The 114,753-nt window shown below is 70.4% G+C and carries 100 protein-coding genes (2 of these 100 running past the window's edge); 32 read left to right on the plus strand and 68 right to left on the minus strand.

Annotated elements, in window-relative coordinates; genetic code table 11:
• Positions 1-73, minus strand: the beginning of a protein-coding gene (locus tag ACX114_RS37675) for a TonB-dependent receptor domain-containing protein (protein ID WP_459292530.1). Its footprint begins 2,966 nt before the window's first position; the window shows 73 of its 3,039 coding nt (coding positions 1-73); it begins with the start codon at positions 71-73; the stop codon falls past the left edge of the window.
• Between the two features lie 362 nt (positions 74-435).
• Between ACX114_RS37675 and ACX114_RS37680 the strand changes: the two genes are divergently transcribed.
• Positions 436-855, plus strand: coding sequence for a hypothetical protein (locus ACX114_RS37680; protein ID WP_459292532.1), 420 nt, complete (start codon positions 436-438; stop codon positions 853-855).
• A 12-nt stretch (positions 856-867) separates the two neighbouring features.
• Here ACX114_RS37680 and ACX114_RS37685 read toward each other — a convergent pair whose 3' ends face one another.
• The 9 genes from ACX114_RS37685 to ACX114_RS37725 all read right to left on the minus strand — a co-directional run bounded on the left by ACX114_RS37685 (position 868) and on the right by ACX114_RS37725 (position 9,144).
• Entirely contained in the window at positions 868-1,338 is a 471-nt protein-coding gene (locus tag ACX114_RS37685; protein ID WP_337459953.1) for a helix-turn-helix transcriptional regulator, read from the minus strand.
• Between the two features lie 253 nt (positions 1,339-1,591).
• Positions 1,592-2,200 (minus strand): putative glycolipid-binding domain-containing protein, encoded by a 609-nt coding sequence (locus ACX114_RS37690; RefSeq protein WP_459292534.1) that lies wholly within the window; start codon positions 2,198-2,200, stop codon positions 1,592-1,594.
• Positions 2,201-2,213: 13 nt separating this feature from the next.
• Positions 2,214-3,038, minus strand: coding sequence for a hypothetical protein (locus ACX114_RS37695; protein WP_459292536.1), 825 nt, complete (start codon positions 3,036-3,038; stop codon positions 2,214-2,216).
• Positions 2,998-3,375, minus strand: a complete 378-nt coding sequence (locus ACX114_RS37700; RefSeq protein WP_459292538.1) for a hypothetical protein — start codon at positions 3,373-3,375, stop codon at positions 2,998-3,000. The genes ACX114_RS37695 and ACX114_RS37700 overlap by 41 nt, the downstream gene beginning before the upstream one ends.
• A 173-nt stretch (positions 3,376-3,548) precedes the next feature.
• On the minus strand, positions 3,549-4,709 hold the full coding sequence (locus ACX114_RS37705) for a metallophosphoesterase (protein WP_459292540.1): 1,161 nt from the start codon (positions 4,707-4,709) through the stop codon (positions 3,549-3,551).
• A 183-nt stretch (positions 4,710-4,892) separates the two neighbouring features.
• A complete protein-coding gene (gene agmC, locus ACX114_RS37710) occupies positions 4,893-7,283 on the minus strand; it encodes an adventurous gliding motility protein AgmC (protein ID WP_459292542.1) in 2,391 nt (796 codons plus the stop codon).
• Positions 7,284-7,333: 50 nt separating this feature from the next.
• Complete coding sequence (locus tag ACX114_RS37715; protein ID WP_459292544.1) at positions 7,334-7,834, minus strand: hypothetical protein; 501 nt, start codon at positions 7,832-7,834, stop codon at positions 7,334-7,336.
• Between the two features lie 15 nt (positions 7,835-7,849).
• On the minus strand, positions 7,850-8,350 hold the full coding sequence (locus ACX114_RS37720) for a cupin domain-containing protein (protein WP_459292546.1): 501 nt from the start codon (positions 8,348-8,350) through the stop codon (positions 7,850-7,852).
• Between the two features lie 14 nt (positions 8,351-8,364).
• Positions 8,365-9,144 carry a class I SAM-dependent methyltransferase gene (locus ACX114_RS37725; RefSeq protein WP_459292548.1) on the minus strand — a complete coding sequence of 260 codons (780 nt, stop codon included), beginning with the start codon at positions 9,142-9,144 and terminating at the stop codon, positions 8,365-8,367.
• A 99-nt stretch (positions 9,145-9,243) separates the two neighbouring features.
• Here ACX114_RS37725 and ACX114_RS37730 point away from each other — a divergent pair, with 99 nt between their 5' ends.
• Entirely contained in the window at positions 9,244-10,539 is a 1,296-nt protein-coding gene (locus tag ACX114_RS37730; RefSeq protein ID WP_459292550.1) for a citrate synthase, read from the plus strand.
• 95 nt (positions 10,540-10,634) lie between these two features.
• Entirely contained in the window at positions 10,635-10,922 is a 288-nt protein-coding gene (locus ACX114_RS37735) for a hypothetical protein (RefSeq protein WP_459292552.1), read from the plus strand.
• A gap of 75 nt (positions 10,923-10,997) precedes the next feature.
• On the opposite strand, the gene ychF is transcribed toward ACX114_RS37735, so the two are convergent.
• The 6 genes from ychF to ACX114_RS37765 form a co-directional block, all read right to left on the minus strand.
• Entirely contained in the window at positions 10,998-12,107 is a 1,110-nt protein-coding gene (ychF, locus tag ACX114_RS37740) for a redox-regulated ATPase YchF (protein WP_206787130.1), read from the minus strand.
• 45 nt (positions 12,108-12,152) lie between these two features.
• Positions 12,153-12,701: a F0F1 ATP synthase subunit B gene (gene atpF, locus ACX114_RS37745; protein ID WP_014400381.1), complete on the minus strand. Its 549-nt coding sequence runs from the start codon at positions 12,699-12,701 to the stop codon at positions 12,153-12,155.
• 141 nt (positions 12,702-12,842) lie between these two features.
• Positions 12,843-13,073, minus strand: coding sequence for an ATP synthase F0 subunit C (locus tag ACX114_RS37750; RefSeq protein ID WP_014400382.1), 231 nt, complete (start codon positions 13,071-13,073; stop codon positions 12,843-12,845).
• A gap of 152 nt (positions 13,074-13,225) precedes the next feature.
• Positions 13,226-14,281 (minus strand): F0F1 ATP synthase subunit A, encoded by a 1,056-nt coding sequence (gene atpB, locus ACX114_RS37755; protein ID WP_459292555.1) that lies wholly within the window; start codon positions 14,279-14,281, stop codon positions 13,226-13,228.
• Positions 14,281-14,694 carry a hypothetical protein gene (locus ACX114_RS37760; RefSeq protein WP_459292557.1) on the minus strand — a complete coding sequence of 138 codons (414 nt, stop codon included), beginning with the start codon at positions 14,692-14,694 and terminating at the stop codon, positions 14,281-14,283. The genes atpB and ACX114_RS37760 overlap by 1 nt, the downstream gene beginning before the upstream one ends.
• A complete protein-coding gene (locus ACX114_RS37765) occupies positions 14,691-14,957 on the minus strand; it encodes an AtpZ/AtpI family protein (protein WP_459292559.1) in 267 nt (88 codons plus the stop codon). The genes ACX114_RS37760 and ACX114_RS37765 overlap by 4 nt, the downstream gene beginning before the upstream one ends.
• A 384-nt stretch (positions 14,958-15,341) precedes the next feature.
• On the opposite strand from ACX114_RS37765, the gene ACX114_RS37770 reads away from it, so the two are divergent.
• The gene (locus tag ACX114_RS37770; RefSeq protein ID WP_459292561.1) at positions 15,342-15,836 is read left to right on the plus strand and encodes a YbhB/YbcL family Raf kinase inhibitor-like protein; all 495 of its coding nucleotides are present in this window, start codon (positions 15,342-15,344) and stop codon (positions 15,834-15,836) included.
• Between the two features lie 16 nt (positions 15,837-15,852).
• Here the strand turns inward: ACX114_RS37770 and ACX114_RS37775 are convergent, their stop codons facing one another.
• The 7 genes from ACX114_RS37775 to ACX114_RS37805 form a co-directional block, all read right to left on the minus strand.
• Complete coding sequence (locus ACX114_RS37775; RefSeq protein ID WP_459292563.1) at positions 15,853-16,446, minus strand: hypothetical protein; 594 nt, start codon at positions 16,444-16,446, stop codon at positions 15,853-15,855.
• The gene (locus ACX114_RS37780) at positions 16,443-17,273 is read right to left on the minus strand and encodes an MbnB/TglH/ChrH family RiPP precursor modification enzyme (protein ID WP_206787116.1); all 831 of its coding nucleotides are present in this window, start codon (positions 17,271-17,273) and stop codon (positions 16,443-16,445) included. The genes ACX114_RS37775 and ACX114_RS37780 overlap by 4 nt, the downstream gene beginning before the upstream one ends.
• Before the next feature lie 4 nt (positions 17,274-17,277).
• On the minus strand, positions 17,278-18,120 hold the full coding sequence (locus ACX114_RS37785; protein ID WP_459292565.1) for a class I SAM-dependent methyltransferase: 843 nt from the start codon (positions 18,118-18,120) through the stop codon (positions 17,278-17,280).
• Positions 18,121-18,141: 21 nt separating this feature from the next.
• The gene (locus tag ACX114_RS37790) at positions 18,142-20,271 is read right to left on the minus strand and encodes a carbohydrate binding family 9 domain-containing protein (protein ID WP_459292567.1); all 2,130 of its coding nucleotides are present in this window, start codon (positions 20,269-20,271) and stop codon (positions 18,142-18,144) included.
• Positions 20,268-21,578, minus strand: coding sequence for an MFS transporter (locus ACX114_RS37795; RefSeq protein WP_459292569.1), 1,311 nt, complete (start codon positions 21,576-21,578; stop codon positions 20,268-20,270). The genes ACX114_RS37790 and ACX114_RS37795 overlap by 4 nt, the downstream gene beginning before the upstream one ends.
• Entirely contained in the window at positions 21,575-22,198 is a 624-nt protein-coding gene (locus tag ACX114_RS37800) for a hypothetical protein (protein ID WP_459292571.1), read from the minus strand. The genes ACX114_RS37795 and ACX114_RS37800 overlap by 4 nt, the downstream gene beginning before the upstream one ends.
• Positions 22,199-22,767: 569 nt before the next feature.
• The gene (locus tag ACX114_RS37805; protein WP_459292573.1) at positions 22,768-23,046 is read right to left on the minus strand and encodes a PqqD family protein; all 279 of its coding nucleotides are present in this window, start codon (positions 23,044-23,046) and stop codon (positions 22,768-22,770) included.
• A gap of 262 nt (positions 23,047-23,308) precedes the next feature.
• Here ACX114_RS37805 and ACX114_RS37810 point away from each other — a divergent pair, with 262 nt between their 5' ends.
• Both ACX114_RS37810 and ACX114_RS37815 read left to right on the plus strand, forming a co-directional pair.
• The gene (locus tag ACX114_RS37810; RefSeq protein WP_459292575.1) at positions 23,309-25,978 is read left to right on the plus strand and encodes a sensor histidine kinase; all 2,670 of its coding nucleotides are present in this window, start codon (positions 23,309-23,311) and stop codon (positions 25,976-25,978) included.
• Positions 25,979-26,086: 108 nt separating this feature from the next.
• Positions 26,087-26,953, plus strand: a complete 867-nt coding sequence (locus ACX114_RS37815) for an outer membrane protein (protein ID WP_459292577.1) — start codon at positions 26,087-26,089, stop codon at positions 26,951-26,953.
• On the opposite strand, the gene ACX114_RS37820 is transcribed toward ACX114_RS37815, so the two are convergent.
• Both ACX114_RS37820 and hemL read right to left on the minus strand, forming a co-directional pair.
• A complete protein-coding gene (locus ACX114_RS37820; RefSeq protein WP_459292579.1) occupies positions 26,954-29,677 on the minus strand; it encodes a serine/threonine protein kinase in 2,724 nt (907 codons plus the stop codon).
• Positions 29,661-30,956, minus strand: coding sequence for a glutamate-1-semialdehyde 2,1-aminomutase (gene hemL, locus ACX114_RS37825; protein WP_459292581.1), 1,296 nt, complete (start codon positions 30,954-30,956; stop codon positions 29,661-29,663). Before hemL ends, ACX114_RS37820 begins: the two co-directional genes overlap by 17 nt.
• Positions 30,957-31,149: 193 nt before the next feature.
• Here hemL and ACX114_RS37830 point away from each other — a divergent pair, with 193 nt between their 5' ends.
• The 5 genes from ACX114_RS37830 (at position 31,150) to ACX114_RS37850 (ending at position 36,024) form a co-directional block, all read left to right on the plus strand.
• A complete protein-coding gene (locus ACX114_RS37830; RefSeq protein WP_459292583.1) occupies positions 31,150-32,457 on the plus strand; it encodes an AAA family ATPase in 1,308 nt (435 codons plus the stop codon).
• A complete protein-coding gene (locus ACX114_RS37835) occupies positions 32,454-33,149 on the plus strand; it encodes an HNH endonuclease (protein WP_459292585.1) in 696 nt (231 codons plus the stop codon). The genes ACX114_RS37830 and ACX114_RS37835 overlap by 4 nt, the downstream gene beginning before the upstream one ends.
• Before the next feature lie 38 nt (positions 33,150-33,187).
• Positions 33,188-33,574: a lactoylglutathione lyase gene (gloA, locus tag ACX114_RS37840; protein WP_120621752.1), complete on the plus strand. Its 387-nt coding sequence runs from the start codon at positions 33,188-33,190 to the stop codon at positions 33,572-33,574.
• Between the two features lie 176 nt (positions 33,575-33,750).
• A complete protein-coding gene (gene mgtE / locus ACX114_RS37845; RefSeq protein WP_459292587.1) occupies positions 33,751-35,079 on the plus strand; it encodes a magnesium transporter in 1,329 nt (442 codons plus the stop codon).
• A gap of 21 nt (positions 35,080-35,100) precedes the next feature.
• The gene (locus tag ACX114_RS37850; protein ID WP_459292589.1) at positions 35,101-36,024 is read left to right on the plus strand and encodes a DUF6929 family protein; all 924 of its coding nucleotides are present in this window, start codon (positions 35,101-35,103) and stop codon (positions 36,022-36,024) included.
• On the opposite strand, the gene ACX114_RS37855 is transcribed toward ACX114_RS37850, so the two are convergent.
• Genes ACX114_RS37855 through ACX114_RS37865 form a run of 3 tightly spaced genes read right to left on the minus strand, consistent with a single transcriptional unit; the run spans position 36,025 to position 37,939 of the window.
• Positions 36,025-36,774: an SDR family NAD(P)-dependent oxidoreductase gene (locus tag ACX114_RS37855; protein WP_459292591.1), complete on the minus strand. Its 750-nt coding sequence runs from the start codon at positions 36,772-36,774 to the stop codon at positions 36,025-36,027.
• Between the two features lie 17 nt (positions 36,775-36,791).
• Complete coding sequence (locus tag ACX114_RS37860; RefSeq protein ID WP_459292593.1) at positions 36,792-37,712, minus strand: tetratricopeptide repeat protein; 921 nt, start codon at positions 37,710-37,712, stop codon at positions 36,792-36,794.
• Entirely contained in the window at positions 37,709-37,939 is a 231-nt protein-coding gene (locus ACX114_RS37865) for a hypothetical protein (protein WP_171423096.1), read from the minus strand. The genes ACX114_RS37860 and ACX114_RS37865 overlap by 4 nt, the downstream gene beginning before the upstream one ends.
• A 199-nt stretch (positions 37,940-38,138) precedes the next feature.
• Between ACX114_RS37865 and ACX114_RS37870 the strand changes: the two genes are divergently transcribed.
• On the plus strand, positions 38,139-38,972 hold the full coding sequence (locus ACX114_RS37870) for an SDR family NAD(P)-dependent oxidoreductase (protein WP_459292595.1): 834 nt from the start codon (positions 38,139-38,141) through the stop codon (positions 38,970-38,972).
• A gap of 12 nt (positions 38,973-38,984) precedes the next feature.
• On the opposite strand, the gene ACX114_RS37875 is transcribed toward ACX114_RS37870, so the two are convergent.
• The 7 genes from ACX114_RS37875 to lspA (ACX114_RS37905) form a co-directional block, all read right to left on the minus strand.
• Positions 38,985-39,359, minus strand: a complete 375-nt coding sequence (locus ACX114_RS37875) for a hypothetical protein (RefSeq protein ID WP_459292597.1) — start codon at positions 39,357-39,359, stop codon at positions 38,985-38,987.
• Positions 39,360-39,552: 193 nt separating this feature from the next.
• On the minus strand, positions 39,553-39,858 hold the full coding sequence (locus tag ACX114_RS37880; RefSeq protein ID WP_459292599.1) for a hypothetical protein: 306 nt from the start codon (positions 39,856-39,858) through the stop codon (positions 39,553-39,555).
• A 22-nt stretch (positions 39,859-39,880) separates the two neighbouring features.
• Positions 39,881-40,396, minus strand: coding sequence for a KdsC family phosphatase (locus tag ACX114_RS37885; protein WP_459292601.1), 516 nt, complete (start codon positions 40,394-40,396; stop codon positions 39,881-39,883).
• Positions 40,397-40,409: 13 nt separating this feature from the next.
• Entirely contained in the window at positions 40,410-41,516 is a 1,107-nt protein-coding gene (locus ACX114_RS37890; RefSeq protein WP_459292603.1) for an MXAN_5187 C-terminal domain-containing protein, read from the minus strand.
• A gap of 40 nt (positions 41,517-41,556) precedes the next feature.
• The gene (locus ACX114_RS37895; protein ID WP_459292605.1) at positions 41,557-42,858 is read right to left on the minus strand and encodes a prolipoprotein diacylglyceryl transferase; all 1,302 of its coding nucleotides are present in this window, start codon (positions 42,856-42,858) and stop codon (positions 41,557-41,559) included.
• A 17-nt stretch (positions 42,859-42,875) separates the two neighbouring features.
• Positions 42,876-43,490 (minus strand): signal peptidase II, encoded by a 615-nt coding sequence (lspA, locus tag ACX114_RS37900; RefSeq protein WP_459292607.1) that lies wholly within the window; start codon positions 43,488-43,490, stop codon positions 42,876-42,878.
• Positions 43,491-43,522: 32 nt separating this feature from the next.
• A complete protein-coding gene (gene lspA / locus ACX114_RS37905) occupies positions 43,523-44,152 on the minus strand; it encodes a signal peptidase II (RefSeq protein WP_459292609.1) in 630 nt (209 codons plus the stop codon).
• A gap of 141 nt (positions 44,153-44,293) precedes the next feature.
• Between lspA (ACX114_RS37905) and ACX114_RS37910 the strand changes: the two genes are divergently transcribed.
• Positions 44,294-44,653 (plus strand): hypothetical protein, encoded by a 360-nt coding sequence (locus ACX114_RS37910; RefSeq protein WP_269012855.1) that lies wholly within the window; start codon positions 44,294-44,296, stop codon positions 44,651-44,653.
• Between the two features lie 64 nt (positions 44,654-44,717).
• Here the strand turns inward: ACX114_RS37910 and ACX114_RS37915 are convergent, their stop codons facing one another.
• A complete protein-coding gene (locus ACX114_RS37915; protein ID WP_459292611.1) occupies positions 44,718-45,935 on the minus strand; it encodes an endonuclease/exonuclease/phosphatase family protein in 1,218 nt (405 codons plus the stop codon).
• Positions 45,936-46,176: 241 nt separating this feature from the next.
• Between ACX114_RS37915 and ACX114_RS37920 the strand changes: the two genes are divergently transcribed.
• Both ACX114_RS37920 and ACX114_RS37925 read left to right on the plus strand, forming a co-directional pair.
• Entirely contained in the window at positions 46,177-46,932 is a 756-nt protein-coding gene (locus ACX114_RS37920) for a Mut7-C RNAse domain-containing protein (protein ID WP_459292613.1), read from the plus strand.
• Between the two features lie 107 nt (positions 46,933-47,039).
• The gene (locus ACX114_RS37925) at positions 47,040-49,382 is read left to right on the plus strand and encodes a hypothetical protein (protein WP_459292615.1); all 2,343 of its coding nucleotides are present in this window, start codon (positions 47,040-47,042) and stop codon (positions 49,380-49,382) included.
• Between the two features lie 83 nt (positions 49,383-49,465).
• On the opposite strand, the gene ileS is transcribed toward ACX114_RS37925, so the two are convergent.
• The 8 genes from ileS to ACX114_RS37965 all read right to left on the minus strand — a co-directional run bounded on the left by ileS (position 49,466) and on the right by ACX114_RS37965 (position 58,856).
• On the minus strand, positions 49,466-52,360 hold the full coding sequence (ileS, locus tag ACX114_RS37930; RefSeq protein WP_459292618.1) for an isoleucine--tRNA ligase: 2,895 nt from the start codon (positions 52,358-52,360) through the stop codon (positions 49,466-49,468).
• Positions 52,361-52,413: 53 nt separating this feature from the next.
• Complete coding sequence (locus ACX114_RS37935; protein WP_459292620.1) at positions 52,414-52,710, minus strand: hypothetical protein; 297 nt, start codon at positions 52,708-52,710, stop codon at positions 52,414-52,416.
• Positions 52,711-52,740: 30 nt separating this feature from the next.
• On the minus strand, positions 52,741-53,430 hold the full coding sequence (locus tag ACX114_RS37940) for a hypothetical protein (protein WP_459292622.1): 690 nt from the start codon (positions 53,428-53,430) through the stop codon (positions 52,741-52,743).
• Positions 53,431-53,443: 13 nt separating this feature from the next.
• Complete coding sequence (locus ACX114_RS37945; protein WP_459292624.1) at positions 53,444-53,773, minus strand: hypothetical protein; 330 nt, start codon at positions 53,771-53,773, stop codon at positions 53,444-53,446.
• 2 nt (positions 53,774-53,775) lie between these two features.
• Positions 53,776-54,387: a hypothetical protein gene (locus ACX114_RS37950; protein ID WP_459292626.1), complete on the minus strand. Its 612-nt coding sequence runs from the start codon at positions 54,385-54,387 to the stop codon at positions 53,776-53,778.
• 384 nt (positions 54,388-54,771) lie between these two features.
• Positions 54,772-56,442, minus strand: coding sequence for a pilus assembly protein TadG-related protein (locus tag ACX114_RS37955; protein ID WP_459292628.1), 1,671 nt, complete (start codon positions 56,440-56,442; stop codon positions 54,772-54,774).
• A gap of 5 nt (positions 56,443-56,447) precedes the next feature.
• Positions 56,448-57,254, minus strand: coding sequence for a TadE/TadG family type IV pilus assembly protein (locus tag ACX114_RS37960; protein ID WP_459292630.1), 807 nt, complete (start codon positions 57,252-57,254; stop codon positions 56,448-56,450).
• A gap of 168 nt (positions 57,255-57,422) precedes the next feature.
• Positions 57,423-58,856, minus strand: a complete 1,434-nt coding sequence (locus ACX114_RS37965) for a sigma 54-interacting transcriptional regulator (RefSeq protein WP_459292632.1) — start codon at positions 58,854-58,856, stop codon at positions 57,423-57,425.
• A 77-nt stretch (positions 58,857-58,933) separates the two neighbouring features.
• On the opposite strand from ACX114_RS37965, the gene ACX114_RS37970 reads away from it, so the two are divergent.
• Positions 58,934-59,953, plus strand: a complete 1,020-nt coding sequence (locus tag ACX114_RS37970) for an ATP-grasp domain-containing protein (RefSeq protein WP_459292634.1) — start codon at positions 58,934-58,936, stop codon at positions 59,951-59,953.
• 195 nt (positions 59,954-60,148) lie between these two features.
• Positions 60,149-60,820 (plus strand): DsbA family oxidoreductase, encoded by a 672-nt coding sequence (locus ACX114_RS37975; RefSeq protein WP_223744633.1) that lies wholly within the window; start codon positions 60,149-60,151, stop codon positions 60,818-60,820.
• Between the two features lie 60 nt (positions 60,821-60,880).
• On the opposite strand, the gene ACX114_RS37980 is transcribed toward ACX114_RS37975, so the two are convergent.
• Positions 60,881-61,876: a hypothetical protein gene (locus ACX114_RS37980; RefSeq protein ID WP_459292636.1), complete on the minus strand. Its 996-nt coding sequence runs from the start codon at positions 61,874-61,876 to the stop codon at positions 60,881-60,883.
• A 182-nt stretch (positions 61,877-62,058) separates the two neighbouring features.
• On the opposite strand from ACX114_RS37980, the gene ACX114_RS37985 reads away from it, so the two are divergent.
• The 3 genes from ACX114_RS37985 (at position 62,059) to ACX114_RS37995 (ending at position 66,160) form a co-directional block, all read left to right on the plus strand.
• Positions 62,059-62,967, plus strand: a complete 909-nt coding sequence (locus ACX114_RS37985) for a hypothetical protein (protein WP_459292638.1) — start codon at positions 62,059-62,061, stop codon at positions 62,965-62,967.
• A 220-nt stretch (positions 62,968-63,187) separates the two neighbouring features.
• Positions 63,188-64,036 (plus strand): carboxypeptidase-like regulatory domain-containing protein, encoded by an 849-nt coding sequence (locus ACX114_RS37990; protein WP_459292640.1) that lies wholly within the window; start codon positions 63,188-63,190, stop codon positions 64,034-64,036.
• A gap of 150 nt (positions 64,037-64,186) precedes the next feature.
• Positions 64,187-66,160 carry a sensor histidine kinase gene (locus tag ACX114_RS37995; protein WP_459292642.1) on the plus strand — a complete coding sequence of 658 codons (1,974 nt, stop codon included), beginning with the start codon at positions 64,187-64,189 and terminating at the stop codon, positions 66,158-66,160.
• On the opposite strand, the gene ACX114_RS38000 is transcribed toward ACX114_RS37995, so the two are convergent.
• Both ACX114_RS38000 and ACX114_RS38005 read right to left on the minus strand, forming a co-directional pair.
• On the minus strand, positions 66,157-67,203 hold the full coding sequence (locus ACX114_RS38000) for a TolB family protein (protein ID WP_459300389.1): 1,047 nt from the start codon (positions 67,201-67,203) through the stop codon (positions 66,157-66,159). The two genes, ACX114_RS37995 and ACX114_RS38000, sit on opposite strands and share 4 nt — an antisense overlap.
• Before the next feature lie 76 nt (positions 67,204-67,279).
• A complete protein-coding gene (locus ACX114_RS38005) occupies positions 67,280-68,890 on the minus strand; it encodes a golvesin C-terminal-like domain-containing protein (RefSeq protein ID WP_459292644.1) in 1,611 nt (536 codons plus the stop codon).
• 396 nt (positions 68,891-69,286) lie between these two features.
• Here ACX114_RS38005 and ACX114_RS38010 point away from each other — a divergent pair, with 396 nt between their 5' ends.
• Positions 69,287-70,024 (plus strand): metallophosphoesterase, encoded by a 738-nt coding sequence (locus ACX114_RS38010; protein ID WP_206787053.1) that lies wholly within the window; start codon positions 69,287-69,289, stop codon positions 70,022-70,024.
• Between the two features lie 171 nt (positions 70,025-70,195).
• Positions 70,196-70,777: a DUF2378 family protein gene (locus ACX114_RS38015; RefSeq protein ID WP_459292646.1), complete on the plus strand. Its 582-nt coding sequence runs from the start codon at positions 70,196-70,198 to the stop codon at positions 70,775-70,777.
• 4 nt (positions 70,778-70,781) lie between these two features.
• Here ACX114_RS38015 and ACX114_RS38020 read toward each other — a convergent pair whose 3' ends face one another.
• The gene (locus ACX114_RS38020) at positions 70,782-71,798 is read right to left on the minus strand and encodes a hypothetical protein (RefSeq protein ID WP_459292648.1); all 1,017 of its coding nucleotides are present in this window, start codon (positions 71,796-71,798) and stop codon (positions 70,782-70,784) included.
• Between the two features lie 400 nt (positions 71,799-72,198).
• Positions 72,199-74,196: a potassium transporter Kup gene (locus ACX114_RS38025; protein ID WP_459292650.1), complete on the minus strand. Its 1,998-nt coding sequence runs from the start codon at positions 74,194-74,196 to the stop codon at positions 72,199-72,201.
• A gap of 183 nt (positions 74,197-74,379) precedes the next feature.
• Here ACX114_RS38025 and ACX114_RS38030 point away from each other — a divergent pair, with 183 nt between their 5' ends.
• Positions 74,380-76,950: a sensor histidine kinase gene (locus tag ACX114_RS38030; RefSeq protein ID WP_459292652.1), complete on the plus strand. Its 2,571-nt coding sequence runs from the start codon at positions 74,380-74,382 to the stop codon at positions 76,948-76,950.
• Here ACX114_RS38030 and ACX114_RS38035 read toward each other — a convergent pair.
• The 3 genes from ACX114_RS38035 to ACX114_RS38045 all read right to left on the minus strand — a co-directional run bounded on the left by ACX114_RS38035 (position 76,947) and on the right by ACX114_RS38045 (position 80,598).
• Positions 76,947-77,873 carry a hypothetical protein gene (locus tag ACX114_RS38035; RefSeq protein WP_459292654.1) on the minus strand — a complete coding sequence of 309 codons (927 nt, stop codon included), beginning with the start codon at positions 77,871-77,873 and terminating at the stop codon, positions 76,947-76,949. The genes ACX114_RS38030 and ACX114_RS38035 overlap by 4 nt on opposite strands.
• A gap of 52 nt (positions 77,874-77,925) precedes the next feature.
• Positions 77,926-78,471: a hypothetical protein gene (locus ACX114_RS38040; protein WP_459292656.1), complete on the minus strand. Its 546-nt coding sequence runs from the start codon at positions 78,469-78,471 to the stop codon at positions 77,926-77,928.
• A gap of 90 nt (positions 78,472-78,561) precedes the next feature.
• Positions 78,562-80,598, minus strand: a complete 2,037-nt coding sequence (locus ACX114_RS38045; protein ID WP_459292658.1) for a S9 family peptidase — start codon at positions 80,596-80,598, stop codon at positions 78,562-78,564.
• A 212-nt stretch (positions 80,599-80,810) separates the two neighbouring features.
• On the opposite strand from ACX114_RS38045, the gene ACX114_RS38050 reads away from it, so the two are divergent.
• Positions 80,811-82,445 carry a DUF4397 domain-containing protein gene (locus ACX114_RS38050; RefSeq protein WP_459292660.1) on the plus strand — a complete coding sequence of 545 codons (1,635 nt, stop codon included), beginning with the start codon at positions 80,811-80,813 and terminating at the stop codon, positions 82,443-82,445.
• A 2-nt stretch (positions 82,446-82,447) separates the two neighbouring features.
• Here the strand turns inward: ACX114_RS38050 and ACX114_RS38055 are convergent, their stop codons facing one another.
• The 3 genes from ACX114_RS38055 to ACX114_RS38065 all read right to left on the minus strand — a co-directional run bounded on the left by ACX114_RS38055 (position 82,448) and on the right by ACX114_RS38065 (position 87,789).
• A complete protein-coding gene (locus ACX114_RS38055) occupies positions 82,448-83,110 on the minus strand; it encodes a hypothetical protein (RefSeq protein WP_459292662.1) in 663 nt (220 codons plus the stop codon).
• Between the two features lie 162 nt (positions 83,111-83,272).
• Complete coding sequence (locus ACX114_RS38060) at positions 83,273-86,854, minus strand: M1 family aminopeptidase (RefSeq protein ID WP_459292664.1); 3,582 nt, start codon at positions 86,852-86,854, stop codon at positions 83,273-83,275.
• A complete protein-coding gene (locus ACX114_RS38065; protein ID WP_459292666.1) occupies positions 86,851-87,789 on the minus strand; it encodes an ABC transporter ATP-binding protein in 939 nt (312 codons plus the stop codon). The genes ACX114_RS38060 and ACX114_RS38065 overlap by 4 nt, the downstream gene beginning before the upstream one ends.
• 108 nt (positions 87,790-87,897) lie before the next feature.
• Between ACX114_RS38065 and ACX114_RS38070 the strand changes: the two genes are divergently transcribed.
• Entirely contained in the window at positions 87,898-88,428 is a 531-nt protein-coding gene (locus tag ACX114_RS38070; RefSeq protein ID WP_459292668.1) for a hypothetical protein, read from the plus strand.
• Here the strand turns inward: ACX114_RS38070 and ACX114_RS38075 are convergent.
• A complete protein-coding gene (locus ACX114_RS38075; protein WP_459292670.1) occupies positions 88,337-89,608 on the minus strand; it encodes a FadR/GntR family transcriptional regulator in 1,272 nt (423 codons plus the stop codon). The genes ACX114_RS38070 and ACX114_RS38075 overlap by 92 nt on opposite strands.
• A gap of 1,431 nt (positions 89,609-91,039) precedes the next feature.
• Between ACX114_RS38075 and ACX114_RS38080 the strand changes: the two genes are divergently transcribed.
• A complete protein-coding gene (locus tag ACX114_RS38080; RefSeq protein ID WP_459292672.1) occupies positions 91,040-92,218 on the plus strand; it encodes an acyltransferase family protein in 1,179 nt (392 codons plus the stop codon).
• A 5-nt stretch (positions 92,219-92,223) separates the two neighbouring features.
• Here ACX114_RS38080 and ACX114_RS38085 read toward each other — a convergent pair whose 3' ends face one another.
• From ACX114_RS38085 to ureA, 9 genes are all read right to left on the minus strand, one after another.
• Complete coding sequence (locus ACX114_RS38085; protein ID WP_459292674.1) at positions 92,224-93,801, minus strand: response regulator; 1,578 nt, start codon at positions 93,799-93,801, stop codon at positions 92,224-92,226.
• A 181-nt stretch (positions 93,802-93,982) separates the two neighbouring features.
• Entirely contained in the window at positions 93,983-94,348 is a 366-nt protein-coding gene (locus tag ACX114_RS38090) for a VOC family protein (RefSeq protein ID WP_459292676.1), read from the minus strand.
• Between the two features lie 33 nt (positions 94,349-94,381).
• Positions 94,382-95,155: an AraC family transcriptional regulator gene (locus tag ACX114_RS38095; RefSeq protein WP_459292678.1), complete on the minus strand. Its 774-nt coding sequence runs from the start codon at positions 95,153-95,155 to the stop codon at positions 94,382-94,384.
• Positions 95,155-97,635 carry an ATP-binding protein gene (locus ACX114_RS38100; RefSeq protein ID WP_459292680.1) on the minus strand — a complete coding sequence of 827 codons (2,481 nt, stop codon included), beginning with the start codon at positions 97,633-97,635 and terminating at the stop codon, positions 95,155-95,157. The genes ACX114_RS38095 and ACX114_RS38100 overlap by 1 nt, the downstream gene beginning before the upstream one ends.
• 71 nt (positions 97,636-97,706) lie before the next feature.
• Positions 97,707-100,184: a sensor histidine kinase gene (locus ACX114_RS38105; RefSeq protein ID WP_459292682.1), complete on the minus strand. Its 2,478-nt coding sequence runs from the start codon at positions 100,182-100,184 to the stop codon at positions 97,707-97,709.
• Between the two features lie 73 nt (positions 100,185-100,257).
• The gene (ureG, locus tag ACX114_RS38110; RefSeq protein ID WP_459292684.1) at positions 100,258-100,974 is read right to left on the minus strand and encodes an urease accessory protein UreG; all 717 of its coding nucleotides are present in this window, start codon (positions 100,972-100,974) and stop codon (positions 100,258-100,260) included.
• A gap of 26 nt (positions 100,975-101,000) precedes the next feature.
• Positions 101,001-101,663: an urease accessory protein UreF gene (locus ACX114_RS38115; protein WP_459292686.1), complete on the minus strand. Its 663-nt coding sequence runs from the start codon at positions 101,661-101,663 to the stop codon at positions 101,001-101,003.
• Between the two features lie 12 nt (positions 101,664-101,675).
• Positions 101,676-103,391: an urease subunit alpha gene (gene ureC / locus ACX114_RS38120; protein WP_459292688.1), complete on the minus strand. Its 1,716-nt coding sequence runs from the start codon at positions 103,389-103,391 to the stop codon at positions 101,676-101,678.
• Positions 103,388-104,173 carry an urease subunit gamma gene (gene ureA / locus ACX114_RS38125; protein WP_459292690.1) on the minus strand — a complete coding sequence of 262 codons (786 nt, stop codon included), beginning with the start codon at positions 104,171-104,173 and terminating at the stop codon, positions 103,388-103,390. Before ureA ends, ureC begins: the two co-directional genes overlap by 4 nt.
• A 123-nt stretch (positions 104,174-104,296) precedes the next feature.
• On the opposite strand from ureA, the gene ACX114_RS38130 reads away from it, so the two are divergent.
• Complete coding sequence (locus ACX114_RS38130; protein WP_459292692.1) at positions 104,297-105,526, plus strand: cell division protein ZapB; 1,230 nt, start codon at positions 104,297-104,299, stop codon at positions 105,524-105,526.
• Here ACX114_RS38130 and ACX114_RS38135 read toward each other — a convergent pair whose 3' ends face one another.
• On the minus strand, positions 105,527-106,357 hold the full coding sequence (locus ACX114_RS38135) for an urease accessory protein UreD (RefSeq protein WP_459292693.1): 831 nt from the start codon (positions 106,355-106,357) through the stop codon (positions 105,527-105,529).
• 175 nt (positions 106,358-106,532) lie between these two features.
• Here ACX114_RS38135 and ACX114_RS38140 point away from each other — a divergent pair, with 175 nt between their 5' ends.
• Together ACX114_RS38140 and ACX114_RS38145 are read left to right on the plus strand one after the other, a co-directional pair.
• Entirely contained in the window at positions 106,533-107,879 is a 1,347-nt protein-coding gene (locus tag ACX114_RS38140) for a hypothetical protein (protein WP_459292695.1), read from the plus strand.
• 222 nt (positions 107,880-108,101) lie between these two features.
• Positions 108,102-109,490: a hypothetical protein gene (locus ACX114_RS38145; protein WP_459292697.1), complete on the plus strand. Its 1,389-nt coding sequence runs from the start codon at positions 108,102-108,104 to the stop codon at positions 109,488-109,490.
• 104 nt (positions 109,491-109,594) lie between these two features.
• On the opposite strand, the gene ACX114_RS38150 is transcribed toward ACX114_RS38145, so the two are convergent.
• Positions 109,595-109,798 carry a YtxH domain-containing protein gene (locus ACX114_RS38150; RefSeq protein ID WP_404367905.1) on the minus strand — a complete coding sequence of 68 codons (204 nt, stop codon included), beginning with the start codon at positions 109,796-109,798 and terminating at the stop codon, positions 109,595-109,597.
• Positions 109,799-110,015: 217 nt separating this feature from the next.
• Between ACX114_RS38150 and ACX114_RS38155 the strand changes: the two genes are divergently transcribed.
• Genes ACX114_RS38155 through ACX114_RS38165 form a run of 3 tightly spaced genes read left to right on the plus strand, consistent with a single transcriptional unit; the run spans position 110,016 to position 114,430 of the window.
• On the plus strand, positions 110,016-111,578 hold the full coding sequence (locus tag ACX114_RS38155) for an alpha/beta hydrolase-fold protein (protein WP_459292699.1): 1,563 nt from the start codon (positions 110,016-110,018) through the stop codon (positions 111,576-111,578).
• On the plus strand, positions 111,575-111,904 hold the full coding sequence (locus ACX114_RS38160) for a hypothetical protein (RefSeq protein ID WP_459292701.1): 330 nt from the start codon (positions 111,575-111,577) through the stop codon (positions 111,902-111,904). The genes ACX114_RS38155 and ACX114_RS38160 overlap by 4 nt, the downstream gene beginning before the upstream one ends.
• A gap of 54 nt (positions 111,905-111,958) precedes the next feature.
• Positions 111,959-114,430, plus strand: coding sequence for an Ig-like domain-containing protein (locus tag ACX114_RS38165; RefSeq protein WP_459292703.1), 2,472 nt, complete (start codon positions 111,959-111,961; stop codon positions 114,428-114,430).
• Here the strand turns inward: ACX114_RS38165 and ACX114_RS38170 are convergent.
• Positions 114,427-114,753 carry the 3' portion of a spore photoproduct lyase family protein gene (locus tag ACX114_RS38170; protein WP_459292705.1) on the minus strand. 873 nt of this gene lie beyond the right edge of the window, so only the last 327 of its 1,200 coding nucleotides appear in the window; its start codon lies beyond the right edge, outside the window; its stop codon occupies positions 114,427-114,429. The two genes, ACX114_RS38165 and ACX114_RS38170, sit on opposite strands and share 4 nt — an antisense overlap.

The following is a 114,753-nucleotide window of genomic DNA, read 5'->3' on the forward strand; positions in this document are numbered from 1 at the left end:
CCGGCCACGACAGGCACAGCAAAAGCGCCAGCGCGGCGACGTGCCAGGGCGTGCTCCTTTTCGCGAAGGTCATGGGCGATGGCGTTCGTGCAAGGCAGGTCCGGGCCAGCATCCATGAGGCCAGGGGATGTCCGCCCTGACAAGCGCTGCTCCGTGACGCGTGCCATCACCGCCCGCCTGGGGCCGCGCGGGCGGCGCCCCCTTTCCGCTGGAGGACACTTGCCCTCCGCGTCACGTCTCGCCGTGGATGACGAGGTGGGTCCCCGGGACGGGGCGCCCCATTTCGGATCCATCCCCACCTTCCAGGAAGTCGCCCTTTCCCACTTCCCCGGACGCCATGCCCATGGTGGAACGCCCCAACCCTCCCAGACTCCACACCCACGACATGCACCAAGGCAGGGTTCGCGCGGCGCCCGGCGTCACGCGAGCCTGCTCATGATTCCCCCGCCGTCCCTGCGCTACCTTCCCCACGGACTGCTCGCGTCACTGCTGTTGTGCCTGATGTTGATGCCGTTGCTCTTCCCGCCGTCGCTGGCGCGCGCGGGCAATGAGGGGCCGGACACGTTCATCGACGAAGGGCCCCCCGGGGCCACGCCCTCCAGGGAGGCCACCTTCGTCTTCACCGCCACCACGCTGAAGCCCGTGTTCTGGTGCTCGCTGGATGGCAGCCTCTACATCCCCTGCGAGTCCCCATGGCGCCTGAAGGACCTGCCCCTGGGCGAGCACACCCTGGACGTGTACGCGGTGGACGTGAACACCGCGCAGCGCGACCCCACCCCGTCCGGCTGGGTGTGGCGGGTGACGCAAGCCGCCCCGCGCGCGGGCACGGCCCGCCCTCCCGCGTCGGCTCCCTGAAGAGGCCCTCTTTCAGCGGCGCGTGGGCAGGATGGCGCTGGCCACCAGGCTCATCAGCTTGAGCTGGGGGCGCGGCAGCCGGCGCACCGCGCGCAACAGGCGGCGCATCTCCGGCAGGTCGTCCTTGTCCGTGGAGTCCTCCTCCCACAGCCCCGCGCCCGCCGCCGCCGCCAGGGCCAGCCCCAGGGACGCGTCCGCGGACAGCTGCAGCGCCAGGCACAGGCGGAACAGCGTGGGGACGCTGGGCATCATCTTGCCCCGCTCCAGCCGGCCGTAGACCTCCGACGCGATGCCGACGCGATCCGCCACGTCCGCCTGCGTGAGGCCAGCCCGCAGCCGCGCGGCCCGGGCCGCCGCCCCCACGCTGACCGCCAGCTTGCGCTCCAACTGCCGCCGCGACAGCGCCGCCGCCGACGCGGGCGCCGCACGGGGCTTCTTCCGGACGCGGCCGGATGCGAGAGGACCTCGGGGGTGGGTTTTCACCACATCAACCTTGCACGTGACGTCCGGTGGGGTGGCCGCAAGGCTCGCGACCCCGCCACCGCCGGAACGGTTCAGAGGTCGTTATAACCCGCCACGTCACCCGGGCCCATCCCTATATGGCAGGTAGTCCTGCATTCCCCCGTCCACGGGAAGCGCGGCGTTCACGGCGCCATTAGCCCACATGAAACGACACGCGCGTCCGGGAAGGACTGGGGGATTGTCCGGCTTCGGGGTCCCGGGGTTGCGCCGGGGCTCAACCGTCCGCCGTGGCCACGCGTTCCCATCCATCCGGGTAGTGCGTCACGAGCCCCAGCGCGTCGGTGTCCAGCTCCGCGACGAAGGTGCCCTGCGCGCTCTCGTAGCGGTAGCGGGTGGAGGACAGCCGGGTGTAGCGCTGCTCCAGCCGCTCCAGGGACAGGTCCGGCAGCCGCACCCACGCGGCCGTCGCGTCCCGGGCCTGGCCCGGCTCCAGCGCCAGCCGGCGGATGGGCAGGGTGTTGGTGGCGGGGGTGACGCTCAGGTCCACGTCCACGCACCCGCGCAGATGCGGCACCTCGCGCCCGTCGCGCCACCAGCGCTGGTGGTCATCCACCTGGAGCACCAGCGTGCGCCGCGTGCCGCCCTGGTGCACGGCCAGCCGCGCCTCGCGCGTGTGCCAGTCCGGGTCGCACGCCACGGTGTAGCGCACGAGCAGCGGCAGCCCCTCGCCCACGAGCACCACGGTGCCGGTGAGGAGGGGCCCTTCGGCGGACTCCCACAGCTCGAAGTGCTCGGTGCCGGGGGACTCCAGGCGCCGCCAGGTGAGGGACTGGAGACAGCGACCCTCGGGCGTACCGCCGGGCCGGGCGGTGCGCGAAGTCATGGGGGCGGCGGCCTCACGGCGCGCCCCGTCCCGCGTAGAGGCAGTCCAGGGCCTCGTCCAGCAGGCACAGGGCGGCGTCGCTCCAGCCGCGCAGCCGCTGCTGGGGCGTGGGGCGGCCCACGTGGGGGATGAGCTGCGCGTCGGCCGCGTCCTCGATGAACTGGGCCTGCTGCTCCGGGTTGAGCTCCGCCCAGCGCCGGTGGCCCACGGCCTTGCGCCAGTCGTAGCCGTCACCCAGGTACTGGGCCGCGAGCGCGCCGCTCAGGTAGCCCGTGCCGCCGTGCTGGTGCTGCCACACGTGCGTGAGCTCGTGCACCAGCAGCCGGAAGCCCACCGCGCCGTAGCCGGGCGGGATGAAGAGGACGTCGCCATGCGCGAACGCGCGGCCCGGCAGCCCCAGGAGGCCCAGGGCGCCCTCCTTCACGCGCACGCAGCGGTAGTCCAGGCTGTCGCCGAAGATGGGGCGCAGCCGCTCCACCTCCGCGTCCGTCAGCCGGCGGCCCACGGGCTCCAGGCCCGTCACCACCTGCACGGCGGACAGCACACGCCCGCCCAGCATCAGCACCAGGTCCACCGGCACCTGCGCCACGCGGAACAGGCAGCGCTTGAGCTGGGGCAGCCCGTCCTTGGAGCGCCCCGTCGCGCAGCGGGCCATGCCGCTGGCGAAGAGCATCAGCGCCAGGTACGCGCTGCGCGCGGCGCCCGCGGACGCCCCGGCGATGCCGGTGAACAGCCCGTGGCCCGCGTCCGCCACCCGCGCCGTCAACGGCGCCAGGCGGGGAGCGTCACGGCGGGAGTCACGGACGGCTTGCGGATTGAGCGAGGTGGGAGACCCCAAGGACCCTCTCCAGGAGCATGCGCAGCTCACCGGCGCGCCAGGGCCGGCCGAGTGCGAAGTGGGTGTCACAGGCCGTCAGGAAGGTGGCGCTCGCTTCAGGACGGAAACCGGAGGACAGGAGGATGCGCGGACCGTGGAAGCCCCGGTCCACCAGACGGCAGAGGAAGTCGCTCACGACGCGGCGATCCGCGTCCAGGTCCAGCACCAGCCCGTCCACCGCCACGCCCATGTCCAGCCGCCGGTCCGCCGACGTCGCCCCCAGCGACGTCACGATGCGGCACGCCAGCCCCACCTCACGCGCCACCGCCAGCCGGACCTCGGGGGCCTCGGAGACCACCAGCAGGACCGGGGCCGCCTTCCCCGTCCGGGGCGCAGCGGCAGGGACCCGGGTCCCGCGCCGCGCGCCCGGAGCCGCGGGCGCCGTGGGACGGCTGAAAGCGAATTCCGGGACAAGGAGGGAAGACGGTGCGGTGGACACGCCCCGTACAATAAGCAGCAAGAACGGAAATATCAAGCTTGGCTTGAATCACCGCCAGAACGGGGAGTTCCTACCAGGGTGAGGGATGCGATCTCCGGGGCGGGGCCCAGGCGCATGGGGGGCCCCCAGTAGCCGGTGCCGCGGTGCGTATAGACCCGGGTCCCGGCGACGGTGGCCAGGCCCTGGACGACGGGCTGCTGGAGCTTCACGAAGAACATGAAGGGGAAGATCTGCCCGCCGTGGGTGTGGCCGGACAGCTGGAGGTCCACGCGCAGGCCCTGCAGGGACAGGGCGGTGCGGGGCTGGTGGGCCAGCAGCAGGCGGGGCACGTCCGGCGGGGCGCCGGCGAGCGCGAGGTCGGGGCGGCTCTCCAGGGGCGGATCGATGTGGCCGGCGTCGTGGTCGGTGACGCCCGCGACGACGAGCCTCGCGCCGCCGCGCTCCACCACGCGGTGTTCGTTGGTGAGGACGGTGATGCCCAGCCGGGCGACCTCGGCCATCCAGGCGCGGGCGCCGTGGTAGAACTCGTGGTTTCCGGTGACGTAGTAGACGCCCAGCGGGGCCTTGAGGGACGCGAGCGGCGTCATCTGGTCGCGCAGGTCGTCCACGGAGCCATCCACCAGGTCACCGGTGATGGCGACGATGTCCGGCTTCAGGTCGTTGACCTGGTCCACCACGCGCTGGAGCCACACGCCATCCAGGGTGGGGCCCACGTGCACGTCGGACAGCTGCACGACGCGCAGGCCCTCCAGGCCCAGCCCCAGGTCCTTCAGGGCCACGGTGGTGCGCTCCACGCGGGCCCTGCCGCGCGCGGTGACGAAGGCGAAGGCCACGGCGGGCACGACGGTGCCCAGCACGGCGGCCGCGCGGCCCCGGGCGAGCGCGTGCATGTCCGTGACGGTGCCGGACAGGGACAGCGCGGCGCCCACGACGTCCGAGGCCAGCACCGCGGTGAGGAACACGCCGAACGCGCCCAGCCACAGGTACGCGCCCCACTGGATGACGCGGGAGAAGCCGGTGGCCTCACGGCGCGCGGCGCGGAAACCCGCCAGCAGGACGAGGAAGCAGAGGCCCAACAGCCCCCAGCCCACCGCCGCCCAGGGGGCGGGCCAGCCGGGCGCGGTGAAGAGGCGCAGGCCGATGTAGACGTGCAGCGCGACGGGCAGGCCCAACCCCAGCAGGAGGGACAGCACCCACCGCCAACCCGGAGCCCCGGCCGAGCGCCGGGGCCTCCGTGATGAAGCTTCTTCCGAGGACACGTCCGTCGTCACGCGCGCCACCCTGTCGTCCCGGGAGCCGGGACGCCTTCGAGCGCGGGAAGATAACGGCCCCCCCACCGCCGCGCCCGCCGACCCGGCCGGACGCCTGGCGGGCCCTCAGCTCCGCATGCGGCGGCGCCGGGCCAGGGCGCCCAGGCCCACCAGCGCCCAGAGGCTGATCATCCCCGCGGGCGCCGAGCCGCAGCCGCAGCCCACGTCCAGGTCGGTAGGGCCTCGCACCTGGAAGCCCACCTCCGGGGAGCGCGGCCCCGCCTCGCCCGAGTCGGTCAGCACCTGCGCGACGACCTTGTGCGCCCCCGTCGCGAGCGCGGTGTCCGCCGTCAGCACGTGGCGGAAGACCCCTTCGTCATCCGCGGTGGCGGTCGCGAGCGCCTTGCCGTCCACCTCCAGTCGCACGGACGTGCCGGGCAGCGCCACGCCCACGAACATGAAGGTCGGATCCACCGTCGAGCCCTCCTCGGGCACGAGCACCATGGGCGTCGCCGGATCCACCGTGCCCGCGTCGGTGCCGCCATCCGCGGCGGCCACGACGACCTCGAAGCCCACGACGTCGGAGTACGGCCCGTCATCGCCCGCCTCGTTGTGCGAGTGCACCGTGACCTTGTGCGTGCCCACGCTCAGCGGCTCCGAGTCCGGCACCTGGTAGCGGAAGCGCCCCAGCAGGTCCAACGGCACGATGTTGTCCGGCCCGTCGTCGATGACCACGCCCACGTTGACGCCATTGGGCGCGGTGCCGGCGAACAGCGGCGTGGGCCCCACGGTGTCTCCATTCGAGGGCACCACCAGCACGGCCATCTGCACGACGCCACCGTCCGCGAGCACCACCGCGGGCGTGGTGAAGCGCACCGGCGTGGAGGGCTTGCTCGCCACGCCCAGCGACTCCGCCCACGCGACGACTTCATGCACGCCCGCGCTCAGCGGCGCGGTGGGGTCGAAGGTGAAGCGGCCATCCGACCCCGGCACCGTCGCGCCGATCTCCCGCCCATCCACGACGATGTGGACGACCGGGCCGTTCGTGCCCGCGGTTCCCTCGAAGCGCGGGCGCGTGGAGGTGGACACCTCGCCCGACACGGGCGCCGTGATGGCGGGCGTGACGGGGACCTGGAAGGACTGGGACACCTGCTGCACCGTCCCCGTGGACGTGCCGCTCGTGGACGTGCCGCCGTCCGGAGTGCCGCCATCCGACGCCGTGGTGGCCGGCCCCGCGCCGTACGAACCCGCGCCCGCGTAGGCGGACACGCCCGGGCTGCCCGCGCTCACGCTGGGCGGGCACGCGAGGGTCTTGCCCTCGAGCAGGATGCGGCCACCGGCGCCACCACCGCCCGGTCCGAAGGGCTGCTTGTCCAACTGCGTATTGCCGCCCGCGCCGCCCCGCGCCTCGACCCCGCCGCAGTTCAGGAGGTCCACCGCGCGCAGCACCACCGCGCCGCCCGCGCCGCCACCGCCCGCGCCGTCGTTGCCCGTCGAGGCCCCCGCCGTCGAACCCGACGCGCTGTAGATGCCCTTGCCGTCGAACGCGGTGGAGCGGATGAACACCACGCCGCCGCCTGCGGCGCCGTTGGCACCGGCCGTGTCGGAGCCCTGCCCCGCGCCGCCGCCACCGCCGAACGTGAAGCGCTCGAACACGGAGTAGCTCAGCGCCGCGCCGCCCAGGCCGCCCTGGTCGCGCGCGCCGTCGCCCGTGGCCGTGCGCCCACCGGTGCCACCCACGCCGCCGTGTCCGCCACCGCCACCGCCGGCCGCCGCGCAGTTGCCGCCGCCACCGCCGTTGGCCAGGTTGCCGCGCCCGCTGACGATGCCGGTCCGGGACACCGTGCCCGCCACGCCCTCGCCGCGCGCGGATCCGCCCTTGCCCTGCTCCAGTTCCAGCGCCGTGCAGCCATTCAGGTCGGCGGCGTCGGTCCGGAAGATGCCGCCCTGATAGCCCAGGCCATCCGCGTCGATGCGGCCATCGTTGACGACCTTCCCACTCACCAGCATCGCGAGGATGCCGCCGGACTTGCCGTTCCACGGCGACACGGTGAGCCGCGCGCCATCCTGGATGATGACGTCGGAGTACTCGTACACGCGCAACACCTGGGCGCGTCCCGCGGCGTACGCGTAGCGCAGCGGCGCGGTCAGCGTGAGGAGGGCGGGCGTGGTGGACGACACCTTCGCCACCCGCGCCAGCTCCCAGCGTCCCAGCGTGACCGTCCCCACCAGCGACACGGGCTTCGTGTTGCCCACGTCAGGCGCGGAAGCCAGGCCGGTGCTCTCGTGGATCATCACCAGGTCGCCCGCGGCGATCTTCGTGCCGGACACGACCAGCTCCAGGCCCCCCTCCGCGACGCTCTTTCCCAGCGGGGCGTCCATGCCCAGGGCGAGCCCCTGTCCCGCGACGAGGGTGAGCACGCCGTCGCGTCCGGTGCCCAGGTCAAAGGAGTCCGGCTCCGCGCGAGCGACCTGCGCCAGGAGCAATCCAACGATGAGAGCCAGCGTGATGCGCATGCCCCCATGGTGCCCCACCGGGCGTCCGGGGTCGAGGGTGGCCCCCCGCTTCAGCGGGACGGAATCAGGTCCTGGAGGCCGCGCGCGTTGAGGGGCGCGAAGAAGGGCTGCCGCAAGAGCCGTCCCAGGGCGCGGCGCTCGACGCAGAGCAGTTGGAGCGAGTCCTCCCACTCCCCCAGCACCGCCACCGCGCGCACGTCGGCCGCGTCGCGGTACAGGTCGTTGAGGTTGTGCACGAGCGCGGCCACGTCCTCCACCTCCCAGCGCTCCGTGACGTCGCCCGTCGCGACGTGCAGCTCCAGCGCGGGGCGCTCGCGCACGTCCACGACCTTGAGCTTGCGCGCCGCGCCGCCCATGGCCGCGGTGAGGGGGCCCACCAGCTCATCCGGCCGGACGCCGTACCCCACGGTGAGCCCGCCCACGAGCAGGCCCGCTTCGCACAGCCGCAACAGCGACACGTGGGGAGGCTCGCCCCTGGGTACGAGCCCGGACGCGGCGGCGGAGTCCTTGAGCAGCCGCTCGCGGTCGAGCGCATCCAGCAGGGAGGCCATGGCCGGGCCACCCTATCAGGGCTCCTCGCCCTCCCAGTAATCCACCTGCGCGTCCAGGGGCAGATACGCGTGCAGCGTGCGAGCGGCCTTGTCGCCCCCGGGCGCCGCCCCCGCGAAGACGCCCACCTTCTTCGAGTCCGGATACACGAGCACGTCCGGCGCCTCCATGGTGGAGAAGCACAGGTAGCGCAGCGGCTCGTCACCGTCGTTGATGAGCTGGTGCGCGCACTCCGCGCCCGGAGGCAGCGCGACGTAGTCCCCTGCGCGCACGGGCAGCGTCTCCGTTCCCAAGCGCAGCGCCCCCGTGCCGGACAGGACGTACACGGCCTCTTCATTGCCCAGGTGGTAGTGCAGCGGCCACGAGCGGCGGCCCGGAGGAAGCTCCACCAGGCTGCACCCGAGCTTGCGCCCATGCGCGGCGGCGCCCAATTGCTTGCGCTTGAGCGCCACGCGGCTGCCGTGGGCGAGCTCGGTCCAGGGAACGTCCTCGGCGTGGATGAGGTGGGGCGAGGCCATGGTGGGCTCCTGTCTCACGGGCGCACCGCGACGAGCGCGAACACGCGGTGGGGAACGGACATCGGCTCTTGAGGGAAGCGCGCGGCGAGGAGCGCGGCCAGCGCGGCGTCGAAGCGGGCCACCTCTGCTGGAGGGAGCATGGCGCCGATGCGGGCATTGGCGCGCATCCGTCCGCGCCACGCTTCGTGGGTGTAGGGCGTGAGCGTGTCGAAGGTGAAGGACGTGAGGGACTGGAAGCCGGCCACGCCCACGTCGCGGAACCACTGCGGGTAGATGCCCACGCCCTGGCCGAAGTGATCCACGGCCAGTTTGACGCGGGGGCTGAACTCCTCCACCAGGGCCTCGGTGGCCTCCAGCAGGTTGCCGGGCAGGGCCGTCCAGTCGAAGTGGCAGAGGATCAGCTTCCCGCCGGGCTTGAGCAGGCGGAACACTTCGCGCGCGGCGGCGGCGCGGTCGAACCAGTGCCAGCACTGGCCCGCGAACACGCGGTCGAAGGACCCCGAAGGCAGGCCGGTGTTCTCCGCGGGCGCTTCACCGAATTCGATGGTGAGGCCCTCGTCGCGAGCGAGTCGTGCGGCGGCCTCCAGTTGTGGCGCGGACACGTCCTGAGCGGTGACGTCGCAGCCGCGCCGGGCCAGGTTGCGAGCGACGGTACCCGTACCGGTGCCCAGGTCGAGCACCCGCAGGCCGGGCTTGAGCACGCCGTCCTGTTCGAGCCGTGTGTAGAAGGCATCCGGGAAGCCTGCCCGGTGCTTCGCGTAATCCGACGACGTGCGTCCGAAATCCACGTTCATGGTCGCTCTCCCCGCCTGGAATGGCCTCACCATGAGCGGCTCAGCTCGACAGGATGGTCCAGTCGAGTCGAGACTCCGCACCAGGGAGGCACGCGAAACATGGTGCGTCGTGCAGGGGGACGTTCTCAATCTCGATTCGACCATCCAGTTGAGGAGGAGCTGCTGCGCGCGGAGGAAGCAGCGGCCCTGCTGGGGGTAAAGCGGGCGACGCTCTACACGTATGTCAGCCGGGGACTCGTGCGGTGCGTGCCGGAGAAGGGCACGAAGGAGAACCGCTACCTGCGCGCGGACGTGGAGCGGTTGAAGACACGCCATGACGCACGGGCAGGCCACGCGGCGGTGGCATCCGGAGCCCTGCGCTGGGGCGAGCCCGTCATCGACTCATCGGTGTCGCGCATCAGTGAAGAAGGGCTCTCATACCGGGGCCGCGACGCGGTGGAGCTGGCCACGCGAGGCCACCGCTTCGAGGACGTAGCGGAGCTGCTGTGGACCGGGCACCTGCCCCTGGAGTCCACGACGTGGCCCGCGGCTGAAACACAGTCATCCTCCCTCACCCCCACCGCGCTCGCGGCCATGCTCCCGCGAGACACTCCGCCCCTGTCCTCCCTGGCCGCGCTGGTGCCGCTCCTCGCCGCGAGCGACGCGGGGCGCTTCGCCGCGCCCGTGGAACAGGACATGCTCCGCGCACGTCGGCTCATCCGTCACCTGGGCGCGTGGGTCTGCGTGGCCCAGGCGCCTGGCCGCGTGTCACGCGCGTTGAAGGAACCCACGGTGGCCGCCTCACTCGCCACGGCGTGGGATGCGAAGCCGAAGCGGACCGCGGAGCTGATCAACCTGGCGCTGGTGCTCTGCGCGGACCATGAGCTGAACACCTCCACCTTCGCGGCCCGCGTGACGGCCTCCTCCGGCGCGGACCTGTACGCGTGCATCAGCGCGGCGCTCGCGGCCATCTCCGGCCACCGTCACGGCGGCGCTTGCGACCGCGTGGAAGCACTCATCGCGGAGGTCGGCCGTCCCGAGCGCGCCGCGCAGGTCGTCCACGGCCGCCTGCGCCGGGGTGAAGCCGTGACAGGCTTCGGCCACCGCCTCTACCTGAAGGGCGACCCGCGCACGCCACCGCTCGTCGAGGCCGCGTTGAGCGTGAAGCCTGAAGCCCCCAAGGTCCGGGTGGCTCGCGCCGTGATGGACACCATGCTCGACGCCGGCCATCCGCCGCCGTCACTGGACTGGGGCCTGGTGATGCTCGCGGACGCGCTGGGCCTGCCCTCTGGCGCCGCCACCGTGCTGTTCAGCCTGGGCCGCACCGCGGGCTGGGTCGCCCACGTCCTGGAGCAGCGTGAACAGGGCCACCTGCTGCGCCCCCGCGCCCGCTACGTGGAGGCCCCCGCCCGGTAGCGCCGTGAAACATTCCGTGCGGCTGTCACCTGGCGTGCACGCCGCGCGGCTTTCCGTTTGGCGCTCCGGGCTCCCGTGCACACACTGGCAGCCCCGTGAGCACCTCCCGTCCGACCCTGCCCTATCCCGCCCTGATGCTGCTCGGCAACGTGGCGTTCATCGCGTCGTGGATCGTCATCCTCAAGCGCCCCGAGGGCTGGCAGGTCGTGGGCCCCGTCCTCCTGCTCCTCTTCCTGGGCCTGCGTGTGGGCGGCGTGTGGAAGTACGCCCTGAACCATCCGGACCCCGCCGGCCGCACGAAGCGCTCCGCCATCCTCTCCACCGTGCTCGCCGTCCTGGCCGTGGGCCTCTGGGGCTACACGTGGCTGAGCGGCCCCCGGTAGAAACGAAACGGGCGCCCCTTCCGTGAGTGGAAGGCAGCGCCCGTCGTCACTTCCCACAGCGTGGGAGGCCCCGCGTCAGACGTTGAAGCGGAAGTGCATGCAGTCGCCGTCCTGCACGACGTACTCCTTGCCTTCCACGCGCAGCAGGCCCTTCTCCTTCACCGCCGACTCGCTGCCCAGCTTCACCAGGTCCGTCCACGAGAAGACTTCCGCCTTGATGAAGCCGCGCTCGAAGTCGGAGTGGATGACGCCCGCCGCCTGCGGCGCCTTGAAGCCCTTGTGGATGGTCCACGCGCGGCACTCCTGCTCGCCCACCGTGAAGTACGTCCACAGGCCCAGCAGCTTGTAGCCCTCGCGCACGACCTTGTGCAGGCCGGGCTCCGTCAGGCCGGAGTCCGCCAGGAAGCCAGGGCGGTCGGACTCGGGGAGCTGCTGGATCTCCGACTCCAGCGCCGCCGCCAGCACCACCACGCCCGCGCCCTCCTTCGCGGCCATCTCGCGCACCTGCTGCACGCGCGGGTCCGCGTCCTCCTTGCCAATCTGCTTCTCGCTGATGTTCGCCACGTACAGCACGGGCTTGTCCGTCAGCAGGAACAGGTCCTGGATGGCCGCCTTCTCTTCGTCGGTGAGCTTCTGCGCGCGCACCGTGATGCCTTCATCCAGCTTCGCCTTGATGCGCTCCAGGAGCGCGACCTCGGCCTTCGCCTCTTCGCCCGCCTTGCCACCGACCTTGGTGTTCTTCAGCGAGCGCTCGCGGCGCTTCTCCACGGTCTCCAGGTCCTTGAGGCACAGCTCCGTGTCGACCACGTCCCGGTCCCGCACCGGGTTCACGCCTCCCTCGACGTGGGTGACGTTGTCGTCCTCGAAGCAGCGCAGCACGTGGAGCACCGCGTTCACCTGCCGGATGTTCCCCAGGAACTGGTTGCCCAGGCCCTCGCCCTTGGACGCGCCGCGCACCAGGCCGGCGATGTCCACGAACTCCAGCGACGTGGGGATCTTCTTCAGCGGCTTCACGAGCGCCGACAGCTGGTCCAGGCGGTCGTCCGGCACCGGCACCACGCCCACGTTCGGCTCGATGGTGCAGAACGGATAGTTCGCCGCCTGAGCGCCCGCGGCGGACAGGGCGTTGAACAGGGTGGACTTGCCCACGTTGGGCAGACCGACGATGCCGATGGAGAGAGCCATGATGGATTCCTGGAACAGGCGGGCGCGGCGGAAGACTCCCGGCCTTTAGGCCGAGCGGCGGGTCGCCGTGGCGCTGGTGGCGCCGGGCAGGCCCTGCACGAACTGCTCGGCCAGCGCGCGGTGCTTGGCGTCGTCCATGCGCTCGTTGATGAGCTTGCCGGCCACTTCCATGGCCAGGTCCACGGCCATGGAGCGGACCTCCGCGATGGCCTTGGCCTTCTGGTCTTCAATCTCGCGGCGGGCGGACAGCTTCAGCTCCTCCGCCTCCTTGCGGCTCTTGGCCATCAGCTCGTCGCGGAACTTCTCCATGTCCGCCTGCACGCGGCGGGTGGTCTCCGCGGCCTCGCGGCGGGCCTCGGCGATGGCCGTCTTCTGGTCGGCGAGCAGCTTCTCCGCCTCGGCGCGCTCACGCTTGGCGCTCTCGATGGCGTTGGAGATCTGCTTCTCGCGCTCCTCGACGAGCGACAGGATGGGCCCCCACGCCTTCGCCCGCAGCACCAGCAGGACGATGACGAAGGTGACGATGGTCCAGAAGATGAGGCCCGGACGGACCTCCACGAAGCTGCTGGCGGCGAGGACAGAGGGCAGGAACATGGCGGGTCCCGGTGAAGCGAAAAGACAGAGGGAGGATGCGGGAGACTTCAGGTGAGACGGGTCCTTCGCACTGCGAGCCGGAACGCCGGCGCCCCTTCTTCCCGAAGAGGACGCCGGCTCCCGGTGACACCAACGCCCTGACTAGACCTTGATGGCCAGCAGGATGCAGACGACCAGCGCGAACAGCGTGGCGCCTTCGATGAGCGCCGCGGCGATGATCATCGTGGTGCGGATGTCGCCGCCGGCGGCCGGCTGACGGCCCGTGGCGTCCATGGCGGCGGCGGCCAGCTTGCCGATGCCGAGGGCGGCGCCGATGATGGAGAGACCCGCGCCGATACCGGCGGCGAGGAACGCGAGAGCGATGTTGGTCATGGGAGCACGTCTTCTTTCGTGAGGCGGGACCCACTTGTGGGGGGGTCGTGAAATCCCTTTAGGACTACCTCCGGCGGCCTTTCGAACCGCCGGGTCTTCAACCGGGGCGCGCCGTCACCCGACGTGCGCCCCGTCAACTTGGAACGGACGGCTCAGCCGACGTGGTGCGCCTTGCCGTGGTCGTGGCTGTGGCCCGTCTCGTGGTGCTCGTCGTGGTGGTGGCCCATGGCCACGCTCATGCCGATGAACAGCGCCGACAGCATGGTGAACACGTACGCCTGCACGAAGGCCACGAACAGCTCCAGCAGGTAGATGCCGAAGGCGAACGGCACGCTCACCAGGGCCACCGCGGGGTTGCGGAGCATGAAGATGAGGCCCAGCAGGAAGAAGATGACGATGTGGCCCGCCAGCATGTTGGCGAACAGACGGATGGTGAGCGCGAAGGGCTTGGTGAACAGGCCCAGGAACTCCACCGGAATCATGATGGGCCACAGCCAGGGAGCCACGCCGCCCGTCAGGTGCTTGAGGTAGCCACCGATGCCCGCCGCGCGGATGCCCGCCGCCTGCGTGACGAAGAAGGTGCACAGCGCCAGGCCGCAGGTGACCGCGATGTTGCCCGTGGCGGTCGCCATCCAGGGGAACAGGCCCAGCAGGTTCATGAAGAGGATGAAGAAGAACGCGGTGAGCAGGTAGGGCACGTAGCGGGGGCCCTCCTCCTTGCCGATGTTCTTGATGGCCAGCTCGTCACGGACGAAGAGGACCAGCATCTCGAAGAGGTTCGCCCCGGCGCCGCGCGGCACGAGCTTCGTCTTGTCGCGGTTGCTCCAGATGAGGATGGAGCCGATGAGCAGCAGCGCCGCCAGCCACATCATCACCGTGTGCTTGGTGATGGAGAGGTCCAGGCAGCCGGCGCCCAGGTCCGGGTAGACCTCGCCGTGGCCGCCGCCGTGCGGGTCGGCCACCGGCGTGCAGGCGCCATCCTTCAGCGGGATGAGGATCTGCGGCAGGTGGATGGGGATGTGGTTGTGGCTGAGCGGGATCTCGAACTCGTACTCGTTCGAGTCGGACACGTGGTGGAGGATGTAGCCGGCGACGTCCTCGCCCTCGGCGTCCTTGTCCTCGTTCGCGTAACCGTGCTCGCCGGCCGGGTCGGAGGCCCACACGGCGCCCGCGAACAGACAGGCGAACAGCACCATTGCCTTGCGCATCACTCGTCTCCGCCCGCCGTGTCTTTCGACGCGGCCATCACGTAGCTGACTTCAATCCACTGCAGCGCGAAGTAGACGCCGAAGAAGCCGCCCACGAACGCGATCGCGCTCAAATTCCGGGACACCACCCACGCCAGCCCGATCCCCACGCCCACGCCCCTGAGGGCGAAGACCACACCGACCACCTTCAACGCCGCCTTCAAATCCGCCTGCAACGACGCGCGCCGCTTCAGCACCAGCGCCAGCACACCCGTCACCGCCGCGATGCCCACGCCCAGGAGCGCGGAGACCCGGTCCTCCGTCACCTTCGGCAGCGCCGCCGCCACCACCCCGCCCACGCCCATCACCGCCGCCGCCAGCCCCGCGTGCGTCCAGAACGGGTCCCGCTTCAACTGTCCGCCCGTCCCCGTCACTTGCGCTTCCCCAGCCGCGCCATCGCGTGAAGGAAGCCGTAGAACCCCACGCCAATCCCCACCAGGCTCAAGCCCAGGAGCAGCCAGGGCGCGGTCCCCAGCCACTTGTCCAGGAAGTACCCTCCCAGGACCCCCACCACCGCCCCGCCCACCAGCTTCCAGACCGCGGAGATGTACGGCTCCGCCGCCCGCATCTGCCGGGCCGTCTCGCCCAGCTCACTGCCCGGTTCGTCCGCCTGCTTCCGAGGCTCCTGGTCTGCCATGCGGACGCCTCACCAAACCCCGGGAAAGTCTTGGGTTTCCTTCACCAACCCCGACCCCGCCCATACACGCGCGGGCGCCGCTTAGCACCGAATGAGCGGCGCGTGCAACCGGTACGGGGGCGCGGGACGCCCCACCGCCAGCAGCGGTTGCGGCACCCGCAAGCGCAGCTACCACGGCGCCGGGTCCATGGGGGTGGTTTCTCCTCTGTAGGAGGGGCTCAAAAGAGCAGGCGTCCCGGGGGGCGCCCGGTGGATCAGCGGCGGCCAGGCTCCAGGGGGGTGACGGGCGGCCGGGCGGAGCGCCCTCCGTCTCTCAGCACCGGGGCCGCGGCATCGCCAGCTTGGCAGGGGTCACGTTGGCCGTTCATGCCCAAGGAGTCACGCATGCCGAAGCCGCTCGAGCTCACCTCTCCGAAGTTCAAGGACGGGATGCCCATCCCCATCGCCTACACCGGCGAGGGCGACGACAAGGCCCCTCCCCTTCACTGGGAGAACCTCCCCGCCGGGGCCAAGAGCCTGGCGCTCATCGTGGAGGACCCGGACGCGCCGGACCCGGCGAACCCGCAGCGCACCTTCTGCCACTGGGTCCTTTATAACCTCCCGGTCAACGCCCAGAACATCCCGGACGGGGCCACCCTGGACGTGCTGCCCGACGGGGTGAAGCTGGGGCGCAACGACTTCGGCCGGCAGGACTACGGCGGCCCCATGCCTCCCATCGGGAGCCACCGGTACTTCTTCAAGCTGTATGCCCTGGACACGGTGCTGCCGGACCTGAACCAGCCCACCCGCACGGAGCTGCTCAAGGCGATGCAGGGCCACATCGTGGGCGAGACCCAGCTCATGGGCACCTACGAGAAGACGCACCACCGCAAGCACTGAAGGCGCACGGGGCACCTCAAGGTGACGGCAGCTCGCGCGTCATCACCGCGGGCAGGCCCGGCACCTTGAGGTACTCCACGCGCGTGGGCTTCGGCTCCACCCGGGGCCAGCCCGGCGCGTCCAGCGCGGCGAGCAGCGTGAGCACGGGATAATCGAAGGACTCCACGCGCGGCCCCGACGCCGGCATCGGGGCCAGACCCCACGCGAGCGACAAACGCAGCCGTTCGCACCGGGCGAGCTGTGGCACGTACGCGGGGAGCTTCGCGTGCTCGCCTGTCTCCAGGAAGTGGCAGTACGCGATGGCCTCCTCGCGGTTGAGCACTTCCGGCGGCACGTCCTGGAGGAAGCGCGCTCGCAGCGGGGCCAGCTCCGGCCGCTTCGCTTCGTCCACCCAGGGGAGCTGTTCGCGCACGCGCTCGGTGCGGTGGAAGTCCATCATCCGGCCGGCGCGCTCCACCACCACCGGCTCCACCCGTTGGAGTGCCTCCGCCTCCAACGGCGTCAGGTCCAGCGGAGCCAGGGCCGTGAGAGCGTCGCGGCGCCACGCTTCACGGAAGCGGGGGTCCACGTGCAGCCGCGCCAGGACTTCCAGCGTTCGTGGGTAGCTCATGCCGCGCTCGCACCGCAGCGCTGGAGGATGGCGCGTGCGCGGGCCAATTCCTCCACCAGCCGCGCGAAGGGAGGAAAGCCGCTGTCCATCTCGAAGTTCACCCCGCGCACCGGGCTGCGTGGCGCCACGTATTCCAACAAGCGCCACACCTCCTCCGGCGACGGCGCGGAGTGGCTGTCCAATCTCAATCCCTCCATCGTGACGCCGCCCGCCAGGTGCACCTGCACCACGCGCTCCAAAGGCAGACGGTCCAGGAAGGCATACGGGTCGAACCCGTGGTTGACCGCGTTGCAATGGAGGTTGTGCAAGTCCAGCAGCAGTCCGCAGTCCGCGCCCTCCACCACGCGGCGCAGGAACTCCGCCTCATCCAGCGTGTTGAGCGGCGTGTGGAAGAGATACGCGATGTTCTCCACCACGAAGGGCACGTCCAGGTCCGCCTGCGCTGCCTTCACGTTGCGCACGCACGTGGCCACCGCCTCCTCCGTCAGCGGCACCGGCGTCAGCGCGCGCAGGGGCAGGTTCCCCACGCGCGTGAAGCACAGGTGGTCTCCGTGCCAGACGCTCTTCGTGACGTGGCGGATGCGCTTCAGGCCGTCCCGGTAGCCGGGCGCGTCCACGCCATCCGAGCCCACCGACAGCTCCAGGCTGTGGCCCACCAGCGGGTAGCGCTTCGCGAGCAGCTCCAGGCGCCGCTCCGAGTCCGGCGTGAGCGGCAGGAAGTGCTCGGGCGTCACCTCCAGCCAGTCCACGCCGGGGTTGCCACGCGCCAGGTGCGGATTGAGGTCCCAGCGATAGCTGAGCCCCACGCCCAGGAAGGGAAGGCCCATGGCTTCAGCCCTTGCGCCGCGCCATCACCTGGAAGTGCTGTCCCAGGACGGCGAAGCCCTCGTGCGCCAGCTTCTCCTGCAACGCCAGGATCTCCTCGCGCGCGGCCCACGCATCCCACGGCTTCTCCGCGGTGCCGCCGTGCGAGGTCGACATCGCCTTGAGCATGTCGAAGAACATCACCGGCTTGCCGAAGATCTCCAGCAGCTCCGCGCCCGCGTCCGCCACCGCGCGCTCCAGCTCGCGCACCGTGAAGGCGTGCACCGGCAGGCCATACGGGCACGTCGTGCGGCCGTCGTGGAGCGTGCGGAAGGCCTCCTGCGGCTTGCCCATCTTCAGGTAGCCAGAGAACGCCTCGTAGCGGTTGTCCACGCCCAGCACCACCGGCGCGCCCGGCTTCGCCACGCGCACCAGCTCCTTCACCGCGCTCGGGTACGCCTCCAGGCAGTACGACACCGGGTCGCCTTCGCAGAAGACTAGGTCGAAGGCCGCGTCCGGCAGGTCCAGCGCCGCGACGTTCCCCTCCACGAAGGTCACCCGGTCCAGCAGCCCCTTCGCGGCGAACTGCGCCTTCGCGCCGTCGAGCATGCCTGGAGAGATGTCCAGCACGGTGACGTGGTGCCCGGCTTCCGCGAAGCGCGTGCCGAACTTGCCGCCCCCGCCGCCCGCGTCCAGCACGCGCCAGGCCGTGCCGTCCTTCGGCAACAGCGCCTCCACCGGCTTCCAGGTGAGGTGCTCGTACGTCAGCCAGAACAGCTTGATGGCCGTGGCGTCCGGCGCTCCCTGGTCGTACTTCGGGGACACCTCGTCGTAGCGGCGCTTGAGGCTCTGCGGATCGGCGGAGGTCATGCGAATGGCCCTCGGGACAGGTCAGTAGTTGAAGGAGATTTTCGAGAGGATCCGCCGCTCCTGGGAGCCGCCGAAGGGCTGATCCGTGTAGACGAGGAAGATGTCGCTCCACTGGCGGTAGTGCCACCCCACCATCGCGTCCAGGAACGTGCCCTTCACGGAGTTGTAGTCCGCCAGCTCGTACACGCCGCCCTTCTGCAAGGTCAGGCGCGCGTAGAGGTCCGGGCTGAAGTGGTAGCGAAGCTGCGCGTAGCCGGAGAAGCTGTAGCCGTCTCCGGACGTGCCGTAGAGGTCGCTGTTCGTCGGCACGTTGAAGTTGCGCGTGTAGAAGCCGCTGAAGCGCGCGACGATGTGCGGGCCAATCTTGATGTTCGCCGCGCCGTTGAAGCCGCGGATCTCCCCGCCCAGGAAGCGGCCGGCGACAGCGGTCAGCGTGTAGCTCTGCCAGTCGTGCGGGAACAGGGTGAAGCCGAACGTGCCCAGCCGGTCCCGGAAGCCCAGGTTGTCGTCGTAGATGCCCTCCAGGTAGAGCGCGAAGTCGTGGTGCAGGTAGGGCTGCACGTTGAGGCGGTTGCGCCAGCGCGTGCGCTCGCCCTCGTGGTTGCGGCGCCACAGCGAGTCCCACGTCACGTCCAGCCGCGGCAGGAAGCGCCACTTGGGGAACGGGTTCAGGAACAGGCGCGAGTTGTAACCCTGCTTGTCCACCACCGGCGTCCAGCCCAGCGGGTTCGCGTAGTTCTTCCCGATGTCCTCGAACTGCAACCAGAACTCCGACAGCGTGTCGAAGCGGTGCAGGACCACGTGGTACGCGTCCGAGTCCTCGTTGCCCAGCGGGCTCCAGCTCTTCAGCGCCTGCGCCTGGATGAAGAACTCCTCGAAGAGGTGGAAGTTGCCGTCCACGCCCACCGTCTGGAAGTCCGAGTCCCCGAAGAGCCCGCCCCGCCCGCTGCGGTTGAGCGCCACCAGGGCGATCATCGACCGCTTGCCGATGTCCTGCTGCAGGCGGAGCACGCCGGAGTTGACGTTCTCGAAGACCTCGCGGCCGTTGGCGTCCCGGCCGGTGAGGTCGCGGTGCTGCACGTCCATCATCGAGAAGCTCAAGCCCCCCAGCTTGCCGGTGAGCTGCAGGCCGCCCCACACCCGGTCATGCGGCCGCAGCGCGATGCGGCGCGAGGTGAAGACGTTGATGGGCGCGATGAAGAGGTGCTCGCTCTCCGTGAAGAACGAGCGGCGCTCCGGCAAGAGCGGCATGTCCGTGTCCAGGAGCAGGAAGCTCTGGTCCGCCTCCGCGTCGCTGAAGTCCGGGTTGGCGGTGAGCTTCACCGACAGCCAGGGCGTCGGGTCGATGCGCGCGTCCGCGCCCACGTTGGGACGGAAGACGCCCCGGTCGTCCGTGGTCTTGAGCGCCACCGTGGTGGCCACGTACGGGGTGATGCTGAAGATGGAGCGCGGCTTGATGCCCTTGAGCCCCTCCAGGTGCGGGTAGCGGCTCACCTTCGCGCTGTTGACGCCGTCCGGCGTCCAGTTGCTCCACTCCTGGTTGCGCGACTGTTCGCGGTCCAGGAGCATGCCGAAGGAGATTTCATCCTTCGTCTCGAACTGGAAGTTGGCGAACGGGATGCGCACCTCCGAAATCCACCCGTCCTTCACGATGGTGGACTTCGTCTCCCACTCCCCGCGCCAGTTGGTGGAGAACGCCTCGCCGTCATCCACGATGCGCCCGTCGGTGCGCACGCCCAGCGGGTTGGTCCAGAAGTAGTACGCGTTCCGGTGGTCCAGGAACGTGTCCAGGATGATGGTGATGTTGTCCTCCTGGTGGAGGAACCCCTCGTTCTGCACCGTGTAGCCGGTGATGCGCTCCGGCTTGGAGTCGATGCAGTGGAAGAGGAAGTAGAGGTTGTCCTCGTCGTAGAGGATGCGGACCTTGGTGTCGTCCGGCGCGGGCTTGCCGTAGTCAACGCGCGTGAGGTACCAGCCGGAAATCTCCGGGGCCGCCTGCCACGCGGGCTCATCCCCCTTGCCATCGATGGTGATGGCGTCCTGCGTCCGCGTGGCGGTGACCTTGTACGTCGAATCAGCGTGTCCCAGCGTGGGCACCAGCGCGGCCAACAGCGCGGTGCCCCAGCGACACACGTGGCGAAGGGGGCTCATCCGGGCTCCGAGGTGGGGGTGAGGGCGGCCACGGGGGCCGGTTCAGGCGTGACGTGTGAGGACGCCTCGCGCACGCGCGACACACAGCCGAGCGCCAGCACGAGGGACACCGATGAAAGAAGGAACGTGCAGCCGATGCCGGCTGCTTGAGCGACGAAGCCGTAGGTGACGGGCGCGAGCACGGAGGCCAGCGCGCCGCAGGCGCCCAGCGCGCCCATGAACCGGCCGCGCTCGGAAGGCGCCGGGGACTGCTCCACCACCAGCGCGGACGCGGAGGAGCGGTGCAGGCCGTCGGGAATCGCCAGCAGCACCCAGGCCCCCACCAGCGCCACCAGCGCGGCGCCGTCCGGCAGCCATCCCGCGGCCCCCAGCACCGCCGCCATCACCGCCATGCCCGCGAGGCCCGGCGCAATCAACCCCACGCGCCGCGACATCCGGTCCGACAGCCGCCCGCCGAAGGGCTGCACGAACGCGTACGTCAGCCATGACGCCGCCACCAGCGGCCCTACCGCCTCCCGGGGCGCGCCCAGCTCCACCGCGTACAGCGGCAGGTACGTGGGGAACAGCGCCAGCGCGAAGGTGAAGAAGAACTGCCAGAGGAACAGCGCCGCCGCGCCCGGCCGGTCCTTCACGTAGGTGAACGGCGACAAGAGGCCCCGGAACACCAGGCCCCACCCCGCGCCACCGCGCACTCCTTCCGCGCGCGGAGGACGCGCCGGTTCATCCAGCCCCAAGAGCAGCAGGCTGCCCGCGAGGAACAGGCCGCCCGCGAGGAAGAAGGTGCCCGCGACCGACAGCGTGCGGATGACGGCGGAAGAAGCGAACAGCGCGGCGACGAACACCAGGTTCGACGTGGCATCCAGCAGCGCGAAGAGCGTGGCGCGCTGCTTCGCGGGCGCGAAGTCCGCCACCATCGCGTTGGACACCGGCGCCGCGCTGCGCGACAGCAGCATCTTGAGGATCATCACGGCGGCGAGCGGCTGCGGGTCGTCCGCCAGCGCCACCGCAGGCACCATCAGCGACGTGACGAGCGACAGGCCCACCACGAAGGGCTTGCGCCCATGGCGGTCCGACAGCGCCCCCAGCACCGGCTGCACGAAGATGGGCAGCAACGCCCCCACCGTGTAGAGCGCGCCAATTTCCTGGAAGCCCAGCCCGCGCTCGCGCAGGTACAACGGCATCACTGGGTTGAGCAGGCCGGAGGCCGCCATGCCCAGCAGCCCCGAGCCCAGCATCACCCGCAGGTTTCCCAGCCCCCGCGTCAGCCCGACCATCTCCCGGATGGCCCCCACGCCCTGGCGGATCATCCCCCCACCCCTTCCGCGCCATCGGCTCCGGCGGCGCGGGGCTTCAGCCCCAGCACCGCCTCCACCGCCTTCGTGAGCGTGGGCACCGGCCGCACGTCCAGCGCCGTCAGGGGCGCCGCGTCGAACCCGCTGCCCTCCGGCACGAACACCGCCACCCGCTCCGCCCGCGGAAACACCTGCGTCACGTAGGACTGCGCCACGCCCAGCTTTCCCTGGAGGAACTCGCGCGGCGCGGGCGCGAGCTTTTCCCCATGCGCCTCCAGCGCCACGCCCGTGCCCAGGAAGGGCGACGGCAGCGGCAGCCCCGCGAGCAGCGCCACCCACGCGACGAACAGCGGCAGCGACGCGCTCCGGCCATCCAGCGTCACGTTCCGGCCGCGCGGCGAGACGTGCAGGTCCGTCTCATCCCACGGCAGCGCGTAGCGCGCGCGGCCCACCGAGGACAGGTGGCGCGCATGGTCCTGCCACGCGGCGGTGAAGGCATTGCCCCGCGACACGTCCGTCCACAGCCGTCCCTGGCCGGGACGCACGGACACCGCCACGGGCACGACTCGAAAGAGCGCGTGTCCGCCGACGTCCGCCTGGGTGAAGAGCAACAACTGCGTGGATGCGGGCAGCATGGGCGGGGGCGTGTCGGCGCTCTCGAGGAAAGACACAGCCGGGAGGAGGACCGAGGCCCTCCTCCCGGCCATGAAACGCGTTACTCCGCGACGACGATCACGCCCATGCCGTTGGAGCAGGTGCACTTGTCGGTGGCGGCGGAAACGCGGACGATCTCGGACTGGATGTACATGGTGGTTCTCCTGGGATGGATGTCTGGGTTTTGAAGAGAAACGACGGGAGCGACTACTCCGCGCTCACGGTCGTCGAGGCGATGACCATGCCGTTGGAGCAGGTGCACTTGTCGGACGACGCGGACACGCGGACGATCTCGGACTGGATGTACATGGTGATTCTCCTGGGTGGTTTGCTGCGTTCACTGCGGTGAAACATGGCGGAGTGTGGACAGGGGGTCTGACATTGCCTGCCAACACTCCGGTGCTTCATTCCAGCCGTGAAAACACGTCTCACGTCTGGCATCACGCGCACCCGGGGCGACCCGGGCACACGGGATTCCCAAAAGGCTCAGGGCATGGCCCGGCCTGTCCCTCTCACGAGGGGAAATGGCGCTTCAGCGGACGGCTAGAAGTCAGACGGGACGCGAGGGCTCGCACAGCCCCAGTTGCTGGAACTGCGTCACGGTGCGTTGCACGTCGGCGCGGATGGCCTCCTCCTGGCCCACGGCGCCCAGCCGGAGCGCCAGCGACGCCACCGCTCCCTCCAGGGACGTGCCGCCCTGGCACAGCTCGAAGATGCGCGCGGCGGTCTCGTTCACCCGGAAGACCTCTCCGCCCTCCGTATCCAGGAGGAAGAAGGCTCCGTCCTGCTGTTGGACGATGACGCCGGAAGCCGCGTGGGGCAGGTTCAAGACATCCCCCTCTGAAACCGCATTGTCACAATTCCATGTTTCTAAACGCCTCGATAAACCCTGTCAATACATGCAAGGATTCAGGTTGGGGGTTCATGAGAGGGTTTGAGAACGTGCCGGGTCCTGAAGCGCCGGGCCGGTCCGGAGCGGAGCCCGGCTGTTGTGCGCTGGTGGGCGATTGACGGGCGGGGGTGGCTTCACCGCGGGGGGCCAGGGGTGCGAAGGTAGGGGGGTGAGGAGCACAGAGCGCACGAACCGTCGGGTGGGGACGGTTTCCGAGGAACCGGAGGCGGTGTACCGCCTCTTCGACGACATGCCCCTGGGCGTGTTCGTGCTTCGGGACGGCCTGCTCATCCACGCCAACACCGCCCTGTCGCGCCTGCTGGGCGTGGCGCGCGAGCAACTGGTGGGCAAGCCGGTGACGGCGCTCCTGTGGGAGCCGGGGCCGATGGAGGACCCGGCGGATCGGCTCGCGCGGCGGCTGGGCTCGTCGCCCGTGGCGGGCACCTACGAGGCATGGCTGCACGTGGGCACCGGCGGGCTGCGCGTGGAATTGACCGTGCATCCGCATGCCAGGGATTGGGTGGTGCAGGTGCGCGATGTGACGTCCCGCGTCCGGCGCCGAATGGTGCTGCGGCGGCTGGCGGAGCTGGGGAGCGCGGTGCGCGCGCTGCACTCCGAGGACGCGGTGCGCGAGGAGGTGTTCCGGGGGCTGGAGGCGCTGGAGCTGGGCTTCGCGTGGCTGACGCCCCGGGGCGTGGGCGTGGAGCTGTCCGTGGCGGGCCTGTCCCCCCGGCTGGTGCCGCACGCGCCATCCCTGGGAGGCCGCGTGCGGGTGGAAGCCCCCGGCGGCTGGGCGCCCGCGCTGGTGCGCACCTGGCGCGAAGGCGATGCGTGGGTGGAGGACCTGGGCGTGGAGGCGTCGCGGTTCGTCTCCGAAGCGCGCATGGACGCGGTGCTGGCGGTGTTCCGGCGCGTGGAGACGCACCGGGCGGTGGGCGTGCGCATCGACGTGGAGAACGCGCCCATGGCCATGCTGGTGCTGGCCTCCGACTGGCTGAGCGAGGAGGACGTGGCGGCGGTGCGGCTGTTCGGCCAGCAGGTGTCCTCCGCGCTGGACGCGGCACGCACCATCCAGCGGCTGAGCGTGCGCGCGACGGCGCTCACCGCGCTGGGACGGCTGGCGTCACAGGCCGCTTCCGCGCCCCACCCGCGCGCCTTCTTCGGCTCCGGCACGGAGGAGATTTCGGGCCTGCTGGGCAGTGACGCCGTGTGCCTGCTCCTGCCCGCGGACACGCGGCATGAGTCGGGCGAGTCCCTGGAGCTCGTGTACGCGCGCGGCCTTTCCGAGGACGCGGTGGCGCGCGTGCGCCGCGCGCGGCTGGGGTCGCTTCCCCGTCCGGGCGGGATGCCGGACGCCGTGCAGGTGCTGGACGCGGAGACGTGTCCCGCGCCCACGCGCGACGCGCTCCGGGCGCTGGCGTTCCAGACGCTGGTGTCGGTGCCGCTGCGGGTGCGCTCGCGCGGCGTGGGCACGTTGAGCGTGCTGTTCCACGCGCGCCGCCGGCTCACCGCGCTGGAGGTGGAGACGCTCCAGGCCATGGGCACGCACTTCGCGGCGGCCATCGAGTCCCACCGGCTGCTGGACGAGGTGCGCGGCCGGGCGGAGGACCTGGCGCTGATGCACGAGGTGGGCAAGGCGCTGGCGGCCACGCTGGAGCTGGACCGGCTCCTGGCCACGGGCGTCACCAGCCTGGCGCGCATCGTGGACGTGCCGGACGCGTACGTGCTCCTGCCGGATGCCCAGGGAAACCGGCTCGCCATCCGCGCGGCGACGGGCGGCCACCCGGAGCTGGTGGGGCGCCATGTGTCGCTGGACCCGTCGACGAACTCGCTCGCGAGCCAGGTGTTCCGCACGCGCCAGCCGATGCGCGTGGAGGACGCGCGGCTGGAGGTGCGGGCGGACGACGAGCTGCGCCGCGCCGCGGAGGCCCAGTCGTACATGGTGCTGCCGCTCGCCGTGCATGACCAGATGGTGGGCGTGGCGGTGATGGTGGAGACGCGCCGGCCGCGCCGCTTCACGCCCTCGGAGCTGGAGCGCGCGGACGCCATCGCCAACCAGTTGTCGCTGGCGCTGGAGGGCGCGCGGCTGGTGGAGGACCTGAAGCAGAGCTACGCGGAGCTCGCGCGCGCACAGGAGCAACTGGTGAACCGCGAGCGGCTGGTCGCGCTGGGTGAGCTGTCCGCGGTGGTGGCCCACGAGGTGCGCAACCCCCTGGGCGCCATCTTCAACTCGGTGGCCACCATCCGCCGCATCATCGGGCCGGAGAGCCCGGCCATCCCGCTGGTGGACATCGTGGGCGAGGAGGCGGACCGGCTCAACCGCATCGTCGCGGACCTGCTCACGTTCGCGCGGCCTCCGTCGCCGCACCTGTATCCGGTGTCGGTGACGCAGCTGTTGGAGGAGGCGGTGAGCAGCGCGCTCGCCGACGTGGGCGGCACCTCGCCGTCCCAGGTGCGGGTGGAGTGGGTGGTGGAGGAGGACGTGCCGTCGGTGACGGTGGACGAGCGGCTCATCCGCCAGTGCTTCCTCAACGTGGCGCTCAACGCCGTGCAGGCCATGCTGCCCCAGGGTGGCACGCTGCGCGTGTCAGCGCGCAAGGCATGGCTGGACCGGGCCGGCGTGCAGGTGGAGATCAGCGACACGGGGCCGGGCATCCCGGCGGAGCTGCGCGCGCGCGTCTTCGAGCCCTTCTTCACCACCAAGGCCCAGGGCACCGGGCTGGGGCTCGCCGTGGTGAAGCGCATCATCGACTCCCACGTGGGTCAGGTGTCGCTGGACGCGCCGGAGACGGGCAAGGGCACCATCTTCCGCCTCTTCCTGCCGCTGGAGCCGCCGGTGGCGCCGAACCTGCCCCTGACGGGCGCGTGACGGGACGCTCGCGGGGGAGAGTGAACAGTCCCCCGCTCGAAAATCCCCTTCGCGCGCCCGGGTCGCGTCTGCTGCCGGCCTCGAGGATGCACTTCCCAGGGGAAGACCATGCGCGGGTCGCGAGTCGTGGCAGGACTGGTGGCGGGGCTGTTCGCAATGGCGGGCTCCGCTCGCGCGGCGGAGGACGCACCGCGGAAGGAGGAGCCCCGCGTGGAGCTGCGCGCGGTGGCGGAGCTGGGCTTCCTGGACGTCCTGTCGCACAGCCTGCGTCAGGGCAGTGATGGGACCATCTTCCGCTTCCCGGAGGACGGCGGGCAGGACAACCTCTACACGTTCGTGCGCCTGAGCGCGGAGCTGTCCCTGCGCGGGCGGCACACGCTGGTGTTCCTGGTGCAGCCGCTGGACCTCCAGACGCAGGTCGTGCTGCGGCGGGACGTCACGATTGACGAGCTCACGTTCCCGGAGAACACGAACCTGGACGTGCGCTACGCGTTCCCGTTCTACCGGGCCAGCTACCTCTACGACCTGCTCGGCGGCCCCGAGCGGGAGCTGTCCGTGGGCGCCTCCCTCCAGCTTCGCAACGCGACGTTCGTCTTCACGTCCGCGGACGGCACCCTGCGGCGGACCAGCCGGGACGTGGGGCCGGTGCCGCTGCTCAAGGTGCGCGTGCGGTGGCCGCTGGGCCCGAACTGGTGGGTGGGGCTGGAGGCGGATGGCAGCTACGCGCCAGCGGCCATCATCAACGGCGATAGCGACTCGGCCACGACAGGAGCGCTGCTGGACGCGAGCCTGCGCGGCGGCGTACGCGTCACCGACCAGGTCGACGTGTTCCTCAACCTGCGCTACCTGGGCGGCGGCGCGCGAGGCACGTCGGACGACAACGACGACGAGTTCGGCGACGGCTTCACGAGCAACTGGCTGAACACCGCCACCGTGTCGCTGGGCGTCCAGTACCGGCTGCCGGCGCTGGACTGATCAGGCGCCGCCTTCGCCGCCGTTCAGGAAGAGCCACATCACGCCGAAGCCCAGGCCGCACGCCAGCGCCACCACCGCGAGCATGGCCCAGAAGCGGTACTGGGGCGGGATGGGCCACAGGCCCTGGAGCGGGTTGCCGCCCGCGGACTTCGGCTTCGCGGGCTTCTTCTTGCCGCGCTTCTGGGCGGCGAGCTCCTCTTCGCGGCGCTTCAGCTCCGCTTGCCGGAGCGCCTCGGAGATGTCCATGTCGTAGCCGACGAGCGTTTCGCGCGTCTTGGTCCGCACCTGCATGGGGCGCGTCTCGTGGGGCCGCTCGTCCACCACGGGGGCCTTGCGGCGCGGGGCCTCCTTGGGGGCGACGTAGGGGGTGGCCTTCTCGTCCAGGTAGGCCGGCATGTTGCCCGTCGTCTGGGACAGGGCGCCGAAGATCTTCGCGGCCTCCAGGGCCTCGGTGGCTTCGCCCGCGCCCTGCGGTGTCCAGGGCACCGGCAGTTCGTCCTGGGACATGGGGCGGGTGGCGTCCGGGAAGGCTTCCGCGGGACGCGACTGGGGGGCGGCGCCCGCGGAGGCCGCCGGTCGCGACTGCGGCGCGGGGCCCACGGAGGTCTGGGGACGCGACTGCGGGGCGCGCGGCGCGGGGTTCGCCTTGGGGCGGCTGGGATTGTCGACGTCGGTGCCCTCATCGTCCGCGTCGTCGTCCGTGTCCGGGCGCGAGGTCATGGGTGAGGCACCGGCGCCCTCGGTGGCGTCGTCCTCGCCGGAGCCCGGGGTCCAGCCGCCCTTGCCGGCGGCGGGCAGGCCCGTGGCGCTCTTGCGCGCGGGCCGCTCGTTGGTGGTGGAGTCCTCACTGCCTGCGCCAGGAGTCCAGCCCGGGCGCGAGGGGCGGTTCTGCATCGGTGAGTCCTCCGGGGCCGGGGGGGGCCCCTCACTGTGAGACGCTCGAAGGTGTGTAACGGAGTCTTTCGCGTCCGCGCCCGGATTCCAATCCGGCCGAGACGGTTCTTCCGCCGGAGCCTGCCTGCCCGTGGGCGTGGGGGTCCGCTCACCCGGGTCGGTGGTGTCCTCGGAGCCCGGGCCCCCACGGGATTCCAGCGGGCTGGGAGCCGCCTCCTGAGGGGTGGCCTCGTCCTCGCCCGGTCCGGGCGTCCATGGCGCGGCCCCAGGGCCCTTGGGAGGAACCGGCCCCGTGCTCCGCGCGGGAGCCGCGCTGGGAGAGGTGACGTCTTCGCCGCCCGGGCCCGGTGTCCGCGCGGCTGAAGGGGCCGTGGCCGCCTCTGGCGTCAGGGGAGGAAGTCCCGGCGTGGTGGGCTCCGCGGCGCCAATGCCTGGCAGCCAGGCATCCACGGTGATTTCCAGGTTGTGCAGCCGCGGCGGTGGCGCCTTGCGCGGAAGCTCCGCCGAGTCGCCAGACTCCGCCCGGAGCCGTTGCGCCTCCGCCGCCGCGCGCAGCGCCTGCTCCACCTTCGCCGCGTCCAGGGCCTCGGTCTGCTGCCCCACGCTGGCGTACTCCGGCGGTTGCGGCCTCGCGGCGTCCCGAGCGCCGGCCTCCGGGCCCGCGCGGGTGCTCTCCGGTGGCCTCGCCATCGCGGCGTCCGCGCCTTCCGCCTGCCGCAACTTCGCCGCGTCCAGCGCCTCGGTCGCGATGTCCTCCTGCGCGCGGAGCGCCTCCGCCGCGTCCACGGCCCCGGGGGGCGCGAGCACGGACGGAAACTCCTGACGCGTGCTCGCGCGCTCGGGCTGCTCGCGCAGCAGGTCGTCCAGCATCTGCTGTTCGATGACCTTCTCGCGCGGGAAGGCCGCCGACATCAGCCGCACCAGGTCCTGATCCGTCACGTTGGGCGCCAGCTTCTCCTTCAGCGCGCCCAGCGCCTCCGCCATGGCCGTCGCCGTGGGGAAGCGGTCGTTCGGCTCGGACGCCAGCGCTCGCGCCAGGAACGCGTCCACCGCGCGCGGAAGGTCCTGCCGGTAGCGCCCCGCCGGCTCCCACTGCGGATAGGCCGCGCGCCGCCAGCGCTCCAACGGGTCGCCCCGCTGCGACAGCGGCTTCCACGAGAACAACTCCCACAACACCACGCCCACCGCGTACAGGTCCGCGCGCCGGTCCACCGTGCGCTTGCGGGCCTGCTCCGGCGCCATGTACGTGAGGTTGCCAATCACCACGCGCGGCGCCGTCTGCTGCTCCTTCAGCGTGGACTGCGCCGCGCCGAAGTCGATGATCTTCACCTCGCCCGCGTAGCTCACGCACACGTTCGCGGGGGACAGGTCGCGGTGCACCAGGTGCAGCGGATGCCCCGCCTCGTCCGTCGCGTCGTGCGCGTACGCCAGGCCCTCGCACAGCCGGATGCCCATCTGGAGCAGCGGCCCCAGGGGCATCATCCGTTGGCGCTGCCTGAGCCGGTACGCGAGCCGGCTGAGCGTCTTGCCCAGCACGTACTCCATGGCGAGGAACAGCTGCCCGTCCACCTCGCCCATCGCGTACACGCGCGCGATGTTCGGGTGCGCCAGCCGCACCACCACGCGGGCCTCGTCGCGGAAGCGGCCCACGAACTGCCGGCTGTCCACCAGCCCCGGCAGCACCTTCTTCACCACCACCGCGCGCCCCACGCCCTCCTCGCGCGCGAGGAAGACCTCCCCCATCCCCCCGGCGCCAATGCGGCGCACGAGGGTATAGGGGCCAAAGCGCACGGGCCCGGTCAGGGCCTCTGGTTCAACGGGCGTCGCCAAGCGCGCGGAACGCCTTGCGGGCCGCGGCGAGCACGTGCGCCACCTCCGGCTCGCCGATGGCCAGCGACACGAACGCCGCCTCGAACTGGCTGGGCGGCAGGTACACACCTTCTTGCAGCATCGCGTGGAAGAAGCGCCCGAACTTCGCCGTGTCCGCCTTCTTCGCGGACGCGTAGTCAAACACCGGCTCCGCCGTGAAGAACACCGTGAGCATGCTGCCCACGCGGTTCACCGTCACCGGCACGCCCGCCGCCTTCGCCTCCGCGCGGAAGCCCTCCTCCAACAGCAGGCCCAGGTGCTCCAGCCGCTGGTACGTCCCCGGCGCCGCCAGCGCCTTCACGCACGCCATGCCCGCCGCCACCGCCACCGGGTTCCCGGACAGCGTGCCGGACTGGTACACCGGCCCCTCCGGCGCCACCTTGGCCATGATGTCGCGCCGGCCGCCGTACGCGCCCAGCGGCATGCCGCCGCCCACCACCTTCGCGAACGTGGTCAGGTCCGGCTTGAGCCCGTACAGCTCCTGCGCGCCGCCGCGAGCCAGCCGGAAGCCCGTCATCACCTCGTCCAAGATGAAGAGCACGCCGTGCTTCTGGCAGAGCTTCTGCAGCCCCTCGAGGTAGCCGGGGCGAGGCACCAGCACGCCCATGTTGCCCACCACGGGCTCGATGATGGCGCAGGCGATGTCCTTGCCCTTCTCGTTGAAGATGCGCTCCACGGCCTCCAGGTCGTTGAAGGGCGCGGTGAGCGTGAGCGACGCCAGCGCGGACGGCACGCCCGGCGAATCCGGCAGGCCCAGCGTCTCCACGCCGCTGCCCGCCTTCACGAGGAACGGGTCCCCCGCGCCGTGGAAGCAGCCCTCGAACTTGAGGATGGAGTCGCGGCCGGTGAAGCCGCGCGCCACGCGGACGGCGGCCACCGTGGCCTCCGTGCCAGAGGAGACGAGACGCACCTTCTCCACCGAAGGCACCGTGGCGCAGAGCAGCTCCGCGAACTCCACCTCCGCGGCGACGGGCGCGCCGAAGGTGGTGCCGCGCCGAGCGGCCTCCAGGATGGCCTCCACGATGGGCGGGTACGCGTGGCCGAGGATGAGCGGGCCCCAGCTGCCCACCAGGTCCACGTAGCGGTTGCCGTCCACGTCGGTGAGCCACGCGCCGGAGCCCTCCTTGAAGAAGACGGGGTCGCCTCCCACGCCACGGAAGGCACGCACCGGAGAGTTCACGCCACCCGGGATGCGCGCCTGCGCACGGGCGAAGAGGGCCTGGCTTTGAGCGTGTTTCATGGCCGGTTCCATAACACGCGCCGGACGCCCGTCCCCGCCCCGAGTGGCCCTCCGATGTCGCCTTTTCACCCCCGAGCGGACGCCTGCCTGGCTGACCGGGGCGCCTTCGCAACGTGGGGAATTCACGTGCGTCGCCAGGGACCTGGAAGATACTGGCGGCCCCGATGTCCCACAGGTCCCGACGAAAGCACCGATGAGAATCGAGCGCATCGAGGTCAAGAACTTCCGTGGATTCGCGTCGCGAGCCTTCGAGTTCTCGCCCTCGTTCAACGTGCTCATCGGCGACAACGGCACGGGCAAGACGGCCATCCTCGACGCGCTCTCCATCGCGGCGGGCGCCATCTTCCTGGACCTGGAGGGCGCCACCCCGCCCGGCATCCACCGCGATGACGTGCGGCGCGTGATGCACACCCACGGCGAAATCCCCACGCTGGAGGCCCTCTACCCCGTGGAGGTGAGATGCCGGGGCCTCATCGAGGGCAAGAGCCTGGAGTGGGCGCGGACGCTCGAAGGCCCCAACAAGCACACCACCCATGGACAGACCTCCGACCTGTCCAAGCGGACGCTGTCCTGGCGCTCCCAGGTCCGCAAGGGCAAGGACGTCGTCCTGCCGCTCATCGCCTACTACGGCACCGGGCGCCTCTGGCTTCAGCGCCGGGCCCGCCAGTCCGCGGCGTCGGATGGAGCGAAGGTCCTCAAGCCCCGCTCGCGGTTCAGGGGCTATCACGGGTGCCTGGACCCCTCCTCCAATCACAAGGACTTCGTCTCCTGGTTCAAGACCATGGAGCTGATCCAGCTCCAGGAGGGGCGCGCGCTCGGCACGCTGGGCGCGGTGAAGCACGCGCTTCGCGAGTGCATGCGGGACTGGACGGACGTCCGCTATGACCTGCGGCTGGGCATGCTGGTCGCGAGCAAGAAGGACGGCGTCCAACTGCCCTTCGACATGCTGAGCGACGGCGCCCGGAGCATGCTGGCCATGGTGGGCAACATCGCCTACCGCTCCGCCACCCTCAATCCGCACCTGCGTGAGCAGGCGCCGTCCCAGACGCCGGGCATCGTCCTCATCGACGAGCTGGACCTGCACCTGCACCCCAACTGGCAGCGCGAGGTGGTGGACGACCTGCGCAAGGTCTTCCCCCAGTTGCAGTTCGTGGCCACGACCCACTCGCCCTTCATCGTCCAGTCGCTGCGCGAGAACGAGCTCATCAACCTGGATGACCAGTCCCGCGAGACGCTCCCCAGCCGGAGCATCGAGGACATCGCGCAGGAGGTGATGGGCGTGGAGCTTCCCCAGCGCAGCCACCGCCATCAGGTGATGATGGAGGCGGCGCGCAAGTACTACGCGGCGCTGGAGCAGGCGAAGGGCTCCAAGGGCAAGGAGCTCCAGCGCCTCAAGCAGGAGCTGGACGAGCTCTCCGCGCCCTTCAGCGACGACGTCGCCTACCACGCCTTCCTGGAGATGCAGCGAGGCAAGGCCGGGCTCCCCGGAGACGAGTCGTGAGACCCGTGGAGCGGGGGGACTGGCCCGTCGACCATGAGGGCGTGCGCCGCACCTTCACGGACTACCCGGAGGCGCGCGGCGCGCTCATCGAGCGGATGGGTGAGTACTGCTCGTTCTGCGAGGGCCGGATGAACGCCAGCCTCGCCGTGGAGCACATGCTCCCGCAGGAGCATCACCCCGGGCTCGCGCGGGACTGGCACAACTTCCTGCTCGCCTGCGTGAACTGCAACAGCACCAAGAGCGCCAAACGCATCCGCCTGGGGAGCTACTACTGGCCGGACCGCGACAACACGGCCCGCGCCTTCGTCCACGCCGCGGACGGGGTGGTGACCGTGGCGCCGAATCTGAGCCCCCAGGAGAAACGCCGCGCGGAGCGGACGCTCCAGCTCACGGGGCTCGACCGGCTGCCACCCCACAATCCCCGGGCCAGCGACCGCCGCTGGCAGCATCGCAGGGAGGCGTGGGCCCGAGCGGAAGAAGCCCGGGACTGCCTCGCCGCCTCCGACACGCCCCACATGCGAAGGCTGGTCATCCGGCAGGCCACGGCGCTGGGCCACTGGTCCATCTGGATGACGGTCTTCGCGGGCGACGCGGACATGCGCCAGCGGCTCATCACCGCGTTCACCGGCACCGCCCGGGCCTGCTTCGATGCGTCCACCCGGCCCGTCCCCCGCGCGGGCGGGGCGCTTTAGCCTGCGCACCTACACTCAAGCGCGGTTATAGCCACCGCATGCGCATCCTCCACACCATGCTCCGTGTCGGCGACCTGGAGAAGTCGCTCGACTTCTACACCCGCGTGCTCGGCATGACGCTCCTGCGCCGCCAGGACTACCCGGACGGCCGGTTCACCCTCGCGTTCGTCGGCTATGGCCCGGAGGACACCCACCCGGCCCTGGAGCTGACCCACAACTGGGACACGGCGAAGTACGAGCTGGGCTCCGCCTACGGCCACATCGCCCTGGGCGTCAGCGACATCCACGCCACCGCCAACGCCATCCGGCAGGCCGGCGGCAAGGTCGTCCGCGAGCCCGGCCCCATGAAGCACGGCACCACCGTCATCGCCTTCGTGGAGGACCCGGACGGCTACAAGGTGGAGCTCATCCAGCAGAAGACCTGACCCACCCCCGGGGTGCCCTCCCGTGGACACGGGGGGCATGGGCAGGCAGGCGGACGGGACTTTCCGCTCGATGTTTCGCGCCTTCCGCTCGCGGTGTCCCCGGGAGGGGTGTAGAGAGGCCCGCGCGCATCGCAGCGAGGCGCGCACCCTCCCCCTCTTCTTTCGAGGCCGTCGTCATGGTGGAGAGTCCCCAGAGCCAGAACGCGCTGTCCCCCGACGAGCTTCATGAGGCGTGGGCCGTGCTCTCCGTGGACGAGCGGCTGGAGGGCTTCCGCCTGCTGCCCGCGGCGGTGGCGGACGACTTCTTCCTGGGCCTCAGCGCGCGCGAACAGGGCGAGCTCATCCTCAGCCTCCCCCCCGGCGAGCGCCGCACCTGGGTCCGCCTGCTCCCCCCGGACGACCTGGCCGACCTGGTCCAGGCCGTGGAGCCGGAGCAGGTGGACGCCATCCTGTCGCAGCTGGACGACGCCAGCCGCCGCGAGGTGAACGTCCTGCTGGCGTACTCGGAGGACGACGCGGGTGGCCTCATGAACCCGCGCTTCGCCCGCGTGCGCCCGGACATGAGCATCGACGAGGCCATCGGGTACTTGCGCAAGCAGGCGCGCGAGAAGGTGGAGACCGTCTATTACGCGTACGTGCTGGACGCCGAGCAGCGGCTCCAGGGCGTGCTGTCCCTGCGTCAGCTCTTCCAGGCCGCGCCGGACAAGCGCGTGGCGGACGTGATGATTCGCGACGTCATCACCGTGGCGGAGAACACGGACCAGGAGGCGGTGAGCCGCACCTTCTCCGAGCACAGCTTCATGGCCATGCCCGTGGTGGACGAGCAGCGGCGCATGAAGGGCATCGTCACGGTGGACGACATCGTGGACGTGGTCCAGGAAGAGGCCACGGAGGACATCCAGAAGGTCGGCGGTATGGAGGCCCTGGACGCGCCCTACTTCGACGTGGGCTTCATGGCGATGCTCAAGAAGCGCGCCGGCTGGCTGATGGTGCTCTTCCTGGGCGAGATGCTCACCGCCACGGCCATGGGCTACTTCGAGCACGAGATTGCCCGCGCCGTGGTGCTGAGCCTCTTCATCCCGCTCATCATCAGCTCCGGCGGCAACTCCGGCAGCCAGGCCACCACGCTCATCATCCGGTCGCTGGCCCTGTCGGAGATGCGGCTGAAGGACTGGTGGCGCGTGGCCCGGCGGGAGCTGAGCACGGGCCTGGCGCTGGGCCTGGTGCTGGGCCTGGTGGGCTTCCTGCGCGTGATGGTGTGGCAGGCCCTGTTCCACAGCTACGGCGACCATGCGTTCGTCATTGGCCTGACGGTGGGCGTGTCGCTGGTGGGCGTGGTGATGTTCGGCACGCTGTCCGGCTCCATGCTGCCGTTCATCCTGCGGCGCGTGGGCTTCGACCCCGCGAGCGCGTCCGCGCCCTTCGTGGCCACGCTGGTGGACGTGTCCGGACTCGTCATCTATTTCACGGCGGCCAGCCTCTTCCTGCGCGGCACGCTGCTGTAGTGGGCGACGCTCCCGGGTCCCATGATTCCCACCACCCGCCGTCGCACCCTCACCCTCGCGGCGCCTGAAGCCCCCGGCCGTCCCATGCACGTCTCCGCCGCCAGCGGCCTGGTGCGCGCGGGGGACTGGCTCTACGTCGTCGCGGATGACGCGCTCCACCTGGCCGTGTTCCCCGCCACCGGAGACGCGCCGGGCCACACCGTGCGCCTCTTTCCGGGCGAGCTTCCGGATGAACACGCGGCTCGCAAGGCGGCGAAGCCGGACCTGGAGGCGCTGTGCCGGCTGGGCCCCTCCGCGTCCTTCGCGCACGGAGCGCTCCTGGCCCTGCCGTCCGGGTCCACGCCCGCGCGGCGCCGCGCGGCGGTGCTGCCCCTGAACGCGGACGGGACGCTCGCGGGCGCACCGCGCACGGTGGACTGCACGTCGCTCTACACGCAGCTGGAGCGCGAGCTGGTGGCGCTCAACGTCGAAGGCGCGGCGGTGGCGGGCAAGCGGCTGCGGCTGCTCAACCGGGGCAACGGCGAGGGCGGCGTGGACGCGCTGGTGGACCTGGACCTGGACCGCGTGCTGGGCAGCCTGGACGCGGGCGTGATGGGGCCGGAGGCCGTGCGCACCGTGCGCCGCTGGGAGCTGGGTGAGGCCAACGGCGTCCGGCTGTCCTTCACGGACGCGTCGCCGCTGCCGGACGGGCGCGTGGTGTTCACCGCCACGGCGGAGGCTTCACGCGACCGCGTGGCGGATGGGCCCGTGAAGGGTTCGGCGGTGGGTGTGCTCGCGCCGGATGGCACGCCCGTGTACCTGGACGCGGTGGACGCGCCCGTGAAGCTGGAGGGCGTGGACGCGCGCGTGGAGGGTGGCCGCGTCCACGTGCTGCTGGTGGCGGACGCGGACGACCCGTCGGTGCCCGCGCCGCTCCTGGAGGCCGCGCTGCCCGTGCCGGGCTAGCTAGCCGCCGCGCTTCACCAAGAGCGGCCCGAAGGACTGCACCACCGGCATCATGGAGATGACGTTGATGTTCACGTGCGCCGGGCGCGTGGCCACCCAGTGCGCCGTGTCCGCGACGTCCTCGGGCGTGAGCGGCTGGGTCTTCTCGTAGAGCGAGGCGGCCTTCGCGTCGTCGCCCCGGAAGCGCACGTTGGAGAACTCCGTGCCGCCCAGGAGCCCCGGCTGGATGTCCGTGACGCGCACGGCGGTGCCGTGCAGGTCCGCGCGCAGGTTGAGCGTGAACTGATGCACGAACGCCTTCGTCGCGCCGTACACGTTGCCGCCGGGGTACGGGAACTCGCCCGCGATGGAGCCGATGTTGATGACGTGCCCCCGGTCGCGCGCCACCATGCCCGCGAGCGCCTCACGCGTGCAGTACAGGAGGCCCTTCACGTTGGTGTCCACCACCACGTCCCAGTCCTCCAGCCGCGCCGCCTGCGCGGGCTCCATCCCCAGCGCGAGCCCCGCGTTGTTCACCAGCACGTCCACCTGCGCGAAGTCCGCCGGCAGCGAGGCGAACGCCGCCTTCACCGCCGCCTTGTCCGTCACGTCCAGCGTCACCGGCAGCAGCCGCTCCCCCAGCTCCGCCTTGAGCGCGTCCAGCCGGTCGCCGCGCCGTCCGGCGGCGATGACGCGCGCGCCCTCCTTCACGAAGCGGCGCGCGATGGCCTGCCCGATGCCCGCCGTGGCCCCTGTCACCAGCACGATCATGTGAATGTCTCCTGAGGTCAGTCGCCGCGGTCGCGGGCGGCTTCCTCGGCGGTGCCACCCATGGCTTCCACGGAGGTGCGCGCCTGCTTCGCCCGGTCGAACGCCACCTCCTTCTTGCCAATCCCCTCCACCGTGAGGTTGGCCAGACGGCGGCGGGCCCGGGCGATGGCGTCCTGCACGAGCGACGGGTCGGGGTGCGTCTTCAGGCACTCCACCCAGGTCTCGATGGCCTTCTCGTTGTCCCCCGCGTCCGCGCGCAGCTTGCCCATCTCGAAGAGGGCGTACGGCGCCAGCTCCGAGTCCGGGAAGCGCGTGCGCAGGTCCGCGTAGGTGCGCAGGGCCTCCTGGCGCTTGCCCTCCACCATGGCCAGCGCCTGCGCCTGGAGGAAGAGTGCGTCGTCCACGTAGGGGCTGGTGGCGAAGCGGTCCGGCAGCTTCTTCGCCTCCAGCTCGCACTGCGGATAGTCCTGGAGCTCGAAGTACGTCTTGGCCACCTGGTACTGCAGCTCCGCGCTCTGCGGCGGGTTGCGGTGCAGCGCGGCGGTGAGCTGATCAATGGAGCCGCGCAGGTCGCGGTAGTGCACCCGCAGCAGCTCCGCCAGGATGATGCGCGCGTCCAGCGACTCCGGCGCCTCCGGGCACTGCTGGATGAGCTGGCGGTAGACGCTCACCGCCTCCTTCACCTTGCGCTGCTCCAGCCAGTACACGTCCGCCGCGCCCTTGAGCGCCCGGGCGCGCATCACCAGCGCCTCCGGGGACTCGTCGCGCAGCAGCATCTCGTAGGCCTTGCGGTACTCCACCAGCGCCTCGTCCGGACGCTTCTCGAAGATGGCGTCGCGGGCGCGCTGCATGTGGTCCACCGGCTTGTCCCGGCACCCCGTGACGGCGAGCGCCCCCACCGCCAGGACGCAGGCCCAACGCGACAGCCGCCGCGTCATTGGCAGGACTCCGGGATGAGGCGCACGCAGCGCGTCTCGTCGCAGCGCACGCACTCGCGCTCGGAGGAGACGTCCGTCACGCACACGGAGACGCGTGACGTCCTGGGGCAGTCCTCGGACGTCACGCAACGGTAGAGGCCCCCGTCGGTCCGGGTGATGTCCACCGGCGTCGAGCCGCAGTTCTCCAGGTCGTTGCATCCCAGGAGCGCCGCCGCCGCGACTGCCATTGTTGCCACCAAGGCGCGTTGCACGGCTGTGGGTTCTAGCCAACTTCCGACCTCGGGTCACGAACCGTGCGCCCGCCTGCCCGCCCGGAAGCAGGAGTTCCCCGATAAAGCGAGCACCCATGCATGGCCAGCGTTTCGCCCTCCGTGCTAGCCCTGCCGCGTCACGCCTTTCCCCTCTCGCTCCAGGAGTCCGAAAACCATGAGCCTTCCCTCTCGTCCTCGCGCGGTGGTGACGGGCGCCGGCAGCGGCCTGGGCCGCGCGTTGTGTGAAGCGCTGGCGGCCCGGCAGGCGCGGGTCATGGTCTCGGACATGAACGCGGCCAGCGCGGAGCAGACCGCCCGCCGCGTCACGGAGCTGGGCGGCGAGGCGCGCGTGCACCCGTGCGACGTGACGGACCCGGACGCGGTGGAGGCGCTGGCGCGCGCCACGGACGAAGCGTTCGGCGGCGTGGACCTGGTGGTGAACAACGCGGGCGTCGCCACCGGAGGCGCGGTGGGCACGCTGCCCCTGTCCGAGTGGAAGCGCGTGCTGGACGTGAACCTGTGGGGCGTCATCCACGGCTGCCACGCGTTCGTGCCGCGCCTGAAGAAGCAGGGCTCCGGGCACGTGCTCAACATCGCGTCCGCCGCAGGGCTCGTGTACGCGCCGAACCTGGCGGCCTACAACACGTCCAAGGCGGCGGTGGTCGCGCTGTCGGAGACGCTCTACGCGGAGCTGCAACCGCTGGGGCTGGGCGTCACGGTGGCGTGCCCCACGTTCTTCCGCACGAACATCGCCTCCGCGGCCGCGCCCTACTCCGACCCGGAGACGCGCCGCATGAGCGTGAAGCTGGTGGACCAGTCGAAGATTGGACCGGAGTGGGTCGCCGAGCGGCTGCTCAAGGCGGTGGACCGGAACGCGCCGCACGTGCTGCCCATGGCGGATGCGCGCTGGTTCTGGCGGCTGCGGCGGCTGGCGCCCGGCATCTTCCTGCGGGGCGTCATCGCGGTGGAGAAGCGCATGCGCGAGCGCACCGCGCGCATCCCCGGCTAGCGGCGCTGGACTTCAGTTGCTGCGCTGCTGCGTGGGCGCCTTGCCGGACGTGAGCACGGCGGTGTCCACGGACGCCATCGAGTTGCGCTGCTTGACCATCCGCGCCTTCTGGTTCTGCTTGTCCTCGTGCTTGAGGATGGCGGCCATGTGGGCGTCGGCCACCTTGCACTGGATGGCGCTCACCTCCTGGTGACGCCGCCCCAGCTCGTTCCACATGGCGAGCCGTCCCTGGCTGCCCAGGAGCCGGTCCTCGACCGCGTCCAGGGCCTGGTCCATCTGCTTGCCCTCGGCCTCCAGGACCGCGAGCCGCGCTTCGGAGTCCTCCGGGGATTGCCCGCATCCGGTGGACACGGCGAGCCCCACGGCCACCGCCATTCCGAGCCACATCCGCCGCATCCCCACGTCGCCTCCCAGGTGTCTCGGGCCGTCCACCGGCCATCAGGCAGCGCAAGGTAGGAACGGGCCCTGGGAGCGACAACCCGAACGCCAGCCGGGGAGGTAGGCGTTTCCAGGAGCGAACGTTTGGGCACCTTTCCTGTCCCACCGGTTTGACGGTGAGGCAGAAGGGCCGTGAATTCATTTACGGCTTCGCGGACTCGGGCGCGGGTGCCACCCCGCCGTCCGTGGGCAGCGGATCCCGGTACGTGAAGTGGAAGGTGTAGGGCACATCCACCGGCATCTCGTTGTACTGCTTCGCCTGGATGAGGCGGATGGACTCGGTGATCTGCTCGTAGCTGACGGTGGCGTCCCACTTCGTGGCCTGGCATCCCTCCGCCCGGCCGGCCTTGGTGATGACGCACTTCACGACGGCTTCGCCCTTCACGGGCCGCGTGCTCGCGCACCCCGCGAGGCACAGGACTCCCGCGAACCACATTCCCCACTTCATGCGGTGCTTCCCCCTCTTCACATCACGGCGCGACGCGCGGCCGGTGCTTCAGGATGAACTCACACACCTCGCGCGCGGCGCCGAAGCCCGCGGCGCGCTGGGCCACGTAGTGCACCTGCGCGCGCACCTCGTCCGGCGCTTCCGGCACGGTGGCGGAGAAGCCCACCGCGTTGAGCAGCGGCAGGTCCACGACCTCATCGCCCATGTAGCCGCAGTGCTCGGCGGACACGTTGAGGATGCCGAGCAGCTTCTCGAAGTGCGCCACCTTGTCCTGGCTGCCGAAGTGCACGTGGCGCAAGCCCAGCGACTGCATGCGCATCTGCGCGGACAGGCTGTCGCCACCGGAGATGGCGGCCACCTCGATGCCCACCTCCTGCAGGCGCTTGATGCCCATGCCGTCACGCACGCTGTACATCTGCGTCCAGCCGGAGTTGGGCACCCAGAAGATGCGGCCGTCGGTGAGCGTGCCGTCGATGTCGAAGATCATCACCGACAGGCGCGCCACCCGCGCCTTGAGCGACTCCAGGTCCTGGTTCATGCCGTGCCTTTCGCTACTTGGGCACGGCCTTGAGCGAGGCCTTGCCGTCCTTGATGACGACCTTGAACTCCACGGCCTTCGCGTTGTGCTGCTTGAGCAGCTCCGGCACCTGCTTGCGCAGCGTGGCGGCCACCGACTCGTAGGACAGCTTGGACGTGTCCTCCTGGCAGCGGCGCTTCGCGGTGACGTACGCGTCGTACACCGCGCGCAGCTTGTCGTCGGACATGCCGCCACCGGGGCCGGCCGCCGCCGGACGGAGCGCTGCCGCCGCGGGAGCCGCCGCCGGTCGTGGCGATTGCTGCGGAGCCGCCGCCGGAGCCTTCGCGGCCATGCCCGGAGGCACCGCCGGACGTCCCGCCGCCGGAGTCCCGCCTGGAGCCACCGCGGGCGTCACCGAAGGCAGCTTCGACGTCCCCGCCGCCGGGGTCCCCACGGGCGCGATGGAGGGCAGCCCGCTCACGGGCGAGACGGCCGGAACCGACTGCTTCGGCGGCACCAGCCCCGCGGGCGTCCCCCGGGGCGCGCCGGCCGGCTGCGCCGCGACGGGCGCCGCCGCCGGAGTCCCCCGGAAGGGCGTGCCGCTGGGGGCCTGCTGCTCCGCCAGGTACTCCGAGGCGAGCTTCGGCTCGTTGATGGGACGGCGGCCGGTGAGCTCTTCAATCTCCTCGAAGTCCATGTCGTCGACTTCTTCGGGGATCTCCACCACGCCCTTCTGGCGGTCGCCCGTGGCACCGGCCTGCTTCGTCCCGGCGCGGCGGCGGGCCTTGGCCAGGTCGCGGCGGTAGGTGCCGGCCTCAATCTCCTGGAGCGTGCGCGTCCACAGCCGCTCGTAGGTGAGGAACTTGTTGTGGAGGCTCTGCACGCGGAACTTCACCGACGTGCTGCGGATGAAGGCCCCCTTGAGCTTCAGCATCCGCTTCTTCAAATCTTCATGCGCGCGGATGGGCGCCTGACGCTCCATGCCCATGAAGTACTGCTCGTAGCTGTGGCGCAGCTCCGCGATGGCCGCCTCCAGCTCCTCACATTGCTGAAGGGCGGCTTCGCTGGAGGAACTGGCGTCCTGTTGCGCGGGCCGGGCCCCACCTTTGGCGGCGGGCCGTGCGTTGTCGGGCGGCGGCATGTTCCCGGGAGTGTCCCCAACCCGGGCGCGGCTCGCAACCTCAGGCCGCCGACGGTGTAGGCCCCAGGCCAGCGGCCTCACCCGCCGGTCGGTGGCGCGCCATCAGCAGTGCACCGAAGGTGAACATGCACAGGGAGATGAACTGGCTGGTGGACACGTTGTACCAGGCCTCCAGGGGCACCGCCCCGGCCAGCCCCTGGGCCCCCAGCGACTCCAGCAGGCCGTGCAGGGTACCCCGCTCCAGGTCGCCCCGGAACAGCTCCACCGAGGTGCGCAGGCAGGCATAGGCCATCAGCCACAGGGCGAAGATGTGCCCGTGGAAGCGGCGGAAGCGGCGCGCGTACAGCAGCGCCACGAAGAGCACCAGCTGCCCCACCGACTCGAAGAGCTGCGTGGGGTACACCGGCAGCGTGGTGCCATGCTGGGCCACCCAGTCGGAGATGCGCACCGCGCCCGGCGCGGCGTGATGCAGCACCTGCCCGGTGGCCTCCACCACGAAGCGGTCGTCCCCGGCCTGCGAGCCATACGCCAGGCTGGACGCGCCCCCCAGCCGGCCGAACAGGTCCTGGGCCAGCCCCGAACCCGGGAAGGTGACGCCCGTGTGCGAGTGGCTCCCGGCCATGTCGCCCCAGCAGCACCCGGCGGAGAAGCAGCCCAGGCGCCCCAGGCACTGCCCCAGCGACACGGTGGGGATGCACACGTCCGCCAGCCGCAGGAAGTCCAGGTCGTACCTGCGGGCGAAGAGGAACGCCGCCAGCCCCGCGCCAATGAGGCCGCCGTAGAACACCAGCCCGCCGCCCAGGGAGAAGGCCTGCGTCCAGTCGCGCGCGTAGTCCTGCCAGTTCACCAGCACGAACAGCACGCGGCTGCCCACGAGCCCGCCCACCAGCACCCAGAACGCCAGGTCCATCACCTGCTCGCGCTTCTGGGGCCCCTCCGTGTCCACCCAGCCCTTGCCGGGCACCAGCGTCACGCGGCGCCACTCGTCCTGCGCCAGCCGGCCCGCCACCGACACCGCGGTGACGAAGCCCGCGGCCAGCAGGATGCCGTAGGTGTGCAGCGGGATGCCCTCACCGTGGCCGCCGGGAAAGGCGTCCTCGGGCAGCGCGTACTTCAGGCCGAAGTACGCGAGGAAGCCGCCCACCGCCGCGAACCCCACCGCGCGCAGGAGCTTGTCCTGGAGCGGCGCGGGGCCCTCGTTGCCCGTCTTCTCGTCCACCGGCCCCAGCGTGCCCCTCCAGCCGTTGACGGCGACGGAGGCCACCACCCCCACCGCGGCGGCGTACAGCAACAACTGCATCCACAGCGTGGTGAAGGACAGGCGCAGCAGGACGGGGAGCATGGGAGACCTCTAGACCTTCATGAAGCCTTCGCGGGCGTGGAGGCCTCCGGCTTCTCCTTGCGCACGAAGGCGTCCACCACGAGCATGCCCACGCCGATGCAGATGGCCATGTCCGCGACGTTGAACGACGGCCAGGCGGCCTTGTCGTACCAATGGGCCTCCAGGAAATCGATGACGAAGGCCCGCGCCACGCGGTCGATGTAGTTGCCCAGCGCGCCGCCCAGCACCAGCGGCAGGCCCCACAGCGCCCACACCTCCGCGGGGTCCGTGCCGGTCAGCTTCCGGAAGTAGAAGACGATGAGCAGCACCGCGCCCACGCTCACCAGATGGAAGAGCGGGCCGCGCACGTTCGGAGGCAGGTTCCTGAACATGCCCCACGCCGCGCCCGGGTTCTCCGCGTAGCGCAGGCGGAAGAAGTTCTCCGCCACCTCCACGTGCGTCTTCGGCTGGAAGTGCAGGCCCCGGAAGCCCGGTTCTTGCGCGGGCGAATAGAACGCGCCCAGCCGCTCCGACAGCGTGGTGGCCCCGTCGAAGCGGGTGGTGAGATCGCGCACGACCAGGTACTTCGTCCACTGGTCCAGCACGATGACGCCCAGCGTGAGGGCGAGGAGGATGACGTATTTGCGCGGCACGGAGAGGGCTTATACCAGCCCACCCCCGCGCGTCACGGCTGCGGGCTGCTGCCCTGGGGCAGGGGCTGCGCGGCGGCGGCTTCCGGACGGCGCAGCGAGTCCAGCAGCATCAGCGCCACACCCACGCAGATGGCCGCGTCCGCCACGTTGAACGTGGGCCAGCGCATGCCCGGCTGGTTGCGCCAGTGCCAGTCGATGAAGTCGATGACGTAGCCCCGGATGAGCCGGTCCACGAAGTTGCCCAGCGCGCCGCCGGTGATGAGCGCCAGCGACACGCGCACCAGCTTCTGCGACGGCTCCGTCTTGCGGTACAGCGTCAGGATGAAGCCCAGCGCCACCAGGCTCACCACGTGGAAGAACGCCTTGCGCGCCGTCTCCGGCAGGCTGGAGAACATGCCCCACGCCGCGCCCGGGTTCTCCACGTAGCGGAAGTGCCAGTAGTCCTCGATGAAGCGGTACGGCCGGGTGTTCTTGCGGAACACGCCCTCCACCGGAGGGTCGTTGTCCAGGTTCTGCTCGCTCAGGAAGCCGGACACGCGGGCCAGGCCCTCGCGCCCATCCAGCGCTTCCGTCAGCCGGGACACGGCCAGGTACTTGGTCACCTGATCCGCCGCCAGCACGGCGAGGACCACCACGAGGAGGAGGCGGAGGGAGGCTTTCATGCGGTGCCCGAACCTCTATCGTGCCCCCGGGAGCCCTGACAACCCGGACCCGGGCCGCAGGCCACCGGCCCGCCTGCCCTCTTACTCCCGGAGTCCGCCCGTTTCGGGCATGGTGCGCCCATGGCGCCTGTTGAGCCCGACGTGAAACCTTCCACTCCCGACATTGCCCCACCCGGAACCACCACGCCTCCGGCGGCGAAGCCGACGTTGATGGCCCGCTTCAAGGCGTTGCTGCTGGAGTACGGCCCGGTGGCCTTCGCCCTGTACTGGCTGAGCTTCGGCCTGTCGCTGGTGGGCTTCTGGGCGGCCATCCGCGCCGGCTTCCAGCCGGAGGGCGCCGGCGCGCAGGCGGGTGCGTGGGGCGCGGCCTACGTGGCCACGCAGGTCATCAAGCCGCTGCGCCTGGGCGCGGTGTTCGTGCTGACGCCGCTGGTGGCGCGCATCCCGCCGGTGGCGCGCTTCCTGGAGCGCAACCGGCACAAGTGGAGCGACCTGCTCTGAAACGGCACGGGCCAGGCACCGGGGAGCTCCCGATGACCGGCCCGCGTTGCCCGCGCAGCGCCCGTTAGAAGTTGGGCGTGCGGAACGTCTTGATGACGCCCATGTGCTGCATGCTGGAAGCGCCGCTGTCGGAGTTCAGCGCCGGGTAGATCTCCGAGATGGGCGTGTACACGCGGCTGTCGAGCACCAGGCCGTTGTTGAAGGTGCTGCTCCCGATGACGGTGGGCACCTGGTACTGGCGCAGGTCCGAGTCCACGAGCACGTGGTCGTAGGGCTTGCTGCGAGAGGCGTTGGTGCCGTCCTTGCCGTTCTTGTCCACCGGGTGCGGGCCCGCGGTATCGACCACCTGCTTGAAGGTGGTGATGCACGCCTCGGAGCGGGAGTCGGTGTTGAAGTCACCGCCGATGGTCAGGTAGTCGCCCTCGGGGATCTTCCCCTTGATGTAGCCCACGAGCTGGGTGGCTTCCGCGTTGCGGTTGCTGGAGCTGCTGGTGAGCAGGTGGACGCTGACAGCCCAGAGGTCACGCGGCCCGGGGATGTCGATGCGGGCCCAGGCGAAGTCGCGGTTGGAGACCTTGGCATCCTTCCACTCGCCCGACTCGATGATGGGGTAGCGGCTGATGATGCCGTTGGGGATCTGCGCGCCGGTCTCGCGGTAGTAGTAGAAGCCCGCGCCAATCATGTCGACCATGGAGCGCATGTCCGCGGCCGAGTCCGACTTGTAGTTGAACTCCTGGATCATCACGACGTCGGGCTTCACGCCCTGCATCAGCCGGATGCCGTGGCCCGGGTCGTAGTCCTGGCCGTTGCCGCTGGTGAGATTGGCGGCCATCAGGCGGATCTGCGTGTAGCCGCCGTCGGTGTCCGTCTCGCCAATCGTGCCCGAGTCCGCGGAGCCACCGTCCGTCTCCGAGCCCGCGTCCGTCGAGGAGCCGGCGTCGGTCGTGGAGCCGGCATCGGTCGCGGTGCCAGCGTCGGTCGCAGTGCCCGCGTCGATCGTGGAGCCCGCGTCGGTCGTGGTGCCCGCGTCCACTGCGGTGCCGCCATCCTCGGAGCCCGGGTCCACGTCGGTTCCAGCGTCCTCGGAGGTGCCCGCGTCGTCCGTGGACTGTCCCGCGTCGGAGCCCGCATCCTCGGTGGTGCCCGCGTCGGTGCGGGTCCCGGCATCCACGGAGGTCCCCGAGTCCGGAGGAGTGATGGGCTCTTCACCCTCGCCGCAAGCGAGGGCCAGGAAACCCATCGCCACGAAGGGGCGGAGGAACGGGGGGAGCTTCATTGCCATGCAGGGCCTGGATCCTTGCTTCCGAGGGTATCGAGGGGGGTGACCCGTCGGCTTCGGCGCGCCGACTGGCGCGTGATTATAGAAGTTTGCAAGAAGGCTGTCCCCTGACGGCCCGTGAGGATTGCGCCACTGCGTTTCAAGAATCCGAGAGTTTCACCGCCCCAGAGCTGGGGAAGGCGGGGATTCAACGCAAGACATCACGGGAATTGGCTACGACGCAGCAGGACGTGAGGAATCCAGGATGTCACCACGGCAGCTCACGGTGCGGATCCACGGCGCACTGAACGACTTCGTCGCACCGGAGCGCCGGGGGCAGGCGTTCACGCACGTGCTGCAGGGCAGCCCTTCGGTGAAGGACCTCATCGAGTCGCTAGGACCACCGCACCCGGAGGTGGACGTGGTGCTGGTGGACGGAGCGCCGGTGGGCTTCGCGCACCGAGCGGAGGAGGGCACGAGCCTGGATGTGTATCCGGCGTCGGATGCATCTGCGCCGCGGGTGGCACGAGTGGGGCCGCCCCTCCCGGAGATGCCGCGCTTCATCCTGGACGTGGGGTTGGGGAGGCTGTCGGGCTTCCTGCGGATGCTCGGCTTCGACACGCTCTGGCGCAACGACTACGCGGACGACCAGCTCGCGCGCCTGTCCCACGACGAAGAGCGGGTGCTGCTGACCCGGGACCTGGGCGTGCTGAAGCGCTCGGAGGTGGTGTACGGCTACTTCCCGCGAGAAACGGATCCGGCGCACCAGTTGGTGGAGGTGGTGCGGAGGTATGGCCTGACCTCGCGCATGAGGCCCTTCTCCCGCTGCATCGCGTGCAACGCGTCCCTGGCAACAGCGACGCCGGAAGAAGTGCAGGGCCGCGTCCCGGAAGGCGTGACCCAGCGCCACAAACACTTCCAGCAGTGCCCCGGCTGCCAGCGCGTCTTCTGGCCCGGCACGCACCACGAACGCATGCAGAACTTGGTGGAGACGCTGCGCAAGCTGGAACAGTCCGGCTGAAAAGCAGACGTCTGGAAATAATTTAAAGGCAAAGCTCAGGGATTGACCTGGGGAGCGTCTGAAGGCCTGCAACTCCAGACACCCTCACCCAGGCAGACATTCCCAGCATGACAGCCCAGCTTCGCCGAATCCTCATCATTGGTCTTGCATTCCTCGCGGGATGCACCGCGCAGGATGCGCCACCGGAAGCGGCAGCCCCGCCTCCGCAATCAATACTCCAACGGCTGGACACGCCCGCGACCCGGGTCCTGGCCGTCCCCAAATGGGTGGGCGTACTGAAGGCCCGCAGCAGGACGAGCGGCCAGTGGACAACGCCCTATGCCTCGCACCAGTGGAAGGGCGACCTAACGTACTCCGCCGCCATCGAAGTCACCATGGTGGAGGCGTCGAACTTCGGGCTCGTCACCATCAATCGAGGCTTCTACAACTTCAGCCGCATCGAGCAGGACATCTTCCAGGGGCAAACGGTCTCGACCCAGGTGGCCCGGTGTTCGGACAGCGCGCCCGCCAGAACGGCTACGATGGAGTTCCCTTCGGACACTGCCTACAAGATGCAGTTGACGCCGTTCGCCGGCATTCCGTGCAAGGGAACCGTGACGACGCAGTACGGGGCCACGAGCGATGTCACGTTCGCGTGGTACCTGATGAGCCCCATCCAGTTCGGCAGCCACTTCGTCTTCGAACTCCCCGCAGTCGACGCACCTCTGCACATCCACGGGACGAAGCACCTTATTACCAGCGACTCCACCGTCCTGGCGAACATTCCGGATCCCATCCCTTACGGCACAACCCCCGTGGAATGGGACATCGAGTGGGATCTCTGGCCAGAGGAAACCGACGTCCGTCTTGTCTTGCAAGCGGAGGACTATAACACCTGGCTTCCCTTGGGAGCCCAGGGTCCCATGCCCAATAGTGTCGCCAGCTCGGGCGAACTCCCTACCGCCGGGAATTCGATTCGCGTGAGAGCCACGATCCTCCCCCTGGTACCCACGGCCCCAGAAGTCGCCAGCGAAATCATGTTCACGCTCGACTCATCAAACCTTGAAGGCATCGCCATGAACATGCCAGTCGAGGGTGCCAATGACAGCCCTCAGGACCTCCAGTTCGAGGAGGCCAAGAATTCAGGCTATATTGTTGAGAACAAGAGCACGCTCAAGACGCCGGAGGGCTTCTCCGGAACCCATGCCGACGCAACGGTTTCCAGCTTCGACTACGGCTCTTATGGCAGCATTCAGGCAGTCGCCAAACTTCCCAATGGCAAGGCCATCAGGTCTGTCGTTCTGGCAAGAGTCTATGATGAGGGAGCAGATCCTGACCTCGCTCTGGACGAACCCTTGCGACTTCCCCGGCGCAGTGCGAACTCGAAAATCGCCAAGGCATGGCTCGAAACAGAAGGAGCATTCAATCTTCCCGACGCTGACGACAGCGAACTCCTCCCGGGAGGCCGTGGCCATCGGACTTCCAGCGAAGGGGGCGACGGATTGACGCTTCACGAAGAGTACCGAGGATTCGTCATCAACGGCGTGCATAAGAGGACTTCCCCCCAGGACGTCGACTACTTCCTCGTCAACACAATCGGCACTCCCTCTGGAATCGTCGCTGGGATCAACCGGTTCACCAGTCTCACTGGACTCAAGGTCCACCAACTCAAGGAAACAGAGGGTAGCCTCTCCAGCCGCCGCATCAATGCGAACCATGGCGAAGTTGCCCACCTCAACAACCAACATTTCGTCATCCTGAAGTGGCTCATCAATGACAATGGCGTTTCCAAGACCCCTGGCGGAGCAAGTACCCCTGCCAACATCGAGTTCGTCGGAATCTCAACCTCCACGCCCACTTCGCCTCCGAACGTGTTTGAGCACACCGTCGCTCATGAACTCGCCCATTCTGTCAACGTGCCCCATCACGGCGAAGGTGGGTTCCTCACGGTCCAATGGACAACGACCGAAGACGGCAGCGGATTCTCAAGCACGTACGAAGAGGTCCTTGATCCACTGACAGGTTACACACCGGGAGACATCGTGGAGATGCTCTATTCCCCCTCGTCATTGACTCAAACCCGCCTTGCCGAAGCAGTCTCCCCAAAGATTCAGCGACTTCATGTTGCGGCCCGCTGTGCGGAGAATGGGACGCAGAGCGTCTTCAGCGGGGCTCACAACTGCCTGATGCGCTACTCAGCGCAGGCGCTGATCCGGCCCAACCCGGCGGGGGAGCGACACATCAGGCACTCCCTGATTGGCCAGTATACTGAGGAGCTTGGGCTGACGTTGTGCTCCACCAGCGACGGGACAGGGTTCAACGGGCTAGGCGAGAATCGCCATGGGGCCGCCGCTTCCGGCAGAGGAGAGTGCATCAAGAAGATTTGTGTCAATGACCGGCACAATCATCCCAAGTGGTTCGGGGGCACGGAGTCCGGCCCTACTTGCACTCGCATGAGGAACACCAGGTAGTTCCTGGCGGATGGACTGACCTCACTTTCGCGTTTCGCCCCCACAGGTGTCTGAAGGCCTGCGGGGGCGGCTTTACGATAAGTTCAGCTCAATGCCTCACGGCACTTGAGACAAACGTCATCACCCTGCCCCACCGCCTCCGAGTAGATCCAGCAGCGCGGGCACTTGCTGCCCTTCGCCAGAAGCACCTCCGCGGACAGGGACGCGCCGTCACCAAAGGCCTGTGAAACCTCCAGCGCCTTCGCTTTCTCAGACGGAGCATTCACCAACTCCACCTGGCTCACGATGAACAGCCCGGGCAGCTCCGCGAGGTGCGCCTCCAGCACCTCCCGCACCGCGCCCGTGGCGCTCAGCACCACGCGGGCCTCCAGCGACGCGCCGATGCGCTTGTCCCGCCGCGCCACCTCCAGCACGCCCTGCACCGCGCTGCGCACCGCGAAGAGCTTCGCGTAGCGCGCCTCCAGCTCCGGCGGCATCGTGGCCTTCACGTCCGCGAAGCCCGCCAGGAACACGCTCTTCGCGCGCTCACCCGGCAAATGCTGCCAGGCCTCCTCCGCCGTGAAGCTCATCACCGGCGCCAGGAGCGGCAGCAGCACCGTGAGCACCTCGTGCAGCACGGTCTGCGCACCCCGCCGCGCGGGGCCGTCCTGCTTCGCCGTGTAGAGCCGGTCCTTCAGGATGTCGAAGTACACGGCCGACAGGTCGTTGGCGCAGAAGTCCACCACCGTCGCGTAGACGAGGTGGAACTCATAGTCCTCGTATGCCTGCCGCACCCGCGCGGCCACCTGCGCCAGCCGTCCTCGCGCCCACTGGTCCAGGGGCAACAGCTTGTCCCCGGCCACCACATCCTTCGCCGGGTCGAAGTCGTGCAGGTTGCCCAGCGCGTACCGCAAGGTGTTGCGGATCTTCCGGTAGCCCTCCGACAGGCCCTTGAGGATGGCATCCGACAGGCGCACGTCGTTGCGGTAGTCGCTCGCCGCCACCCACAGCCGCAGCACCTCCGCGCCGTACTGCTGGATGACCTTGTCCGGCGCCACCGTGTTGCCCCGGCTCTTGGACATCTTCTCGCCCTGGCCATCCACCACGAAGCCGTGCGTCAGGCAGGCCTTGTAGGGCGCCACGTCGCGCGTACCCACCGACACCAGCAGCGAGGAATGGAACCAGCCCCGGTGCTGATCACTCCCCTCCAGGAACAGGTCCGCCGGCACACGCTGCCGCTTCGCCAGCACCGCGGACGCCATGCACGCCGAGTCGAACCACACATCCAGGATGTCCGTCTCGCGGTGGAACTCGCCCTTGCCGCAGCGCGGGCACGTGAAGTCCTGCCCGAGGAACTCCTTCACCGGCGTGCGGTACCACACGCCCGCGCCCTCCTTCTCCACCGCCGCCGCCACCCGCTCCATCACCTCCGGGGACACCACCGCGTCGTCGCACCCGTCGCAATACGCGATGGGAATCGGCACGCCCCAGCTGCGCTGCCGGCTGATGCACCAGTCCGGACGGCCCTCCAGCATGCCCCGGATGCGTGACTGTCCCCACGACGGCACCCACTGCACCTTATCCACCTGCTCCAGCACGACCTGCCGGAACGTCTGCGTGCCGTGGAATGGCGCGTCCATCGGGATGAACCACTGATAGGTCGCCGCCTGGATGACCGGCTGGTGGCAGCGCCAGCAGTGCGGATAGCTGTGCGTGACGGTGTCCGACTTGTCGTTGAGCAGCGCGCCCCGCTGCACCAGCAGGTCCAGCACCACCGGGTTCGCCTCGAACACGCGCCGGCCCGCGAGCACCTCGCCCACCGTATCGTCGTAGCGGCCGTCCGCGCGCACCGGGTTGTAGATGTCCAGGCCGTACTTCAGGCCGACCTCGTAGTCCTCCTGGCCGTGCCCCGGCGCCGTGTGCACCAGCCCCGTGCCCGCGTCCAACGTGACGTGCTCGCCCAGCACCACGCGCCCCTGCCGCTCCAGGAACGGGTGCTGGTACGTCACGTGCTCCAGGTCCTCGCCCGTCGCGTACGCGAGGATGCGGGACGGATCCACCAGCGCCGGGGACGACACCTCACCCGTGGGCAGCTGCACGTGCTTCACGGCCAGCTCGTCCGACTTCACCTCCGCCAGCACCTTCGCCAGCAGGTCCTTCGCCACGCAGAGGACGCGGTCCTCCAGCCGGTAGAAGACGTATTCGAACTCGGCGTTCACCGCGATGGCCAGGTTGGCCGGCAGCGTCCAGGGCGTGGTGGTCCAGATGACGAAGGACACGCGCTGCCCCTTCAGCTGCGGCAGCTTCTCCACCAGCTCCGGCCCCGCGTCGAAGGCCACGTACGCGGACGGCGAGGTGTGCTCCGCGTACTCCACCTCCGCCTCCGCGAGCGCGGTCTGGTCCTGGAGGCACCACGCCACGGGCTTCTTGCGCCGGTACAGCATGCCCCGGCGCGCGAACGCGGCCAGCTCGCGGACCTCCTGCGCCTCGTAGCTGAAGTCGAGCGTCCGGTAGGGCGCGTCCCACGTCCCGAAGACACCCAGCCGCTGGAACTCCGTGCGCTGGATGTCCACAAACTCCAGCGCGTACTCGCGGCAGCGCTCCAGCAGCGCGTCACGCGACAGCGTGCGCTTGTCCAGCTTCTGTTCCTTGAGGCGCTTCTCCACCGCCTGCTCGATGGGCAGACCGTGGGTGTCCCAGCCAGGGATGAAGTCACACGGGCGCCCGGAGAGATTCCGGAACTTCACCACGATGTCCTTCAGCACCTTGTTGAGCGCATGCCCGGCATGCAGGTGGCCGTTGGCGTACGGCGGCCCGTCCGCCAGCACGAAGGGCTCACGGCCCGCGTTCTTCGCGAGCAACTGTGTCCACACGTCCTGCTCCCGCCACCAGGCGAGCAGGCGCGGTTCGAGCTGGCCCAGGTTCCCCTTCATGGGGAACTCCGTGCGCGGCAGGTGGACGGTGGCGTCGAGGTCCTTGCGGGAGGGGGCGTCGCTCATGGCTTGAGCGCCCGTAACACCCTCCCGCCGGTCCTTCAATCACACCCGAATCCTCACTCGTCGTGGTGGTCGTCGCCGTGTTCGTGCGTGTGCGGCTGGGGCGTGTTCTTGCCCTTGCCCTTGGGACACTTCTTGGCGCACTTCGCCTTCGCGGCCTGGAACGCCTTCGTGCACTTGTCCGTGCAGTTCCTGTCCTTGGCGGGGCACTTCCTCACACAGGCCTGCATCGTGGGGCCGGCGTTGATGGAGCACTTCTCGTCGCACGTCTGCGCGAGCGCCTGGGGCGCCACCAGCACCGCGCCCAACGCCATCAGTCCCAGCCAGCCCCGCACCGCGATACGCGTCGTCATGTCGCTCTCGTCTTCCCTTGCCCGCTGGCGTCACTCGCCCGGGCGCATGTCATCGTCCGCCGCCGCGGCCCGGCGCACCAGCCGCACCGCCACCGGGCCGTCCTTGGTGACCGCCACGTTGAGCGAGACCTCTTCCGTGGAGGACTTGAACACGCGGGGTTGGATCTCCTTGAACCCCGCCTTGGTCAGCACCTCGCGGTAGAAGGCCTCCACGTCCGCGGTCGTCCTGCCCGGCACCGAGTAGCTCACCGTATGCGAGCCCTCCGTCTGCGCCGTCAGCACCCCGGAGCCGCCGGGGAAGACAGGCAGTCCGGCCGGCTGCGGAGCCTTCGCCGCGCCCAGGTTCGCCTGCCCCAGGAACACCGTGGTGGTGCCGTCCGGGTTCACCTGGAGGATGGCCGTGTAGGAGATGAAGTTGCGCGTATCGAGCCCCGTCACCATCGGCTCGCGCAGGAGCTGCGGCTGCTTGTACGCCTCCTGCACCGAGAAGCCCCAGGCCTGGAAGCGGTCCACCACGCTCTGCAGGATGACCTGCGCCTTCTCCTTGCTGCGCACCGCGAGCAGCTTCACCGGCACGCCATTGGCGTCCACCTGCCCCGGCACGTCCACGACGCTGACGGTCTTGGGAATGTCCCAGGTGAAGTTGGCCCGCTGCGCCCACGCGGGGGCGGCCCCCACCAGCGCCATCAGCAAGCTCCAGCGCCCGAACAAACGCATCATCCCCGGTTCCTTCCTACTGCCGATGCGAGCGCGCGGCCTTGACGGACTTGCCCGACTTCGGCCCCGTGTCGCCCTCTGGCTTGGGGCAGCGGGCCTTGCACTGGTTGAACTGGGCCTGGAACTTCTGCGCGCAGCGCGCGGAGCAGGTGCGGCTGCTGTCCTTCGCCGACCCCGGGCTGCTCGGCGCCGGGCAGGCGGTGATGCAGGCGTTGAGCGTGTCCCCGTTCTTCGTCGCGCAGTCCGTGTTGCACGAATTGCTGTCCGCGCGCGCGGGAGACGCCATCAGGCACACGCCCAGCACCAATGCCAGCACTCCCCCCGACAGCAGGCTTCGCATCTTCATCTTCAGCAATCCTTTCCAAGGAAACAGCCGTTACGATCCAGATAGCCCAGGCCGTAATGGGGCGTAGTGATGCCAATCAGCGCGCCGGGTGACGTGTTCCACAGGTTGCCCAGGGGCGTGGGCCTGCTGATGAAGGCCTGCATGAATTGGCTCTCCTCACCCGCCGCGCTCATCCAGAAGGTGTTCTCCCGCTGCATCAAGACCAGGGGCGGCAGCGGATTCATGAAGAGGGCATCCATAGCCAGGAAGCTGGCATAGGTCGGGATGGGCAGCGTGGTGGGCTCGTAGACACCCTTCGTGGCCGAGTAGAACGGCCCATTGGTGCACGGTAGCGCCCAGTCCTGGAACAGCAAGCAGGTGGAGGACTCGATCTCGTTCGACAGGCCCCAGTCATCCACGAGCATGGAGAAGCTGCCCCGGCAGGTACCGCCCACCGCGCGGCCAATGCCACACACCTGGATGTTGGCGTGGGTCGGATCCTGGTGCTGCTCCTTGTACAGTCCCGTCTCCGAATTCTGGTCCAGGAACCGGGTGGGGATGTTCCAGGAACTCAGGTTCGCCTGGGACGTGCACGCCGTGCCGCCCTCGTCGCGGTACATCAGCCGGGTCAGCACGGGGCCGTCCCAATCCAGGACCTCCGTTCCGGCGGCAGTTCACACGCAGGTCCGAGCCCCGCGTGAACACCTGCGTGATGGTGTCGCCGCGGTTGACGGATGACAGGCCGTTGAAGTCCGCGTACCGCGCCTGCGCGTCCTCACCCGCCTGCCGCATGGAGTCATGCGCCGAGCCGTAGTCCAGGGGGATGTCGTGCATCTCCCCGTGCGTTCCATTCCACAGCGCGGACACGGCGGCCTCCTGCACCTTCAGCGACAGGAAGCCCACCTCCGCGAAGTGGATGCCGAACACCAGGATGGTGACGAACAGCGTGACGCCGAGGGCCGCCTCGACGATGGACTGGCCCCGTGCCTGCCGGCCGTGACGACGAAGGTGGCGGTGCATCACTGGAACCCCCTGAAGCCCACGCGCCGCAGTTCCTGAATGGTGGCGGCGGAGGAAGGAGAGCTGGAACCCAACGCGTCAATGGCGTCCTGCAGACCCGACTCGTCCGTGTCCACCGGCACCAGCGTGGCGCGCCAGTACGGGTTGAGCAGGTTGGGCGGCTCGCTCCAGTGGGAGATGCCCAGGCTGCGGCCACGGTGGTAGTACGCGATGCCCGTGGACAGCGCCGTCTGGACGCCCAGCGGAGTGACGCCGTCCGCCATGGTGGCGCTGGTGTTGTCGAACTTGCCCGCGTTCGGGTTCGGATTGGCCGCCTTGAAGCGGAAGCGGAACGCCAGGTTCCACGGGTCCTGCGCCGAGGCGGGCATGCTGCTGCGGTCGCGCTGGATGACCGCGAAGTTCTTCGGCTGCCCGAAGTTGTTGTCCGCGCCGTTGGGCCACAGCTCCGTCAGGTTGTAGTCCAGGAACGGCGGCCAGATGCCCGGACAACTGGACGGGCCGCCCAGGCACGGCGCCAGCATGTGCCGCGCGAAGGGCGCCGGGTCCGTGCCGCCAAACCACATATGCGTGGGCGTGGGCATGACGCCACCGGAGGCCGCGAACAGGGCAAGGGTCGGGACCGTGCCTCCCACCATCACCGGGCACGGCGGCCCACCGCCATGCGCGATGTGGTTGTAGATGAAGGCCACCAGGCCCTCGTCCTCGGCCGTGACGGCGGGAGCGTAGGGGGGGAAGAGCCCGTACTGGAGGATCGGCTTGCCGAAATGGGACGTGCCGGCGGCCAACGGGAGCGTGACGATGTCCGGCGGCATGATGACGAAGGCCAGGTTCGCCTCGTGCGCGATGTACTGCTCGAGCATGCGCGACGTGACGAAGGTGAAGCCGCGGCTGCCCATGGCCGCATCCACGCTGTGGGCTACCGTCAGCGGCAGCGGATCACAGACCGCGCCTCCGCCCACGCACACTGCGTTGTCCGACAGCTCCTTCTTGGAGATGTTGCCCGCGGATGGCGCCCGCCACCCCGCGTCGTGAGGATTCTGTCCCGCCACCAGGTCTCCCAGGATGTCGTTGGCGAAGCCCTGGTCGTTCACCTTGTCCTTGAGGCTCCTGAAGTCCGCATACGAAGACGCGTACAGCGCGCCCGCCGCTACCTGGTGCAGGCGCATCTGCAGGCCCACCATCGGATCCAACGCCTGGAACACCGCCTCCACGCGCAGGTCCTCCATCTGCAGCTTCCCCATCAGCAGGTTCAGGTCGCCCACCCCGCGCAGGCCGCACTGGCACATGCGCGCGCAGAAGCCGTTGGACCAGGCGCAGGGGCAGCCCGCGGCGGCGAACGCCTGGTAGACGGGCACCCACGTCGCGTAGCCGACCTTCGCCGCGTTCAATTCGCCGCGGTAGAGGCTCGCCCAGTTCAGGAGGCTGGCCGCGCCCGCGTTCGCCACCATGTGGGCGATCTCCGCGCGGTTGCTGACGGCGATGGTGTTGAACGTGCGCGCCGTGGCCACCGCGTTGGAGTACGCGGCCGCGTCCGCCACCGTCTGCACCTCGATGCGCTCGCGCACCTTCATGGTGAACGACAGCGTGAGGGCCACCATCAGCATGAGCAGCAGCATGCTGAGGACGAACAGCACCAGGGTCTGACCGCGCTGGGGGGAGGAGCGCTTCATCGTTTTCACCGGGGACAGGCCATGGTGGCGAAGAAACGCGACTTCACGGGCGTCATCATTCGCATGGTGAACGTGGTGATGATGGGGAAGACGTACTGCCGGTTGAGCACGCGGTCCGCCAGCTCCGCGCCCAGCTCACCGTCCAGCACGTGCGACGTCGTCACGTCGCTGCCGTTCCAGTTGGCGTTGCGCTCGGGGACGATCAGCGGGTTCGCGTCCGTGTAGGAACGCAGGCTGAAGTGCGCCAGGAACATGCGCGACATCACCCAGTTGGCGAACGGGATGCGCAGCGGGTACCAGAACACCAGCTGCACCTCCAGCCGCCGCAGGTGCCCCGGCCGGTCGAAGTCGCTGTCCTCCGGGCTGTCCACGCCTCCGCCCGCCAGGTCCCGCTGGATCCACACGATGCTGCGGTTGTGGACGCCGTCCAGGCCGGGGACCGCACCGCCGGAGCCCGCGTAGCGGTTGTTCATCCGCGCCGCGAACGCCTCCGCCAACAGCCGGGGCGCGTCCGAACCCGCGCCTCGGCCCAGGGGGCCATTGAGCGAACCCGTCCCCTGCCCCATGAACGAGTGGAAGGTCGGAATCAGCGCCAGGATGGCCGCGTGGGTCATCCGCTCGCAGTCCCCGTGCGCCACGCTGCCCGCGCGCGTCGCGCGGAAGGCCGCGTAGTGCGTCATCACCCGCGCCTGCATCATCAGGAAGAGCTGCAACGCGCCGAGGATGAGGAACGTCACCAGTGGCAGCGACAGCGCGGCCTCCACCAGGGCCTGGCCGGATTCGCCTGCTTCACGGGGGGATCGTGCGCTCATACGGAGGCGTATCCTGCGGGACGGGGGAATCTCGCAGTATCCGTCAAGTGACCGCCGACACACTGCGTCGGTGTCTGAAAGGGGGGCCGGGATTGTCGCAGAGGACGGGCCCGGTGAAAACTTCCTGGGGATGCAACACCCTCAGTGAAACCGTGTCACGGCGCTGTTTCAGCGCGGTTTCAGCCCCTTGGCGTCGAGCTGATACTTCTTCACCAGCCGCTCGATGGACTTGCGGTGCAGACCGCTCTCCCGGGCGGCGCGGGACAGGTTGCCCTCGCAGCGGGTGAGGACGCTGGTGACGTACTCGCGCTCGAAGTTCTCCAGGAGCTGCTCCTTGGCGTCCTTGAAGGCCAGGTGCTCGTTGAAGGGCAGCGGCCCCTCGCGGGCCTGGCCCCGGACGCGCGGGGGCAGGTGGGAGGGCAATATCTCCTCGCCCTCGGAGAAGGTCAGCACGTGGGAGAGCACGTTCATCAGCTCGCGCACGTTGCCGGGCCAGGCGTAGGCCATGAGCAGCCCCAGGGCCTCCGCGGAGAAGCGCTTGCGGCCGTGCTTCTCCACCACCTCCGGCTCCGCCAGCGCCTGCTTGAGGATGAGCGGGATGTCGTCCCGGCGCTGACGCAGGGGCGGCAACTGGATGTGGATGACGGACAGGCGGAAGTAGAGGTCCTCGCGGAAGTTGCCCGCGGCGATCTCCTTCACCAGGTCGCGGTGGGTGGCGGCGATGACCCGGCAGTCCACTTCAATGACGTCGTTGCCGCCCACCCGGCGCACCTCGCGGTTCTCCAGCACGCGCAGCAGCTTGGGCTGGAGGTCCAGGCGCAGCTCGCCCAGCTCGTCCAGGAAGATGGTGCCCCCTTGCGCGCGCTCGAAGGCGCCGGGGCGGCTGGAGGTGGCGCCGGTGAAGGCGCCCTTCTCATGGCCGAACAGCTCGCTTTCAATGAGGTTGGGCGGGATGGCGCCGCAGTCCAGCACCACCATGGGGCCCTTCTTGCGGCCGGACAGCTCATGGATGGCGCTGGAGACCAGCTCCTTCCCGGTGCCCGTCTCTCCCTGGATGATGACGGACACGTCCATGGGCGCGATGCGCTTGATGAGCCCGAACACCTGCCGCATCTTCACGCTCTGGCCCACCATGCCGCACAGCTCGCCCTCGCGGTCGGGCTCCACCGCCACCTCTTCATCCATGGGGGCGAAGGTGATGACGGAGGAGCCGGCGCGGATCTGCGAGCCCGGGGACAGGTAGGCCCGCTCAATCCGGCGGCCGTCCAGGAAGGTGCCGTTGGTGGAGTTGAGGTCCACCAGCAGGTGGCCGCGCTCGGTGTACTGCACCTCGAAGTGGTGGCGGCTGGCGGTGCGGTCCTCCACCAGCACCAGGTCGTTGCCCGGGTGGGCCCCGCAGCGCAGCCGCTCCTTGTCGCTGACCATGGAGCGCCCGGTGTCCGGCCCGGACGTCACCACGAGCCGGCACTTGTGCAGCTTCACGCTGGCGCGCGGATCCACCACCAGGGTCTCCCCCAGCAGGGGGGACTGGGAGGACAGCTCGAGGCCGACGTCTCCGGGATTGGTGTGGATGTCGTCGGGATGCGGGTTGGGTGCGGTCATCAGTGAACGCGAGGATAGCAAAGGGTGCCCACGCACCGTGCCTCCACGCCCGTGCGTGCTAGTGTCCCGCGCCCCGCATGCCCCCCCGAAAAGCCAAGCCGAAGAAGGCGCCCGTCCCGCCTGGCGCACAGGCACCCGAGCGCGGTGACGCACCGCGACCCAAGCGGCCCCGCGCGAAGAAGACCGTGGCCATCTTGTCCCGCAAGCGCTCGCTGTACTCGACGCGCCGGCTGGTGGAGGCCATCAAGGCCCGGGGGCACCGGGCGCTCGTGTTCGACACGCTGCGCTGCTGCCTGCTCTTGGCGCGCGGCCAGCCGCGCATGACCTACCGCGGCGCGGAGGTGAAGGGCGTGGACGTGGTGATTCCGCGCATCGGCGCGTCCATCACCGCGTACGGCCTGGCGGTGGTGAACCACTTCGAGATGATGGACGTGCCCGTCCTCAACCCGCCCACGGCCATCGCGCGAAGCCGCGACAAGCTGCGCGCGCTCCAGTTCCTCGCCCGCGCGGGGCTGGACATGCCCAGGACGGTGATGGCGCACGACCGCGGCAACGTGCGCAAGCTGGTGCAGGAGGTGGGCGGGCTGCCCGTCATCATCAAGCTGATCAAGGGCACCCAGGGCGTGGGCGTGATGATTGCCCACACGCTGCCGGAGGTGCAGACCATCCTCGACACCTTCTGGGACCTGGGCCAGGAGATCGTCCTCCAGGAGTTCGTCGCGGAGAGCGAGGGCCGCGACGTGCGCGCGCTGGTGGTGGGCGACACCGTGGTGGGCGCCATGCGCCGCAAGGCGAAGAAGGGCGAGTTCCGCTCCAACATCCACCGCGGCGGCGAGGGCCGCGCCATCACCCTGCCCCCGGACTACGTGGAGGCCGCGGTGAAGGCGGCGCGCATCATCGGCCTGGAGGTCGCGGGCGTGGACATGCTGGAGGGCCGCGAGGGCCCGCGCCTGATGGAGATCAACTCCAGCCCCGGCTTCGAGGGACTGGAGGGCGCCACCGGCAAGGACATCGCGGGACACATCGTGGAGCACGCGTTGGTGTACGCGGGGACCCGGGCCAGCGCGTTGCGCACACGGGCGGGCCGCGCTTCCTGAACGAGATGTGGTGTTGGAAGCAGGCGCGCGAGCAGCACCTGCGTGCCTGCCCGCCTGCTTCGTGGCGTGCGTGCGGGACTTCACGGTGCGCACGGTGCCTTGGATGCTCCTCAGGAATACGGGAATGCCTTCGGGCGTGGATTGTCCGTGGGTGTTGGCAGCGGCCGGGATGCGCCTCTAATCTGGCGACCCCCGATGAAAACGCTGCACAAGCCGCTGCAGATCACCGTCTACCAGGATGTGCTTTGTGCCTGGTGCTACCTCGCCGACCAACGGTTGGAGGTGCTTCGCCAGGAGTTTGGCGACGCCGTCCGCTGGAGCGTGCGTCCCTACCCCTTGCGTCTGCACGACGTCCTGCCCACGGAGCGCGAAGTGCGCGGGCTGGTGGAAGAGGTGAAGCGCGCGCAGCGCGAACCCGACCCCACCGCCTCGCTGCTCTCCACGGACCTGTGGCTGGGCGGTGATCCGCCGCGCTCCAGCGTACCGGCGTTGGCGGCACTGGAAGCGGCGCGATTGCAGGGGCCGCAGGCGCGGGCCTTCCTCGCGCGGTCCATGCAGCGCGCCGCGCTGGAGCAGGGCGTCAACGTGTCGCGCTCGGATGTGGTGTTCGAGCTGGCGTCGCGCGTGGGCCTGTCCATGAACCAGTTCTCCGCGGCCTTCCGTTCGGAAGAGACGCGCCGGCTCATCTACGACGAGCACCGGCTGGCCGGCAGCCGCGGCGTGCGCGGCGTGCCCACGCTGGTGATTGGCGGCCGCTGGATGCTGTGCGGCCTGCGCGAACTGTCCGAGTACCGCGAGCACATCCTCGCGTGCCTGGGCAAGGTCGCCGTGCCCCGCTCGGGCTCCTCCGAGCGGCTGGTGCACTGAAGTCCCGTCGCGCGCCTTCGCTTCCGTTTCGCGAAGGCGCGCCTCCCTCCCCGCGGGACTTCAGCCCGGGAAGGACTCCGAGGCGTCGTCACTGCTCGGAGCGCGCAGGGCCAGGAACATCCCCGCGATGAGCAACTGGGCCAGCGCCATGCCGGGGATGAAGCCCACGCAGCACGCGAAGACTCCCGCCACCATGACGGCTCCTCCCGCGAACCCCACGCCCAGGATGCCCAGGCGCTGACCGCGCGCGGCCTCCCAGGCGCGGCGCAGCACCTCCAGGGGCGAGGGCGGCGCGTCGTCGTACGCGAGCTCCGGCTGGACCAGGTACAGCGGCAGCAGCAGGTACATGAGGGGCCCCACCAGCACCGCGAACGCCAGCCCCATCACGCCCAGGACGGGGGCCACCGCGTTCCAGACCTGCTGCGGCGAGGCATCCGTGTTCAGGGCGGAGCCCGTCTCCACGCCCAGGCCCACGGCCGCGAGGACGCCCAGGAGGATGAGGATGAACAGCGGCACGAAGAGGATGACGAAGAGCAGGAGCATCGTCAGCGTGTAGGGCACCGCCTTGTGCATCTGGCTGAAGAGGCGCCCCACGTCCGCGCGGCCTCCGTGCAGCACGTCGAAGCACACGCGCAACAGGCCCAGCTGCACCAATCCCTGCACCAGTTGCTGCGCCACGAGCCCCACCACGCTCAGCACCACGGCGATGACGGCGCTGTCCACCGCCGCGCCAATGCCCGTGGCCACGTTGATCAACAGCTGCGCGCCGAAGCTCACGCCGATGTAGACCAGCACCGCGAGCGACAGCATGCCCCACTCGCGCTGGAACGCCGCCCAGCACACGTCCCACAGCTTGTTGAAGGTCCACGTCTCCCGGTTCAGCGGGAACGTGGCGCCGGAGCGCTCCCGGCACGTGGGGCAGCGCGGCGACGCGCCGTCCTGGCTGCACGTGTCGCACGTGAAGTTGCCACAGCGGGCGCAGGTGCCCGTGGCCTCCCGCCCCGGGTGCAGCGCGCAGGACGCCCCCATCGCGCGTCCGAAATCCACATCCGACATCCGCATGCCTCCCAAGACGCGGCGCCCCAGGGCCGCGACCCGGGTGTCATATCAGGCGGGCCCCTCCCCTTCCCGGCGGGCAGGCCTTCGGGGTGAATTTCCGGGGCGGCCGGCCGTCATGGGGGGCAGAGGTTGCGAAGTGGGACGCTTTGAGGGTCCACTTCCGCGACAGGAGACTCTTCATGAACCGCTTGCTCGCCCTGGTCGTCCCCGTGGCCCTGCTGATGGGGACGGGCTGTGTCGTCGAGGCCCACTCGCACCGCCCCGTCCGCCGCGTGGCCTACGTCGCCCCCGCGCCCGTGGCGGAGTATCGGTTCGCCGGCGCGCACCCCGTCCCCGACGACTACGGCGGCGGCTGGTGCCCGGAGGACTACGCCCACGTCCACGACTACCAGCCGCCCATGACGTCCTACGTCTACACGGACGACGTCTACTACTACCGGGGCCCGACGGTGGTCTGGTACTGGGACTACCACCCCACCCTGAGCGGCGGGTACTGCAACTTCCACGGCCGCCACCAGCACGACTACTACCCACGCGGCTCGTGGGGCGCGGGCTACACCTACGACCGCGGCAGCCGGGGCTACCGCTGGAGCAACAGCCACTCGGCCTCCGCGGTCCCTGGCGGCCGCAACAACATGGCCCCCTCGCGGCCCGCGCCCGCTCCGGCCCCCGTCAACCAGGGCCGCAACCCGCCTCCCGGCGGCAACGGCACCGGCGCCCGGCCTCCCAGCGGCTCCGGCTGGGGCCGCGGCAACAACGTCGCGCCCTCCAACAACTCGCGGGACAACGACCGGGACAATGACCGCAGCAGCGGCGGCTGGGACACCCCGGCCAGCAAGAGCCGCGACGACGACAAGGACAACAACCGCGGCAACAGCAACAGCGGGAACAGCGGCCGGAGCAGCGGCGGCTGGAGCAGCCCTCCCAGTGGCAACAGCGGCGGCGGCAGCAGCGGTGGCCGGAGCAACAGCGGTAACAGTGGGAGCAGCAGCGGCAACAGCGGCGGCGGCTGGAACACCGGCAAGAGCTCCGGCTCCTCTGGCAGGAGCTCTGGCTCCTCCGGCAGGGGCGGCGGGTCGGGCTGGTAGCCGCTCCGCTTCCTCTTCCCTGGCGTGACCCGCGGCACCGGGCGACCGTCTTTCCGTTTCCAGCGGAAGGCAGGCTCCCGGTGCCGACGTGTTTTCAACACCCGGAGGGCCCGGTGTCCGGGGCGTCCAGCCCGCGAGCGCGGCCGTGCGTCGTGAAGGGGACGGACGACACCGGGGGACGGATTGCGTGCCCTCCCCGCCGTGAAGATGTTGCCGCCCGATGAAACACTACATTCGGGCGGCGGGTGGTGCCGTGCTCGGGCTGTTGGCGATGGCCTGTGGCGACGGCGGCTTCACACCGGACCCCGGCGTGCGGACCGAGGACGCCGAGGCGGTGGACCTGGAAAACCTTCGCATCCTCGTGAGCGGCGAGGCGCGCGTGTTCCCGGAGGCCGAGGGCCTGGCCGCGGCACCGGCGTCGCTCACCGGGATGGCGCTCACCGTGGAGGAGCCGCTGCGCGTGGCCGTCAACGACGCGGCCGCCACCTTCGCCACCGGCGAGGTGTCCGAGGACGGCGCCTTCCGCATCACCGACGTGCCCGTGCGCGACGTGCACCAGGGGCTCGCGGTGGGGCTCGTGCACGAGGGGCTCGTGCGCAGCACCACGCTCGTCTACGACACCGCCTTCACCGGCACCCGTCCGCGCACGGACATCATCGACGCGCGGGCGTGGGCCCTGCCCACCGCGTTCGTGGATCAGCTGGGCGCCGCCGTGGGTGCGCCGCGCCTCCAGGGCCACACCGGGGACCCGGCGGCCACCCTGGCCTCCGCGGGCTTCGTGCTGGGGCGCGTGGTGGACCTGAACGGCCAGCCCGTGAGCGGCGCGCGCGTGGCGTTGAACCGCGCCGAGTTGGGGGACCGCGTCTACTACCCGTCCGGTGACCTGACGTCCGTGGACACCGCGGGCACCGCGGCCCACGGGCTGTTCCTCTTCGTGCACTCCGGCGCCGGCGTGTCCTCGTTCCAGCTGTCCGTGGAGGGCACCGACACCTACGTGCCGCGTAACGTCGACGTGGGCCCGGGGCTGGGCGTCGTCCTCACCGTGTATCCAGGCCGCTACGCACCCTGACCCAACCCTGGACAGGCCGGACATCCCCGCCTAGGACGGACATCCCCCCAACCCCGGCGTCCCATTGCCGGGGGGGCCCCTGACACGTGATGTTGTGGCAGGATGCAGGGCTGGCGTTCCGGGGGGACGCGGATGATGAGCGGCCGATCCATGCCACGAAGCACGGCGTTGGTCCGTGCCCTTGCGCGCAGCTCCGCGGTGGCCGCCTGCCTGGTGGGCCTGTTGGTGCTGCTCGGCTGGGCGTTGGATGTCATGGTCCTCAAGTCCATGGGCGCGGCGATCCCCGCCATGCGCCCCACCGCCGCGTTGGGGTTGCTGCTGGGTGGGGCCGCGCTGGGCCTGCGGCTGCCGGCCACGCCCTCCCGCTTCCAACACCGGCTGGGCACCGCGCTCGCCCTGGCCACGGCCCTCCTGGGCGCGGCGAGCCTCGTGGATGGCGTCATCACCGGCGGCACCGGGGGCCTGGACGCGCTGTTCCTGCGCGTCTTTGGAGAAGAGGTCGGCGCGTCGCCCGGCATCGCGCCGTCGCCCCTCACCGCGCTGTGCCTGATGCTGCTGGGTCCGGCGCTGGCACTGGTGGACCGGGGCCACCCGCAGCGGCTGTCGTGGTCGGACGCGCTGGTGGTGCTCGCGCTGATGGCGGCGCTGACGGGGCTCAACGGCTTCCTGCTGGGCCCGCTGGTGACGCCCGTCGCCGCTCCGTTCTTCCAGGAGCGCAGCATGGGGCTGCACACCACCTGCGTGCTGATGCTGCTGGCCATGGGCACGCTGTGCGCCCGGCCGGAGCTGGGGCTGATGGCGCGGCTCACGCGGGACACGCTGGGCGGCTTCGTGGCGCGGCGGCTGGTGCCGGTGACGCTGCTGGGGCCGCCGGTGCTGGGGCTGACGCTGGTGTTGCTCCACCTGACGGGCGGGCTCAGCCACGACGCGAAGCTGCCGCTCTTCGCCACGGTGGTGGCCGCGGGCGGCGTCACGCTGGTGCTGCTGGCGGCGCGGGCGCTGGACGTGCTGGACACCGAGCGCATGCGGGCCACCGCCGCGCTGGAGGCCTCCGAGGAGCGCTTCCGCACCTTCCTGGACACCGCGCCGGACCCCATGGTGGTGGTGGACGCCACCGGCCGCGTGCGCTTCGCCAACGCGGAGGCGGAGCGCGTCTTCGGCTACCGCCGGGAGGCCCTGCTGGCCCGCGAGGTGGAACTGCTGGTGCCGGAGGGGCTCCACGGCCCGGCCACCGCCGGGGAAGGCGCGGAGCGCGCCAGGGGTGGGCGGCTGGTGTCCGGGCAGCGGCAGGACGGCACCAGCGTGCCGCTGGAGGTGCGGCTGAGCCCGCTGGAGGGCGAGGACGACGCCACGCGCATCGCCATCCTGCGCGACGTCACCGAGCGCCGGGACCTGGAGAAGCTGCGCGAGGAGTACGTGGGGCTCATCTCCCACGACCTGCGCAACCCGCTGAACACCATCAACCTGCGCGCCCACCTGCTCCAGCGCGCGCTGCATGAGCGGAAGCTGGAGCGCGAGGGCATCATGGCCCAGGCCATCATCCACAACGTGGAGTGGATGAGCACGATGATCGAGGAGCTGCTGGAGGGTTCGCGGCTGGAGTCCGGCCGGGTGAGCCTGCGCCGCGAGGCGCGCGACCTGGGCCGCTTCCTGGCGGAGGTGCTGGAGCGCGACGTGCCGCCCGACGCGCGCGAGCGCTTCCGGCTTCACCTGGCGAACCCGCTGCCGCCGGTGCCCATGGACGCCGCGCGCATGGAGCGCGTGGTGACCAACCTGCTGACCAACGCGCTCAAGTACAGCCCCAAGGGGACGCCGGTGGACGTGCGGCTCTCCGCCGTGCACGACCACGCCGTGGTGTCGGTGACCAACCAGGGCGCGGGGCTGTCCCCCCGGGACGCGGCGCGTCTGTTCGACAAGTACTACCGCACGGAGGACGGCCGCTCGGCGGACGGCAAGGGGCTGGGGCTGGGGCTGTACATCAGCCGGCTCATCGTGGAGGCCCACGGCGGCCACATCTGGGTGGAGAGCGAGCCGGACCGGGGCGTCACCTTCTTCTTCAGCGTGCCCCTGGAAGCCCCCTCCACCCCCACGGCGACGCAACCGCTGCGCCAGCGCGCGGGCTAGCGCGGCACGAACCAGCGCGGCAGCCAGTCCGCGCCCTTCGCCGTGGTGAGCCGCGTCTGACCGGTGCCATCCGGGCGCATGAGGTACAGGTCGGTGTCGCCGTCGCGCTCGGAGACGAACACCAGCGCCTTGCCGTCCGGGCTCCACGCCGGCATGTCGTCGCGGTGCTGTCCGTCCGTCAGCGCCACCGGCGCGCCTCCCGCCACGTCCGCCACCCAGATGCGGCTCTTGCCGTCCTGAAGCCGGGCCACGTACGCCACGCGCTTGCCGTCCGGGCTGAAGACCGCCTCGCGCTCGTCGCCCGCGAAGCCCGCTCCGGACAGGGCGCGCAGGTCCGAGCCGTCCGCGCTCACCAGGTACACGCGCTCCTTGCGCTCGCGGTTGCTCACGAACAGCAGCCACTTCCCATCCGGGCTCCACTGCGGCGTCCGGTCCTCCATGTAGAACGTGGTGATGCGGCGGGGCTCGCCCGTGCCGTCCGCGCGGAAGACGTAGACCTCCGGGTCCCCGTCACCGCTGCACACGGCCGCCACCTCCGTGCCGTCCGGGGACACCGCGGGCTCGAAGCAGCCCGCCTGCACGTGCGTCAGTTGCGTGTCCACCGCGTTCGCCTGGGGCAGCACGCGCACCACGTCGCTGAAGCCCTGCGCGTCGGACTCCGCCACCAGCCAGGTACCGTCCGGCGCCCAGCTCGCGTTGCGCGCCCGGGGCCGGGGCGGATGCAGCGCCACCTGGCGGCCTCCCTCGAGCGGCTGCAGGCGCAGTTGCTGGAAGACGCGCCCGTCCGCCTCGCCCGACGCAATCACCAGCAGCGTGCGCCCGTCCGGCGACGGCGGGCCGGGGTACTCGTCCTCCGGCGCAGTGGTGACCTGCGTCTCTTCTCCAGCGGGCGTCACCCGCCAGACGTCCTTCTGTCCCGCCCTTTCGGAGAGGAAGACGATGGTGCCCGGCAGGGCCCGCCGCTCCGCCTCCGACAGCGCGCCGGGCGCCGCGGCGCCGCCAGTGCCGGCGCAGCGGCCCTGACAGCCCATGGCGCCCAGCATGGCGAGCACGGCCCACCACCGCCGTGCCCGCGAGGGCCCGGAACGCTTCCGCCGTTCAAGGCCCTCGGGCATCACGTCAGCGCACCCGGACCGCGTCGGCCATGACCACGTAGCCCGGGGTCGTCCAGCGGCTCAGCTGCACCTTGTTCCAGCCGGCGGAGAAGCTGTACGTGCCCAGCGTCACCCACTTGCCGCCGTTGGTCTGCTGGTTCACGGACACGCGGCCCACCTCGGCGCCCGACGCGTTGTAGGCGATGAACGGCGCCGTGGGGGAGCGGTTCGTGCCCGCCACCCACCAGGCGTCGATGGTGCGCGTCTGCGCGGAGGGCAGGTAGAACTCGAACGTGGCCGGCGCGGAGATGGCCTCCGTGGCCGCGTAGTAGTAGCCGCTGCCGTAGTAGCCAGCGCTGTAGCCGTCCGTCCACGTGCCCGTCGTCGAGAACTTCGCCTTGGAGGCGTCGTTGTTCGCGCTGTTGCTGTCGATGATGATCTCACCGCTCGGCGTCGTGGTGCCGCAGTAGCTGTTCACCTTGCTCAGGTACGTGGACCACGGCCAGTTGGGGCCCGGGTCCGTGCGCGTCGCGGGCTGCAGCTTGCCGTGCGCCACGATGTGGTAGCTGTCCTTCACGATGGAGTTGTCGCGCGCGATGTCGCACGACAGCTTCGCGGACGCGTCAATCTGCCCGGCCGGGAAGGACGACTGGCTGGCGTAGCCGCCGTGCTCGATGCCGATGGTGAAGTGGTTGGACTGCACGCCGTTGAGCCAGCACTCCTTGCTGCTGTTGAGCGTGCAGTCGTACGTCGCGCCGATGTGGTAGGCCCGGTGCGCCTCACGCACCAGCTGGGAGATTTCGGAGCCGCTCTCGTTCACCACGTAGTGCGCGCTCACGCCCGCGGCGCTGTTGGTGAGCCAGCTCCAGCACGAGCCGTAGGAGCCCTCACAGGTGTGGATGATGATCATCGACGGCTTGTGCGACCGGGTCGTGCTGTAGTTGCCCGTCGGCGCCGCGCGCCAGATGGACGACGCGTAGTCCGGGCCCGCCGCCATGGCGCGCACCTGGGGACGCGCGAACTTCGCCTCCACCTTCACGGGCTCCAGCGACACGACCACCGAGCCGTCCTGGTTGAGCGCCACCGCGCCCTCGTTCATCACCGCGTACACGGAGCGGTGCACGTGCTCCGCCTGCGCCTCCGGGTTGGTGATGCCGCTCAGCTGGGCCACCACCGGCGCCCACGCGGCCAGGTCCCCACGCTCCACGTTCGCGTCCGTGGCCAGCTGGGACAGCCGCGCCGCGCCCGCGCGCAGGTTGGACAGCGCGTCCGTGCGCGCCGCCTCCGCCGTCACGCCCGCCAGCGCCGCGCCCTGCTCCAGGTCCTCACCGCGCAGCGCCATCAGGCCGAATGCCGGCTGCTGGCCCGGGAACTCCGCCTCGCCGCGCACCATCTGCCAGCGCGTCTCCGCGTAGGAGACCGCCTTGAGCAGCTCCGCCGGGACGTTGAACTCCTGGGCGGCCTGCGCGAACAGCGGGTCCAGCTCGCGCGGCAGCGTGCTGCCCGCCGTGTCCGTGGAGGGCTGCGACGGCGTCTCGGCCGGAGGGGCCTCCGTGGGCTGCTGCTCCTGGGGACCGCACGCGGAAAGCACCAGGGCGACGGCCGCCGCCGCGAAGGGATTGCGGAAGGTTGACATGAGGGGACTCCAAAAATCGGGGGAGGAACTCCGCGCCTTCACAGCACCGTGCGTGCCAGCCGCCTCCATCCCGTCACCTTCGTCCAGTTTTCTTCCGCGACCGGTGCATGCATGCTCCACCCATACCCAGCGCGCGGCGCTCCTCGTGACTTCAAACACCTGAAATCACGGAATTACCTACATCACGGGACCCGCTGTTTCACGCCGAGTCCTGCATGGTGCATGGATGCCGCACTGCCGTGTTTCAGGACATCCATGACGTAACGTTTTGTTACACCATTTCTTGTATTAATCACTATTTGAACCCTTGGCGGACCGGGGCAGCGGGCCGTCCGGGCGTGCGCCGTGCTGGAAGGGCCGACATGGGGCCAGGGCATCCGCTATGACGCCAGCATCATGCGGCTCTTCGGTATTGGCGACACGCACCTGCCCTCCACCCGGCAGAAGGACATGCACCGCTTCGGCTGGACGGACCACCCGCTGCCCCTGCAGCGCGCGTGGGACGAACGGGTGCGGCCGGAGGACGCGGTCATCGTCGCGGGGGACATCTCCTGGGCCACGCGTCCCCACGAGGTGATGGAGGACCTGGCGTGGCTGGACGCGCGGCCGGGGCGCAAGGTGCTGGTGCGCGGCAACCACGACTACTGGTGGGGCGACTCCGCGTCCAAGCTGCGCAAGCTGCTGGAGCCATTCCGCACGCTGGAGGGCTTCCTCCACAACAACGCCTTCGTGCTGGGGCCGTGGGTCATCGCCGGCACGCGGCTGTGGACCGCGCCGGAAGCGCCGCCCATGCCCGGCGGAGAGATGGGCGACGAGCAGGGAGACTCCGGCTACGTGGAGCGTGAGACGCGCCGGTTGGCCACGTCCATTGACGACGCGCTCAAGAAGGAGGCGGCCCACCCCACGCCGCTCACCCGCATCGTCGCGGTGCACTTCCCGCCCGTGTACGCGAACGAGCGGGCCACCGCCTTCAGCGCCCCCATCGAAGCGTTCGCCCCCAAGGTCTGCGTGTACGGGCACCTGCACTCGAGCGGCATCCCCGCGGGCTTCACGGGCGAACGGGCCGGCGTGCGCTACGTGCTCGCGTCCTGCGACGCGGCCGGCTTCGCGCCGGTGCTGCTGGACGAGCGCTGAGCGCCTCCGCGCCCGAGGTCACGGGGGCTCCAGGGAACCTGCCGCGTCGGCCCGGACACGGGACATGGCAGGTCCTCGAGGGTGCGACGCCCGGTGAAGCGCTTTGTCGACAGGTGAAACAGGGCCGTTAAGCTGGCTCCGGGTTCGCCCGTGAACCAAGGAGTGGAAGTCATGCCGTCGGACAAGGCCGAACTCGCCGCCCGGATCGCCATCCTCCAGTCGGGGGACTCCATCCGTGGGCTCATCTTCAAGTCCGTCTTCGGCCTGGTGCAGCAGCACGCGGGCGCCATCGGGATGGAGCAGCTGCGCGTGGGGGAGCTGAACCACGACTACGCGGAGCTGCGCTCGTACCCGGCGCGGGAGTTCCTCACGCTGCTGTACAACACGGCGGACCTGCTGGAGGGCGCGCTCGGTCCCCAGGACGCGGTGTTCCACGCGTGCGGCGAGGTGAGCATCACCCGCTACTCCACCGGGCCCGGGATGCTGGTGTTCGGCATCATCTCCCGGGGTGATCCCCAGAAGCTCTTCGCGGGCGCGCAGATGGCGTACAGCGCGGCGGTGTCCTACGGCAACCGCGAGTACCTCACGACGGGCCCCAAGTCCGGCACCCTGCGCATGCGCCGGGACATGATGCCGCCCGCGTATCACGTGGGCATCCTCACCGGTTCGCTGAAGGTGCTGGGACTGACGGGCAAGGCCACCGCGAAGCCGCAGGGCATCGACCGCGTGGACTACGACATCGAGTGGAGCTGAGGCTTCAGTCCACGCGGGTGTAGGTCACGTCCAGCTGCGCCACCACGCGCTCGCCCACGGACGCCCAGCAGGCGAAGGTGTGGTCCGCGCCGCGCACGCGGGTGCGGTGCGCGCCGAACACCACCGTCTGGCCCGCGTAGGCCAGGCTGTCCGCGGACAGCTTCACGTCCTTGGCCACGAAGCGGGCGCCCGGCGCGCGCTCCAGCGAGCGGCCCAGCGTGGTCGCCATGCGCGTCATGCCGCCCGCGACGACGGCCACCGGCATCACCGGGTGCATGGCGAAGTGGCCCTTGCACAGCTCCGGGGTGACGACGAGCGAGGAGCGCATCGTGTCGCCCTCCATGCGGAAGTCCTGGAGGTCCAGCGGCTTGCTGTACGGGTTCTGCCGCAGCTTCGCCCACTCCTCCGGGGTGCGCTGCACGGTGTCCGCGGGGCGCGGCTCGCGGCGCATCTCCTGGCGCGCCTCGCCGAACAGGCGGGTGAAGGCGGCGGCGGACAGCACGTTGTAGTCCACCTCCAGCTTGAACAGCGGCGTGCCGTCCGAAGAGGACAGCAGCGTGCGCGCCGTGCAGGTGCGCTTGCCAGTGTACTCCGCCTGCGCCAGCGCCCAGAGCATGTCCGTGGCGCGCTCCTGCGCCTGGGGCACCAGCCACTGACCGCGCGCCGCGCTGGCCAGGTAGAAGTGCTGCCCGTCCTTGGGCGCCACCAGCGCCGAAGCGCACGAGCCCAGGATGGCCAGGTGACGGCCCGCCTCGCCCAGCCCCAGCGGCATCGCCTCCGCGTCCGTCGCCATCTGCACCGGCACGCGCGCCACCACCTCGCCCGGCAGCACCGTCACGTCCTTCAGCGCGAAGTACGGGTCACGCACGCAGATGCGCGGGTACAGCTCCTGCGCGCTCAGCACCGTGTACGGCGCCGCCTCCGACAGGGGCATCCGGGGCTCGGCCATCCACGGCATGACGGACTTCACCGGAGAGACAGCCGGGGACGACACGGGAGCGGGGGCGATGGCCTGGAGCATGGAAGGGCTGACCTCGTTTCAGACGCCGGGTGCCGGGGGACACCTGGCCGCAGGGTAACCAAGTTCTATTGCGCTGGGACAGTACTTTTCTCTGCCCCGCGAAAAGATTCTCGATTCATCGACGAAAGTGTTGCTGCCCTGCCGTATTTTTCTGTCGGAGCCGGAAAAAACGGACGGGGGGAGGTGCAATTTGAAGCAGGCAAGCCCCTGCGTAAAGGGCCGACCAGCAACCTCTTGCCAACACCCCCGGGTCAGAATCACCCCTCACCCGGGAACGTTGCCCATGTGTTTTCAACGGGTTACGAGGAGGAATAAACCTCAAGCCCAGTAAAACCCGTGCAGCACCACCCGAGTAGCTTTTCTACTCCTGGGGTGAAGTCCCGATGCGGCACGGTCCAGATTACAGCTCCACCTGACTGCCCAGCTCCACCACGCGGTTGGGCGGAATCCGGAAGTAGGCGGTGGCGCTGCGGGCGTTGCGGCTCATCCAGGTGAAGAGGGCCTCGCGCCACAGGGCCATGCCGGGCTTCTTGGTGGGGATGATGGTTTCGCGCCCCAGGAAGAAGCTGGTGCCCATGAGCTGGAACTGGAGCCCCTTCTCCCGGCAGCGCTTGAGGATGTCCGGGATGCTGGGGTTCTCCATGAAGCCGTAGCGGGCCACGACGCGCACGAAGCCCTGCTCCAGGGGCTCCACCTCCACGCGCTCGCCCACGACGACGTGGGGAATCTCCTCCGGGATGATGGTGAGCAGCACCACCTGCTCATGGAGGATCTTGTTGTGCTTGAGGTTGTGCAGGAGCGCGGGCGGGGTGCCCTCCGGGTTGCCCGTCATGAAGATGGCGGTGCCGGGCACGCGCACGGGCGGGTGGTCCCCGAAGCTGCCCAACAGGTCCTTGAGGCCCAGGCTGGCCGCGCGCAGCTTGGCGGCGAGGATGTCCCGGCCGCGCTTCCAGGTGGTCATCAGCGTGAAGATGCAGACGGCGAGCAGCAGCGGGAACCAGCCGCCGTCGGGGATCTTCGCCACGTTGGCGCCGAAGAAGGCCAGGTCCACCACCATGAAGAGGCTGACGACGGGCAGGGCCACGGAGCGGCGGACGCCCCAGCGCTCGCGGGCCACCACGTAGGCCAGCAGGGTGGTGATGCCCATGGTCGTCGTCACCGCGATGCCGTACGCGGCCGCCAGCCGGCTGGAGGAGCCGAAGCCCAGCACCAGCGCGATGACGCCCACCAGCAGCGCGCCGTTGATGCCGGGCAGGTAGATCTGCCCCATCTCCTCCGCGGACGTGTGCACCACCTCCATGCGCGGGCAGTAGCCCAGCTGCATGGCCTGCCGGGTGGTGGAGAAGGAGCCGGAGATGAGGGCCTGCGACGCGATGACGGCCGCGGCGGTGGACAGGGCGACCAGCGGATACAGGGCCCAGTCCGGGGCCAGGAGGAAGAAGGGGTTGCGGGCGGCCTCCGCGTGGCGCAGCAAGAGCGCGCCCTGGCCCAGGTAGTTGAGCACCAGGGACGGCAGCACCAGCCCGAACCAGGCCCGCCGGATGGGCTTCGCGCCGAAGTGGCCCATGTCCGCGTAGAGCGCCTCGCCGCCCGTCACCACCAGGATGACGGCGCCCAGCACCAGGAAGCCGTGCCACCCGTTGTCCATGAAGAACTGCACGCCGTGCACGGGCGACAGCGACCAGAGCACCGCGGGGTTGTGGATGAGCTCCTTCACGCCCAGCACCGCCAGCACCAGGAACCACACGGTCATCAGGGGGCCGAACACCGAGCCGATGCCCGCCGTGCCCTTCCTCTGCACCATGAACAAGAGCAGCAGGATGACGAGCGAGATGGGAATCACGTACGGCTCGAAGACGGGGGTGGCCACGCTCAGGCCCTCCACCGCGCTCATCACGGAGATGGCCGGGGTGATGACGCCGTCTCCATAGATGAGCGCCGCGCCGAAAAGGCCCAGGGTGATGAGCACGGGCCGCGCGCGGTGGGACTGGCCCCGGGGCCGGTGCATGGCCAGCGCCATCAGCGCGAGGATGCCGCCCTCGCCCCGGTTGTCCGCGCGCATCACGAAGATGATGTACTTCACCGACACGACGATGATGAGCGACCACACGATGAGCGACAGCACGCCCAGCACGTTGGCCGGCGTGGGCGTGACGCCGTGCGCTCCGGTGAAGCATTCGCGCAGCGCGTAGAGCGGACTGGTTCCGATGTCTCCGTAGACGATGCCCAGCGCGCTCAGGGCGAGCATCGCGATGCGTTTGGGAGAATCCGGCGCCTCCGAAGGGGCGGCCGGTGATTCCGAGGGTGCGTTCACGGCCCCCGCTTTAGCCGAACCCGGGCCCGGAGCAACCGAAGCCGTGACGCTCCTTTGTTTTCCAACCGCTCCAGGTGTTCCCATGTGCGCGCCTGGGCGCCCTGCCCTCGGGGGTGCCGGGCCGCGGAACGAGGCGGGTGCCCGCCACCAACGCTTCCGGGGGGGCGGTGTCGAGCATCCGCAGAAGTCAGGGATGGCGGGACCTGGGACGCAGAGCGCCGCGAGCGGGGGCGTGTTCCCATGGCGGGTGCAACGGGGGGACGTGGCATGACGATGGTGGCAACCAGGCTGGGGGAGGCGCGGCAGTACGGGGCGCGGCTTCCGGAGATTGAAGAGCGGCTGGCGCTGCTGGCGGAGGCCTCGCGGCTGCTGGCGGACGCGTCGCTGGAGCCCCCGGCGGTGATGGAGCGGCTGTGCGGCCTGGTGGTGCCCCTCTTGGGCTCCGCGTGCGCGCTGCGGCTGCTGTCGGAGGACGGGCTGTGGCTGCGCACGGTGGCGTCCGCGGCGGCGGTGCCGGAGGCGCGCGTGCGGTTGCAGGCGCTGTTCACGCAGCGGGTGCGCGCGGACGAGGGCGTGGCGGCGGAGGTGCTGGACACGGGCGAGGCGCAGGGAGTGGAGGCGGTGCTGGTGCTGCCGCTGAGGGCCCGGGGGCGCCCGCTGGGGACGCTGACGGTGTGGCGGGAGGCGCCGGAGCCGGCGTCGTTCGATTCCGGAGAGCAGTTGCTGCTCCAGGAGCTGGCGGACCGGGCGGCGCTCGCGCTGGACGTGGCGCGGGCGTACGCGTCCGAGCGGCAGGCGCGGCAGGCGGCGGAGGTGGCGGCGGGGAGGCTCGCGCGGCTGCAGCACGTCACCGCGGAGCTGTCCGAGGCGCTCACCGCGGCGCGCGTGGCGGAGGTGGTGCTGGAGCAGGGGCTGGCGGTGGCGGACGCGAAGGCCGGGGCGCTGTGGGGCGTGGCGCCGGACGCCATGAGCGCCACGCTGCTGCGCTGCGCGGGCTGCACGCCGGACGCGGCGGAGCGGCTGAAGCGGATGCCCCTGGAGGGGGACTCGCCCGTGGCGCGCGTGCTGCGCGAGTCGCGGCCGGTGTGGCTGACGGCGGAGGACGCGCTGTCGGGCTCGGAGCGGCCGGCGACGTCTTCCGCGTGCCTGCCGCTGGTGGCGGATGGGCGGGTGCTGGGGGCGCTGGTGTTCACCTTCGGCCTGCCGCACGGGTTCGACGACGACGAGCGGGCCTTCCTCCAACTGGTGGCGCACCACGCGGCGCAGGCGCTGGCGCGGGCGCGGCTGCTGGAGCGCGAGCAGCGGGCGCGGGCGGCGCTGCGCGAGGCGCACGGGACGCTGGAGGCCATCATCCAGGCGAGCCCCACGGCCATCATGCTGTTGGATCCGGACGGCACGGTGCGGCTGTGGAATCCGGCCGCGGAGCGGATGCTGGGGTGGACGGCGGAGGAGGTGCTGGGGAAGGTGCTGCCAGCCGTGCCGCCGGAGCACTGGGAGGCGTTCCGCCACGGCCTGGAGCGCGCCACGCGGGGCACGGTGCTGGACGGCGCACCGCTGGCGGCGAGGCGGCGCGACGGAGGCGCGGTGCAGGTGGCCATGTGGACGGGGCGCGTGCACCCGGCGAGCGGCCCGCCGCAGTGCCTGAGCGTCATGGTGGACATCACCGAGCGCCAGCGCGGCGAGGCGGCGCAGCGCTTCCTCGCGGAGGCCGGCGGAGTGCTGGCGGGGAGTCTGGAGGAGGAGGAGACGCTGGAGCGCGTGGCGCACCTGGCGGTGCCGCAGTACGCGGAGGCCTGCGGCGTGTTCCTGGAGGACGAGTCCGGCGGCGTGCGCTGCGTGGCCACGGCGGGCGTCGAGGACGGCGAGGTGCCGCCCCCAGGGCTCGCGGTGGTGGCACGGGTCATCCAGTCGGGGAGGCCGGAGTCGCGCTCGGGGCTGTCGGAGGGAGACCCGTCGTGCGCGAGGGCGGGCGGGACGTGCGCGTACCTGTGCGTGCCGCTGCGGGTGCGCGGGCACACGCTGGGGGCGCTGACGTTCGTCACGTCGAAGGGGGCGTACGACGCGCACGACCTGGCGCTGGCGCAGGAGCTGGCGCGGAGGGCGGCGCTGGCGCTGGACAATGCGAGCCTCTACCGGGACGCGCGTCAGGCCATCCGCCTGCGCGAGGAGTTCCTGTCCATCGCGAGCCATGAGTTGAAGACGCCCATCAGCGCGCTGCAGCTCCAGGTGCAGAGCCTGCTGGCGGGGCTGGCGCGGTCCGGCGCGGCGCTGGACCCGGAGCGGCTCAAGCGCGGCCTGGAGCGGGTGGACCGGCAGGTGAAGCGGCAGACCCTGCTGGTGAACGACCTGCTGGACGTGTCGCGCCTGAGCGCGGGGAAGCTGGAGCTGGTGCTGGAGCCCCTGGAGCTGGGGGTGCTGGTGCGCGAGGTGGCCGAGCGCTTCGAGCAGGAGTACGCGCGCTCGGGCACGCCGCTGGAGCTGTCGCTGGCGCCGGAGGTGCTGGGGCAGTGGGACCGGCTGCGGTTGGATCAGGTCTTCACCAACCTGTTCTCCAACGCGCTGAAGTACGGGCGGGGCAACCCGGTGCACGTGTCGCTGGAGGTGGAGGACGACCGGGCCCGGCTGCGGGTGAAGGACGGCGGCATCGGCATCGCGAAGGAGCACCTGCCGCGCCTGTTCCACCGCTTCGAGCGCGCGGTGTCCGAGCGCAACTACGGCGGCTTCGGGCTGGGGCTGTGGATCGCCCGCCAGATTGTCGAGGCGATGGGCGGCCACATCGAGGTGGACAGCGTCCTGGGCGAAGGCTCCACGTTCACCGTGGAGCTTCCGCGTGGCTAGCGGTGGGAGGCGGGGAGCCCTTCCGCGATGAAGCCGCAGCCGCGCTGGGATGCGCGGCCGTGGAGGACGTGACAGCGCTCGGGGGTGGGGCAGTCCGTGTCGCGGGTGCAGGGCTGGAAGCAGTAGCCGCTGGTCTCGTCGCAGGTGAGGCCCGGGCCGCATGGGGCCTGGGCATCACAGCGGGCGCGGCACTCGAAGGCCGTGGTTTCGAGGGTGGGCTCGGCGAAGCCGCGCAGGCAGTCCTGGTTCGCGGCGCAGGGCGCCGTGTCCAGGCAGGCGGGGCCCACGAAGGGGCGGCAGATGGGCACTTCGCCCGGGCCGTCCGTCTCACAGCGCTCGCCCCGCGGACAGGGGCGGTCGCGGCAGCTGGGAACGCAGGCCCCGAGGACGCGGTAGGGATTGGGGGCGCACTCGGTGCCGGTGGCGCAGGCGTCCGGGTCGTGCACGTCGCACGGCGGGCCGCAGAACCCTTGGACGCAGACGAGCCCCGGCGCGCAGCGGCCCTCGTCCGTGCACCGCTCTCCCGCGCGCAGCGTTCCCTGGGGCACGCAGCGGTTCAGGACCTGGCCTGACGTGGACGTGTCCACGGGGTGGCAGGTGTCGGACGGGGTGCAGTCCGACGCGTCGTCGCAGAAGTGGTGCAGGGGCTGGCAGTCGCGGAAGCCGAAGTCCGGGTGATGCGCGCACACGGCATCCTCGGGACATGCGTCGTCCGCGTCGCAGCGGTCCTCGCAGGCGAGCGAGCCCCGGGTGTCCGCGTGGCAGTTGGATGGGACGTTCGACAGCCGGATGCCGTTGCTCAGCACGACGGCGCCGCCTCGGGACTCAAGGCCGCGCCGTGCAGGACCATCCGACAGGTCCGCCTGCGCGGTGAGGTCCGGCCCCGGCCATGCGAGCCACACGCCCGTGCCCACGGCGGTCACGAGCGCGGTGAAGGCGATGAGGAGGCAGAGCCTGCGCGGATTCAGGCGGAGCCTACAGCGCCAGCAGCAGCAGCGATGCCTGCTCCGCGGGCGAGGCCGCGATGAAGGCGTCCGGCAGCGTGATGACCGTGGGCGGCATGAACGAGCGGTCGCAGCTGCGCTTCCCCTCGTAGGTGCGCCCCTCCTCCTTCGCCTTCAGCCGGTACGTGCAGTCGCGCACGTACACCGTCAGCTCCCGCGGCGACAGCGTCAGGTTCACCGGGCGCCCGTAGAAGCCGCCCTTCGCCTTCACCGCGTCGCCTTCCTTCTTCACGTCCAGGTTCACCACCGCGGTCCCGATGTTGCCCTTCACCTTCTCGTCCTCCAGCTTCAGCGTCACCGGGGCGTCCGCCACGCGGCCTCGCAGCTCGCCTGGAAGACGGGACACCTGGAACTCAGGCCCCGTGACGTTGTCCGGCGTGATCCGCAGGTTGAACTGCGTCCGCGCGACGCTGAAGCCTATCTGGTCCTGCGCCGAGGACGCCCACGCACCGCCCACCCCCGCGAGTACCGCCAACACTCCCACGCTCCGACGCAATGACTGTCTATCGCGCTTCATGGATAGGACTCTCCTCGCTGACATGGACAATGTGTAACGTCCCCCGGCCGCCGACATACCGGCGACGGCCGGGGCGCTTCGTCGTGGGGGCTACTTTCCGCCCGCTGCCCCGCTCCCCTGCCCTGCCGCCGGGCCCTGCAGGTGCTTCTCGAAGAACATCAGCGCCGTCGTCTGGGCCATGTCCCGGTTGGTCTTCTTCTGGAACCCGTGCCCCTCGTCCGTGGCCAGCAGGTACCAGACGTCCGAGCCCTTCTTGCGCACCGCCTGGACGATCTGCTCCGCCTCCGACTGCGGCACGCGCGGGTCATTGGCCCCCTGCTGCACGAAGAGCGCCGCGCGAATCTTGTCCACCGAGCCCAGCGGCGAGATGCGCTCCTGCACCTTGCGCACCGCCGGGTCGCGCTCGTCGCCGTACTCCGCGCGGCGCAGGTCCCGCCGGTAGGCCTGCGTGTTCTGCAGGAACGACGGCAGCGACGAGATGCCCACCACGTCCACCGCCGCCTTGATGCGGTCCGGGAAGTACGCCGCCGTCGCCAGCGTCATGTAGCCGCCGTACGAGCCGCCGTAGATGCCCACCCGCGCCGCGTCCAGCTCCGGCCGGGAGGCGACGAAGTCCAGCGTGGCTCCGATGTCCGCCAGGCTCGCCTCGCGCTTCACGCCGTCATCCATGGCGCGGTACGCCTTGCCGTACCCCTCCGAGCCGCGCACGTTGGGCAGGAGCACCGCCATGCCCAGCTCCGTCACCATCAGCTGCGTCTGCGCGCTGAAGATGGGCTGGCTCTGGCCCTCCGGGCCTCCGTGGAACATCACCACCACCGGCACCTTCCCCTTCGCGTTCTTCGGCAGGTACAGGAACGCCGGCACCTTCACGCCATCCGTGGACGGGTAGCGCACCAGCTCCGGCTCCACGAACGTCTCCGGATCCAACCCGCCCACCTCCGAGCGCGTCCAGCGCGTGGTCTTCTTCGTGCCCAGGTCCACCGTGAAGATGTCCAGCGGCACGCGCGCGGACGTCAGCGAGAACGCCACGCGGTCCGAGCGCTTGTCCGGGAAGCGGACCTGCGAGAGCACCCCGCGCGGAATCTCCACCGGCGACAGCGCCTGCGTGCGCGTGTCCAGCAGGTACAGCTTGCCGAAGCCCTCCTCGTTGATGGCCACCGCCAGCTTGCGGCCGTCCGGGGACAGCTCCAGGTGCTGCACGTTCCAGCGCACCGACTTCGTCAGCGACGGCGGCGCGGCCGGGGGCGCGCCCGTGAGCGGCAGCCGGTACACCTCCGCGAAGTCGCTGTAGCGGTCCGTGGCCACGTACACGCCCTGCCCGTCGTGCGTGAAGACGGCGGCGTCCACGCTGCCCTTGCCCTCCTTGGGCGTGAGCTGCGTGCGCGTGTTCGTCTTCACGTCCACCACGCTCAAGTCCGCGTCATCCGCCGCGCGGAACTGGCGCACCAGCAGCTTCGAGCCGTCCTGGGAGAACTCCAGCGGCGCCCAGCTGCCCTCCACCTCCGTCACCCGCTTCGCCTGCTTGGGGTCCGCCGTGGGCGCCACGTACACGTCGGTGTCCTTGCCGTTGCGCCCCGTGCCCGCGTACGCGAGCCAGCGCCCGTCCCTGGACACCACCAGCTCCTCATGCCGGCTCTTGCCGTCCGTCAGCAGCTCCGAGCGGCCCGTGCGCCGGTCCAGCTTGAGCACCTGGTAGAACTCTCCGCCGCCCGTGTCCTGCAGGTAGAAGATGACCTGCGGGTTGCCCGGCAGGAAGCGCGCCCGGTTGATGGGCTCCTTCGTGAAGGTGAGCTGCGTGCGCGAGCCCAGCGGCATCTCCACCAGGTGCAGCTGGTTGACGTCCGCGAAGCGCGTGGAGATGAGCATCTGCTGGCCATCCGCGCTCACGTCCAACAACTGCGCGGAGCGGGACTCCAGGTACTGCTGCACGCGCTGGGAGAGCGCGGGCGGCACCTGCGGCACGCCGCTCACCCACAAGTTGGGCAGGCCGGGCAGCGGGGCGATGCCGGGGACAGCGGACGGGGCCTTCGCGGCGGCGGCCGGCGCGGGGGGCGTCTTCGACGGCGCCGGCGCGGGCGTCTGCGCCGCGAGCAGGGACACGATGAGCGGAAGGGACGCGAGGTTCATGGTGCCACCGACCCTACCAGCGCCGTCGCGTTCTCCGGCATCCGCGAGTGCCGTTCCTTGCCCCCGCGGGATGATGCGTTTTGAACAGGGGATGGCCCGGGCGGCCCCCCCTGTTCGATGCCGCGGCGCGGCGGCCGGGCAACCGTGACGGCGCGGCCGGTGATCGCACTCCGCGTCTCCACGAAAGCCCGCGCGCCCGTGATGCCCGGGACTTGCGACGTGCGCCGGTGAACAACGTCGCGGGCGGACAGTGGCCCTTCACGTGGGGGTTCGCCCGCGTGGGGGTGATGCCCACCCTTACCCCTGTCGACATCGGTGCCGAGCCGCGTCCGCGGCCCGCCGAGGAGGGGGACTTCGACATGGCCTGGATGCGGGGGAAGACACTGCTCGTCGTCGCGCTCACGTCGCTGGGGGTGTTCGCGCCCGCGTGCGGCGGCGGCTCGGCGGAGGACTCCAACGCGCCTCCCACGCAGGACGGGCCGGTGCTCGTCCCGCCGACCCAGGCCCAGCTGCGCATCGTGCAGGCCGCGCCGGGCGCTCCCGCGATGGACGTGTACCTCGCGGGCGACCCCACGCCCGTGGCCCGGGCCGTGGCCTATGGCGCCACCACGGCCTACCTCACGCGCGACGCGGGCGCCGTCACCGTGGAGCTGCGGCCCACGGGCTCCGCGGCGGGCTCCGCGCCCGTCGTGTCCCAGCGGGTGGGCATGGAGGCCGGCACGCGCTGGACGGTGGTGACCGCGGGGGCCTTTGGCGCCTCGGACTCCAGCGCGGCGATGCGCGCGCTGCTGCTGCGTGACAACACCGTGCCCGCCGACGGTGGCCAGACGCGCGTGCGCGTCGTCAACGCCGGCACGGACGCGCCGACGGTGGACGTGGACCTGGGCAATGACGGCTCGGTGGAGGTGGAGTCGCTCGCGCGCTTCCAGGACTCCGGCGAAGCGGCCCAGGTGCTGCCCTCGGGCACCGCGTTCCAGGTGGGCCTCCGCGCGGGCGGCCAGGCGCTGACGTCCTTCACCGTGCCCGCGGCCGGCTCCGGCACGGACACGCTCATCGTCGCCACCGGCCTCATGTCCGCCCCCGCGCGCGCGGGCGACGGCTTCTCGCTGCTCACCGCGGGCCGCGACGGCACGCTGGCCATCCTCCGGCAGAACCCCACGGTGTACGTGCTGCACGCGTCGCCGGACGCGCCCGCGCTGGACCTCTTCGCCAGCGACCACGAGCTGGCCGGTGGCCTCTCCTACGGCGCGCTGTCCTCGCCGCTCCAGGTGCCGCCGGGCGCGTACACGCTGGACTTCTTCGCCGCCGCGGCCGGGACGGAGCGTCCCACGAGCGCCCCGGTGGTGACGGCGACGACGCCCACGCTCGTCCCGGGCGAGCGCTACCTGATGGTCGCCGCGGGCTACCTCGCGCCGCCCCGGCCGGCGGCGTCCGCCTTCACGCTGCTGCCGCTCACGGACCGCTTCGCGAGCGACCCGTCCAACCTGCGCCTGCGCTGGGTGCACGCCGCGGCGGACACGCCCGCCGTGGACGTGGGCCCGCTGGGCTCGGAGCGCCGCGTGCTGCCGGACGCGCCCTTCCTGGACGTGCCCTTCGCCTCCGCCACCGCGCAGGACGGCCTGCCGCTGCCCGCTGGTGGCACCGTCACGCTGGGCGTGGTGCCGTCCAACGACGCCAACCGCGCGCCGCGCACGAGCTTCTCCGTGACGCCCCAACCGGACACGCGCGTCTTCGCCGTCGCCACCGACACGCCCGGCTCCGCGCCCGGCAGCTGGGACCTCCAGCTCCTGTGGGTGGACACCACTCGCACGCCGTGGACCGTGAGCACGCGGGCGCAGGGTCCCTGACCTCAGAAAGCCCAGCCCAGGTTGAGCAGGATGCGCTGGGTGAGGTTCCACGACGACTGGTGGATCCGCACCCACTCCGTCCCGCCGCCACTGCCCAGTCGGACGGTGTCATAGGCGAGCGCGTCGCGCCGGGCCCCGAACCCCACGCCGCCCTGCACCGTGAAGCCGGGATCCACCACCACGGTGTATCCCAGGACCGCCATCCCCCCCACGGACCAGTTGTCCGCGTGGGAGTCCTGGGGCTCGGGGCTTTCCAGGAGGCTCCCCACCATCCCGTTGGTGCTCCGGCCCACGGCCACCTCCAGGCGCGGTGACAGCCACAGGCCCTGGGGTGCCCGGCCCGTCAGGTAGAAGCGCGCCGAGGGCGCCAGACCGAACTGATGGAACATGCGGTTGTAGCCCTCCGACCCGGTGAGCTCAGCCTCCTCGAACCGCGTCCGCTCGTGGTTGAAGGTCGCGGACACGCCCAGCCCCACGGAGAAGCGCTCCCCCAGCACGCGCTCTCCCTCCAACGACAACTGACTCAGGTTCTGGAGGGGGACGGACACCGTCACCACGTTGCGCCGCTCCACCGGGAACGACCCCGTGGTGACGCCCTCCTGCGCGAACGCCGCCGCCGACACGAACACCCACGACACACCCAGCATCCACTTCATCGAGACCATGTGATGAACCCCCGTCATGAAGCCGGACCCCCAAGGTCCGTCATGCGGAGGACACCCATCGCAATCGATGTGCCAGTCTGCTCACAGAGGGAGCGGCGCGACGGTGACGTCTGACAGCGTGACAACGTGTCCCCGGCGCGCGGGGACACGCATGTCACCGTGTCACGGCGCTGAGAGCTTCGCCTGGGCCTGCTCGCGGCGCAGCTGGAGCACGCGCACGTCCGGGTCCACCAGCAGCCGCTCGGGTTCGAACTCCGAGCGCAGCGTCACCTGCACGGACTCACCGGCGCCGGGCTCCACGCGCGTCACGGCCTCCGCGACACCCAGGGGCGCGGCGGACTCCCCGGCCTTCGTCACCGTCACCTCCACCGGCATGCGGCCCGAGCCCACGTTCGTCACCGTCGCCGTGGTCACCCACTGGCCGCCGTCCTTCGTCACGCGCGCGTCGCTGACGCGGTACTCGGGCACCACGACCTCGAAGAAGGCCTGCCGGGTGAAGCGGTCGAACGCTTCGGGGGACGGCGCGAACGGACGCATCACCGCGATGAAGTCCTGCAGCACCGGGTGGTCGGCGTTGTTCATGGATTGCTTCAGGAAGGCCTGGAGCCCCGCGTGCATCGCGTCGCGGCCCATCAGGTCCTCCAGCATCCAGAACGTCCAGCCGCCCTTCTCGTAGAGGACCACCGTGTCGCCGTCGCGCGAGCCATCCAGCTTCACCAGCGGCTGCTCCGCGTCCACGCGCCGGTCCTTGCCGTAGCGCTCCTCCATGCGCTTCGCGGTCTGCCGGCGAGCCTCCTGCCCATCGAGCTGCTCGATGAGCTTCAGCGACGAGTAATGCGACATGCCCTCGGACAGCACGTTGCCGCCGGGCCCCTTGCCGGGGATGAGCAGGTTGCCCCACCACTGGTGCGCGGCCTCGTGCGCGGTGACGAACAGCACCGCGTTCGACTCCGGCGTCGTGCGCGTGAGGAACCCGATGGACTCCGAGAACGTGATGTCCGTGGGGAAGCCCTGCGCGTAGTTGTCCAGGCCGGCGAACTCGGACAGCTTCAGCTCCGCCCACGGGAACGGGTGGAACCATTCCGAGTAGTACCGGCGCGCGGCCTCCAGCCCCCGCATCATCTCCGGCACGTTGTAGCCGTGCGCGGGGTCGTGGAACACCACCGTGCCCGCGCCGTCCACGCGGGTCCACCTCCCCGCGATGACGTTGAAGAAGCTCACCGGGTGGTCGCTGCGCCACACGGTGGTGCGCCGGCCGTCCTTCACCGTGTCGCTCTCACGCACGCCCACGGAGTTGAGCGTGTAGGCCTCCGGGCCGCTCACGCGGATCCGGAACGGGAACGGCATGTTGCTGCCCCAGGCGGACTCCGTGGGCCCTTCGTAGAAGTCATCCGGGTACACGCGCGGCTCGTACTTGTTCTCCTTCGGGTCGATGCCGCGCTCCTCCTCGTAGCCCACCACCGGCGCGAACGTGGGCGTCTCGCTGGTGAGCACCGCGCCGGACGGGAGGATGAACTCCTTGAACGCGCCGCCCGCGCGGGAAACGCCCGCCGGCACGTGGCCCGCGTACTGGAAGCCCACCGTCACCTTCGCGCCCGGGGGCAGCGGCGTGGACGGCGTGAAGACATACAACCCGGCGCGGTCCTCCGGCGTCACGTCCTTCCCGTCCAGCGTCCAGCGCACGTCCGTCCAGCCGTCGCCGCCGCTCAAGGCGAAGCGCGGCAGCGCCACGGCGTGCCGGTTCATCAGCGTGTACGTGCCCTTCATGCGGAAGGCGCTCGCCTCCGGCTCCAGGTCCACGTCCAGGTCCACGTCCGCCAGCATGGGCTGGGGCGCGTCCTTCCACGTCGCCAGGTTCTTCTGCCAGTACTCCTTGGCGCGCTTCTTCGCCGCCGCGCCCTGGTGGCCCTGCGACACGAGGATGCCCAGCCACGCCAGCGCCACCACCGGCACCGCCAGATACGGCGCCAGCCGCCACAGCCCGCGCCCGAGGCCCGAGGGCTTCAGTCCCTCCAGCGTCGTCACCGAATCCCGCACGCGCCGGCCGTCCAGGCGCACCGCCAGCGCGGTGAAGAAGACGGCCCCCCCCAGCGCGGCCACGCGGTTGAGCACCAGCGCGGCGCGGTCCACCTGGAAGGCGCCCAGGTCGGTCCACCGGACCGCGTCCCACAGGGGCCAGTTCGTCACCCAGGTGAGGTCGCCTCGCACGGCGACGTAGCCGGTGAGGCCCAGCGCTGCCAGGGCCAGCGCGTAGGTGCCGAAGCGGCCGCCCGTCACCGCGCGCGCGGCCAGGATGAAGCCCGTCCACAAGAGGAAGGTGGGGAACAGCAACAGGCCCCACACGAGGACATACGGCGTCAGCGACAGCGGCACCGTGCCCTGGGACACCTGCACCAGCGAGCCCGCGAGCGCCATGGCCGTCAGCAGCGCCACCGCCACCAGGCTGTTCGCCAGCGCCTTGCCCAGCAGCACCGACAGCGTGCGCACCGGTGTCGCGTCGTGGATGGGCGCGAAGTGGGAGGCCTGCTCGCGCTCCAGCGACTCCACCACGTAGAACATCAACAACAGACACACGAGCACCGACGCCTGTCCCATGGTGCGCACCGCGAAGCGGCCGGGCACCAGCAGCAGGCTCGTGTCGAACGGGCCCACCGCCGTGGCGCCCTGGGACACCATCTGCAACATCAGGAGCGGCAGGAACAGGTAGAGCCCCGGCTGCGACAAGAGGCCCCGTCCTTCCGCGCGCGTCACCGTCCACAGCCCCGTCCAGAAGCCCGGCGGACGCACTCTCATGCGCAGCGCGGACAGCGGGGCCTCCGCGTGCGACAGCGCCACCTGCGCGGGAGGCGCGTCGATGACCACGCCCTTGCGAGGGGTCTTCGTGCGCACCTCGCCCCGGAGCGCTCGGCGGAAGTGGCGTTCGCTCCAGGCCACCGCGCCCAGGCCCAGGGCCATGAGCACGAAGCGGCTGGTGACGAAGAGGGCGTCCAGGCCCACGGGCTGCGTGTTGTAGAAGTCCACGCCCCGGTCCACCTTGATCCACGTCTCCGTGAGCCACCGGAAGCCGCCGGGGTCCAGCGCCATCAGGAACCGGTTCACGCGCGGGTCCAGCCAGCCGGGGGACCAATCCCAGAGGAAGAACGCGCAGAGGAAGAACAGCCCCACCGGCAGGAAGTACACCGGCACCGCGCGGCGCGTGCGCTCGCCCGTGGCGAAGGCCGCGCCCGCCATGAAGACGATGAGCGGCAGGCCAAACCACACCGCGCCGCCCACGTAGTGCCCCCACGCGAAGGGCCCTCGGAACTCCGCGTCCGCGCCCGCAGGCACGACGTGGTGGAAGAAGATGAGCAGCCCCATCATCCACCCGAGCGCCAGCACATACGCGCCCAGCACGCCCGCGAACTTGCCCCACACGTACTCCGAGGGCGTCAGCGGCGTGGTGTGCAGGATGGGCTGCACGCGGGCCTCGTCGTCGGAGATGACGGACATGCCCGCGCCCACGGACACGAAGAAGGTGAACAGCATGAAGGTGAGCAGCAGCACCGTCTGTGCGACTGCGAAGGCGCTGGTGATCCACGCCTTCTTGCCGCCCACCTCCGTGCTGCCCGCGTCGATGGTGACGTTGCCGGAGGACACGCCCCACACCACGAACACCAGCAGCACCATCAGCACCCAGAACAGCGGGCGCCGTGTCTGGTGACGCCACTCGGTGCGCGCCACACGCCAGAGCCGCGCCGCGTTCACGCGCCCACCGCCGGAGCGGACGCTGGAGCCGGGGTCGCCGTGGGCGCCGGAGACCTGGGCTCGGGCGCGTCCTTCATCAGGAGGAGGTACGCGTCCTCCAGCGTGGGCGGCGTGCGCTCGAAGCCCGGGGGCACGGGCGTGCCCGGGGCGGCGTGGATGCGCACGCGGTTCCGGCCCTCGAAGAGCACGGCCTGGGTGACGCGGTGGGCCTGCTGGAAGGCGGCCATGTCGGCCGGGGGGACGGTGCCTTCGAAGAGGGAGTCGTGGAGGGCGGCCTTCGCCTCGGTGGGGCTGGTGATGGCCATCACGCGGCCATGGCGGATGACGGCGAACCGAGGACAGAGCATGGCCACGTCCTCCACGATGTGCGTGGACAGGAGCACCGTGCGCTCGTGGGCCACCTCCGCGAGCAGCCGGTAGAAGCGCTGGCGCTCCTCGGGGTCCAGGCCCGCGGTGGGCTCATCCACGATGAGGAGCTTCGGGTCACCGGCCAGCGCCTGCGCGATACCCAGCCGCTGCCGCATGCCGCCGGAGTACTCCTTCACCTTGCGCTTCGCCGCGAAGGTGAGGTTCACGCGCTCCAGCAACTGGGCGCACAGGGCCTTCAGCCCTTGTGGCGCGGTGACGCCCTTGAGCTCCAGCAGGTAGCGCAGCATGTCCTGGCCGGAGAGGTACGGATAGAAGCCGAACTCCTGCGGCAGGTAGCCCAGGTGCGGGCGCAGCGCTTCCGGGTGGCGCACGAGGTCCAGGCCATCGAGCGTCACCTCGCCGGAGGTCGGCTCCAGCAGGCCGGAGAGGATCTTCATCAGCGTGGACTTGCCCGCGCCATTGGGCCCGAGCAGCCCGAACATCCCCTTGGGGACATCCAGGTCCACGCCACGAAGGGCCGTCACCGGGCCCGGATACACCTTCACCAGGTTGCGCAGGCTGAGCATGTGGCCCGTTCTACGCCGAAGCCCGGGGCTCCATTTCCAGCTTCGTGCACGAAAGGGCACACCGTGCGTCCAGGAGCGCACTCGCGCGGTGTGTTAGACAGCCAGGGCATGAACCTTCGACCTGTCTGTCTTTCCCTCGTGGTGGGCGCCTTCGCCATCCTGGGCTGCTCGGGTTCGACCTACCTCCACGGCAAGGCCCTGAAGCAGAACGAGTACCGGGGCTACGGCGAATACCTGCCCGAGCGCGACCGCGAGGTGCTCGCCCAGGCAGCGGCCGTGAAGGACGTGGCATCGGTCATCTTCCTGCAGGAGACGTTGCCGGAGGGCATCGAGATGACCTCCCACCTGCTCCAGGTGAAGGACGGGTATTCGCACCAGTTGTTGGGCAAGCTGGCCTTCAGCCGGGGGCAGGTGGACTCCAAGCAGGAGCTCATCGCGCACGTGAGGAAGGTGGCGCTGGCGGCGGGGGGCGACGCGGCCGTCGGCATCTTCCTGCTCACGCCGGCCAGCGACTACACCCAGGCACAGGCAGTGGAGGCGGTCATCCTCAAGCTGGACCCGCGCGTGCGCGCGAAGCTGCGTCCGGACGAGGCAACGGTGAAAGGCGCGTCGGCGTCCCCCGGCACCGAGCATCTCTAAGCAGGTCATCTGAAGCGCATGAACACGGGACAGGTCGTCCCAGGGAGTGCGCGATGGACCGCCAGAGGCGAGCCACCCACCGTCGCAGGCGGCCATGAAGTGCACCGCCCGCCACGTCTGTTTGTCCATGGGCGAGAGTGGGTGATGGCTCGGTGAGCCCGGCGGCGTCTGGAGACAACGACCCTCCGCTGTCGGGCTCCACGGGAGGGGCCGCCACAGGGAAGCAGGGGGCAACCCCAAGTTCCTGAGAACTCCCAGAGGCTGACAAGACATCGCCAAGGTCGCACGCCTCACCCATGGGCTGTGTCTCCAGCGCCTTCTCCTGTCCGATGACCTGCACGGGCTCGCCGAGATGGCTCTCCTGGACGCCAGGCCGCGCCTCCAGCGCATCGTCCCGCGCGATGACTGACACGGGAGTGCTGAGAGAATCCTCCTGGGAGCATGGAGCCGCGGGAGACACAGGCTCGTCGGGAACGGTAGCGAAGGCCTTCAGCACCAGCTCATCGCAAGCCTTCATCAACGCCGGCAGCTCATGCTGAATCGCCTGCACGTTGCGCTCCGACAGCGCCCCCATCGCGCAGGTGGCCCACTCACGCAGCGCCTCACCACCCAGGAGCGGCAACAGTTGGGCGGCACCTCCCAGGAATGCCCGCTGCAGGGACTGGACGAGGAGCACGTGCCCGGGACGGTCCGCCACCCGCGCCGCCAGCCGCAGCAACTCGAACTCCAACTGGGCGCAGGCGGCTCCCGGCTCCCAGCGCCCTGCGTTCCACAGCTGGAAGCACATGCTCCCCAGCCGGTCCAGGTCGAGGTCCGAAGCCTTCGCGCAGCAGTCGACCAGCAGTTCCACCAGTACCTGCCGCTTGAGGCTGAAGTAGCCCTCCAGCAGCCGCCGGGCAGTCGGGGAGCGCACGTCATGCAGCGCCAGGCCCAGGTTCTCCAGCGTCAGCGACTCATCCAGCGCCACCGCGCGAGTCCTGCGCCCGGGGTGTTGCACCACCAGTCCCCGCGCTGCCAGCCGTCGCAGTGCCTCGCGGATGGTGCCCCGGCTCACCCCATAGCGCTGCGCCAGCTTCGCTTCAGGGCCGAATTGCCCGCTCGGGTGCAGCCGCCCCAGCGCGATGTCGCGCTCGATTTGCGCCTCCACATAAGCCACGAGTCCACCCCGTCCCATCTCCATCCCCATCCCCCTCCTCGACCCAGCATCGCCATCCAACCACAGGGGTCTGACATGGACGTGCGAGCCCTCCAGTCTCATTGCCAGCCGGGAGGTCGCCCTCCGGACCCGGGCGGCGAAAACCTGTCCGACTGTCGGACAAGTCCGCGGGCTCCATGCGGCGAAAACCTGTCCGACTGTCGGACAGGTTTTTGGACTGCGCGCCCGGCGGCGGGCGCTGTCCGCGAACCCGCCTTGCCGTACGCGCACGCACGGCATCGCGGCCCATCGCTGAGGTCCTAGCGGTGCGCGACCTTGGTTCCATGTGGCGCGAACCTGTCTGACTGTCGGACAGGTTTCTGGAATGCGCGCCCGGTGGGCGGCCCTGGCCGTGGATCCGTCTTGCCTTCCACTCACGCACGGCATCGCGGCCTACTGCTGAGCTTCGAAAGGCGCACGACCTCGGTTCCATGTGGCGCGGACCTATCCGACTGTCGGACAAGTTTCTGGATTGCGCGCCCGGCAGGGCGCTGTCTGAGGATCCGTCTTGCCTCCCACTCGCGCACGGCATCGCCGCCCACCGCTGAGATCCGACCCTGGCTCCGCGTAGTGCGAACCTGTCCGACTGTCGGACAGGTTTCTGGGTTGCTCGCCCGGAAGGGACCTCTGCCTGTGTTCCCTCATTGCCGTCCGTGCATGCACGGCGTTGCGGTTCACTGCTGTGGTCCGCCAGGCGCGACCTCGAATCCATTTGGTGCGAGCCCATCCGACTGTCGGACAGGTTTCTGGACTGCCCGCCCGGCGGGTGGCTCTGCCCGTGTTCCCTCATTGCCGTCCGCGCATGCGCGGCGTCACGGTTCATTGCGGTGGTTCGACAGGCGTGCAACCTCGGATCCATGTGGTGCGGGCCTGTCCGACTGTCAGACAGGTTTCTGGACTGCTCGCCCGGTGGGAGCGTTGTCCGTGGTCCCGCATTGCCGTCCGCTCATGCACGACGTCGCGGTTCACGGCTGTGGTCCTCAAGGCGCGTGATCTCGGCTCCATGTGGCGCGGACTTGTCCGACTGTTGGACAGGTTTCTGGACTGCGCGCTTGGTGGGGGTGCTGTCCGTGGCCCCTTGTTTCCGTCTGCTCACGACCTACCGTCTCGGCTCACTGCTTGTGCGCGTCCTCGCGGCAGGCCCACCTCATTGTTTGGCAGGTCCGCGCGGCTGGTGGCCTCTTGCGGAAAAACTTGTCCGACTGTCGGACAGGTTTTTGGACTGCTCGCCCGGTGGGCGGGCATGTCTGGTGGCTTCGCGTCTCCGGCTGCTCAACACCTTCCTCGCGCTCCTTCGCGGAGCTCTTACGGTCCGCGTCCTCGTGCAGGACTTCCGGTTTTGGATGGGGTTGAGCAGGTCCATTGCTCCGGGCCTGATTGAGGGGCGCGCTCGGGCCTGCGAGACTTGTGGGCCTCATGGTTTCTTCCCGGCAGCACCTGGATGCACTCACCGGGCTGCGGTTCCTCGCGACCGCGCACGTTCTCGCCTACCACGTGTATCACCTGGTCTTCACCGGCACGGAGGCGCCACCGGGGCTGCATGGACTGCTCGACAGCGGGTATGTGAGCATCGGCTTCTTCTTCGTCCTGTCGGGCTTCATCCTTGGCTACAACTACCTGGAGCGGCCTCCGGACACGTACGAAACGCGCAAGGCGTTCTGGGTGGCCCGCTTCGCGCGCATCTATCCCGTCTATGCGTTGGGCCTGGCGCTCGACGCGCCCGCGTACCTCAAGGGGCTGCGCGACACGTGGGCGGTGGATCCCTGGAGGGGGATGGAGCACGCGGAGGCGCTGGTGGTCACGCCGCTGCTGCTCCAGAGCTGGACGCCGTGGACCGCGATGGCGTGGAACGGCTCGGGCTGGTCGCTGGCGGTGGTTGCGTTCTTCTACGCTGCCTTCCCCTTCCTGGCCGGAAGGCTGGGCCTGCTGGGACCGAGGGCGCTCGTGGTGGGCGCGGCGGTGGCGTATGGCGCCTCGATGGTGTTCCCGGTCCTCTACATGGTCGTGGATCCGGACCACACCGGGGGCACCGCGTCCGCGTACAACTCCGGCCCGTGGATGCTGGCGCTGCGCTTCAACCCGCTGGCGCGGCTGCCGGAGTTCATCCTGGGCATCCTCGCGGCGCGCTTCTTCCTGCTGCGGGACGGCGCGGAGCAACGCTCGCGTCCGGTGGCGCTGGCGGGGGTGTGCGTGGGCGTCATCGCGGCGCTCGCGGTGAGCACGGCGCTGCCCTTCCCGCTGCTGCACAACGGGCTGCTGGCGCCGGTGTTCGCGGTGCTGTTCATCCTGCTGTCGCGGAGCCAGGGCGCCGTGGCGCGGGTGCTGGCCTCACGGCCGCTGCGCCTGCTGGGTGAGGCGAGCCATGCGCTCTTCCTCCTGCACATGCCGGTGCTGTTCGCCTGGAAGTCCGTGCTCAAGCGGCTGGGTGAGCCGCCCACGTCCGCCTGGGCGGTGGTGGCGTTCATCGTGGGCTCGGTGGGCTTGAGCGTGCTCACGCATGAGCGCGCGGAGAAGCCCGCCCGGGCATGGATCCGCGACCGGTGGGCGAGGCGTGGCGCGGAGCAGCCCGCGGCGGGCCTCCAGCCCCGGGCGTGAAAGGCCTACGCGCTCTTCGCGTGGGACCTGCGGCGTGTGCCGCGCTTCACGGGCCCCAGATGCGCGAGCACCCGGCCGATCTCCACCAACTCCACGGGCTTGACCAGATGCAGGTCGAAGCCCGCCTCCTCGCTGCGGGTCCGGTCCCCCGGCGTCCCATAGCCCGTGAGCGCGATGAGGTGCGCGTCCGACGCCACGCGCCCGCGCAGCTCCTGCGCCACCTGATAGCCGTCCAGGCCCGGCAGGCCGATGTCCAGGATGATGACGTCGTAGGTGCCAGGGGTCGCCATGGCGAGCGCCTCCGGGCCGTCCGAGGCGACCGCGACGGTGTGGCCCCACAACTGGAGCATCTCGCTCAGGCCCTCGCGCGCGTCGGGGTTGTCGTCGACCAGGAGGATGCGCCACTCGCCCCGGCGGGACTCGATGCGCTCCACGATGGCCTCGGGCCTTACGTCGTCCGTGAGCAGCGGCAGCGTGATGGTGAAGGTGCTGCCCTGGCCCGGCCCCGCGCTGAAGACCTCCACCTGGCCGCCGTGTTCGGTCACGAGGTGGCGCACCAGCGTCAGGCCAATGCCCAGTCCGCCCCGGCTGCGCGCGAGGCCCGCGTCCAGCTGCGCGAAGAGCTCGAAGATGTGCTCTTGGTCCTCCGGCCGCAGGCCGATGCCGGTGTCCTGCACGGAGACGCGCACACGGGAGTCCTCGGACACGTGGGCGCCCACGGTGATGATGCCTCCCTCGGGTGAGTACTTGGAGGCGTTGTCGAGCAGGTTGGTGAAGACCTGCTCCAGGCGCGTCCGGTCGCCGTCCACCCAGCAGGGCCCGGTGGGGAGGACCTCCCTCAGGATGAGTCCGCGCTCCTCCATCACCGGCCGCGCGGCGGCGAGCGAGTGCTGCAACACGGTGTTGAGGTCCAGCCGGCCGCGGCGCAGGGCGTACTTGCCGCGCGTGATGCGGCTGACGTCGAGCAGGTCGTCCACCAGGTGGCGCAGGTGGCTCACCTGCCGCTCGATGATGTCGCGGCGGCGCGCGTCGGCTTCGGACAGGCCGTTCGAGTCCTTCTGCCCGAGCATCTGCACCGCGACGGAGATGGCGGCCAGCGGATTGCGCAGCTCGTGGGCGAGCATGGCGAGGAATTCGTCCTTCTTGCGGTCGGCCTCCTCCAGGCGGGCGGCGTTCGCCAGGGCCTCGCGCTCCACGCGCCGCAGGCGCAGGACGCTGTTGACGGTGGCGATGAGCTCCTCGGGGTCGAACGGCTGGGTGAGGTAGACGTCCGCGCCAGCGCGCAGGTCCGCGACCTTCTTCTCCGCGGTGATGAAGGTGGCGGAGGTGTGGATGATGGCGATCTCGCGGGTGCGCGGGTCTTCCTTCAGGAGCCGGCACACGTCGTAGCCGCTCATGTCGGGGAGCTTCACGTCGAGCACGATGACGTCGGGGCGCGAATCGAAGGCGACCCGTAGGGCTTCCCCTCCGGTGACCGCCTCCAGCACGTGGTAGCCCGCCTGACGCAGCGAGAAGGTCCCCAGATAGAGGCTCGCGGGCGTGTCGTTGACGTGGAGGACGGTGGCGTTGACGGTAGCGAGCACGGGCGAAGTTCCCAGGGAGGAGCCAGCCCGGTTCTACCGCGCGCCGGGAACGCAAGCGATCCGGGATCACTCCGCGCCCCTCCCGCTCGCGCACCACACGTCCCGGGAGGACTGGGAGTGTTGGGACCGCGACAGCTCGCGGGAACCGCGGCACTCCCTGCCCTCCTGTTGATTCACCGCATCAAGGTTCCGTCCACACCGCCAGCTCGTTGCCCGTGGGGTCGGTGAAGTGGAAGCGCTTGCCGCCGGGGAAGGAGAACGTGTCCTTCACGATGCGCCCTCCGGCCTCGCGCACCTTCGCCAGCGTCGCGTCCAGGTCCTTCGAGTACAGCACCAGCAACGCGCCGCCCTTCGACACCTCCCGCTCCTTGTCGAAGCCTCCGTTCAGGCGCCCGTCCATGAAGCTCGTGTAGTCCGGGCCGTAGTCCTCGAACCTCCAGCCGAACACGGCGCCGTAGAAGCGCTTCGCCTCCGCGATGTCCTTCGTGGGCAGCTCGATGTAGTCGATGCGGTGGTGCTGCTCGGACTGCTGGGGTGCGGTGGACATGGTGTGCCTCCTCGAAGTGGGAACACCCCCACCTTACGCACCCGCCCCTTGCGGCGATTGGACGAATCCGACCTCCGCCTGCTCGCGCACGTACGCCCCCGGCGTCAGCCCCATCAGCGCCCGGAATTCCCGCACCTGGTGCGCCTGGTCGTAGTACCCCGCCGCCAGCGCCCACTCCGCGCCCTCCAGCTCCCGCGACAGCGCCACCGCGTGCTGCATCCTCGCGATGCGGCACAACACCTTGGGCGACAGCCCCACCGCCGCATGGAAGCGCCGCTCCACCTGCCGCGCCCCCACCCCCATCACCTCCTCCAGCGAACGCACGGGCACCTGGCCCCTCGCCCCCAGGATGAAGTCCACCGCGTGCCGCACCCCCACGTCCCCCTCCTTGCCGGGCAGCCGGCCCAGCAGCAGCCGCTCCAGCAGGGCGAAGCGCGCCGCCGTCCCCTCCACCGCGCCCAGCCGCTCCCCCCACTCACGCGCCTCGCGCGGCCAGAGGTCCCCCAGCGCCACCTTCGCGTCCGTCAACTCCAGCAGGGGCAGCCGCAGGAACGGCTGCGCGCCCCCGGGCCGGAAGCGCACCGCGACGAAGGACGCATGCGCGGACAGCGGCACCACCTCCGCCGTCCGCATCGCGCCCACGACGTGCAGCCCCGCCCCGTCCGTCAGGTCCACCAGGATGTCCAGGCACCCATCCGGCAGCACCCGGTGCACTCCCACTGGCGCCGCGCCCGACAGCTCCAGCGCCCAGTAGCACTGGACGTACGGCGCCAGCGCCGCGCAGGGGCTCGCCTCCACGTAGCGCATCAGGCCGCGTCCGCGACGGCCGCGCGGGGCAGCCACACCGAGAAGCACGTGCCCTTGCCCGGACCCTCGCTGCGCGCCTGGATGCGGCCCCCGTGGCGCTCCACGATCTCGCGGCAGATGGCCAGGCCCAGGCCCAGCCCTCCGGCGTAGTGCTCGGCCGCGTTGTGCGCGCGGAAGAAGGGGGTGAAGAGCTGCGGCAGGCTCTCCGCCGGGATGCCGATGCCCCGGTCCTCCACGTCCATCCGCACCTGCCCGTCCTCCTCGCGGATCCGCACGGACACCGGTGACCTCGGCGGGGAATAGCGCAGGGCGTTCTCCACCAGGTTCGTCAGCAGTTGATCCAACCGCTGCTCGTCCCACCGGCCCATGAGCGGCCCCTCCGGGACGTCCAGGGACAACAATCCCTCGCGCTCCGGCCGCGTGGACTGGACGCGCTCCATCACCTCGCGCGCCAGCACCGTCAGGTCCATGGGCGCCACCGTCAGCGCGAATCTTCCGGACTGCAACCGCGACACGTCCAGCATGTCGCCAATCAGCCGCGTCAGCCGGTCCACCTGCCGCGTCAGCCGCTCGAAGGTGGCGCGCTGCCGCTCCGGCGTCAGCCCCACGCCGGACTCCAACTGGCGGATGAGCAGCTCCAGCGTCGCCTTCAGGGGCGTCAGCGGCGTGCGCAGCTCGTGGCTCGCCATGGAGAGGAACTGATCCCGGATGGCGATGGCCTCGCGCAGCTCCTTCTGCGTCCGGTCGATGCGCGCCGCCATGTCGTTGAAGCCGTCCGCCAGCTGCGCGACCTCGTCGTCGCCGCGGGCCTGCACCCGCTGCTCGCGGGCGGGCGTGCCCAGCGCGGCGAAGCCGTCCCGCAGCGTCTCCAGCCGCACCGCCACGTCCCGCCCCACCCACTGTGACAGGAGCAGCGAGATGGCCCCCGCCAGCGCCGCGATGGCCACCACCCAGCCCCCCATGCGCGTCACCGGGGCGAAGGCCTCCCGCAGCCGCGCCGTCACCACCACCGTCCACTCCGTGTCCGGCACCTGCGCGTGCGCCACCAGCAGGCGGCGCCCGGACTCATCGAACGTCTCCCGCACGCCCTCCGGCGCCGCCAGCGCGTCCGGGGACAGCAGGGTCAGCACTGGCGCGCGCGTGAGCACGCCGCCGCGGTCCGTATCGCGCAGCAGGATGCCGTCGCGCCGGTCGAACAGCTCCACGTGGTAGCTGCGCGAGGCCAGCGTCGACTGGAGGCCCAGCCGCTCCAGGGACAGCCCGCCCACCAGCACCGCGCGCTGGCCGTCGCCCAGGTCCACCCGCGTGGAGAAGACGATGAAGGGCAGCCCCGCGCGGGTGAGGAAGGGCCGCGACACCCAGACCACGTCGCCGCCGCTCAGCGCCTGCTGGAAGTACTCGCGGCTCGCGTAGTTGCCGGTGAGGCGGTTGAGCCGCCTGGACGGCACCAGGGTCTCCCCGTTGGCGTCCAGCAGCCACGTCGCGTCGAACAGGCCAGTGTCGGTCTCCAGCAGTTCCACCCGCTCGGACATCTCCTTGCGGTCCCCGGCGCGCACCGCCTCGATGAAGCCCGGGTCCCGGCTCTGCGAGCGCAGGAGCGCGCGCGCCATGGCCGCCGACTGCTCCAGCCACGCGGTCTCCGCCAGCACCGCCTGCTGCGCCTTGTCGCGCAGCTCCGCGGCGATGGCCCGCTGGGCCACGTACGACGTCACGGCCCCCACGCCCAGGATGGGCAGCACCGACGCCAGGGCCATGCCGCGGAACAGCCGCCAGCGCACTCCGGACGGGGCCGGGAGCTGGCGCATCCGCCACAACAACAGACAGGCCAGCGACAGCACCGCGTACACGCCCATCCCGGCCCAGGAGCGCCGGGCCCCCAGCGCGAGCGTCATGTTCAGGAACAGGACGCTCAAGCTGCCCGCGGCGATGCGGCAGGCCTTTTCGTGGCCGCGCCACAGCCCCACCGCCAGCAGGGCCCCCGTCGCCAGGAAGGCGCCGCCCATCAGCCGGATGAACGGCCCGAACACCAGCAGCGACATGCGGATGAAGCCGCTGGGGATGAGGACCATCAACCCACCGAAGCTCAACGCCACGCAGGCGATGAACACCGACAGCAGTCCCCGCCCCTGGAAGCGGTGGGTCCGCTCCAGCAGCAGCAGGCCCGCGATCAACGGGTACAGGATGAGGCCCGTGATGCCCCGGGGCAGCACGGTGGCGGCCCACCAGTAGAACGCCACCGCCCCCAGGAAGAGCGCCCGGCCCAGCCACCCCACGAACGAAGGCCAGGTGGGGTACAGCATCGCGGCGAGCATCGTCGCCGACCCCACCAGGAACAGACTGCCGAGCGGGCGGACGTACGGGTAGATGACCTGGAAGATGGCGGCCCCGAACTCATAGGGGACGAAGACCATCGTGGTGCCCACGACGAGCCCGAACGCCGCCGCGAACCATTCCACCCGTGCGCGTTCCAGGATGCTCACGCGGCCAGAGTACACAACCCGGACGGGAGCGCACGGTCCGGTTGCCGCCGCCACACGCTCCCTGTCGTGTATCAGGCCGCTTCCGCGACGGCCGAGCGGGGCAGCCACACCGTGAAGCACGTGCCCCTGCCCGGCCCGTCACTCCTCGCGCCGATGCGGCCCCCGTGGCGCTCCACGATTTCGCGGCAGATGGCCAGGCCCAGGCCCAGCCCCCCGGCGTAGTGCTCGGCCGCGTTGCGCGCCCGGAAGAAGGGGGTGAAGAGCTGCGGCAGGCTCTCCGCCGGGATGCCGATGCCCCGGTCCTCCACCTCCACCCGCACCCCGTCCGGCTCCTCGCGCACCCGCACGACCACCGGTGTTTCCGGCGGCGAATAGCGCAGGGCGTTCTCCACCAGGTTCGTGACGAGCTGCTCCAGGCGCTGCTCGTCCCACCGGCCCATGAGCGGCCCCTCCGGGACGTCCAGGGACACCCACCCCTGGCGCTCCGGCCGCGTGGACTGGACGCGCTCCACCACCTCGCGCGCCAGCGCCACCACGTCCATGGGCGCCACCGTCAGCGTGAAGCGCCCGGACTGCAACCGCGACACGTCCAGCATGTCGCCAATCAGCCGCGTCAGCCGGTCCACCTGCCGGTTCAGCCGGGCGATGGTGTCCCGCTGCCGCTCCGGGTTCATCCCCGGCCCCGACCCGAGCTGACGGATGAGCAGGTCCAGCGTCGCCTTCAGGGGCGTCAATGGCGTGCGCAGTTCGTGGCTCGCCATGGACAGGAATTGATCCCGGATGGCGATGGCCTCGCGCAGCTCCTTCTGCGTGCGGTCGATGCGCGCCGCCATGTCGTTGAAGCCCCGGGTGAGCTGGGCAATCTCATCATCGCCCCGGGCCGGCACGCGCTGCTCCACCGACGGCGTGCCCAGCACGGCGAAGCCGTCCCGGAGGCTCTCCAGCCGCTGGGCCACGTCCCGCCCCACCCAATGCGACAGCACGAGCGAGATGGCCCCCGCCATCAGCGCGATGGCCACCACCCACGCGCCCATGCGCGTCACCGGCGCGAAGGCCTCCCGCAGCCGAGCCTTCACCACCACCGCCCACGGCGTGCCCTCCACCCGCGCATGCACCACCACCATCCGGCGCCCCGTGTCGTCGAACGCCTCCAGGAGCCCCCCTCGCGTCAGCGCGTCCCACCCGACCAGGTCCAGCACCGGCGCCCGGGCGAGCACGTTGCCCCGCTCCGTCTCGCGCAGGAGGCTGCCGTCGCGGCGGTCGAAGATCTCCACCTGGTAGCCGGGCGAGGCGAGCGCCGGCTGCAATCCCAGCCGCTTCAGCGACAGCGCCCCCACCAGGAAGGCGCGCCGGCCGGCGCCCAGGTCCATGGGCACCGTGAACACGACGAAGGGCAGGTTCGCGCGGGACAAGAAGGGCCGCGACAGCAGCACCCGGGCGCCGCCCTTCATCGCGTCCTGGAAGTAGGCCCGGTACGCGAAGTTGCCGCTCACCCAGCTGAGCCGCGAGGAGGGCATCAGCGTGTCGCCGGCTTCATCCAGCAGCCAGACCGCGTCGAACAGCCCGGACGGGCCCTCCAGCATCGCCAACCGCTCCCGCATGCCCTCGCGGTTCCCCGCGCGCACCATGTCGACGAAGACCGGCCCCTGGCTGTAGACGCGCAACATCGAGCTCGCCATGACGGCCGTCTGCTCCAGCCACGCGGTCTCCGCGGCCACCGCCTGCCGCGCCTTGCCGTGCAGCTCCGCCTCCAGGGCCTTCTGCGCCAGGTACGACGCCACCGCGCCCACGCCCAGGATGGGCAGCACCGACGCCAGCGCCATGCCTCGGAACAGCCGCCAGCGCACCCCCACCAGCACCGGCCACCGGCGCATGCCCGCCATCAGCGCGCACACCCCCGTCAGCACGGCGTACACGCTCATCCCCGACCACGAGCGCCGCGACACCACCGCGACCGTCATGTGCAGGAACAAGAGGGCCAGGCCGCCCAGGGCCACACGGCACAGCCCCGGCTGGCGGCGCCACATCCCCACGGCGAGCAGCCCCCCCATCAACAGGAAGAGGCCTCCCGACCACCGGACGTAGGCCCCCAGTGACGCCATGGCGAAGCGCACGAAGTCCTGGGGCGCCCAGAGCATCAGCGGCCCGAAGCACAGCGCCACACAGGCCAGGAACACCCAGAGCAGGCCCTGTCCCCGGCGCAGGGTGCGCGGCTCCATGACGAGCAGGACCATGAGGAACAGGTAGACGATGGTGCCCGTGAGGCTGACGGGCAGGACGCAGACCGCCCACCAGTAGACCGCGATCGCGGCCAGCATCAGCGCGCGCCCCACCCAGCCCACGAAGGCGGGCCAGGCCGGATACATCAGCGTGATGAGCATCATCCCCGCGCCGACGAGGAACAGGCTCCCCAGCAGCCGGATGTGCGGATAGATGTATTGGAAGAGGACTGAGCCGAACTCATAGGGCACGAACACCATCGACGTGCCCACCATGAGGCCCACCGCCACCGCGAACCACTCAACACGCGCCCGCCACAGAAGTTCCACGGCGCGCACCCTGACACAACCCGCCCCCATGTGTTGGCGCGGGTGTCTGGTGAAGACGCCGTTCGTCCAGTGCTTAGCGCCGCCGCCAGGCGTCGAGCAGGTGGCCCACCACCGCATCCACCCCGACATCGCGTGTCACTTGTGTGAAGACAAACGGTCCCTCGCCGCGCATCTTCCGGGCGTCCCGCTCCATCACGCCCAGGTCCGCCCCCACGTGCGGTGCGAGGTCCGTCTTGTTTATGATCAAAAGGTCGGACTGCGTAATACCGGGTCCGCCCTTGCGAGGCACCTTGTCGCCGCCCGCCACGTCGATGACGTAGACCGTGTAGTCCGCGAGCTCGCGGCTGTACTGCGCGGCCAGGTTGTCACCGCCGCTCTCCACGATGAGCAGCTCCGGGTGGAGTTCCTCCATCAACTGCTCCAGCGCGAGCAGGTTGTGGCTGATGTCCTCGCGGATGGCGGCGTGGGGGCAGCCGCCCGTCTCCACCGCCTTGATGCGCTCCGGGGACAGGGCCTGGTTGCGCACCAGGAACTCCGCGTCCTCCCGGGTGAAGATGTCGTTGGTCACCACGCCCAGGCGGTACTCGTCTCGCAGCTTCTTGCACAGGGCCAGCACCAGCGCCGTCTTGCCGCTGCCCACCGGCCCGCCAATCCCAATCGTGAAGGCCCGCTGCGAGTAGTCACGCCGGTGCGGCTTGTCGCGCGCGTCGAAGTGGCCCGGGTGGTCCCAGTCCTCGTGCGTGTGCTCGTGCCCGTCCTGCCCATGGCCGCGGTGGTCTTCGTCGTGCATGTCGCGCTCCCTTTTCGTCTCTGGTTTCAGGACAGGAACAGCCTCGAATACAGCCGGTCGTGCGTGGCGCCCACCAGGTCCCACAGCGGCGCGGGCTGGGCCAGGTCGTCCACGCCCAATGTCTTGCATTGCTCCAGGACGGCCTCCAGCAGCGGCGTGGCCGCGTGCTGCACCTGGTGGGACTCATGCGTGCCGATGACACCCATGCGCACGCCCGCGGACAGCGCGCCCCGCAGGGTGAGCGACAGGAAGAGGCGCAGGGCGTCCTCGTGCTCCACGTCCAGCGCGCGCAGCACCGCGCCGAACGCGGGCGCGTGGTGGAACTTCACGCCGGCCGCGCGGGCCGCCTCGCGCACGGGCCCCACGGCCTCCGGGAAGATGCGCGCGCAGGTGTCCAGGAAGGCCCGGCCCTGCGTGCGGCTGGCCCGGTTCGCGACGTGGTTGGTGAGGAACGCGTCCGCCCTCGCGTCCAGCGCCGGCAGTGAAGCGGGCTCGCGCCACGCCGCGCCCACCAGCGGCAGGCCGCCCAGCCCCGCCTGCCACACCAGCGCCTCCACGAAGCGCCGCACGTCACCGGGGCCGCGCACCTCGCCCGCCTGCACCGCGGCCTCCAGCCCCCCCGAGTGCGCGAAGCCCCCCGTGGGAAACCCCGAGTCCGCCAGCTGCAACACCCTCCAGCCGGAAGCCATGGCGCGCGGTCCTCAGAACAGCGAGTAGCGCTGCGCCAGCGGCAGCCAGGTGGCGGGCTCGCAGCGCAAGAGCTCCCCGTCCGCGCGGACCTCGTAGGTCTCCGGGTCCACCGTGATGACGGGCAGCGCGTCGTTGAGGCGCATGTCCTTCTTGCCCAGCGCGCGGCAGCCCACCACCGCGGACAGCCGCTTGGTGAGCCCCAGGCCCTGCACGGTGCACTCCCGCAGCGCGCGCCCGGACACGAAGGCGAGGCTCGTGGAGCCTCGCGCCCTTCCGCGCGCGCCGAACATGGGGCGCATGAGGTACGGCTGCGGCGTGGGGATGGACGCGTTCGCGTCCCCCATCTGGCCCCACGCGATGAAGCCACCCTTGAGCACCAGCTCCGGCTTCGCGCCGAAGAAGGCGGGCCGCCACAGCACCAGGTCCGCGAGCTTGCCTGGCTCCACGGAGCCGACCTCATGGGACAGCCCGTGGGCGATGGCCGGGTTGATGGTGTACTTCGCCACGTAGCGGCGGATGCGCAGGTTGTCGTTGTCCCCCTGCTCGCCGGGGAGCCGCCCGCGCTGCTCGCGCATCTTGTGCGCCGTCTGCCACGTGCGGGTGATGACCTCGCCCACGCGGCCCATGGCCTGGCTGTCGGAGGCCATCATGCTGATGGCGCCCAGGTCGTGGAGGATGTCCTCCGCGGCGATGGTCTCTCCGCGGATGCGGCTCTCCGCGAAGGCCACGTCCTCGGGAATCTCGCGGTCCAGGTGGTGACACACCATGAGCATGTCCAGGTGCTCATCCAGCGTGTTCACCGTGTACGGCCGCGTGGGGTTGGTGGAGCTGGGCAGCACGTTGGGCGCGCCGCACACGCGGATGATGTCCGGCGCGTGCCCGCCGCCCGCGCCCTCCGAGTGGTACGTGTGGATGGTGCGGCCCTTGAACGCCGCCAGCGAGTCATCCACGTAGCCGGACTCGTTCAGCGTGTCCGTGTGGATGGTGACCTGCACGTCCTCCGCGTCCGCCAGCGTGAGGCACGTGTCGATGGCCGCGGGCGTGGTGCCCCAGTCCTCGTGCAGCTTGAGTCCAATGGCGCCCGCGCGGACCTGATCCAACAAGCCCTCCGGCAGGGACGTGTTGCCCTTGCCGGTGAGGCCGATGTTCAGGGGAATCGTGTCCGTGGCCTCCAGCATGCGCGCCAGGTTCCACGCGCCCGGCGTGCAGGTGGTGGCGTTGGTGCCGGTGGCCGGGCCGGTGCCGCCGCCCACCCAGGTGGTGATGCCGCTGGCGATGGCTTCGTCCGCCTGCTGCGGGCTGATGAAGTGGATGTGCGTGTCCAGGCCGCCCGCGGTGAGGATGAGCCCTTCCCCCGCGATGACCTCCGTGGTGACGCCCACCACCATGCCCGGCGTGACGCCCGCCATGACGTCCGGGTTGCCCGCCTTGCCGATGGCGGAGATGCGCCCCGCCTTGATGCCCACGTCCGCCTTGAAGATGCCCGTCCAGTCCACCACCAGCGCGTTGGTGATGACGCAGTCGAGCGCGTCCGCGTCGCCCACACCCGCGCGCTGGCCCATGCCTTCACGCAGCACCTTGCCGCCGCCGAACTTGCACTCGTCGCCGTAGACGGTGGCGTCGCGCTCCACCTGGAGCCACAGGCCCGTGTCCCCCAGCCGCACCCGGTCTCCCGTGGTGGGGCCGAACATGTCCGCGTAGTGACGCCTGTCCAGCTTGCGGCTCATGAGCGCTCCTCCTCGGGGATTTCTTCCTCGTGACCGAAGCCCTGTACACGCACCGCGGCCAGCAGGCGCTCACGGCCTTCATCGGACACCTTGCCGCTGCCCAGCGCGTTGCCGCCGCGCACCACCTGCTCGCCCGCGATGGGGACCAGCGACACCGTCTTCACCTCGCCTGGCTCGAAGCGCACCGCCGTGCCCGCGGGGATGTCCAGCCGGTGGCCGTAGGCGCGGCCCCGGTCGAACACCAGCGCGCGGTTCGTCTCCGCGAACGCGTAGTGACTGCCCACCTGGATGGGCCGGTCGCCCCGGTGCGTGACGCGCAGGGTGATGGCCTTTCGGCCCGCGTTGAGCTCCAGCGCGCCCTCCGCCGCGCGCACCTGTCCGGGCGCACCTTCCGGCGACGCGGCGGGCACGGTGAAGCGCTCCAGCGGCGGCACCGGCAGGAAGCTGCCATAGAGCGCCAGGGACAGGTCTCCGTGCTCCGCCACCACCGGGTGGTGCACGGTGACGAGCTTGGTGCCATCCGGGAAGGTGCCCTCCACCTGCACCTCCGCGAGCATCTCCGGCACGCCGTCCATCACCTGCGCGCGCCCCAGGAACCGGCGCCCCAGGTCCATCAGCTCCGCCACGCTCCTGCCGTCACGGATGTACTCCAGCAACTGCGTGGCGATGAGCGCCACCGCCTCCGGGTAGTTGAGGCGCAGGCCTCGCGCCAATCGCTTCTGGGCGACGACGCCCGCCTGGTGCAGGAGCAGCTTGTCCACGTCACGGGGGGACAGATGCATGGGTCCGACTCCCTCGGTTCTTCCGGGTGCGGGATGCGCCGACCCGCCAGACCCTAGCGCGACGCGTCAGCGTGGGCCAGGATGGGGGCCCCCTCGCGCCGTTCTCCCCCTCTGGAGTCCCCCATGAAGAGCTTCAAGGCCGGCTTCCCCAAGACGCCCAAGGCGCCTCCCGCTCCGCCGAAGACGACCAACACGGTGGCCCAGCCGACCTTCTCGAAGCCGGGCACGACGGCCGCGAAGCCCGCGACGCCCACGGCCTCGCCCACCGCCTCGCCGACTGTCTCCCGGCCGACGACTCCCACCGGGACGACGCCCCAGGGTGACGCGTTCAAGCCGACCGGCAGCCCCCAGGCCTCCTCGTCGTCGCGCCCGAACATCGACGCGCACTCGCTCCAGGGTCCGCAGCTCCCGTCGCCCAACCTCTCCGAGAGCGACATCGCGGACCTGGCCCTGGGCCGCACGCCGGGCAAGGGCAAGGCCATGACGCCGCGCCCTGAGATCCAGAAGATCGTCGAGGAGATGAAGCTGGAGAACCCGGGCGCGGAGGTGCTGCGCTACACGGACCAGGGCGGCCACCCGATGTTGAAGCAGCCGAACATGCCCGCGGGCACGGACGCGGGCGTGTGCAGCGCGATGACCTCCGAGTGGATCCGCACCGGCAAGGAGGCCGGCGGTGACCCGATGAAGGGCTCGCAGGCGTTCGGCAAGCTGACGGACAACCACTTCGGCAAGCTCATCGACAAGCAGCACGCCGAGCACCTGCAGAGCGACGCGCTCACGAAGCTGAACGGCGCGCACATGGACGACATCTCCAAGCTCCAGGGCCGCGTGGAGCAGCTCCAGGGCAAGAGCGCGCAGCGCAAGGAGATCAACGAGAAGCTCACCAACCCGGACCTCACCCTGGAGCAGCGCCAGGGGCTGAAGGCGCAGCGCAGCCAGCTGACCCAGGAGATCAAGGACGGGATGGCCCAGCTCAACCAGGACAAGGACGCCATCGCCCAGAAGCAGGAGTCCATCTCCCATCTGGTGGATGACTTCCGCACGGGCCGCGGCGGCGGTCACCCGGGCGTGAAGGTGCAGGACTTCGAGCCCATCACCTCCGACACCTTCGCGCAGAAGCTGTACGACGGCACGAAGGAGAACGGCCACTACCGCATCGGCCTGCGCAAGTCGGGCGAGTCCGCGGAGGGCCACGTGCTGGGCCTGCACAAGACGGACGGCCCGAACCGCCTGCTGGACGCGAACACCGCCGAGTGGAAGACGAACAACCACAAGGACGCGGTCAACCTGACGGCGGATCACATCAGCGAGCTGTATTCGAACTACAGCACGTTCGACATCACTCGCTACTAGTCACACCCGCCGGGCCCACGGGTCATCCCCCAGCAGGCCCGGCAGGAAGGACAGCCAGTCGCGCGTGGTGCCGAGCAGCGTCTCCAACGACACGGCCGCCACGCGCAAGAGCAGTCCGTCCTCGCCCAGGGGGCTGGCGGAGACCAGCTCCCGGGCGCGCGGCTTCACCGGCAGGCCCGCCACGCGAGCGGACAGGGCCTCCCGGGCTTCCTTCAACGCGGGCCCCACCAGCAGCACGGACGCCAGCGCGTCGAAGCGGCCCAGCCGCTCCGGCAGCGCGCCGTGCGCGGGGTCCAGCACCCAGCGCTCATCCACCAGCGCGCGCCCCTCCCGCGCGACGCGCAGGCGGGACGCATAGCGCAGGAAGGCCCAGCGCTCGCCCCGGGCGCTGCGGCCCGCCGTCACCACGTCCACCAGCACCAGCGACGCGCCCTGCGACAGCGTCACGTCCAAGGTCTGTGAATAGCGGGCGTCGGTGAAGCAGACGGTGGGGTCCGGCACCCACGCCAGCAGCGCATCCCGGCCCACGCGCGCGACCAGGTCGCTGCGGCAACCGTTGGGCGAGCGGTAGACGCGGTTCGCGCCCTGCGTCGCGAGCAGCGCCGACGCGCCGTCCGCCACGTCCACCTCCAGCCGCAGGTTGTCCCCGTCCACCAGCCCGCCACCGAAGGAGCTGGTATAGGCCCACGCCGCGTGGCCGTGGTTGCGCGGCGTGAGCAGCCGCAAGGGGCTGTGCGCCAGCGCGGTGCGCACCACGGTGCGAGGCCCCGAGCGCTCGAACGCGAGCCGCGCGACGCCCGCGCGCTCCGGGCCGGGAAGAGCGAAGGTCACCCGTCCCTTCTAGCACGCGCGCCGCTCCGGAGAGCCGCGTAGCGCTTCGCGCTACAGCCTCGCCCTCGCGCCAGACGTGAGGCTCGCTGGCACGCAACCTGCTCTTGGGGCGGCCCGCCAAATCTGACATCGCGTGTCAGCAATGGCGGAACCCCTCTTCCCAAGGGACTGCACCATGCCCCGTCGTTTCCCCCGAGTCCTGACCCTCTCCTCGTTCGCCGTGGGTGGCCTGCTCATGGCCGCGCCCGCCCACGCCGCGGAAACGAGCGAAGTGCCCGCCACCATCGTGAACGTGTCCATGCAGGACGGCGAGCTGACCGCGCGCATCCGCTGGGCCGCGGAGTCGAAGTCGCTGCCCTCCGAGGTGGAGGTCCTGTCCTATGACGGCACGGACAAGCCCACCGCGGGCGAGCGGCTTTCGCCCAAGGCCGGCGAAGAGGTGGAGGTGAAGCTGTCCGGCGCGGTGCAGGAGCCGTGGGAGACGGGCTGGGCCCAGCGGCTCGTCGTGCGGGAGGCGCAGGGCCGGGAGCTGGCCAGCCAGCCCTATGACGTCAGCCTGGCCTGCGAGGACGAGAAGACCTGCCAGCTCACGGCCACGCCGGGCATCTCCGCCAGCCGCGAGGTCCTGCACCTGAGCACGGGCCTGCAGCAGACCCTCGGCGCCATCGAGAAGGAGATGGGGACGAAGCAGTTCGACCTGGTGCGCGAGGTGGCCCGGCGTGAGCCCTCGCTGTACGGCGAGGCCCTGACCTACGCCCATGGCCTGGTCAAGGTCGGCCCCGCCGAGGGCTGCCAGTGCTCCTGGACGACGACCTACGCGCGCTCCAACACCCAGGGAACGAGCCGGGGTGCGGCGCACGACCTGCACGCGCGCCCCCTGCGCCAGACCGTGGCCTCGAACAACCGCATGTCCACGCAGGGCAGCAGCCGGGTCACCCTGAACCTCCACTGCACGTCGCTGGCCTCGATTCTCTCCCAGGAGCTGGGCATCCGTCAGCCGGGCGGCCTGGTGAAGCCCGTGCGCATGCTCCAGCCCGTCTACAGCACCTGCGCCGGGACGTGCAGCGGCCGGTTCAGCCACTTCGGCCGCATCACCGGCCGCGCGACCGCGCGGACCACCCCCGTCTATCCCCCGCCTCCCATGACCATCCTCAACGCCACGGCCATGGAGCAGAGCAAGTACCACCTGGGCAATGCCCTGAGCCCGCTCCTGAGCGAGACCCGCTACGCCCCCCTCGACGGCAGCTTCGACGTCAGGACCACCGAGGACAACGTGGGCAGCGGCTCCGGCTACGTCCAGACGTCCGGCGAGGCCTTCTACGCCTACAACGGCGACCCCAACACCTGGCAGCCGTACGGCCACGCGCAGGGGAACTACGCCATCGCCGTGCAGGGCGTCGCGGTGTGCCCGGGTGGAGGCTTGAACCCCATTGGCCGCGCCTTCGACATCCAGTCCACCTATGCGCTCGATCAGGAGGTGGAGACCCTGGACAGGAGCGTCCAGGTCTTCTTCGGCCTGTAGCCCGCAGCGCTACACCCGGCGGGGTCCGCGTAACGCAAAGGGACACATCCCCAGCGCAAGCAACGATTTCGGAAACATCGTGGAAAACCACGCATTCCCTCCGAAACCTGCATCAATCGCAGACATGGTGCAATCCCTGGCACGGGACCTGCTCTGACGGGGAACCGCCCTCCGGCCTTCGCGCTGGAGGGCGGACCCCCATTCTCCGCAAGGGATTGCCCCATGCCCCATCACCCGTCGCGAGGCCCGACCGGCCTCGTTCCGTCCTGGCTTCGCTCGCTGACCGTCTCCTCCCTCGCGCTCGGAGGCCTGCTGGTGGGCGCGCCGGCCCACGCCGCGGATCCTCGGGAGGAGGTCCGCCCGAACATCGCCACCGTGCTCGACGTGGCGCTGGAGGACGGGGAGCTGACCGCGCGCATCCTGTGGACGGACCGGCAGGAGGACCTGCCCCCGTCCTCGAAGCTCGTCTCCTATGACGGCAAGGACACCGCCAACGCGGGCGTGGACGTGACGCCGAACGCGGGCGAGATCTCCACGGTGAAGCTCTTCGGCGCGCTGGACAAGCCCTGGGAGACGGGCTGGGCGCAGAAGCTGGTGCTGGAGGACCCCAAGGGCCAGCCGCTGGCCACCCAGCCCTATGACGTGAACCTGGACTGCGCGAACGACAAGGAGTGTAGCCTCACCGTGTCCAAGGGCGTCACGTCCGACAAGGACGTGGTGCACGTGAGCAGCGAGCTGGACGCCGCCCTCACGGAGCTCGACGCGAAGTATGGCCAGGGCGAGTACGACCTGATGAAGGAGGTCTCCAGGGACTTCCCGCACCTGCGCGGCGAGGCCATGGTCTACGCCCAGCAGTGGTCCTGGTGGTACCCCATCCCCATCTCCGGCCCCTGCACCTGCGGCTGGACGACCACGACGACGCGCACGCCCACCACCACCCAGAACATCTACGTCTCGTACACGGGCCGCAGCATCTACGGCTGGAACGGGCCGGGCGCGAAGCACACGCTGAGCGCCAACGCCCTCCCGGCGGGCCCGACCCTCAACCGCACCGTCACCGGCTCCAGCCAGCTGTCGCTGGGACTGCGGTGCTCGCGCCGGGTCTACTACTACTGGTGGGACATCCTCATCTACCGGCCGGGCGGGCTGTTCCCGGTGCGCTTCCCCTTCCCTGTCAGCGTGCCCTGCACCTCGCCGTGCCAGGCCCGCTTCGACCACATGGGGCGCGTCACCGGCCGCACGACCATCAGCAACGTGGCCACCGCGCGTGAAGCCGGCACCTGGCGCGTGAACGGCGGCACGCCGTACATCAACCAGCTGATCACCGGGAACAACGCCTTCGACGCGGACGCCATCGCCGTCTCGTTCTCCAACACCAGCGCCTACAACACGGTCAGCACGAGCGGCCAGGTGACGATTCCCTCCACGTCCAGCTACGCGAGCGCCATCACCACCAACGGCTACGCCCAGGCCATCCACGGCCAGCTGACCTGCCCGCAGATTCCCGCGCTGGCGGGCAGGACCGTGTCGGATTACGGCACGACGCAGGGCACGACCCACCTGCTCAGCCTGTACTGGTTCATCCAGGACTTCGCGGCGCAGTTCCCGTAGCGCCCGGCTTTCAGTCCCCGTGAAGGACAACACCCCGGAGGCCGGCGCCGTGAAGGGGCCGGCGTCCGGGGTGCCTGTTTCTTCCGCACGGATGCGGCGGACGGCTACTTGTCGGTCGCGTCCTCGATCTTGTCGCCGGCATTCTCCGCGGCGTCGCCCGTGGCGTCGGCGGCGTCCTCGGCCGTGTCCTTCACCTTGTCGCCCGCCTGCTCCATGTCGTCCTTGGCGGACTCGCGGGTGTTGCGGTGGCAGCCCGTGCCCACGGACAGGGCGCTCAGCGTCAAGGCCAGCAGCGTCAGCTTCTTCATTCGGTGTGACTCCTTCGCTTGAGGGGGACTGGCGGTATGAAACCCGCCTCTCCCCGTGCGCGCCGCAAGGTAGGCACTGTCCACCATCTGCCAAGGGGGCAGCCCTCCGGGATGTCCACTCCGGGGCATCGGGGCCCCACTGATGAGCGTCGGAACACGCTGCTAGGGTGCGCCTTCACGAGGGGCTCGTGTCCCGCCCCCGGAGGCCCACCCATCCATGTCGTCGTCGTTCTCGCGGCCCTTGAAGCCCACCCTGCTGCTCGTCCTGGCGTTGACGGCCCTCTGGGGCTGCTCCTCCGACGAGCCGAAGCCCATCGAGCAGCTCTACTCCGACGTCCAGTTCGACCTCACCGTCCCGCCGGAGACGCCGGTCGACGCGGCCATCTTCCTCCAGGGCCCCACGGCCACGTTCGGCGGCACGGACGGGCGGGGCCTGGAGATGGTCTACCAGGGCGGCCGTCAGTTCAGCCTGAAGGCCCGGCTGCCCAAGAACACCGCCTTCACCTACGCGGTGCGGATGACGGCGCCCACGCCCCAGGTGGCGCTGGATGCCCAGGGCGCCCCGGAGGCGGACCACTCCATCACCGCCCGTGAGAACGAGGAGACTGTCGCCCTCACGGTGGAGCGCTTCGGCGCCGAGGGGGGGCAGACAGGCGCGAGGACCGTGTTCATCGTCCAGGTCCCGGACATCACGCCGCCCGGGGCCAAAGTGTGGCTGTCCGGCAATCAGCCGGAATTGGGGAACTGGAATGGCGCGGAAGTGGAGCTCTACCCGGCCGTGGACAACGCCTACGCGGGCGCTGTCGCCTTCGCGGCGGGCACGGGCCTGGAGTTCAAGGTGACGCGCGGCTCGTGGGAGACGGTGGAGAAGAGCGAGACGGGCGCGGAGGTGGCCAACCACACCTTCACCACCGGCGGCGGCTTCGAGCGCGTGCCCGTGGTGGTGAAGGGCTGGGCGGACCTCACCACGCCCCCGCCTCCTCCGGACCCGACGCTCACCGGCGACGTGCGCTACCTGCGCAACGTGGTGCCCCAGGACGCAAGCCTCAAGCCGCGCGACGTCATCATCTGGCTGCCGCCCGGCTACGAGGCGGACCCCACGCGCCGCTACCCGGTGCTCTACATGCACGACGGGCAGAACCTGATGGACGTCACCACCGCGTTCGCCGGCGAGTGGAAGGTGGATGAGACGGCGCAGGCGCTGGTGGAGTCCGGCCAGGTGGAGCCGCTCATCATCGTGGGCATCTACAACACCCCTGACCGCATCGCGGAGTACACGCCCGTGCCCTTCCCGCCGGAGTACCCGGACGCGGGCCGCGCGGACGTGTACGGCCAGTTCCTCATCCAGGAGCTGAAGCCGCGCATCGACGCGGAGTTCCGCACGAAGCCGGAGGCGGAGTTCACGGGGCTCGCGGGCTCGTCGCTGGGCGGGCTCGTCTCCATGTCGCTGGGGCTCAAGCACCCGGACGTCTTCACCCGCCTGGGCGTGGTGTCGCCGTCGGTGTGGTGGGCGGACCGGGAGATTGTCGCGGAGGTGAACGCGCTCACCACGAAGCCCCCGCTGCGCATCTGGGAGGACATCGGCACCAACGAGGGCTCCGGCAGCCAGGCGGAGACGGTGGCGGATGCGCAGGCGCTGCGCGACGCGCTGGTGGCCAAGGGCTGGGTGCTGGACACCGACCTCAAGTACACGGTGGTGGAGGGAGGCCAGCACAACGAGGCCGCGTGGAGCGCGCGCTTCGGTGACCTCCTGCGCTTCCTGTATCCCGTGAAGCAGTGACGAAGACTGCGCCCCCCACCACCCCGGATGGACGCTACTTGGTGGTGGACGGGCGGCTGTGGCGCCGCAGCAATCCAGCGCTCGGGCCCCGGCAGCGTGAGCTGCTGGTGGCCGCGCTGATGCGGGCCCGCGCGGACGTGGGCCGGGCGAAGCGCGCGGAGGACGCGGCCCTGGAGCGCCGGGCGAGGAATCGCGTGCACCGCGCCAAGGTGGGCCTGGGAGAGCGGGGCCCGCCGTGGTGGACGGACGGAACGCCGGACCTCAACCGGCGCCTCGTGAAGAACACGCCCTACGCCGCCTGGTTCCAGGACCTGAAGCGAATATAAAAAGGACACGGCGTAACACCCAGGCCTCACCACCCCTGCCCTGAGGTCTGGAACATGCCCGTGGTGCCTGGAGCCTCACGGCTCGCGTTGTGCCTGCTGCTCACGTCCGTCCTCGCCTGCGGCTCCACCACCGAACCGGACCCGTCCCCGGGAGGCGGCGGCGACAACGGCAAGGTCGCCGCCCTCACCCTGTCCCCGAACGGGGCGACGCTGCTGGTGGGCGAGTCGCTGACCCTGGCCGCCCTGGCGGTCGACGACGCGGGCGAGGTGCTGGAGGACGTCCAGGTGGAGTGGTCCGCCGTCCCGGCCGGCGCCGTCACGGTGAAGGACGGCCGGCTGGAGGGCGTGGCCCCTGGCGGCGCGGTCATCACGGCCCGGGCGGGGGCCGCGAGCGCGACCCTGACCGCGGTCGTGATTCCCTCCGACGAATCCAGTCCGTCGAGCGCGGAGGTGCTGGCGGCCGCGCATGAAGCCGGGCTCATCAACGACGAGGAGCTGCTGGCCTACCGGGTGTACGCGGCGTTCAGCGATCCCCGGCTGCCCATCCAGTACAAGGCCCGGGTCGATCCGGGGTTCGACGCCACCTCGCTCGAGGAGCTGCGTCAGCGCTTCCCGTCGCTCTCCGCGTCCATGCAGGCGGCGCTCGGGATGTACCTGCTGCGCCCGGCGGACCCGGGCAGCTGGCTCAACGCGCCCACGCCCGATGCCCGGCTGAGCAGCATGGAGGATACGCACTGCCGCTCCTTCTCCGGCGGCTGGAAATACATCCCGTATCCCCTCTCGAAGGTCCGGATCTGGTACCAGGTCAACTTCCCGGAGCAGCGCAAGCGGGCCATCAGGCTCGACGCGGCGATCGCGAATGAAATCTGGCCCAAGCTGATGGCGCTGGGGCTCAAGGAGCCGCTCACCGACGAGGCCTTTTCCTGCAATGGGGGAAGTCCCCAGCTCGACCTCTACCTGGTCAGCAACATGGCCGACCGTGGACTGACGATCCCTGAAGGCTGGGACAACACGCAGGCCGCCACCTACATCCTGCTGAAGGACGATCCCGACGACGACAACGTCCTCAAGGGCGGGGCGACGCACGAGCTGATGCACGCCATCCAGTGGGCCTACAAGACAAAGGCGCGGCAGGGCGACTACGGGTGGATCCGCGATGCGACCGCGAACTGGGCCATCGACCATGTGTATCCAACGCTCCCGGTGGGGCCGACCCCGCAGCGGCAGTACGAACACATGTTCGCCGGTTGTTTCACCAACTCTCCGGACCTGCCGCTGGAGAGCCAGAACACGGGCCACTGCACGAACAGCGGAGCGAAAGGCGCCGGGCGCGATTACGGCGCCTATCTGCTCTTCCAATACCTGGAGAAGAAGTACGGGCCGGCGGTCGTGACGGCCGCGCTGGCGAAGCTGACCACGGAGACCTCCAGCCTCACCGCGGTGGACTCCGTCCTTCCCGGTGGATTCGAGAAGGTCTGGCCGGAGTTCGCGAAGGTCCTCTGGAACGGGACGCCCATCAGCGCCCGGCCGGAGTCCTTCAAGGCGTGGGACAACCTCACGGAGGTCGCGAGGAAGAGCGACATCAACGCCGACCTGTCGGGCTGGCCCGAAGCCTCGGACGAGCTTCACGACGAGCTGTACAACCTGTCCAACCGCTACTACCTCATGCGGTTCAGCGACCCGAGCACGCGCTCCGTGCTCTTCCACAACGGGTGGTTCAAGAACATCACGGAGTCGAAGGACCCCGTGAAGGTGTTCGCGTTCTGGAAGGACGAAGCGGGGGCGTGGCACGACGAGGACTGGAGCGCATACGAGGACGTGGGCTTCTGCCGCGACATGAAGTCGCAGCGGGTCCAGGACCTCGTCGTCATGGTCAGCAACGCGAAGTTCGATCCCGCCGGCGGCGGGACCCTGACGGCGGCGGAGACGCCCTACCTCAAGCGCAACAACGTGGGCTGCTGGAGGTTCCAGGGCACCACCCGGTCCGTCCTGAAGGGGAAGACCTGGTCGTCGGGCCGGAAGCTCATCGACACGAACGTGGAGCTCCAGGTGCTGGACGGCTTCGCGGACCCGGACTTCGAGCACCCGCTCATCCCCCACACGAAGCGGGTGGGAGGCTCCATGCTCATGCAGCCCGCCGGCGACTTCACGCTCGACGTCGACTACGTGTCCGGAGGGTGCAGGTACACGCACGGGCCCACGCCGTACCCGCTGGCCGCTGGAGGCGGGATCCTGATGCTGAACCCCTTTGATGAATTGACGTCACCGGACCCCGACACCCAGGACTGGCTGTCACATCCCTCGCGCTCCTACACGGCGGCGCTCGCCGATCCGACCCTCGTGCACCTCGCCGTCAGCGGCGGTCCCGACTGCCAGGGCCCCGAGCTGGACATCCCCGGCAACGTCCTCTTCACGGATGCGGGGGGGACCAAACCGGTGGTGTCGCCCTCGGGAGAGCTGTCCGGGCAGTACGTGGACTCGGACACCACCTACTCCTGGATATTGCAGCCGCAGCGCCAACCCTAGAAGGCGTAGCGCACGCGGCAGTACGGCAGGTGCTTCGCGAGCAGGGCCTGGAACTCCGCCACGTGGCGGCCCTTGAACCCGGTGCGGTAGCGCACGTTGACGCCGCCGCCCTGGGACACCTTCGTCTCCTGGATTTCCGGCCGCCAGAGCAGCTCCTCCGCCTTCGGGTGCCAGCCGAGGTTCACCTCGTGCAAGCCCGCGTTGTGCGTGAGGAAGATGATTTCACACGCGAGCTGCTGCTTCGCCCGCGCGCCGATGCCGGCGTCAATCTGCTGGAACAGCTCCACGTAGGCGTCCTGCCAGCCGTCGTGGAGGATGACCGG

The sequence above is a fragment of the Corallococcus sp. M7 genome (genome assembly GCF_054512695.1).

Bases quoted from the DNA above. Each gene is read 5' to 3' on its own strand.
- ACX114_RS37765 (WP_459292559.1), bottom strand. From the start codon at position 14,957: ATGGCAGACCAGGAGCCTCGGAAGCAGGCGGACGAACCGGGCAGTGAG.
- ACX114_RS38150 (WP_404367905.1), bottom strand. From the start codon at position 109,798: ATGAAGAAGCTGACGCTGCTGGCCTTGACGCTGAGCGCCCTGTCCGTG.
- ACX114_RS37960 (WP_459292630.1), bottom strand. From the start codon at position 57,254: ATGAGCGCACGATCCCCCCGTGAAGCAGGCGAATCCGGCCAGGCCCTG.
- ACX114_RS37730 (WP_459292550.1), top strand. From the start codon at position 9,244: ATGGTGCGTCGTGCAGGGGGACGTTCTCAATCTCGATTCGACCATCCA.
- ACX114_RS37800 (WP_459292571.1), bottom strand. From the start codon at position 22,198: ATGCTGCCCGCATCCACGCAGTTGTTGCTCTTCACCCAGGCGGACGTC.
- ACX114_RS38045 (WP_459292658.1), bottom strand. From the start codon at position 80,598: ATGAACCTCGCGTCCCTTCCGCTCATCGTGTCCCTGCTCGCGGCGCAG.
- ACX114_RS37720 (WP_459292546.1), bottom strand. From the start codon at position 8,350: ATGGCCTCGCCCCACCTCATCCACGCCGAGGACGTTCCCTGGACCGAG.
- ACX114_RS38075 (WP_459292670.1), bottom strand. From the start codon at position 89,608: ATGGAGATGGGACGGGGTGGACTCGTGGCTTATGTGGAGGCGCAAATC.
- ACX114_RS37850 (WP_459292589.1), top strand. From the start codon at position 35,101: ATGATTCCCACCACCCGCCGTCGCACCCTCACCCTCGCGGCGCCTGAA.
- ACX114_RS37945 (WP_459292624.1), bottom strand. From the start codon at position 53,773: ATGAAGATGCGAAGCCTGCTGTCGGGGGGAGTGCTGGCATTGGTGCTG.
- ureC (WP_459292688.1), bottom strand. From the start codon at position 103,391: ATGAGCCGCAAGCTGGACAGGCGTCACTACGCGGACATGTTCGGCCCC.
- ACX114_RS37890 (WP_459292603.1), bottom strand. From the start codon at position 41,516: ATGCCGCCGCCCGACAACGCACGGCCCGCCGCCAAAGGTGGGGCCCGG.
- atpF (WP_014400381.1), bottom strand. From the start codon at position 12,701: ATGTTCCTGCCCTCTGTCCTCGCCGCCAGCAGCTTCGTGGAGGTCCGT.
- atpB (WP_459292555.1), bottom strand. From the start codon at position 14,281: ATGCGCAAGGCAATGGTGCTGTTCGCCTGTCTGTTCGCGGGCGCCGTG.
- ACX114_RS37855 (WP_459292591.1), bottom strand. From the start codon at position 36,774: ATGATCGTGCTGGTGACAGGGGCCACGGCGGGCATCGGGCAGGCCATC.
- gloA (WP_120621752.1), top strand. From the start codon at position 33,188: ATGCGCATCCTCCACACCATGCTCCGTGTCGGCGACCTGGAGAAGTCG.
- ACX114_RS37970 (WP_459292634.1), top strand. From the start codon at position 58,934: ATGCCCCCCCGAAAAGCCAAGCCGAAGAAGGCGCCCGTCCCGCCTGGC.
- ACX114_RS37715 (WP_459292544.1), bottom strand. From the start codon at position 7,834: ATGGCCTCCCTGCTGGATGCGCTCGACCGCGAGCGGCTGCTCAAGGAC.
- ACX114_RS38115 (WP_459292686.1), bottom strand. From the start codon at position 101,663: ATGGCTTCCGGCTGGAGGGTGTTGCAGCTGGCGGACTCGGGGTTTCCC.
- ACX114_RS37865 (WP_171423096.1), bottom strand. From the start codon at position 37,939: ATGGCAGTCGCGGCGGCGGCGCTCCTGGGATGCAACGACCTGGAGAAC.
- ACX114_RS37980 (WP_459292636.1), bottom strand. From the start codon at position 61,876: ATGTCGGATGTGGATTTCGGACGCGCGATGGGGGCGTCCTGCGCGCTG.
- ileS (WP_459292618.1), bottom strand. From the start codon at position 52,360: ATGAGCGACGCCCCCTCCCGCAAGGACCTCGACGCCACCGTCCACCTG.
- ACX114_RS38090 (WP_459292676.1), bottom strand. From the start codon at position 94,348: ATGTCCACCGCACCCCAGCAGTCCGAGCAGCACCACCGCATCGACTAC.
- ACX114_RS37795 (WP_459292569.1), bottom strand. From the start codon at position 21,578: ATGATCCGCCAGGGCGTGGGGGCCATCCGGGAGATGGTCGGGCTGACG.
- ACX114_RS38145 (WP_459292697.1), top strand. From the start codon at position 108,102: ATGCCCCATCACCCGTCGCGAGGCCCGACCGGCCTCGTTCCGTCCTGG.
- ACX114_RS37680 (WP_459292532.1), top strand. From the start codon at position 436: ATGATTCCCCCGCCGTCCCTGCGCTACCTTCCCCACGGACTGCTCGCG.
- ACX114_RS37975 (WP_223744633.1), top strand. From the start codon at position 60,149: ATGAAAACGCTGCACAAGCCGCTGCAGATCACCGTCTACCAGGATGTG.
- mgtE (WP_459292587.1), top strand. From the start codon at position 33,751: ATGGTGGAGAGTCCCCAGAGCCAGAACGCGCTGTCCCCCGACGAGCTT.
- ACX114_RS37965 (WP_459292632.1), bottom strand. From the start codon at position 58,856: ATGACCGCACCCAACCCGCATCCCGACGACATCCACACCAATCCCGGA.
- ACX114_RS38025 (WP_459292650.1), bottom strand. From the start codon at position 74,196: ATGGGAACACCTGGAGCGGTTGGAAAACAAAGGAGCGTCACGGCTTCG.
- ACX114_RS38070 (WP_459292668.1), top strand. From the start codon at position 87,898: ATGAACCTTCGACCTGTCTGTCTTTCCCTCGTGGTGGGCGCCTTCGCC.
- ACX114_RS37875 (WP_459292597.1), bottom strand. From the start codon at position 39,359: ATGTGGCTCGGAATGGCGGTGGCCGTGGGGCTCGCCGTGTCCACCGGA.
- hemL (WP_459292581.1), bottom strand. From the start codon at position 30,956: ATGAAACACGCTCAAAGCCAGGCCCTCTTCGCCCGTGCGCAGGCGCGC.
- ACX114_RS38000 (WP_459300389.1), bottom strand. From the start codon at position 67,203: ATGCTGGGCGCCATGGGCTGTCAGGGCCGCTGCGCCGGCACTGGCGGC.
- ACX114_RS37995 (WP_459292642.1), top strand. From the start codon at position 64,187: ATGCCACGAAGCACGGCGTTGGTCCGTGCCCTTGCGCGCAGCTCCGCG.
- ACX114_RS37935 (WP_459292620.1), bottom strand. From the start codon at position 52,710: ATGACGACGCGTATCGCGGTGCGGGGCTGGCTGGGACTGATGGCGTTG.
- ychF (WP_206787130.1), bottom strand. From the start codon at position 12,107: ATGGCTCTCTCCATCGGCATCGTCGGTCTGCCCAACGTGGGCAAGTCC.
- ACX114_RS37830 (WP_459292583.1), top strand. From the start codon at position 31,150: ATGAGAATCGAGCGCATCGAGGTCAAGAACTTCCGTGGATTCGCGTCG.
- ACX114_RS37885 (WP_459292601.1), bottom strand. From the start codon at position 40,396: ATGAACCAGGACCTGGAGTCGCTCAAGGCGCGGGTGGCGCGCCTGTCG.
- ACX114_RS37895 (WP_459292605.1), bottom strand. From the start codon at position 42,858: ATGCTCCCCGTCCTGCTGCGCCTGTCCTTCACCACGCTGTGGATGCAG.
- ureG (WP_459292684.1), bottom strand. From the start codon at position 100,974: ATGCACGACGAAGACCACCGCGGCCATGGGCAGGACGGGCACGAGCAC.
- ACX114_RS38130 (WP_459292692.1), top strand. From the start codon at position 104,297: ATGAAGAGCTTCAAGGCCGGCTTCCCCAAGACGCCCAAGGCGCCTCCC.
- ACX114_RS38140 (WP_459292695.1), top strand. From the start codon at position 106,533: ATGCCCCGTCGTTTCCCCCGAGTCCTGACCCTCTCCTCGTTCGCCGTG.
- ACX114_RS37785 (WP_459292565.1), bottom strand. From the start codon at position 18,120: ATGACCTCCGCCGATCCGCAGAGCCTCAAGCGCCGCTACGACGAGGTG.
- ACX114_RS37955 (WP_459292628.1), bottom strand. From the start codon at position 56,442: ATGAAGCGCTCCTCCCCCCAGCGCGGTCAGACCCTGGTGCTGTTCGTC.
- ACX114_RS37725 (WP_459292548.1), bottom strand. From the start codon at position 9,144: ATGAACGTGGATTTCGGACGCACGTCGTCGGATTACGCGAAGCACCGG.
- ACX114_RS38030 (WP_459292652.1), top strand. From the start codon at position 74,380: ATGACGATGGTGGCAACCAGGCTGGGGGAGGCGCGGCAGTACGGGGCG.
- ACX114_RS38040 (WP_459292656.1), bottom strand. From the start codon at position 78,471: ATGAAGCGCGATAGACAGTCATTGCGTCGGAGCGTGGGAGTGTTGGCG.
- ACX114_RS37985 (WP_459292638.1), top strand. From the start codon at position 62,059: ATGAACCGCTTGCTCGCCCTGGTCGTCCCCGTGGCCCTGCTGATGGGG.
- ACX114_RS38155 (WP_459292699.1), top strand. From the start codon at position 110,016: ATGTCGTCGTCGTTCTCGCGGCCCTTGAAGCCCACCCTGCTGCTCGTC.
- ACX114_RS37770 (WP_459292561.1), top strand. From the start codon at position 15,342: ATGCCGAAGCCGCTCGAGCTCACCTCTCCGAAGTTCAAGGACGGGATG.
- ACX114_RS38010 (WP_206787053.1), top strand. From the start codon at position 69,287: ATGCGGCTCTTCGGTATTGGCGACACGCACCTGCCCTCCACCCGGCAG.
- ACX114_RS37750 (WP_014400382.1), bottom strand. From the start codon at position 13,073: ATGACCAACATCGCTCTCGCGTTCCTCGCCGCCGGTATCGGCGCGGGT.
- ACX114_RS38020 (WP_459292648.1), bottom strand. From the start codon at position 71,798: ATGCTCCAGGCCATCGCCCCCGCTCCCGTGTCGTCCCCGGCTGTCTCT.
- ACX114_RS38095 (WP_459292678.1), bottom strand. From the start codon at position 95,155: ATGCGCTACGTGGAGGCGAGCCCCTGCGCGGCGCTGGCGCCGTACGTC.
- ACX114_RS37790 (WP_459292567.1), bottom strand. From the start codon at position 20,271: ATGAGCCCCCTTCGCCACGTGTGTCGCTGGGGCACCGCGCTGTTGGCC.
- ureA (WP_459292690.1), bottom strand. From the start codon at position 104,173: ATGCATCTGTCCCCCCGTGACGTGGACAAGCTGCTCCTGCACCAGGCG.
- ACX114_RS37870 (WP_459292595.1), top strand. From the start codon at position 38,139: ATGAGCCTTCCCTCTCGTCCTCGCGCGGTGGTGACGGGCGCCGGCAGC.
- ACX114_RS37925 (WP_459292615.1), top strand. From the start codon at position 47,040: ATGACAGCCCAGCTTCGCCGAATCCTCATCATTGGTCTTGCATTCCTC.
- ACX114_RS37815 (WP_459292577.1), top strand. From the start codon at position 26,087: ATGCGCGGGTCGCGAGTCGTGGCAGGACTGGTGGCGGGGCTGTTCGCA.
- lspA (WP_459292609.1), bottom strand. From the start codon at position 44,152: ATGAAAGCCTCCCTCCGCCTCCTCCTCGTGGTGGTCCTCGCCGTGCTG.
- ACX114_RS38065 (WP_459292666.1), bottom strand. From the start codon at position 87,789: ATGCTCAGCCTGCGCAACCTGGTGAAGGTGTATCCGGGCCCGGTGACG.
- ACX114_RS37880 (WP_459292599.1), bottom strand. From the start codon at position 39,858: ATGAAGTGGGGAATGTGGTTCGCGGGAGTCCTGTGCCTCGCGGGGTGC.
- ACX114_RS37690 (WP_459292534.1), bottom strand. From the start codon at position 2,200: ATGACTTCGCGCACCGCCCGGCCCGGCGGTACGCCCGAGGGTCGCTGT.
- ACX114_RS38165 (WP_459292703.1), top strand. From the start codon at position 111,959: ATGCCCGTGGTGCCTGGAGCCTCACGGCTCGCGTTGTGCCTGCTGCTC.
- agmC (WP_459292542.1), bottom strand. From the start codon at position 7,283: ATGCGCATCACGCTGGCTCTCATCGTTGGATTGCTCCTGGCGCAGGTC.
- ACX114_RS38015 (WP_459292646.1), top strand. From the start codon at position 70,196: ATGCCGTCGGACAAGGCCGAACTCGCCGCCCGGATCGCCATCCTCCAG.
- ACX114_RS38005 (WP_459292644.1), bottom strand. From the start codon at position 68,890: ATGTCAACCTTCCGCAATCCCTTCGCGGCGGCGGCCGTCGCCCTGGTG.
- ACX114_RS37920 (WP_459292613.1), top strand. From the start codon at position 46,177: ATGTCACCACGGCAGCTCACGGTGCGGATCCACGGCGCACTGAACGAC.
- ACX114_RS37915 (WP_459292611.1), bottom strand. From the start codon at position 45,935: ATGGCAATGAAGCTCCCCCCGTTCCTCCGCCCCTTCGTGGCGATGGGT.
- ACX114_RS38055 (WP_459292662.1), bottom strand. From the start codon at position 83,110: ATGGTCTCGATGAAGTGGATGCTGGGTGTGTCGTGGGTGTTCGTGTCG.
- ACX114_RS37780 (WP_206787116.1), bottom strand. From the start codon at position 17,273: ATGGGCCTTCCCTTCCTGGGCGTGGGGCTCAGCTATCGCTGGGACCTC.
- ACX114_RS37860 (WP_459292593.1), bottom strand. From the start codon at position 37,712: ATGACGCGGCGGCTGTCGCGTTGGGCCTGCGTCCTGGCGGTGGGGGCG.
- ACX114_RS37940 (WP_459292622.1), bottom strand. From the start codon at position 53,430: ATGATGCGTTTGTTCGGGCGCTGGAGCTTGCTGATGGCGCTGGTGGGG.
- ACX114_RS38080 (WP_459292672.1), top strand. From the start codon at position 91,040: ATGGTTTCTTCCCGGCAGCACCTGGATGCACTCACCGGGCTGCGGTTC.
- ACX114_RS37775 (WP_459292563.1), bottom strand. From the start codon at position 16,446: ATGAGCTACCCACGAACGCTGGAAGTCCTGGCGCGGCTGCACGTGGAC.
- ACX114_RS37990 (WP_459292640.1), top strand. From the start codon at position 63,188: ATGAAACACTACATTCGGGCGGCGGGTGGTGCCGTGCTCGGGCTGTTG.